General features: G+C 35.1%; 57 protein-coding genes and 3 tRNA genes. 16 read left to right on the top strand and 44 right to left on the bottom strand.

The window, feature by feature from the left end; translation table 11 throughout:
* The first annotated feature begins 190 nt into the window (after window positions 1–190).
* Both IPZ78_RS11345 and IPZ78_RS11340 read left to right on the top strand, forming a co-directional pair.
* Entirely contained in the window at window positions 191–1,939 is a 1,749-nt protein-coding gene (locus tag IPZ78_RS11345; protein WP_225553762.1) for a DUF4091 domain-containing protein, read from the top strand.
* Window positions 1,940–1,957: 18 nt separating this feature from the next.
* Window positions 1,958–2,800: a DUF2911 domain-containing protein gene (locus IPZ78_RS11340; RefSeq protein ID WP_225553760.1), complete on the top strand. Its 843-nt coding sequence runs from the start codon at window positions 1,958–1,960 to the stop codon at window positions 2,798–2,800.
* Window positions 2,801–2,830: 30 nt separating this feature from the next.
* Here the strand turns inward: IPZ78_RS11340 and IPZ78_RS11335 are convergent, their stop codons facing one another.
* The 3 genes from IPZ78_RS11335 to cdaA all read right to left on the bottom strand — a co-directional run bounded on the left by IPZ78_RS11335 (window position 2,831) and on the right by cdaA (window position 7,603).
* Window positions 2,831–5,770, bottom strand: a complete 2,940-nt coding sequence (locus IPZ78_RS11335) for an FAD-binding and (Fe-S)-binding domain-containing protein (protein WP_225553758.1) — start codon at window positions 5,768–5,770, stop codon at window positions 2,831–2,833.
* Window position 5,771: 1 nt separating this feature from the next.
* Complete coding sequence (locus tag IPZ78_RS11330) at window positions 5,772–6,680, bottom strand: DUF1338 domain-containing protein (protein ID WP_225553756.1); 909 nt, start codon at window positions 6,678–6,680, stop codon at window positions 5,772–5,774.
* Window positions 6,681–6,808: 128 nt separating this feature from the next.
* Window positions 6,809–7,603 (bottom strand): diadenylate cyclase CdaA, encoded by a 795-nt coding sequence (gene cdaA / locus IPZ78_RS11325; RefSeq protein WP_225553754.1) that lies wholly within the window; start codon window positions 7,601–7,603, stop codon window positions 6,809–6,811.
* 140 nt (window positions 7,604–7,743) lie between these two features.
* Here cdaA and IPZ78_RS11320 point away from each other — a divergent pair, with 140 nt between their 5' ends.
* Window positions 7,744–8,463, top strand: coding sequence for a pyridoxine 5'-phosphate synthase (locus IPZ78_RS11320; protein WP_225553753.1), 720 nt, complete (start codon window positions 7,744–7,746; stop codon window positions 8,461–8,463).
* Between the two features lie 69 nt (window positions 8,464–8,532).
* Here IPZ78_RS11320 and lepB read toward each other — a convergent pair whose 3' ends face one another.
* The 5 genes from lepB to IPZ78_RS11295 are packed head-to-tail and all read right to left on the bottom strand — an operon-like array spanning window position 8,533 to window position 13,233.
* Entirely contained in the window at window positions 8,533–9,972 is a 1,440-nt protein-coding gene (gene lepB / locus IPZ78_RS11315) for a signal peptidase I (protein ID WP_225553751.1), read from the bottom strand.
* Window positions 9,973–10,021: 49 nt separating this feature from the next.
* Window positions 10,022–10,765 carry a 4-hydroxy-tetrahydrodipicolinate reductase gene (gene dapB, locus IPZ78_RS11310; RefSeq protein ID WP_225553749.1) on the bottom strand — a complete coding sequence of 248 codons (744 nt, stop codon included), beginning with the start codon at window positions 10,763–10,765 and terminating at the stop codon, window positions 10,022–10,024.
* Window positions 10,766–10,778: 13 nt separating this feature from the next.
* Window positions 10,779–11,519: a DUF5683 domain-containing protein gene (locus IPZ78_RS11305; protein WP_225553747.1), complete on the bottom strand. Its 741-nt coding sequence runs from the start codon at window positions 11,517–11,519 to the stop codon at window positions 10,779–10,781.
* On the bottom strand, window positions 11,519–12,433 hold the full coding sequence (locus tag IPZ78_RS11300; RefSeq protein WP_225553745.1) for a ParB/RepB/Spo0J family partition protein: 915 nt from the start codon (window positions 12,431–12,433) through the stop codon (window positions 11,519–11,521). The genes IPZ78_RS11305 and IPZ78_RS11300 overlap by 1 nt, the downstream gene beginning before the upstream one ends.
* Window positions 12,433–13,233: a ParA family protein gene (locus tag IPZ78_RS11295; RefSeq protein WP_225553743.1), complete on the bottom strand. Its 801-nt coding sequence runs from the start codon at window positions 13,231–13,233 to the stop codon at window positions 12,433–12,435. Before IPZ78_RS11295 ends, IPZ78_RS11300 begins: the two co-directional genes overlap by 1 nt.
* A gap of 206 nt (window positions 13,234–13,439) precedes the next feature.
* Here IPZ78_RS11295 and IPZ78_RS11290 point away from each other — a divergent pair, with 206 nt between their 5' ends.
* Entirely contained in the window at window positions 13,440–13,961 is a 522-nt protein-coding gene (locus tag IPZ78_RS11290) for an NADPH-dependent FMN reductase (RefSeq protein WP_225553741.1), read from the top strand.
* A 50-nt stretch (window positions 13,962–14,011) separates the two neighbouring features.
* Here the strand turns inward: IPZ78_RS11290 and IPZ78_RS11285 are convergent, their stop codons facing one another.
* Together IPZ78_RS11285 and IPZ78_RS11280 are read right to left on the bottom strand one after the other, a co-directional pair.
* Window positions 14,012–15,781, bottom strand: a complete 1,770-nt coding sequence (locus tag IPZ78_RS11285; RefSeq protein WP_225553739.1) for a RagB/SusD family nutrient uptake outer membrane protein — start codon at window positions 15,779–15,781, stop codon at window positions 14,012–14,014.
* Window positions 15,782–15,794: 13 nt separating this feature from the next.
* Window positions 15,795–19,064: a SusC/RagA family TonB-linked outer membrane protein gene (locus tag IPZ78_RS11280; protein ID WP_225553736.1), complete on the bottom strand. Its 3,270-nt coding sequence runs from the start codon at window positions 19,062–19,064 to the stop codon at window positions 15,795–15,797.
* 567 nt (window positions 19,065–19,631) lie between these two features.
* Here IPZ78_RS11280 and IPZ78_RS11275 point away from each other — a divergent pair.
* The gene (locus IPZ78_RS11275) at window positions 19,632–20,078 is read left to right on the top strand and encodes a hypothetical protein (protein WP_225553734.1); all 447 of its coding nucleotides are present in this window, start codon (window positions 19,632–19,634) and stop codon (window positions 20,076–20,078) included.
* A 468-nt stretch (window positions 20,079–20,546) separates the two neighbouring features.
* Here the strand turns inward: IPZ78_RS11275 and IPZ78_RS11270 are convergent, their stop codons facing one another.
* The 23 genes from IPZ78_RS11270 to nagA all read right to left on the bottom strand — a co-directional run bounded on the left by IPZ78_RS11270 (window position 20,547) and on the right by nagA (window position 54,500).
* A complete protein-coding gene (locus tag IPZ78_RS11270; RefSeq protein WP_225553732.1) occupies window positions 20,547–21,107 on the bottom strand; it encodes a hypothetical protein in 561 nt (186 codons plus the stop codon).
* Between the two features lie 96 nt (window positions 21,108–21,203).
* Window positions 21,204–21,278: transfer RNA gene (locus tag IPZ78_RS11265), tRNA-Val, on the bottom strand.
* A 10-nt stretch (window positions 21,279–21,288) separates the two neighbouring features.
* Window positions 21,289–21,366: transfer RNA gene (locus IPZ78_RS11260), tRNA-Val, on the bottom strand.
* Window positions 21,367–21,376: 10 nt separating this feature from the next.
* A tRNA-Val gene (locus IPZ78_RS11255) sits at window positions 21,377–21,454 on the bottom strand.
* 147 nt (window positions 21,455–21,601) lie between these two features.
* Entirely contained in the window at window positions 21,602–23,587 is a 1,986-nt protein-coding gene (locus IPZ78_RS11250; protein ID WP_225553730.1) for a putative porin, read from the bottom strand.
* 244 nt (window positions 23,588–23,831) lie between these two features.
* A complete protein-coding gene (locus IPZ78_RS11245; protein ID WP_225553729.1) occupies window positions 23,832–25,319 on the bottom strand; it encodes a sodium:solute symporter in 1,488 nt (495 codons plus the stop codon).
* A 15-nt stretch (window positions 25,320–25,334) separates the two neighbouring features.
* Window positions 25,335–26,150 carry an N-acetylmuramic acid 6-phosphate etherase gene (murQ, locus tag IPZ78_RS11240; protein ID WP_225553725.1) on the bottom strand — a complete coding sequence of 272 codons (816 nt, stop codon included), beginning with the start codon at window positions 26,148–26,150 and terminating at the stop codon, window positions 25,335–25,337.
* Window positions 26,151–26,777: 627 nt separating this feature from the next.
* On the bottom strand, window positions 26,778–28,610 hold the full coding sequence (locus tag IPZ78_RS11235; RefSeq protein ID WP_225553724.1) for an outer membrane protein assembly factor BamB family protein: 1,833 nt from the start codon (window positions 28,608–28,610) through the stop codon (window positions 26,778–26,780).
* 90 nt (window positions 28,611–28,700) lie between these two features.
* Window positions 28,701–29,720 (bottom strand): glycosyl hydrolase family 18 protein, encoded by a 1,020-nt coding sequence (locus IPZ78_RS11230; RefSeq protein WP_225553722.1) that lies wholly within the window; start codon window positions 29,718–29,720, stop codon window positions 28,701–28,703.
* Window positions 29,721–29,779: 59 nt separating this feature from the next.
* Complete coding sequence (locus IPZ78_RS11225; RefSeq protein ID WP_225553720.1) at window positions 29,780–31,399, bottom strand: PKD domain-containing protein; 1,620 nt, start codon at window positions 31,397–31,399, stop codon at window positions 29,780–29,782.
* A gap of 6 nt (window positions 31,400–31,405) precedes the next feature.
* On the bottom strand, window positions 31,406–32,188 hold the full coding sequence (locus IPZ78_RS11220; RefSeq protein WP_225553718.1) for a hypothetical protein: 783 nt from the start codon (window positions 32,186–32,188) through the stop codon (window positions 31,406–31,408).
* 11 nt (window positions 32,189–32,199) lie between these two features.
* On the bottom strand, window positions 32,200–33,729 hold the full coding sequence (locus IPZ78_RS11215; protein ID WP_225553716.1) for a SusD/RagB family nutrient-binding outer membrane lipoprotein: 1,530 nt from the start codon (window positions 33,727–33,729) through the stop codon (window positions 32,200–32,202).
* Window positions 33,730–33,737: 8 nt separating this feature from the next.
* The gene (locus IPZ78_RS11210; protein WP_225553714.1) at window positions 33,738–36,809 is read right to left on the bottom strand and encodes a SusC/RagA family TonB-linked outer membrane protein; all 3,072 of its coding nucleotides are present in this window, start codon (window positions 36,807–36,809) and stop codon (window positions 33,738–33,740) included.
* Window positions 36,810–37,240: 431 nt separating this feature from the next.
* Complete coding sequence (locus tag IPZ78_RS11205) at window positions 37,241–38,965, bottom strand: RagB/SusD family nutrient uptake outer membrane protein (RefSeq protein WP_225553712.1); 1,725 nt, start codon at window positions 38,963–38,965, stop codon at window positions 37,241–37,243.
* A 12-nt stretch (window positions 38,966–38,977) separates the two neighbouring features.
* A complete protein-coding gene (locus IPZ78_RS11200; protein ID WP_225553710.1) occupies window positions 38,978–42,262 on the bottom strand; it encodes a SusC/RagA family TonB-linked outer membrane protein in 3,285 nt (1,094 codons plus the stop codon).
* Window positions 42,263–42,376: 114 nt separating this feature from the next.
* Window positions 42,377–43,609 (bottom strand): exo-beta-N-acetylmuramidase NamZ family protein, encoded by a 1,233-nt coding sequence (locus IPZ78_RS11195; RefSeq protein ID WP_225553709.1) that lies wholly within the window; start codon window positions 43,607–43,609, stop codon window positions 42,377–42,379.
* 339 nt (window positions 43,610–43,948) lie between these two features.
* Entirely contained in the window at window positions 43,949–44,620 is a 672-nt protein-coding gene (locus IPZ78_RS11190; RefSeq protein WP_225553707.1) for a peptidoglycan recognition protein family protein, read from the bottom strand.
* On the bottom strand, window positions 44,592–45,569 hold the full coding sequence (locus tag IPZ78_RS11185) for an N-acetylmuramoyl-L-alanine amidase family protein (RefSeq protein ID WP_225553704.1): 978 nt from the start codon (window positions 45,567–45,569) through the stop codon (window positions 44,592–44,594). Before IPZ78_RS11185 ends, IPZ78_RS11190 begins: the two co-directional genes overlap by 29 nt.
* 48 nt (window positions 45,570–45,617) lie before the next feature.
* On the bottom strand, window positions 45,618–47,207 hold the full coding sequence (locus IPZ78_RS11180) for a SusD/RagB family nutrient-binding outer membrane lipoprotein (protein ID WP_225553702.1): 1,590 nt from the start codon (window positions 47,205–47,207) through the stop codon (window positions 45,618–45,620).
* 7 nt (window positions 47,208–47,214) lie between these two features.
* The gene (locus IPZ78_RS11175) at window positions 47,215–50,259 is read right to left on the bottom strand and encodes a SusC/RagA family TonB-linked outer membrane protein (RefSeq protein WP_225553700.1); all 3,045 of its coding nucleotides are present in this window, start codon (window positions 50,257–50,259) and stop codon (window positions 47,215–47,217) included.
* A 347-nt stretch (window positions 50,260–50,606) separates the two neighbouring features.
* Window positions 50,607–51,584, bottom strand: a complete 978-nt coding sequence (locus tag IPZ78_RS11170) for a phosphodiester glycosidase family protein (protein WP_225553698.1) — start codon at window positions 51,582–51,584, stop codon at window positions 50,607–50,609.
* Window positions 51,585–51,667: 83 nt separating this feature from the next.
* Complete coding sequence (locus tag IPZ78_RS11165) at window positions 51,668–53,302, bottom strand: glycoside hydrolase family 10 protein (RefSeq protein WP_225553695.1); 1,635 nt, start codon at window positions 53,300–53,302, stop codon at window positions 51,668–51,670.
* 76 nt (window positions 53,303–53,378) lie between these two features.
* Window positions 53,379–54,500, bottom strand: coding sequence for an N-acetylglucosamine-6-phosphate deacetylase (nagA, locus tag IPZ78_RS11160; RefSeq protein ID WP_225553693.1), 1,122 nt, complete (start codon window positions 54,498–54,500; stop codon window positions 53,379–53,381).
* Window positions 54,501–54,694: 194 nt separating this feature from the next.
* Here nagA and IPZ78_RS11155 point away from each other — a divergent pair, with 194 nt between their 5' ends.
* The 8 genes from IPZ78_RS11155 (at window position 54,695) to lipB (ending at window position 62,850) form a co-directional block, all read left to right on the top strand.
* Window positions 54,695–55,081 (top strand): RidA family protein, encoded by a 387-nt coding sequence (locus IPZ78_RS11155; RefSeq protein ID WP_225553691.1) that lies wholly within the window; start codon window positions 54,695–54,697, stop codon window positions 55,079–55,081.
* Window positions 55,082–55,230: 149 nt separating this feature from the next.
* Window positions 55,231–56,226 carry a hypothetical protein gene (locus tag IPZ78_RS11150; protein WP_225553689.1) on the top strand — a complete coding sequence of 332 codons (996 nt, stop codon included), beginning with the start codon at window positions 55,231–55,233 and terminating at the stop codon, window positions 56,224–56,226.
* 116 nt (window positions 56,227–56,342) lie between these two features.
* A complete protein-coding gene (locus tag IPZ78_RS11145) occupies window positions 56,343–56,849 on the top strand; it encodes a hypothetical protein (protein ID WP_225553687.1) in 507 nt (168 codons plus the stop codon).
* A gap of 60 nt (window positions 56,850–56,909) precedes the next feature.
* A complete protein-coding gene (recG, locus tag IPZ78_RS11140; protein ID WP_225553686.1) occupies window positions 56,910–59,015 on the top strand; it encodes an ATP-dependent DNA helicase RecG in 2,106 nt (701 codons plus the stop codon).
* 23 nt (window positions 59,016–59,038) lie between these two features.
* Window positions 59,039–60,391 (top strand): mechanosensitive ion channel family protein, encoded by a 1,353-nt coding sequence (locus IPZ78_RS11135; RefSeq protein WP_225553684.1) that lies wholly within the window; start codon window positions 59,039–59,041, stop codon window positions 60,389–60,391.
* 140 nt (window positions 60,392–60,531) lie between these two features.
* A complete protein-coding gene (gene hflX / locus IPZ78_RS11130; protein WP_225553683.1) occupies window positions 60,532–61,725 on the top strand; it encodes a GTPase HflX in 1,194 nt (397 codons plus the stop codon).
* A 44-nt stretch (window positions 61,726–61,769) separates the two neighbouring features.
* Entirely contained in the window at window positions 61,770–62,090 is a 321-nt protein-coding gene (locus tag IPZ78_RS11125; protein WP_225553681.1) for a four helix bundle protein, read from the top strand.
* Between the two features lie 64 nt (window positions 62,091–62,154).
* Window positions 62,155–62,850, top strand: a complete 696-nt coding sequence (gene lipB / locus IPZ78_RS11120) for a lipoyl(octanoyl) transferase LipB (protein ID WP_225553679.1) — start codon at window positions 62,155–62,157, stop codon at window positions 62,848–62,850.
* Here lipB and IPZ78_RS11115 read toward each other — a convergent pair.
* The 10 genes from IPZ78_RS11115 to IPZ78_RS11070 all read right to left on the bottom strand — a co-directional run bounded on the left by IPZ78_RS11115 (window position 62,832) and on the right by IPZ78_RS11070 (window position 76,626).
* Window positions 62,832–63,680: an MBL fold metallo-hydrolase gene (locus IPZ78_RS11115; protein ID WP_225553676.1), complete on the bottom strand. Its 849-nt coding sequence runs from the start codon at window positions 63,678–63,680 to the stop codon at window positions 62,832–62,834. The two genes, lipB and IPZ78_RS11115, sit on opposite strands and share 19 nt — an antisense overlap.
* Before the next feature lie 79 nt (window positions 63,681–63,759).
* Window positions 63,760–65,253: a PKD-like family lipoprotein gene (locus IPZ78_RS11110; protein ID WP_225553674.1), complete on the bottom strand. Its 1,494-nt coding sequence runs from the start codon at window positions 65,251–65,253 to the stop codon at window positions 63,760–63,762.
* A gap of 13 nt (window positions 65,254–65,266) precedes the next feature.
* Window positions 65,267–66,049 (bottom strand): DUF4843 domain-containing protein, encoded by a 783-nt coding sequence (locus tag IPZ78_RS11105; RefSeq protein WP_225553672.1) that lies wholly within the window; start codon window positions 66,047–66,049, stop codon window positions 65,267–65,269.
* 6 nt (window positions 66,050–66,055) lie between these two features.
* On the bottom strand, window positions 66,056–67,531 hold the full coding sequence (locus IPZ78_RS11100) for a RagB/SusD family nutrient uptake outer membrane protein (RefSeq protein WP_225553670.1): 1,476 nt from the start codon (window positions 67,529–67,531) through the stop codon (window positions 66,056–66,058).
* A gap of 7 nt (window positions 67,532–67,538) precedes the next feature.
* Window positions 67,539–70,853 carry a SusC/RagA family TonB-linked outer membrane protein gene (locus IPZ78_RS11095; RefSeq protein WP_225553668.1) on the bottom strand — a complete coding sequence of 1,105 codons (3,315 nt, stop codon included), beginning with the start codon at window positions 70,851–70,853 and terminating at the stop codon, window positions 67,539–67,541.
* Between the two features lie 22 nt (window positions 70,854–70,875).
* A complete protein-coding gene (locus IPZ78_RS11090; RefSeq protein ID WP_225553666.1) occupies window positions 70,876–71,997 on the bottom strand; it encodes a FecR family protein in 1,122 nt (373 codons plus the stop codon).
* Window positions 71,998–72,128: 131 nt separating this feature from the next.
* Window positions 72,129–72,698: an RNA polymerase sigma factor gene (locus IPZ78_RS11085; RefSeq protein WP_225553665.1), complete on the bottom strand. Its 570-nt coding sequence runs from the start codon at window positions 72,696–72,698 to the stop codon at window positions 72,129–72,131.
* A gap of 46 nt (window positions 72,699–72,744) precedes the next feature.
* Window positions 72,745–74,172 carry an L-serine ammonia-lyase gene (locus IPZ78_RS11080; RefSeq protein ID WP_225553662.1) on the bottom strand — a complete coding sequence of 476 codons (1,428 nt, stop codon included), beginning with the start codon at window positions 74,170–74,172 and terminating at the stop codon, window positions 72,745–72,747.
* A gap of 111 nt (window positions 74,173–74,283) precedes the next feature.
* The gene (locus IPZ78_RS11075) at window positions 74,284–75,987 is read right to left on the bottom strand and encodes a glycoside hydrolase family 3 protein (protein ID WP_225553659.1); all 1,704 of its coding nucleotides are present in this window, start codon (window positions 75,985–75,987) and stop codon (window positions 74,284–74,286) included.
* Window positions 75,988–76,083: 96 nt separating this feature from the next.
* A complete protein-coding gene (locus tag IPZ78_RS11070) occupies window positions 76,084–76,626 on the bottom strand; it encodes a TetR/AcrR family transcriptional regulator (protein ID WP_225553657.1) in 543 nt (180 codons plus the stop codon).
* A 95-nt stretch (window positions 76,627–76,721) separates the two neighbouring features.
* Between IPZ78_RS11070 and IPZ78_RS11065 the strand changes: the two genes are divergently transcribed.
* Window positions 76,722–79,472 (top strand): outer membrane beta-barrel protein, encoded by a 2,751-nt coding sequence (locus IPZ78_RS11065; RefSeq protein WP_225553655.1) that lies wholly within the window; start codon window positions 76,722–76,724, stop codon window positions 79,470–79,472.
* Here IPZ78_RS11065 and pncA read toward each other — a convergent pair.
* Complete coding sequence (pncA, locus tag IPZ78_RS11060; protein WP_225553652.1) at window positions 79,465–80,055, bottom strand: bifunctional nicotinamidase/pyrazinamidase; 591 nt, start codon at window positions 80,053–80,055, stop codon at window positions 79,465–79,467. The genes IPZ78_RS11065 and pncA overlap by 8 nt on opposite strands.
* 251 nt (window positions 80,056–80,306) lie before the next feature.
* Here pncA and IPZ78_RS11055 point away from each other — a divergent pair, with 251 nt between their 5' ends.
* Window positions 80,307–81,671 (top strand): DUF4270 family protein, encoded by a 1,365-nt coding sequence (locus IPZ78_RS11055; RefSeq protein ID WP_225553649.1) that lies wholly within the window; start codon window positions 80,307–80,309, stop codon window positions 81,669–81,671.
* Window positions 81,672–81,674: 3 nt separating this feature from the next.
* Entirely contained in the window at window positions 81,675–82,670 is a 996-nt protein-coding gene (locus IPZ78_RS11050) for a Kelch repeat-containing protein (RefSeq protein WP_225553647.1), read from the top strand.
* Window positions 82,671–82,889: the final 219 nt, after the last annotated feature.

Genomic DNA, 82,889 nt, shown 5'->3' with positions numbered 1-82,889 from the left:
ACCTCCAATACTATCTTTGCCCTGCTGAAGAATAGTTACTAAACGTAACTTAAAATTGAAATTATACTTCTGATTTTTTCTCATAAAAATGCCCCAAATAAGTGTCTAACTTTTTGGGGCATGTCCAAAATGAAAGCCTTTGTTATTAAACAAGAATTATTTTCGTACTTTCAGCGTAAAATTATAAGCTATGAATAAAATTTTCACATTGATCCTTATGCTGCTGGCTATAACAGGCTCGGCACAATTTATTGAACCTAATGACCCCAAAAGCAATTTAGCAGACCAATCTGGATGGGGGAAATTAGGAAAAGGAATTTATTTCCGCTTTGTGGATAGTGATTTTAGCTTATCAAAACATAATGTACCGAACATCAAGGATATCAATCGCACATGGCATACTTCTGCATGGAAAGGTGAAACGATTAATACACAATTGGCGGTATGGAGTAAAAATCCGGAATATGCTAACAGTATACTTTCCCTATCATTTACGGAATTAAAATCTGCTAAAAACATCATTTCAAACAACAATATAAAATTCAACCCCATAGCCTATGTTATCAGTGATGATCCTTCTCAATTAAAATCAGCTTGTGGAATTAATGTCATACTGGACTCCACATTAGTTGCCGATAGAATCATGAACACACAAACTATTGCTTTCAATTCAAAAGAGGTAAGACCGCTTTGGTTAAGTATCAAAATTCCTAATAATGCAGAACCAGGATTATACTCGGGTCATGTCATTGCATCAATCAAATTAGCAACTTATACAATGAACATCAAAATCCCCTATTCAATACGTGTCTCCGACTTTCAACTACCTAAGTCAGCAGACTGGGATTTTCATTTAGATTTATGGCAAAATCCATATTCTTCAGCACGATATTATAACCTAGAAACTTTTTCTGACGAACATTTAGAAAAAATAAAGCCAAGTATGCAACGCCTAGCGAATGCAGGACAAAAAAACATCACCACTACTTTGATTTATGACCCATGGAATAGTCAAACTTTTGATAAATATGACGCTATGATCCAATGGATAAAGAAGAAAGATGGTTCATGGCAATATGATTATACATTATTTGACAAATGGGTAGAGTATATGCATAGCATAGGGGTACATGATTACATCAATTGCTACAGTATGATTCCCTGGAACTTGTCCTTTTATTATTTTGACGAAGCGACCAACAAAAGAGAAATCATAAAAGCAAAACCAGAAGAACAGGTATACGAAAATCATTGGTATCCGTTTTTAAAGAATTTTGCCGCACATCTGAAGAAAAAAAAGTGGTTTCACAAAACTACTATTGCTATGGATGAGAGACCAATGAAGGACATGCAGGCTGCCATTCGTATTATTAAAAAAGCTGATCCTGAGTTCCAAATTTCACTCGCCGGATATTATCACCCAGAGCTATCAGATGATATTATAGATTACTCGATTCCTTTTTACGACAGCATGTCGGAGGATATTTTACAATCACGTAAAGCTAAAGGCTACAAAACGACAGCTTACACCTGTTGTACCGAGATATATCCCAATACATTTACAAGTTCAGGCTATTACGAGCCAGTTTATTTAGCAGTAAACACTTTACAACGAGGTTTTGATGGATACCTGAGATGGGCGTATGACTGTTGGAATAAAAAGCCTTTAGAGGACACAAGGTTTGGATCATGGGCAGCTGGAGATACCTACTTGGTGTATCCTGAAAATGAAACAAGCATTCGTTTTGAAAGACTGCAAGAAGGTATTCAAACAGTAGAAAAAATAAAGGTATTACGTAAAAAATTAGCTAAGCAAGGCAAGTCACAAGAACTTCAAAAGTTAGAAAATGAGATTCAAAAGTTCGGTAACAAAAATATTAATCGTAATTTGATACCAACACAGGTCAAAAGCCTTAAAAATTTAGTAAATTCACTGTAAAATCATAAAACAAACACCATGAAAAAAACTATTTTGTCGATAGCAACGGTGGCTATGTTGTTCTTAGGAACTGAATTGAGCCAAGCGCAGGTAAAACTACCTCCAGCGAGTAGTACCACGACAATCATCCAAGGTTTGGGTATCAAAAATATTATCTTGTCATATCAACGCCCGAGTACAAAAGGTCGTAAAATATTTGGCGAATTAGTACCTTATAATGAAGTATGGCGCACAGGAGCAAATAATATCCCAACCATTACTTTCGATGAAGAAGTAACTATTGAAGGTAATGCTGTGCCTGCAGGTACTTATGGTATTTTTACAATTCCGAATCCTACAGAATGGACTGTTATCTTAAGTAAAAATCCAAAACAATGGGGCGCATATCAATACAAGAAAGAAGATGATTTCTTACGTTTCAAAGTAAAACCTCAGAAACTTGCGAACAAAGTAGAAACTTTCACCATTACGTTTGATGATGTGACTACTAATTCTACACACGTTTCTTTGGCTTGGGAAAACACTGAAGTTGGTTTCGCTATAAAGACAGACCAGTCTAAAGAGATTATGGCGAGCATTGATGAAGCTATGCAGGGTGAGAAAAAGCCATACTTCCAAGCAGCTCAATTCTATTTCAACAATAATTTAGATATTAAAAAAGCCGCTGACTGGGTTAAATTAGCTGACGAAGGAAACACTGGTGCTCCACATATAAAATATTGGAAATCCCGCATTTTAGCTAAAGCTGGTGATAAAGCTGAAGCAAAAAAAGCAGCTCAAGAAGGTATTGAAATTGCTACAAAAGCTAAAAATGGTGAATATATCAAATTAAACACTGAAGCGTTGAAAGCTGTGAAATAATTTATATTCTATTAAAACAGAAAAGCCATCTTATGTAAGATGGCTTTTCTGTTTTAATGCACCATATAGTACATCGACAGGATGAAACGCGACCGCTTTCGTTCCGTCGTGAATTTGATGGCGACAACTTCCTCCTGTGGCAACGACTATAGCATCTGTTTCTTTATCTCTTACTTTTGGAAAAAGAACCAATTCACCTATTTGCATGGAAATATCATAATGCTCTTTCTCATATCCAAATGCTCCTGCCATACCGCAACAACCTGAAGGAATAACTTCTACTTGATTTCCATCTGGAAAGGATAATAAGGATGCAGCACACTGCTGAAGTTTCCAGGCTTTTTGCTGACAGTGCGTATGAAGCAATATTTTTTGTTGCACATCAGCAAAGGATTCTTTCTTAATATTTCCTTTTTGTACTTCTTTCCATAAAAATTCTTCTATCACCATAGCAAATGGTGCTATCCGCTTCGCATCGGTTTCCAATTCCACATCAACCAAATCCACATATTCATCTCTAAAACAAAGAATAGCTGAGGGCTCAACACCGACTAAAGCAATCTCGTCCGTGAGGCGAGAAGAAAAAGTTCGGACATTCTTATTGGCCAATTTTCGTGCATCACGTAGCATTCCTTTCGACATCAACGCTCTTCCGCTGAATGCATGTTCTACAATCAACACTTCATAACCTAATTCTTCCAATAACAAAATAGCTTTTTGCCCCAATTCTACATCATTATAATTTGTGAATTCGTCGCAAAAGAAATAAACCTCTTTTATTGGTCCGCTATTATTCCAAAATGGCTTCTCACGTTCCATAAACCATTTCCGAAGTGATTTTTTAGCTATTTGTGGAATAGTTCTCCTATGATCGAATCCCAACATATCCTTCACTATTTTACTGGTAAACTTATTTGATGTTCCCCAATTATATAGTGTTGGAATATTTGCCATTAGCGAAGTCAGTTGATCAACCATGCCGACCATACGGGTACGCAATGGAATACCATTCGCATCATGATATGCTTGCAAAAAATCGGCTTTTACCTTTGCCATATCGACACTCGATGGACATTCAACTTTACAGCCTTTACAACTCAAACACAGATCCATTACTTCCTTGATTTCAGGATGATCAAAAGGATTTTCTTTTGGAGAATTCGTTAAAAATTCACGTAAAATATTAGCACGCGCACGCGTCGTATCATGTTCATTACGTGTAGCCATATAAGATGGACACATGGTACCATTAGAAAGTTCCGTTTTACGGCAATCCCCTGATCCATTACATTGCTCAACGTGCTGAAGAATATTTTGACCTTTATAGCGAAATGTGGATGATATATTTTTAGGTTTAACTTCAGGATCATAGCGCAAAAATGAATTCATCGCTGGTGTATCTACAATTTTTCCAGGATTAAATACATTATTGGGATCCCAAGTGTTTTTTATCTCTTTTAGCAATTGGTAATTGTGTTCCCCAATCATATAGGCAATAAATTCACCACGCAATCGTCCGTCACCATGCTCTCCACTTAACGATCCTTTATATTTTTTGACAAGTTTAGCAATTTCAAAAGCTATATCTCGAAATAATTGGTTTCCTTCTCTAGTCTTTAAATCAATAATCGGACGCAAATGCAATTCACCCGTAGCTGCATGTGCATAATGTACCGAATACAAATTATACCTCGTCAATATTTGATTGAATTCAGCTATATAAGCGGGTAAATCTTCTACTGCGACGGCTGTGTCTTCAATAACAGCGACGGGTTTCGCATCTGTAGGCGTATTACTCAACAGCCCTAAACCTGCCTTCCGCAAATCCCAAACTTTCTTTTTGTCAGCTCCTAAAATCAAAGGGAAATAATACCCATAACCGGATTGACGCATATCTGCCTCTACAGCATTGACCTTGTGTGCGATTTCTTCTTCAGTTTCACCATCATACTCGACTATCAAAACAGCCTTTGGATTGCCTTTTACAAAGAAGCGATTTTGCTGTTGTTCCAAATTATTTTCGGTACAAGAAAGGATATAATCATCCATCAATTCGCTCACCAAAGGTTTATGATTAAGGGCAATAAGATTTGCACGCAAAGCGTCATCTAGCGAGTCAAAATGAATACAGAGTAATCCCGTCGGTCGCTGAGATAATAAATTTACATGCAGTTTAATCGACGTTATAAACAACAAAGTACCTTCAGAACCACAGATTAGCTTAGAAAAATTAAATTTTTCACCACCAACCGTAAAAGGATCCGTTTCGAGCAACAAGTCAATAGCATATCCCGTATTTCTACGTTCTACGGATTGCTTTGGGAACTCTTTTCTAATTTCGGTTTGATTACTATAATCACTTAATATAGTACGAATATGTTTGTATACCTTTCCCTCCAGCGTAGGCAGATCACATTTAGCTATAAATTCTTCAAATTCCAATGCTGAGAAAGTTACTTTAGAACCATCAGACAAATACCCCTCTACCTCTAAAGTGTGCTCTCGTGTACTTTTATATATCAAAGAATTCGACCCGCAGGAGTTATTTCCCACCATACCACCAAGCATAGCCCGATTGGCTGTTGATGTTTCGGGCCCGAAATACAAACCATAAGACTTCAAAAACATATTGAGTTCATCGCGAATCACTCCTGGCTGCACGCGAACCCATTGCTCTTCCTTATTTACTTCAAGTATTTTGGTAAAATGTTTAGATACATCTACGATAATACCATTTCCGACCACTTGACCCGCCAACGAAGTCCCTGCGGCACGAGGAATTAAGGAAGTTTTATTTTTTTCAGCAAAAGCTATTAATTTGCTTATATCTTCTTCCGATTTTGGAATAGCAACAGCCAAAGGCAATTCTCGATAAGCAGAAGCGTCTGTTGCGTACAGCAAACGCATTTTATTATCGAAAAAAAGATCGCCCGAAAGCGATTCCTTTAATATCTGCAACTGCTCTTCCACGCTATGATCCCTTTATTTGAGTTGTATATGTACTTTCAAAAATCTTATCCGCATTATTTGTTTCAAAACCATCACGACGATGCTTTGAGGTAATCTCGCCCTTTGACAAATTCTTGAATTCAGGAAGAACAGAGCGCTCTGCAAATTCCACATAGCTTCCAGCGATTTCTATTGTTTTTCCATCTGAAAATTTAGCATCGTATAGCGCAGAAACTGTACTACTCTGACGAAGCAGTTTGTCATCACTAGTTTTGATCACACCACCAGAATTATTCAATTTGACACCGATACTTACCAAGAAGTCATTAAATTCTTCCAATGTATTATACCCATCTTTCAGCTCATAAATACTAATGGTATAATGATTTAGATAATATCTGTTGTAAATCACCCAAGCAGCGTACTCACTCTCTTTCAACAAGATTTCATATTCCTCAGATGTCGGAAGTGCCCACAATGGTTTTTGTAAGAAAGCAGCAGCTTCTTCACCGTTTTTTAGATTCAAGCTATCTACAGGATCTGAGGTAATAGGAGACGTATATTTATAAATTATATCTTGTGCTTCTTTACTTAATTCCTTTACACGGAGTTCGGAAACGAAAATACGCGGATAGCCTTCAGCCGGCGGCGAAAACCAATAAGCATCTAGTTTTTTTCCTTCGAAATAATAATAATCACGCTTTACATAACCATAGGCTTGAAAAATTTTTTCAAATGAAGCTATGCCAAGATTGGGAACTCCTAATGTCCTAAAAGCAATGTGATCGTTCACTATATCATCTTGTACACTAACTACACCCATTTCCAATAGCGCATTCGTTATCTTATCGACGTCCGCAACATTCTTACGATAATGTTCGAATAAATCATTCAGCACAATATCCAAAGGATTATTTTCTTCAAAATGCATGATATCAAAATTTAATGTTTATACTAAAGTAAATTTAACAAAACATTTTGTTATTTGTACGGGATGTGATTAAAACCATGGAACAATATTCGGAGTTTATTGTTATTTCAGGAATTAAGTTCAATAAACTACAATTCCTCTTTCAGTAATGATTCCAGCTCCTCTGCACTTAAGTTCATATTAATATTACCTTCCTTGGCAAAAGATATTTCTCCTGTTTCTTCGGATACAATAATAGCTACAGCCTCTGAAACTTCAGTAACTCCGATAGCCGCACGATGACGTAAGCCAAAATGAGGAGGTAAATCCTCGCTCTCCGATAGAGGCAGCACACTACTTGCTGTCATAACGCGAAAATCAACAATAATAACCGCGCCATCATGTAAAGGACTGTTTTTGAAGAAAATACTTTCTAGCAAACGCTTGGATAATGGTGCATCAATATACTCACCACTAGACTGGTAATACTCTTCATCAAAATGTCGAGAAAAAACAAGTAGCGCACCCGTCTTTGCCTTGGACATACTGCGACAGGCGTCAACAATAATCTTGATATGCTCCGAGTGATCTTCATGTGTATTTCGCTTGTTGCCAATAAAACTAAGAAAGAATTTTTTACGTCGAATAGATATATTCTTACCGATGTGCAACAAAAATCTACGTATTTCCTGTTGAAAAACGACAATTAACGCAATGGAACCTACGGAAATAAACCCTCCAAAAATCTCTGTTAGCAGCCTCATTTCTAACTGCTTTACCACTAAATATATCCCGTAAAACAGAGCAACTCCAACTAATATATTAACAGCTATCGTACCCTTTATAAGACTATATATATAGTATATAATTACAGCTACCAATAAGATATCAATGATATCTAACAATCGAAACCCCTCTAATATATTGAAGTTTATTCCATCCATTTAATATGCAATTTAAAAAAATATGATAATATATCTTAGTCTTCCTTGAATATAATCAACAATTCTCACGATATATGATTACTATTTCAAAATTAACAAGTGCCAAAGTTTAATTACATTTGTATATAATACGATAAACTATGACTAGACTTTCAGTGAATATCAATAAAATTGCCACATTACGTAATTCTAGAGGTGGCAATGTACCTAACTTGGTGTCTGCAGCATTAGCATGTGAGCGTTTTGGAACAGAGGGTATAACCGTACATCCACGCCCAGATGAACGTCATATTCGTTACCAAGATGTATATGATTTAAAAGCAGAAATTAGTACCGAATTTAATATAGAAGGAAACTGTCAAGAACAAAAATTCGTTGACTTAGTATTGGCCAATAAACCTGCACAGGTGACGTTAGTTCCTGACACCTTAGGACAATTAACGTCAAATCATGGTTGGGATACGATTAATAATAAAACGTATTTACAAGAAATGGTTAAAATATTCAAAGGAGAAGGTATCCGAGTTTCTATTTTTGTAGATCCAATTGAAGACATGGTTGAAGCAGCTGCTGAGACTGGTACTGATCGTGTGGAATTATATACTGAGGGCTTCGCTGCTGAATTTGGCTTTAATAAAGAAAAAGCTATCGAACCCTACTTCCATGCTGCAGTGAAAGCTCGCGAAGTGGGCTTAGGATTAAATGCAGGGCATGATCTAGATTTAAATAATCTAGCCTTTTTCAATCAACATATTCCAGATTTAATGGAAGTAAGTATTGGTCATGCTTTGATTTCAGATGCCCTATATTTAGGATTAGAAGAAACTATTAAAAGATATTTAGCAGCGTTAAAAGCTTAAGTAATGCTATAAAAAAGAAAGGTCGGATTACAAATGATCCGACCTTTCTTTTTTATAAGTATTCGTAAACTACTCAATACCTTTGAAAATTCTGTTCCAACGAATTTTTGATAGGAACGAACCATCTTTATCGTAACTCAACCATGTGAACAGGGCCTTACCGACAATATGATCTTCTGGAACAAACCCCCAGCCACGTGAATCGTAAGAATTATGACGATTATCACCCATCATCCAATAGTAATCCATTTTAAATGTATATGAATCAGTCTTTTGGCCATTTACAAGAATATCATTTCCACTGACATCTAACGTATTACCTTCATAAACAGTGATAGCTCGTTGGTACAATGGTAATGTCCAGTGATCTAACTTCACAGTCCATCCTTTTGCTGGTACTTTGATAGGTCCAAAATTGTCATATGTCCATTTTCTTTCATTCCAGTTATAGTTAGGGAAAGAAGCGTAATTCTCATTATCTGTTCCATAAATCACTTCTTTCACTTCTTTTATGTTAGACCAAGAGCGGACATCTTCTGCCTCTTTTTCTGTGATATGAAGCACATAAAAACCTTGAGATGGATCTGTATTTTCCAAATCCACATCGTAGCGTTTTTTAACTAATATGTCTTGCGAAATCCCAAATGGTTCTGCAATTACGATATACGATGTTTGTAAATCATCTGAAATATATTGTTGATTACCGTTTACAACCAATCTACCATCCTTCATCATAATTTCATCTCCAGGAATACCTACTGCGCGTTTGATGTAGTTTTCACGTTTATCAACAGGACGGTTGAATGGTTCATCCGCCTCCATTGGGTAATTAAAAACAACAACATCATTCCGTTCAATATTTTGAAAACCAGGCAATCTTTTATAATCAATTTTTATCCATTCAGAATAAGCTTTACCTCCTATCAATGGCATGGTATGGTGCGCAAATGGAAAAGCCAATGGTGTATTTGGAATACGTGGCCCATAATTTAGCTTACTTACGAAAAGAAAATCTCCAACTAGCAATCTACGTTCCATCGAACCCGTTGGGATCATATAGGCTTCAATCAAAAATCCACGAATCAATGATGCTGCGACTGTTGCAAATATAATCGCATCTGCCCATTCACGACCAACAGATTTTTTATAAGGATATTTCTTTTTAAACTCTTCCGTAGTAGGTTGACCTCTGTACTTTACAGCAGCATCATTGCCCCACAGTGGTAACACAATAAATGGAACTATAACCGCAGCTGCAGTTTCCCAAAAACGCTGTTTGCCAAAGGCTTTCATCAAATCCAAATACAGACTGTAAAAGACAAAAATATTGACAATTGGCACCAATAGTAAAGCAAGCCACCACGTAGGTCTGCCAACTAATTGTGTCATCACATATACATTATAAAAAGGAATAAAAGCTTCCCAGCCTTGTTTACCGGCCTTTTTAAACAATAGAAACAGCCCATAATGAGCAACAATTGTTAAAACGACAAAAATAATATACCACATATTTTAATATTTGTAACACTTTACCTCTTTACTATAAGGCTTTAAATGTCTATTTGTTAAAATCAAAAATTTCTGTAACTTGATAAAAACCCTTTTTACCATACAACCACTCTGCGGCTACAACTGCGCCTAAAGCAAATCCATCACGATTATGTGCTGTATGCTTGAACTCTATTTGATCAACCTCAGAACTATACAATACGGTATGTGTGCCTGGCACCTCCTCTATACGAAGACTCTCAATTAATAGCTCACTTGGCTGATTGACCACCTCTTCATCAGAGCCCACCACTTGATTTACCCAAGATTTTTTTATTTCATTGTTGTCAATGATTCCCTCCGCAATAGTGATCGCTGTCCCGCTTGGTGCATCCAACTTGTGGATGTGGTGAATTTCTTCTACTTGTACATCATATTGTTGATAAGGGCTAATCGCCTTAGCCAACAATCTATTAATATGAAAGAAAATATTCACGCCAATACTAAAATTAGAGCCATATAATAAAGATTGATTAGCTTCAATACATGTTTCTCTTACTTCTTGTAGATGCTCATACCACCCTGTAGTACCTACAACTAAAGGCAAATCAGCTTCAAAACAAAGGCTTATATTTTCTAGTGCAGCATCCGGCATACTGAAGTCGATAGCTATATCAGCATCTCTCAAGTCATCTGCCGTAATGTCTTCTCTATTGTGTGCATCTACTATTAACGCTATTTCATGACCTCTTTTGAGTGCAAATTTTTCAATTAATTGCCCCATTTTGCCATAGCCTAATATAACGATTTTCATAATTAAGGTTTATCTATTTAAAATTAAAGGTCAATTTTACTCCTGGAGTAAATTGAGGCCCAATATTCATATTATATGCCAAATTAGATGTTGGCAACATCGTTGGTGTGATTTTGAATCCCAAATCATCACCAATATTGTATCGGAATCGAAGCATAGAGTCAACATAAGCTTCTAAGACATTCAAGCCCCACCATCCAACGGTAACTAAAATGGTCATATCGCGATTACGTCGATAATTATCCTTTGAACGAATCAAACCATCCAAACTTTGATAACCTTCCAAATCAGGATCGTTAGATTCACCATTGTGATCCATACGATAAGCCGCTTCCTTTACAAATTTTTGATAATGCCAATTCCAAAAATCAAAGGTCATATATCCGGCTATCAATCCTCCATAAATGATAGGCAACTTTATCCAAACGTATTTACCACCATTAGTAATCTGCCCCCATCCGGGTGCAATCAATGACCTTCTCCATGCATTATTAGAAAGTTCCTCGATAGCTAATCTGGTCGAATCTTTTAAAATATCTTTATAATAATATTTTTCACGTTCCTTTTCGGCTTTCTCACGGGCTTTTCGTTCTGCACGCGTTTCTTTCTTCTTAACGGTATCTTGTGTCGCCTTGACACTATCCATAGCATTCAAAGCGGTTGTATCTAAAACAACTTTTTTCGTCGAATCAGCTTGAGAAAAGCTATCCAACGAAAACAGTAAAAAAAGAATAAATAATAAATATTTGGACATTACCAATCTAACAATTCTAATATACGGCTTAAGTCATCTTCCGAATCAAAAGGAATTTCAATAGCACCTTTACCACGTGTATTTTTCAAATTCAAACGTACACGAGTCGAAAATTTAGACGCTAGATCGTCTTCAATTTTTTGATATTGAAAATCCAACTGCTTGCCTACTCCCTTACCTTTTTTAGGCTTCAGCTGCTCTTGAATATTACGAACTAAAATCTCGGCCATACGCACTGATAGGTCCTTATCGATAATCTCTTGATAAACGAATAATTGCTTATCAATATCACCAACATTTATTAGCGCACGTGCATGTCCCATTGAAATTTTACCGTCACGAATACCAACTTGAATTACTGGAGGCAGCTTTAATAGACGCAAATAATTCGTTACAGTAGAACGGTTTTTCGATACACGATCGCCCAATTCTTCTTGCTTCAAACTACACTCTTCAATCATACGCTGAAAACTCAACGCAACTTCAATCGCATTTAAATTTTCACGTTGAATATTTTCGATCAACGCCATTTCCAACATCTGCTGGTCATTGGCTGTACGTACGTAAGCAGGTATTTCTGTAATGCCAGCTAGCATCGAAGCGCGCAAACGACGTTCACCACTGATGAGTTGGTATTGATTTTTACTTACTTGTCTTACGGTAATAGGCTGAATTAATCCCTGCAATACGATGGATTCAGAAAGCTCTTTTAAAGCATTCTCATCAAAATCGGTACGTGGTTGAAAAGGATTAACCGCAATTTGATCAATTTTTATGAAATTAATACTACCTGCAGAAGGTGCTGCTGTGTCTCCAATCTCACGGGAAGTAGTACTAGGAGATACTTTCAAATCATCCTGCAATAGCGCACCAAGTCCTTTACCTAATCCTGTTTTACGTTGTAATGCTGCCATTATACGATTGCTTTTTCTTCTTTATTATGTTCTACCAATCCGTTCTTTTGTAAAATCTCTCGAGCCAAATTCAAATAATTGATTGCACCTTTACATGAAGCATCGTGCATAATTACTGAAATACCAAAGCTTGGCGCCTCACTCAAACGCGTATTACGTTGGATAATCGTTTCGAAAACTAAATCCGTAAAGTGTGTACGTACCTCTTCAACGACTTGATTAGATAGACGCAAACGAACATCATACATCGTCAGTAAAATCCCTTCGATTTCTAAATTGGTATTTAATCGATTTTGAACGATTTTGATCGTATTTAACAACTTACCCAAACCTTCCAAAGCGAAATACTCACATTGCACAGGGATGATCAAAGAATCAGATGCCGTAAGGGCATTGATTGTAATCAAACCCAATGATGGTGAACAGTCAATGATGATAAAATCATAATCATCTTTAATTTCCTCCAACATTTTTTTCATCTTGTACTCACGTTCATTCAGATTGATCATCTCAATCTCCGCTCCTACTAAATCAATATGCGCAGGCAACAAGTCCAAATATGGTGTATCTGTTGCTTTGATAGCATCACGAGGATTCAAATCATTAACTAAACACTCGTAAACACTAGCTTTGATACCACGAGGGTCAAAACCAATACCCGAAGTGGAGTTTGCTTGTGGATCTGCATCCACCAGCAATGTTTTATATTCTAAGACAGCCAAACTTGCGGCTAGGTTTATTGAAGTTGTTGTTTTCCCTACACCGCCCTTTTGATTTGCTATTGCAATTATTTTTCCCATGAGATACCGAACCTTTACAATTTTGTACTATCAATTGTAGTTCTCTTATAAAATTAACATTTGAAATACGTACTAAATACTTAAATGATGTTAAATTTACTATTTTTGAAAACTTCCTGACACTATTACTCAGGATGCTAAGATACAAAAAAATGGTTTACCATTAGACAAATCGTCATTCGATTACTATAAGTTGCAACATCACAATGAATTTAATTATATCAGGCACAAATAGACTGGGTAGTAACTCTTTAAAAGTAGCTAACTATTATAAAGAAGAATTATTACGCAGGAGCGAACCGTGGGAAATATTCTCCTTAGAAGACCTGCCTCATGACATCTTATTTACAGATTTATATGGAAAGCGTTCAGACACCTTCGCTCGCATTCAAGCCAAAGTTTCAGAAGCTAGAAAGTTTATTTTTATAATCCCTGAATATAATGGAAGTTATCCTGGAGTATTGAAGTCTTTTGTAGATGCTTGTTCATACCCCACCTCGTTTCACCATAAAAAAGCGGCTTTAGTTGGAGTTTCGAACGGAAAATACGGTAACATCAGAGGCGTTGATCATTTCACAGGTGTATGCAATTATATGCGTATGCATGTTCTTCCTTTAAAAATCCACATCGCTCATGTACAAAACGAACTAAACAGCGATGGATTGTTTATCGACCCTATTACAATAAATTTTATTAACGAGCAGATTGAAGAGATTGTACGTTATTAAAAAAAACAAGCATCAATTTCTTGATGCTTGTTTTAGTATACTATACTTATTTAATTATTTGTCGGATCAAAAGAACCTCCCCAATCTTTATTTTGCAATATTTTAGGGTTTTTATCTATTACCGACTGAGCAATCGGAAAAAAGTAGTAGGTATCTGGCAATAAATTAACTTGAACACCTGTACGAGGCACTTGCAACAAACTGTATTTAAATTGATTTTCTTTCAATTGATAGGTTTTAGCCAACGCAGCTGCATCATCTAAGTCCATTTCAGATCCATCACCATTAATAGCAATTGCCTCTACACCGAATTTAGTTTTATTGTGTAACACATCCAATTTTCGCAATCTTCTTAAATCCCAAAAACGATGTCCCTCGAAGCAAAATTCAATATTTCTTTCAGCTAATATTGCTGCACGCATTTGCTCCTTTGTACTAGCAACAATGCCATACATTCCATTTGAACCCGCTTCAATACCTGCACGCTGACGAATTTTCTTCAACAAGTCAATAGCTGTATTTAAATCCCCCGTTTCATTAGCCGTCTCCGCATAATTCAATATAACTTCTGCAAATCGCATCAGCACGAAATCAACATCATATTGAGTCTCTACTTCTGTTTGCTTCAGCGAAAGTTTAGAATTCTTTAAAATAAAGAATCCACTGTAACGATTCATATTCTCAGAAGGAGTTTGCGCTTTTGGATTAAGGCCAAAATTATCTAGATCTGGCGCAATACCAACACTTGTATATTGTCTTTTTCCAGCTTTGCCAGAAACTTCATAAATCTTACCATTCCATACGATAGATTTATTAAAACGTGGATCACGGTTTTCCCAGTAGGATTGCAAGAATTGAGCTTCTGTTTTATGGTAGATGCTCGTAGGGTCAGTATACATTTTACCATCTTTCATTGGAAATGATTTGACGAATTCCCAAGCCGGAACTGCACTCGCTGCGCCCCTACTTTCAGAACCAGGACGAACACCATAATCATAACCAGCAACTTTGTTTGGATAGGTATTTATTACAGTAAAAATCACCTCAGGTCCCTTTTCTTGTAGCGCAATATTATAATAATCTGATGTTAAGCTATAGGCATTAGCAGTCAAGCGATCATAAGCAGCCTTATTTGCAACATTAGCCTCAGCCCAATACGCATTTCCGTAGGGATTAGTGGGATTAAATTGTGGAGACGCCTTATACAGAAGCACTTTTGCTTTAAATGCAACTGCAAAATTACCATCAATTTTACCATAATTTGAAGAGCTTTTTTCAATAGTAGTAGGCAAGAGACCTACCGCTTCATCCAGATCTTTCACTATTAATTCAAAACATTCTTTTGTTGAATTACGAGGAGTTTCCAAATCATCCTTTTCTAAATCCTGTGGTACTGTAATATAAGGCACACCTCCATGATGCTTAACCATATTAAAATACACGTACGCGCGCATGAACAGCGCCTGACCAAGTACATCCCTTTTCACCTCTTCACTAAGACCGGTGCTTTGGTTCACCTTTTGAATAGCGGTATTGATTTTACGAATTGTCGTGTAATCCCATGCTTTATAAGCGGTATTATTAACCGTCACAGCGTCCAATGGAAAATTTATTCCTATTAACTGATCGGAATTATTATCTGCACCAGAACTCCAGTTCCCAAACAACGGGTATAAATTAGCTAAGTAAGCGTTGACTAAATTTGGATCATTCCATACTTTGCTTTCGTCCACAGAATTTAAGTCAGCTATATCCAACACATCCTTACAAGATGTGGTTGTCAATACTAGTGCTAAAATCGGATAAAATATTTTTTTCATAACTTAACTTCTATTAAAATTTAACATCTAGACCTAATGTAAACGTTTTCATTACAGGATATGAATCATACATTTTTTGTTCTGGATCATGGAATTCTGTCATTTCAGAAAAGACAAATAAATTTGTTCCATTAAAAAATACACTAGCTCCTTTAATTTTCATTGCATTTGCCACATTTGCAGGCAAAGCATATGAAACATTTAAATCCCTTAATCGCAGATAAGCTCCATTTCTAATCCAGAAACTTGAATTGTTGGTTCCTGATTCAGCCCAGTTTGAGCCTACTACACGTGGATAAGCAGCATTTGGATTTTCTTCTGTCCAAACATCGCCTGCCCAAATAGGATAATAGGGTCTAAAAGTACCGCCATGCTGACGCATACCACCACCCTCTTGATTACTAATCATACGATCATAAGCTAACACCCCTTGTAATAATGCAGACACAGACAATCCTTTCCAGCTGGCATTTAACCCTAAACCATAATTTATACGAGGTGTATTATCATCAGACAACATTACCATATCATTATCATCTATTTTACCATCAGGACCTCCAGAATAATTTGCTCCATTATTATCTTTATAAAGAATCATCCCTAAATATGGATCTCGTCCATATGTTTTAAATCCTTTGGCTAATAATTCATCCAATTGTGACTGGGTACGCACAAGGTCAACAGCCTCAAGACCAACTAACCTATTCTCTGGAAGACCAATTCGTGACCTAAAGTTTTGTTCTCGTCCAACTCCATAAGCAGGCTCTTCATCATATATATTCCAACGATCTTTTGCATAACCAAGATTCGCAGAGACCCCATAAGAAACTTCACCAGCTCGATCATTCCATCCAAGAGAAAATTCACCGCCTTTATAACTTCTACCAGCGTAATTTTCTGGAGCTAACGTACGACCATAATTATCCGGAACGATTAGGTTTCTTCCCCCCAAAATATCTGTCTCTTCTCTTTTAAATACATCCAAATTACCTGACAGCTTATTACTCAACAAAGCGAAATCAAGACCAAGATTATAGCTTCTTGAAGTAGTCCAAGTTAAATTCTGAGTAGGATTAGCTCCGTATGTGATGCCATTGTAGTATCGATCGCCAAAAATATACCCACCAGACGGAGCATATTTTTCTAAGTAATTAAACTGTCCAATTTTATTGGCATTGACGTCAAGATTATTTCCTGTAGTACCGAATGAAGCTCTAAGTTTCAAATCATTAAAAACTTCTTTTGCATTCGCAAAAAAATCTTCCTCGGATATGCGCCAAGCAGCAGACATTGACGGAAAGAAACCCCAGCGCTTATCATTCGGAAACAATGGTGAACCATCGTATCGGAACGAAAATTCTGCTATATATTTATCCGCAAAATTATAATTAACCCTGCCAATCACAGCTCGACGCGCATCTACAGCCTCGCTAGCACTTGTAGAACGCATGGTGCGATCTGAGGGATACATAAACATTTGATCCAAACTAATGATTGGATTTTCAGCTCTAGAATTTACATATGTGCCTCCAAATTTGTATTGTTCATACACCAACATTGCATCCACATTATGTTGATTAAATTTTTTGTTGTAATTCAAAAACCAGTTGAATTGATACTCCCATTCACGCTCTGGTGTGTAATCCATAAAAGGTTGAGCTTGGCTAAAAGTGAAAATATTGATTTTATCTTCGCTTGGTGCCGCAGGTATAAATCTATTTCCACTTGCATCCAATGCAGTAAAAGTATAGTTCTTTTGGAACGTCATAAAACGTTTACGCATGTAATCATCTGCAACATAACTACCCACTACTTTTGTAGATAATCCATCAACAAGTTTGTCCAATTTATAGTTTAACGTCATAATCGGGTTTACTTGACGAACTTTACGATCAATATATCGATTACCCATTACTTGATCGATTACATTCCACGCTTGCCAACTCCCCATTGGTGTCTGAACAGGATACTCTGTTGGAGTAGAACTTGGAGATCCATCCGCATTTAAATAGAATGGATACATTTTGGGCCAGTTGAATGTAACGCGATAAAAATCGGACACATCAAAATCATCATCTGCTGAAGATGTGCTGAAAGGCCAATAAAAACGCTTTGAATTGGTTTGAGTAGCGGCAATATTGACATCGATACTGAAGTCATCCGTTACTTTAGCACTTACATTCGATCTTAAATTAAATTTTTCATGATCAAGTGATTTGTAAGAACCATTTTCCTTTCTATAACTTAATAGATTATAATACGTAATACGATCACCACCTCCTGTCAAAGATATAGACTGTCTATGACTAAATGGATTCCTCCAAATCATATCATTAACACTATAAACTTTATCTTTAAAATAATCAAACTCCCGCTCACCATTTGGTGCGACCCAAGGTGTTGACTTACTACCTCTTTCCCACTGAAACTTGGACACGCGATTCTGATATGTTAACTCATCCGCCGCAGTCGTAATATCAGCTAATAATGTTTGTGTCGGAGCACCAATCGTATAGTTGCTCTGCACATTAAACACAGGATCTTGTGCTGTTCCCTTTTTAGTCACGACCACAACAACACCATTACCAGCTCGTGTACCATACACAGCGGCTGTAGCTGCATCCTTCAAAAACGACATTTGATCAACCTCGTTCGCTTCTAAGGCATCAAAGGCTGCCTTGTCTCGTACAATTCCATCTATTACATACAATGGTTCTGCAAAACTACCACGAATACGCAATGAAGAGGAAGCCCCTGCCATTCCAGAGGTATTGGTAACGTTAACACCTGGAGCGCGTCCAGCCAGGGTATTTGACAAATTTGATGGTGCTATATTTTTTAATTGATCTGCATTGACAGATGATATCGCACCAGTAATATTCCCCTTACGTTGTCTACCATATCCTACCACTACAACTTCTTCTAAACTATCAACATCTTCAATTAATGTTATAATATTAGATTTTTCATTTTGGATAGTTACCCCTTGAGAAGTATAACCTACACTTTTAAACGTTAATATTTCTCCTACATTTGCTTGAATTTTAAAACTTCCATCCGCTCCTGTAGACGTAGACTTGCCTAAGCTTGATGTAACTGTCACACCAGAGATAGCATTCCCTTGCGCGTCAACCACCCTGCCCTCAATAAAAGCTTGCTGAAAATTATTGTACTTTGGAAAGGCATAAGTGTGAATTGGAGTAGAAATAAAGCAACTTAAGGTGCAAATACCTAAAATCCCAATAGGTATTTGTGCCATTGATTTACGATGTTTTTTGAGCATAATTTATTCTTGTTAGTTGTGATAGGTAAGTTAGTTATTTACAAATAATTACTTTAAAAGTAATATCAATTCAAAATTTTATTTAGCATTTAGGTATAGGAATAAAAATATCAATCGATAGCACAACATCATATTCAAAAAAAACACCAGATTCATTAGCAAATGAACAACAACAAAGAGACTGTATTAAAGAATAATTTTCAGTTCAAACCATAGGGATGGAAGATATAAATTTTGCCACTTTAATTAACAATTCATGCTACAGCATTTAGCATACATGCACTACGCATATAGCATCACCGCTTATCAACATATTTTTTGTAAAGGTAATTCATGATTAAAAACTTTGCCCAAATCCAGTACTCTAATTATACTTTTATCGTTCATCACTGAAAAAATAGCACTTAATTAATAGACGATAAATTTTAAAATCAGCTTTGATATTTACGAATTTGAAATATCAAAAATAATACATAGTTTTGCTCAAATTCTTGGGATTAATCCAATACAATCCTAGAATAACCAATTATTAAAATCTATAATATGAAAAAAACATTCTTTTTAACTATGATGCTTTGTATAATTACGGCATTATCCATTAGTGCTTCGGCTCAGACAGTAAACTTTGCATACACAGGTAAAGTTGAACCAGGTAAGACTATTATACCGAAAGCAGGAGATCGTATCAAATTTAACGTTCACGTGAGAGGCAGTGACGGAAAAACTGATAAAGCGGGTACAAGATATATGCTAGTGAGTTTTGCGAGAAAAAATGGGACTAAAACTGAAACAATTGGCTCATTATTGAATCTACCACAAAACATACAGGATAACTACAAAGCTGGTAAATTAACCGTCCTTAATGAAGGAACTATTAAAAGTGTAAATAATCCCGTTGAAATTCGTGTAGGAGATCAACTTAAGGTTATTTTTTATAAAGATCATGGCAAGATGGTCGATATCGAAAACACTCGAAATGGAAAAGTACTTGGCAAGATGAGGATTCAGTGGTAGCTAAAACAGTGATATAAAAATCTAGTCCTAATATTAAAAGATATTTTAACATTACTTCAGGATAAGAAAAAAACTGTGTGTTTTTTCACTCTAACAACAAAGCATCAATTAATTGATGCTTTGTTGTTAGAGTGAAAAAACGATTTAAAACAGTGACAACTTCCGACTAAATGTCGGAATATCATGAACCTGTTGAATCTATAAGTTTTTAATCATTACTCTTCTCTTCCAGCTTTTTTCCAAATGATTCCGTACATACAACCTCATACTTTTGTCTAAATATAAATTATTTGTAATTGTGTAAATGATGAGGCAAACGCCTATCTACATTCATAACAAAGCCCATTGATTTACAAAGTCAAAAATTAAATAATTTCAAACCTACCTATATCATTATCTAGTTTATACATAAAATCAGCAACCTCCTATTCAGCTGTAAATGGTCATTTGGAAAAGGAATCAATTATTTTAGATTTTTCTACTTTTACTATATACATTTTTGTCAAAAAACATCAAACAAACCACTACTGACATTCCTGCATTCCAAATAAGATAAAAATACCCTGAGGTCGCCTCTTGGGTTGGCGATAAATCCATTAAATATGGTGGAGCAACTAGAATTGCTGAAATTATAAAATAGATTATTTTTAATCTTACACGAAACAACAACTTCAAGGTAAATAAGATTAGCCATGAACACCACCCTCCAACTAAACAGGTAAGCAATGAAACTAGAAATACATTTTCATTTTTTATTGATACAGAAGAATCAATAAATTTAGATATTAGCAATAAACCTCCTATAGTAATAAAAATCACAAAGAAAACAATGGGGACAACAAAAAATAGAAATTGATTTCTTAATCTATCTTTGTACAAAAAGGATAGATATAATCCATAAAATATAGGCACAAAAAATGGCCCACTATCTACAGAACCAGCTATAAATACAACAAATAGAATTGGAATGAATACTGAAAGCTCTAATAAATATTCAGGTCTTTTTAATAGCAGTATAATTTGTTTCATATTAAACCCATCATCACATATAAGAAAAAAAAAATAATTATCAATTGGCTAAAAACAAGAAAAGCATCAATTTCTTGATGCTTTTCATTTGTAGTGTGGAGGCTACTGGATTCGAACCAGTGACCCTCTGCTTGTAAGGCAGATGCTCTGAACCAGCTGAGCTAAGCCTCCGTAGAATGTTTGGTGGAGAATACTGGATTCGAACCAGTGACCCTCTGCTTGTAAGGCAGATGCTCTGAACCAGCTGAGCTAATTCTCCGTAGAATGTTTGGTGGAGAATACTGGATTCGAACCAGTGACCCTCTGCTTGTAAGGCAGATGCTCTGAACCAGCTGAGCTAATTCTCCAAACATTTTTTTAATTCTTTATCAGAACAATGCAACCTTATCCTGATTGCGTGTGCAAATATAGCCCTAATTTTTAAGTTTCAAAATGTTTTTCTAACTTTTTTACTATGTTAAAACGTAATTTACTAGTAAAAAGACAGATAATTTTTAATCGTAAAATTTCCAAGAAGCGCCAAACCTAAAGTTTGCAGGATTCATTGGATAACGACGTACAGAATAATAGCCTTTAGGATACAAATATTGGTTGGTAAAATTGTTACTGATAAACAAATTCACTCGTTTGATATTCATTGTGGCCCAAAAATCTACAATCGGATAGGTTGAAAATTCTAAACTTGTATTGGTATTATAGAACTGACCTGTACTAATAGAATATGAAGGCGTGACAAATGGCGTATTGAAACGAACATCTGCACCTATACGTATATTCAAAACATCATACCATCTAGAATCATAATAGATACTATGCCACGTATATAACTCTGGAGTAGCAATTACATCCATTGCATCAGATTTTTGGTAAACTACGCGATTATCAAGATGAAATTTACCGAATTTGAAATTTTGTTCAACTGTAGCTTTTAAAAGATTTAGTTTTCCGTATTGTGCAGCCTCTATCACTCTATCAAATCGCGCATCATCGTTGGGATTATCAATCTCTTTGAAATATGTATGATTGTCTATAAGAAAATACTCCAAGCGCCCCTTGAATCGTACTCTAGGATTGCTATATACAAATGAAAGATTCTGCGTTTTCGTCTTTTCTAAATCATTGTTCCATTGATGATACGTATAGTTCATACGGCTAAATACCATTTCAGGAGATTTATTTTGTGAATAAGCTCCTAGAGATATTTTACCCACGTTTTCTCCAATCAAAATATCAGCTTTTGCTTCATACAAATAATCGCCAAAATTATGACCAACTACTATTTGATTCACGCCTACATTAAAATCTATCCTATCTGAAAACTTATAACTTAAATCTCCTTTTACGGAAGAATTTTGATAAAAATCTGTGGAGATGCTATCTGCATACCAAATTAAATCATTTTGAAAGCCTACATTCAATTTCGCCTCGTTTTTGAGTAAGGATTTTGGACGTAAATAGAAAGCGTATGTCAATTCATTTGAAATTGTAGTAACCTTCGTTGTATCATGTACTTCGCGGTAATTGCCGTACGGAAAAGCACTGTAGGTATCGTCTTCATTTTTATAAAACACAAAACGCTGCTGACGGACATGTGTGTTGTGCGCTATTGCATTGGTAGGATGTATTTCCATCTCAGGCTCCCCATTATTCACCGTATCTATACGTCCAATATAATAAGACTGACGTAAGAAGAAACTATTGTCATTCCATTTGTTGTATGGTCTTGCATCAAGCTTCCTATTTAACTTTGTAATAACTGAATACCAAGAACTTACCTTATCATCACGAAACAAAGAGTCATTGATAATCGAACCATTTTCTGTAGCATCTAGCTTATTGAATGTAACATTAGCAAGCATATTATAACGCTTGCTTGGTGATTCGTACCAGGTATGAACTGTCCCCTTTCGATCAGAATAATCTTGATTAGAGAAATATCCTTCTGTATTAGTAGCGTGATAATCTATACCTATATTCCAATTGGGATTGATATTTTGGGCTAATTTCACTTTGAACACTTGATCCGCAAAAAAGAAACCTACAGCATACAACTCAGAATACCGAGCACGAGCTCTATAATACCGAACTGAATCTGAAGTAAGTAAATACCGTTCTAAAGCGTGAAATCCTGGCTGAAAACCAATTGTCTTACTAGGTTGGAATAATAAATCTCGTGTAGCCAATCCGTATGAACCAAGGTTAATACTTGGATTCCAAGGAAGATTTTGTTGATTGTAATATTGAAAATTATGATGGCTCGTATCGATTTGTTGTGTATAGGTCGCATACTTCAACATATTTAATGTAGCAAATCGAACATATTTAGCCGAAAAAACTACTGAATCTTTCTTATTATCCTCCTTTGCTCGAGCTGAATCTAATGCAGAACTAAATTCATCATCGACCTGAGCTTGAACCGAAAAAATCAGAGCAAATGCAAAAACAATACTTAAAAAGCTACGCAAAAAATTACTACTCATCTAATGATCAAAATATATATACTCGCAAAAATAAATAAAATAAGATGTTATTATAGCTCAATTAACTCTTTTAACATCTTGACAAATGTAATCCAATTTAAACATATATTAAGACATTTTTAAATGCAAGTATTCTAGTACTTTGTCTTGAAATAATCATTTAAGGAAATGTCATTCCCATAAAATAGCAAAGGGTTTTCATATTAAACTGAAAACCCTTTGCTATTAAAAAAAATGATAGTTATTAATGCGATAATGACTTCTCTGATGCTCTTCCTGGGGAAGTAATCATCAATAATATAACGGTAATTAAAGCATTATGAATAATCAAATCCAATCCAATTACATAATTAGTATATACGGATATTACATAAGTATTTAACAAGAATAATATCAATGGTGATATCACACAAATATATGGCACCAACTTGTCGTTGACTGCTCGTTTCGTAAACAATCCGAATATAAACAATCCTAATAATGGACCATATGTGTAACTAGCAGCAGTAAAGATTGCATTCACTACCGAGTCATCATTAATTAATTTAAAAATTAATATCACAACCAACATCAATACTGAAAAACCGAAATGCACATAATTACGTTGTCTTACCAAGGCAGGGTCATTTGGATTTTCCTTTTTATTAAAATTCAAGAAATCTATACAATATGACGTAGTCAAGGCTGTCAGTGCTGAATCTGTAGTTGCAAAAGTAGCAGCTGTTAATCCCATCATAAATACTATCGCTGGAACGATAGCTAAGTGATTTAATGCGATTTCTGGATATAGGTAATCGCGTGTTGCTAAAGTCGAGACATCAATTCCATTTCTCTCGGCATAGATATACAACAAAGCCCCTACCGCTAAGAAGAAAATATTGATAACAACGAATATTGAGGTGAAAGTAATCATATTCGTTTGTGCCTCTTTAATAGTTTTCATCGACAAGTTCTTTTGCATCAAATCTTGATCCAAACCTGTCATAGCAATTGTGATAAACACACCACCTAAGAATTGCTTCCAAAAATTAGCTTTACTACCAACAAAATCTTCCCAAAAGAATATTTGAGAATAACTACTTTCCTTTACAGCTTCAAATGTCTCAACTATATCAAAATCTAAGCCTTTTGCCATGAAATATATAGACAAAATTACCGCTGTAATTAAGAATGTAGTTTGTAATGTATCTGTAACGATGATAGTTTTCAAACCACCTTTATTTGTATATAACCAAATCAAAAGCAAACAAATCGTAACAGTAATAACGAAAGGAATATTCCAAGCATCAAAAATAAAATGTTGTAATACAATCGCAACCAAATACAATCTAAAGGCAGACCCAATTGTTCTGGAGATCAAGAAAATAGCCGCGCCTGTTTTATACGTTAAATGACCAAATCTTTCCTCCAAATAGGTATAAATGGAGGTTAAATTCATACGATAATATAGAGGCAATAGCACATAAGCTATAATTATAAAACCTACAGCATTACCTAGTACAAATTGGAAATAACTAAAGTTAGAAGCTCCGACAGCTCCCGGAACAGATATAAAAGTAACACCAGACAAGGCTGTTCCAATCATCCCAAAAGCCACCATATACCACTTCGAGTTACGATTAGCGACAAAAAAAGTGGAATTATCAGCCGAACCTTTAGAAGTAAAATACGATACTCCCAACAATACGGCGAAGTAAATGACTAAAAATGATAATAATATAATAGGTGACATATGTAGTCTTTATGTTTAGTATTGTTTTTGATTAAATGCTTCGATCGCTTGTCTTACATTTCCGAATTTCTCTAATAGCTCAGCTGCCAATGTTTCTTCTGCACCTGTCTCCGTCATCACCATACGCACACCACGTCCTACCAATTTGTGATTAGACAATTGCATATCCACCATCTTATTTCCTTTCACTCTCCCTAATTGAATCATCACTGCAGTACTGATCATATTCAACACTAATTTTTGTGCTGTTCCAGACTTCATACGTGTTGATCCTGTCACAAACTCAGGACCTACAATAGCCTCAACTGGATATTTAGCAATTGCAGCAATTGGAGAGCCACCATTACAAACAACACAGCCTGTCGTTATACCACGTGAATTTGCTTCATTCAATCCACCAATCACATAAGGAGTAGTACCTGATGCTGCGATACCAATAATAATATCATTTTCAGTTATCACATATTCATCTAAATCCTTCCAAGCTTGTTGCATATCATCCTCTGCAAATTCTACAGCCTTGCGAATAGCAGTATCGCCACCAGCAATAAGACCAATAACCCAATCAAATGGAACACCGTATGTCGGGGGACATTCTGACGCATCCAAAACCCCTAAACGTCCGCTTGTACCAGCACCTATATAAAAGATCCGTCCTCCCTTTTTCATACCCTCTACCGCAACTTTTACCAAAGCTTGTATTTGAGGTATGGCACGTTCAACAGCGTCAGGCACTGTTTTATCTTCTTTATTAATATTCGTAAGCAACTCAAGGACAGTCATTTTGTCCAAATCTTGATAATTCGAATCCTTCTCTGTTGTATTAACCATCTATATCGAAATCTAAATTCATGTTATAACATCGTAAATATGCGACTTTTTTACAAAACACGCAAAAAAACGCAACCATAATTTATCAAGCGGAACAAAATTATATTTTTCAGCTTCTAACCTAGAGATAATTTCTTCCAGCTTGAAAATAGAATTTATCGGTACGTCTAATATCCGTACCGATGCATATTAAAATAGTAAACCCGTCTAATTGTCCTCTTCTCGTATTCAAATAATTGGTCCAAATTTGCTAAAGACATATATCTAACCCCATGCATGATAGGTCTAATAAGCTAGCGTTCTTAAGCCTAGGGCAAAATTATACATTGGATATCCTCTTTCAGATGACCAATCTACAATTTTTTTATTATACCATTCAAATAGAGATATGAAAAATTATCCGTGTTGTACTCCAATATGATTTAATCCTTCCACTTTCCTCCTCAAATCTAAAATCAATTCTTACTTAGACAGCAATAATCGGCTTCTATCTCTCCAAGAGATTACAACAGATATTGACCAGGCTAAGAAACACCTTGTCTAATGCATAATTGCTAATGTGCATAACCATAATACAGTACAAACATTTGTAGTAGTAAGGCTAATACTTTTTCCAAGTTTTTGAGATTAATAATATAACTTAACTATTTTACCATCCATTGTACTTGCTATGATATATTGTTCAGTCACTAAAGTTGGATTCACCATGCCGTTAGAAATTTTATATTGCCAAACAACATCTCCAGATTTTGGATGGACCGCAGACACTAATCCTGAATTATTAGGCACAATAACTAAACCTTTATTGCTATATATTGCAGAAGGAGTTAGCTCATAGGGCAATTTTAGTTTAGACTTCCACGCAACATCCATTTGGTTTGCTGTTACTGGCACACCTATTAATTCGCCATCCATCGTTTTCGCATACACAGTTTTCTTATCGTACGATAAGCCCATAGATTCGCGTACACGAACATCATCCTTCTTCTCTCTCCAAATGACCTTTCCAGTTTTCAAATCCAAAGCAGTCATAAATCGATCTGGAGCAACGATGAAAACACGATTATTTGCGACTACAGGGTAGCATGCTGCTGCTGAAAACATTCTATTTGCATGTCCATTATTCCATTCCCACACTAATTTCCCGGTATTGACATCTAAAGCATAAAACCCATTGCCCCAAGAGCCGAATATTACTTTCCCATCTGCAATCGTAGGTAGTGTAGAAACATAATTTTTCACTTGATCAAATGTCCAAACCATCTTACCTGTTTTAAGATTTACACATCTAAAAACACCATCTGAAGCTCCAATGTATACATTACCTTTATAAATAGTTGGTGAACCTAAGACTGCCTTATTAGCCTCTACTTTCCACAGTTCTTTTCCTGTTTTACTGTCAACAGCATAAATATAATTATCTGATGAACCCACCACTACGATACCTTTAGAAACAGCTGGCGTTGAATACACTTTTCCTTTGGTTTGAAACACCCATCGACGCTTACCTGAATTAATATCCAAAGCGAATAACTCACCGATCGTATTTGCTGTAAAAGCTAATTTTCCATCCGAACTAATACCAGCACCTAAATCACCGTCATTTACATATTCCCAAGCAACTTTTACTCTTGTAGAATTATTCAAGCTAAAATCAGGGCGCTTATAGTGTCCATTAAAAGCTAACTTTTGAAGAGGTAATTTCAGCCAAGCATCTTTTGTCGATATACCAGGATTACGCTCTTGAAAGAAAACAGAGTCTTTTGTTAATGTAATAATGTTATAACCTCCTACATTTGATTTTGCACGTAGATTAGATCGTACCATTACACCTGGTATTCCATCCCAATCATACAATTTATTTGCATGTCCATGCCCACATAATGCAAACTGAATATTTCTAGCTTGCAATCTATCAACCAATTCGTACCAATTATTCAATGATGAATCTAATGGGTAATGATTTATAGAAATCAATGGAATTTCTCTATTTGGATTAGCCTTGAATACCGAATCCAGCCAAACGATATTTTCACGAGGAATCTGCCCAGGACTCATACGCATATTAGGCCCCGAAGTAGTTCCTATGAATTGGTAGCCTTTATGCTCAAAAAAGAAAGTTTCACCTCCAAAAACTTTACGAAATGAATTCGCTCCACTCTCAGACCAGTTACTATCATGATTTCCAGGAACAATATAAAGTGGCAATTTTAGACCATCCAGCACTAATTTAGCAAGTTTTAACTCTTCCTCAGAACCAAATTCTGTTACATCACCTGAAAGAATTACAAAATCAATATCTTGCTGTTTATTTAAATCTTCTACTGTTCTTCGTAAATCCTCTTCACCACTATGTCCACCAATATGTGTATCTGTAATCTGTGCAAATTTGAATGAGGTTTGAGCAAATAAATTTGAAATGCACAAACAAAAAGTAAATGCTAATAAAAATCTTTTCATACGTAAATGTTAAGGGTACACAAAGATACCCCTATATTATTCAAAAGTGAGTCAAAATGAGTCAACAAAGCCAAAATCAACCTTAACAAACTATTTGCTAGCATCAAATGATGCTTTCAATAATGATAAATCACCAACCGCATCTTGACCATACTCCCAAAACATCACCCCATTACCTTTGAGTTTTGCTAATTGGGTTTTTTGCTTAATGGTTGGTATACCATTAAAATAATATGTGCTTCCAGAAACAGTAAATTCATCTAAATCGGAATCAGCACCTGCCGCAAGTAATGCTCTATATGTCATTGACGTATTCGAAACATTTTTGCCATAAACAGGGATTCCAACCACTATTTTTTCTTTTGGAACAGCTTTTTCGTTAAGCCAAATATTGATTACTCTTTCCGCCATCACATAAGTAGAATGATGATTAAGGTTAGCAGGATCTACTCCTCGTCCATCATAAGCCATCAGATTAACAAAATCAACGGCATCTATGGCACCCTTTGTAACACCATCCTTTACCGCACCCGCATAAATACCAGGAGTTACCGCCATGCTTAAATATTTGTGCCATGAATGTAATTCTTGTGACAATTCTTGTGTTAATAATTCAAAAGACACATCCGAACCATGATTAGCTCTAGGGTATTCCCAATCCAAATCGATACCGTCCAAATCATAACGAACAGCAAACTCAACTAGACTTTTTACCAATTGCTTACGAGTCTGTTCATTAGCGGCAATTGTCCTAAAAACCAACTCATTTCCTTGAATAGAAAATGCAGTTTTCACCTTATTGTCCTTTGCTAACTTATTTAATGCCTCAAAATTCGCCTGATTGGTTAATGTTAATAAAGTACCATCCTCTTTAGGATTTAAGAAGGCAAAATGTAAATGAGTAATATATTTCAATTTTGTTGAATCGAAATTGGCTACGACCGAATTATGATACGCATACGCAATTCTTTTAAAAGACAAATCTGCGACATATTGCCCTGTAGGCTTTTCGACCTTGGATGCACCATAACCATCTGGAACCCAAACCACTTCCCTTTTACATGAAGTAAAAATTGATAAAAGTGTTATATACAATAATATTCTTTTCATAAATACTGTTTTAAAATTGTAATATGCCTCCTATCCATAAAAAAAGAAGCATATTACAATTATCGTTTAACTTGATCAATTGCCAATCCATATGGAGCATATCCTTTAAATAGGAATTTAGAACTTTCTGATCCATCTAAATTATATGCTTTAATTCCAGAGTTCTCTGCTGATGTGCCTAGTGTTGGTGGGTTACCACTTCCTCTTATATCTGAAAAGCTACGATATCCATAATATAAATGTCCATCTCCATTTTCATCCACATCGATATCAAGATTTGTTATATAAATAAATTCTCCTGCAGCTCCTTGATCACTAAATCCTCCAGAACCAATACCCATAGTCCAATTCGCATCAATAGCAATTATATTAGAGCCATCTAGGTCTGCTCTATAAACTCCTACCGCTCGACCTCCATCAGCTCTATTTGTAGCAAAATAAATATGTTTGTTTACTTGATCAACTACAAAAGTCCTAATAGCATGACTTTGAATTGCTGTAGTGAACTTTCCAATAAAAGCCCCATCATATCCAAACTTATAAATACCTTTACCAGTCGTTCCTGCATAAGAAACCCAGATTTCATTTCCAACTTCTTTAATGTCTGACGCAAAGTAAGTTGCCACTCCTTCGCCAGCAATAGTAGCATTGATATTAAACTTGACAGCTGGATAACTGGCTTCCGAGGCTGAAGCATTCAATGCACGAACCCCCCAATTTCTACAGGTCCACCAGATATTTCCGTATTGATCTACAGTATGCATCCAAGGGTCATCACGATAATCTAAAGTTGATGCAACTGGCTTCGAGATAATATTTTCACCAGATCCATCCAAATTATATGATTTCAATGAACCATCTGCTTTAGCAGCATCCCCTGATGAAAATCTGGTTCCTAAACCTGCCTCAGATAGATATAATTTACTTCCCTTTACTGATAATCCGAATGCATTATATCCAGTAGAAACACCAATCCATTCCACTTGACTAACACTTTGTTTTGTCAATTTATACTTATAAATCCTTCTCGAGAATGCATCTGTGAAATATATTGTCTTAGCTAATTCACCCTGAACATTTATTAATAATTCAGTAGATAATGTTTCTTGACCATCGTTGATCGTTAGTTTTACCAATTGAGTTCCTTCAATCGTAAATGTAACTTTTGGATTCGCTAAATTTGAAGTAATTCCATTTCCAAAATCCCAATTATATGTAATAGGTTTTCCTGGGTATTGAAATACTTTAGTTGCGAATTCAACCTCCATAAATACTCCAATGTTGTCTGGCGGTAAGATAGTAGGAGCTTGCTTCTCAACAATAATCTTTTTAATAATTTCCTGCTTTTGATTTCCTTGCCATGTCGTTAATTTAACTTCATACTCGCCTGGTAATTCATAGAAAGCAGAATCTGGAACCATCTTATCTGAAGTTAGATATTCTACAGTGTCACCTTGAGGAGTAACTCGTTTTGCGTCATTAAATTCCCACTCAAATTTATCGGCATTCTTTGATCTATTTGTAATACCTACTTTTCCAGGAGCAAAAACTTTAACTGTTGGAAAGTCAAAATTGGCAAGGTACTGTCCCTGCTGACCTATATTCTGTATTTCTTCTTTGCTACATCCAGACACAAATAGAAATATTGCCAGTAAATAAAAATATTTTAAACTTTTCATAATTTCTTAAATTGTATTTTCAAATATTCTAGGTGTAGAAGAAGTTACGGCTCCAGTTGGGGTAATCACATCTACGACCAGCGCTACTGTATAAGCTCCCTTCTTTACAACTGCATTGGTAATCTCCAATAACTTTTGACTGGTTAATTGACTTCGTAAATTATCCATCCCTACATTTGTTAATGATCCCGCAGTCGTAAAATGACTAGATGGAGATCCAGGAAATAGAGCTAAATAATCTTCTTTGGTTATATTATAAGCTAACAAACTTTTTAATATTGCAAATTCAGATGTCGTCATCTTAGTTATTAATGAATTATCGCTTGGATATTTTCCATCAAGACGCTGTATTGTATAGGGTAATCGAATAACATAATTGTTTGTTACAGTAACCCAATATTTATCTAAATCCTGTGCTAAGACCTTGCCCCATTCACCTCTACTTTTAATAGTATCAGACATAATCAATGTTGAATATTTATTATTGTCCTGTTCTATATCTTTAGTATTAATTGAAGTTCCATGTTTTAATTTGATCTCTACGCCAAATGATTCATAAATGGTCTCATAAAAAACAATTTTATCAAACTTGTCATCACGTTGCCAAGTAGATGCTGTCACAATTAGACTATCTCCAATCGCTGGCCGTGTATTATTGTAGCTTACACTTAGTTGAGCTGAAAACTCCCCATTTGTCGATCCCAACTCAGTAATTGGATCATTTTTATCACACCCAACAACACCTAAGGTAAACACAGCCAATATCATATATTTAAAAATACTTTTCATATTGCTCTCCTTTAATTTTTTAATGTAGAATTTTCTGCCCACCATAATGGTTTAAAAACCCAATCTCTCGACCCTGCTCCTAATCTTTCTATTTCCTTAGGATTATATACATATTCAGTCTGTGGATCATATACGAAACGTTGAATATATCTTCCTCCCCATTCTGCTAATGCATATCTTGGATAGTAAAGATCAGGATACGCCACATTACTATAGCCATATCTTCTGATATCCACCCATGTCTCAGCCTGAAGGTATAGCGCAACCCACTTTTGCATCATAATATCTGCTATAGTCAATTTTTCTATTGATTGCGCTAATTTATTAGATCCCAAGAAATTAATTATTTGTCCTTCTTCAACACCTAATCTTCTAAGGTTAGTTTCAACACCTAATTTATAAGCACTATATGCTCCTTGCTTGTCATTCGTGTGATACAGGGCCTCTGCTTTGATAAAATAAAGTTCTTCCTTAACCATATAAGGATACATGGAACTATCTGCTGTCCAATAGCCATTATATAAGTTTGCAAAATCTTGATAAACCGTACCCGAAGGAAGCGAGACATCTCTTAAACCTTCTGACATTTTAGCGCCCAAATATTTTCTATTTACACCTGGTGTAGTCAATTTATACAACCTTGGATCATATGAATTTGTAGTTGCATCTACTGTCATAGCCTTCATAAAAACATCTGTAGGTAGAGAGTTAACAAGATCATTTCGGATATCTGCGAATTGCCATTCTGGATTTGGCCTAGCTTCACCCCAAAGGTTTTTCTCAAAATTCAGATCACTTTTTGATGGATATCTAAATAATGCGTCATCAAAATTTGCTAATGCTAGATTAACAGCATTTATAACATCTTGATAACCGTTTTTAAAATTTGCTGTATGCAATTTCATACGTGCTCGAATCCCTTCTGCTAGAGCGATCCATTTGTTATAGTCACCCCCGTAAATTAAATCAACCGATGAATTCATACTACGTGCAAGTGGACTGACGTTCTTCAATTCCAAAATCCCTTCGTCTAGCAATATTTCCACTCCTTGATAAATTCTTTCTTGAGAATCATATTTAGGATTAAATGTTCCGTTGTAAGCTTCTTCATATGGCATATCGCCAAAAACATCTGTTGCAGACAAAAAGCTTAACGCTAACATTATTTTACCAACACCTGTATAATTATTATCACCGTCTTCCGATGCCCTCAAGAGCATACCTGCAGGGCCTGATATATTTGATCCAACATCAAAATAATGCCATCTCCAAGCCCCCATACGGTTTATATTATTATAATTCCATGTATCTGTCTGTGCATTGCTATTACCAGTACGACTAGTTACATAATAACTATGATAAGCTGCGAATCTAGCTTGTGAGTATAATGAATATGCTAAATTTGCTTGTATAGATGGTAGTCTTTGGTTAGACGGTACAGTTACTGGTTGAACAGGATTGTAATTAAGATCCAACTTATTACAAGATGATATTGTTAGTAACGCTAATAATATCGAAAATGTATATATATATCTTTTCATGACTTATATTATAAACCAATATTTAAACCAAACGAAAATGCCCTAGGTAATGGTATTGCGCCATTGTCTACCCCCATTGTACTTGCCCCTCCTGCACCACCAGCATTTGGGCCAGCACTATTAACTTCAGGGTCTCCTCCTGAATAGTTTGTTATTATGAATGGATTTTGAGCAGAGAACTCTAAACCTAAACGATTCAGCCCGAACTTACTTGCCAAAGATGAAGGTAATGTATATCCTAAGGTTATATATCTAACTCGAGCCCAATTAATCTTCTCCACAAAATTTGTCCCTACTTGGTAATAATTATTTGCAAAGAAGCTATAGTTTAATACAACAGGTTTTTCATTTTTCACATAACTACCATCTTCCTGTGCAACTACTCCATTAAAAACAAATTCTTTGTCACGCCATTGCCCTACATCATAACCTGTACCTGTAGACATCATACGCTGACGTGAGGCATTCAAGATGTCACCTCCAAATCTAAAATCCCACATAAATGAAAGGTTGAAACCTTTGTAATTGATCTTATTAAGCCAACCAATATTAAACTCTGGTTCTCTATTACCAATCGTTTTTTCAGTTGCATCAATCACAGGGTAACCATTCGCATCCACGACAACATACCCCTCCTCTGTACGCTTATAATCAGTACCAGAAATACCTAAAACATGCTCATCAAGGGCTGATGCTGCTTTACCAACAGTCAATTGGGCATTTGTATATGGGAACCTCACAATATCACCAGCAAATTGTGTCATTTTGGAAGTATTCTTCCAAGCATTCAAAGTACTACTCCAAGTTATGTTATCATTCTTGACTGGTATTATGTTTACAGAAGCTTCAATACCCCTATTCCATAATGAACCCGCATTGAATGTCATTATTACGTATCCCGAAGGTAATGGCACACGAGGCGTCATAATCATATCAATACTTTCACGTTTGTAATATGTGAAGTCAATATTCAATCTTCTATTCCAAAATCCAAGTTCAGTTCCAATCTCAAATTCTGATGTTCGCTCTGGTCGAAGATTTGGATTACCACCAGTAGCGTCCACGACAAATCCACCTCCAACAGTAGCAACTTGTCTTAAATTGGTGTTTGTCCTATAAATTGGAGCGTCCTTACCTACTTTAGCATAACTAACCCTTAATTTCCCGAACCAATCTTCAGGGCTGATTAATTCTGAAAAAGTAAAACTCCCTGAATATGAAGGCGAGTAGAATTGCCTGTGCTGTGGAGATAGTGTTGAGGTCCAATCATTTCTTCCTGTCATACCAATCGTTAGTAAGTTTTTGTATGAAAAGCTCAAATCTCCATAAATTGCATATCGTTGCCTTCTACTTAAGCTTTCTGAAAGGATAATCCCATCTCTTTCAATGACATTTGGTGAAAAAATATCAGGAACTAAAAAACCTTCTCCTTGATACCCAACTCCTGCAGATTCATAATAATCACTATTAGCTCCAAGAATTAATGATAAATTGAAATCATCTAAAATCTTCTTTTGCACTGTAGCATTAAATGTTGAAGTAATAAACTTAGAATTGCTGTTAGATTCTGACACAAAGCCCTCGAAATAAGAACCTGGAGTCCCTGGAGTTGTAACAGTCCTGTATTTTGATGAAGTCCAATCTTGTCCCAATCTATAATTCAGTTTCAACCAATCAGTAGCTTTATAATCTACACTACCATTTACTATGAAACGATTGACATTATTATTCCTAGGGTTACGCATGACTCCCCACATAGGAGATATTCGAGCGTTACGCCCGTCATCTTCACTCTCTATATAGGAGTACAGAGGCTCTCCATTTGGTTTTTGATATTCTAAGATATCATAACGAAGTGGATATGTCAAGATACTATTTATCCAACCACCTGCACTAGCTCCTCCTAAACCCTCTTGGATATCATTCTCAACATAATTAGCTGATGCGGTAACACTAGTCTTTGAACTAAGCTTAGCGGTACCCTTCATTAAAAAACTAATTTTATCTTGAGAAGTATTAGGCACCATTGATCCTGCTTTCCGATACCCTCCCGACATATAATATTGAAGAATTTCAGATCCTCCATTTATATTCAAATTTGCATCGTGTGTAAGGGCTGTTTGAAAAAACCGCTGAACATTATTATAAATCGTCTCATCATATCTAAATTTCCTACCCCAGGATGAGCCTGAAGACTCATCATATGTGCCTCCTGTACCTGTTGTATAAATTGTTTGTTGACTAGGCAGTCTTCCCATGGTTTCTACAAAAGCCTTATAAGACCCGCCTATTTGCATTACACCTGCTTTTCCTTTTTTTGTGGTAATGACAATTGCACCAGAAGCCGCATCAATACCATATAATGCTGCTGCTGCAGCTCCTTTTAATATTGAAATATCTTCTATATCTTCTGGATTAATATCTGCAATACGATTTACAGTACCATTAGATGAAGAATTATTAACACGAATACCATCTACGATCATTAGAGGTTGGTTATCTCCTGTAAGTGATGACGAACCTCTCAAGATTATTTCTGTCGGCAAACCAGGAGATCCTCCTGAGGATGATATTTGAGCACCTGCGATTTTCCCTTGTAGTCCATTCAATATATTTCCTTGATTAGAAGCCCTTAAATCATCTCCTGTTACAGTTTGTACAGAGTACGTCAAATTCTTTTTGTTTCGTTCAATACCTAAAGCCGTCACAACTACTTCGTCTAAAGAATTATCAATAACTTTTAACTGAACATTTGTCACAACATTAACTACTTTGACATCAACTGGATCATATCCAATACTTGTAAATCGCAGCGTATTACCAATTGCTGCATTTATTGAATATTTTCCATTAGTATCCGTAGATACAGAAACTCCAGTCTCTACAACTCGCACTGTAACACCAGATATAGGACCTGAGTTATCAGATACCAATCCTGAAATACTGTTTTGAATTGACTTAAGATGAAAATAGGCTTTGATTAAAGCATCAGAGTTGTTTGACAATGAGGATTTCTTAGCAAAAGAATATCCAGGAATTGTCACCCCCAATGCAATAGAGAATAGTAGATATTTTCTCATATTTAGCATATTATTTAATTGTTTAATGATTTATAATTCTTAAAATATTAATTAAATAAACTAAATGAAGTAGGATTGAAAAGGATCGGCTAGTAACTGCTTTTTACCTCTATAAATATTAGCACAAACTACAATTTATAGAAGTATCTTAGATAGACATTATTTACTTCAAAATCTAGAGTTTAATTAAATAGGTGAAATCGTGGTTTTACATATTGTTATCAAAAAACGCAAAAACACTTATCGAATATAGTCAATTGTTTCTTTAAAAAGAAGAATACGATTAAAATTTAACAATTTATTCAACTAAAGATCTATAACCAACGAAACAATCATTCACAAAAACGCTAAAGTTTGCATTAACAATCTCCCTAAAAAACAAAAGGCAATAATCAAATGATTATTGCCTTTTAATAAAATTATAGTAAAAACTACCAACCTGGATTCTGATTCAGCTCAGATCCGTTTGCTTTATACAATGCAATTTGATCTAGAGGAATTGGTTCCAAATAATGCTTATCAACTACCGTACGACCTACAATCGAAGGAACGATATATCCTTCAGGATTTAAAATAATAGTTTTCAATTGATCTGCAGTCCATTTCGTTTTATCAATATATGCACCTAGATTAATCGAAGGATTTTTATCTGCGTCGGCATATTCTAGTTTTTTCCATCTTCTCAAATCATTCAATCGGAAACCCTCAAAGATTAATTCAGAGCGACGCTCACGACGAATTTCCCAGATTAAACTAGAAACAGATTGATCACGATTTGGATCATCGTACACTTTTCCATTCACAGCAGGCTGTCCTGAAACTATTTCCAATTTTGGCAAATTGACTCCAGCACGAGCTCTTAGTTTGTTTATCGATTTGTCTAAATCATCCTGTGTTATTATTCCTAATTCCGCACAAGCCTCTGCATAGTTAACTAAAACTTCACCATAACGAATGATTGGAGCATCAGTTGTATTTACAAATGATGTACCCATTTGATCATTCTTAAATTGTTCATTCAAAAATTTCAACGTAGAATAGCCTGATGAAGAATAATTAGTTACAACACCTTGCAGACGTAAAGCAGGAACTACTGTACCATTTAAACGTCCATCTCGATTGGCTACTACATTCTCTATTCCTTTATCTCCTTTGTAAGTTGCTGAAATAGCAATTGGTAAACCATCAGATGCCAAATAGCTTTCTATAGCACTTTTAGAAATCCCTGATTGTGACTCTAAATTGTTATTAGACATTAACGCGTGCGTTAACAAACCTGCTTCGTATCTTTTGAAAAGAATAACTTCTGCATTAGAAGTCAAATCTAAAGAAGAAAATACAGCTCTATAATCTCCAGAAACATTATATACACCTGCTTTAATAACCTCTTCAGCAGCCCATTTTGCAGCCTCCAAATAAGTTTTAGCACGAGCTTGATCGATGTCATGGTATTTTAACCATGTGCCTTCAAACAAGAAAACACGTGACATATACGCTAAAACAACATATTTGTTTACAGATAATTTCGCCGTACCATCGTTAGCTCTTACATTTGCTGCCGCGAATTGAAAATCTTCTAGAACTTTATCCATTACGTAAGTTCTAGAATCTCTTTTTCTATACAATTCAGCATCAGATTCAGATAATACCTTATCTATATAAGGAACATCGCCAAATGTATTTACAAAATTTGCATACTCTAAAGCTCTAAAGAATCGACCAATTCCTGACCAGTGATTCTTAGCTTCTTCTGCCATATTCGCCAAAGGAACTGAAGCAATGAATTGATTTGCTTTTCTGATTCTTCCAAAAGGAGTAGATGCAGATGTAGGCAAGTTACTTACTGTACCAGACCAACCGCCCCCAGAAGTAGGGACATTGATGGTAAATTCTACAGGTTTTAATGGAGCAAAATCATCATTCAAACCTTGACCTGAAAAATAATTACCCCAAGTATTATTTTTTCCATACCCTTTAAAATATGAATTATAAAATCCAAAAGTATAAGTACGAATATTATTTTCTGAAGACCAAAATGCTGGATCTGACAATTGATCCAGAGGATCTTTTTCTAAGAAACCATCACTTAAGAAATCTTTGCTACATGAACTAAATGAAATTAATGCCGCGAATGCTAAATATTTTAAGTTTTTCATTACTTTCTAGAATTAAAATGTTAATTGAAGACCAAATGATACTGTACGACGATAAGGATATGAGCGTCCAAATGAGTTTTTGTCATTTTTACCATTTTCCGTATAATCTGTTTCGGCATCAATAGGAACTATTAAATTATCAAACTCAAATAAGTTTTCACCCGAGAAGAAAATTCTAGCTCTTTGAAACTTAATTTTATCCAATGCAGCCTGTGGTAATGTATAACCAAATGTTACGTTTTTCAAACGCAAGTACGACATATCCAACAAGTATTTTGATTGAGGTAAAAAGTTGAACGATGCATTAGATTGATTTTGAAATGCTGGAGCAGGATAAAATGCATTCTGATTTTCTGGAGTCCAGTAATCCAATTGATGTGTATAATACGCATCAGAATATCTCCAACTTGGAATAGCTAAATCACCACCTGCCCAAATTGCTCTTTCTCCAACACCTTGAATGAATACACCTAAATCGAAAGCTTTGTACGCAAAATCAGCTCTAAATCCATAGTTGTAACGAGGGCTTGTGTTACCTATTATTTTACGGTCACCAGGGTTTGCTACTGTACCATCACCTACACTAATCACACCGTCACCATTTAAATCCTTAAATTTGACATCACCAGGACCATATGTAAACGTGTTACTTTGGTAATAGCTTTGACTAGGAATACCATCTTTTAAGGTATATTTTCCATTAACCTCATTGAAGTCATCATATGTGAAAAATCTATCTGTTTCATATCCCCAGATTTCTCCTATAGTTTTGCCTTCGTAGTTAGATGAAGTACCATCTGTATAAATATTTGCTAAACCAGAGAATCTAGTAATCTTCTCTTGGAAATCAGATAATTGACCTGATAATCTCATCGAAAGACCATTTTCAAATTGATGATTGTAAGCTAATTCCAATTCCCAACCGTTGGTTTGCATTTCACCAAAATTACGCATCGGTGTAGTCGAACCAAAAGAAGATGGTAAAGTAACACCTGCTGATATCATATCAGACACAGTTCTTACGTATCTGTTGAACGTAACATTGAACTTATTGTTAAAGAAAGCTGCATCAACTCCAATTTCTTTAGTAGTAACGGTTTCCCATGTTAAGAATGGTGAAATAATAGAAGGAGTTGTCAATGTAGACAAGATTTCATTACCCACTAACCAATCTGAAGTAGCAGAATTGAATGTAGATAAGAATAAAGAAGAAGGAACATTTTGGTTACCTACTGATCCCCATGAACCTCTAATTTTCATGAATGATAAGAAGCTTCTTGACCAGTCCATATAATCCTCTTTCGTGATTACATAACCTACTGAAGCAGCAGGGAAGAATCCCCAACGATTGTCTGATCTAAAGCGTGAAGAACCATCATAACGACCTAATATCTCAACAAGGTATTTATCTTGATAATCGTAATTCACACGACCAAAGAAACCTAATGTAGACCAGTGACCTGCAGAGCTAGCACCTGTCGTAGTTCCATTTGCTAAACCGATTTGACCATAATCATAGTCTAATAAGTTCATACGCTTCACTGTCTGTGATTCATTTTGGACCAATTCAGCATTAACACCACCCATTACCTTCAGGTTGTGATTACCATAATTTTTCACCCATGTAGCAAACATGTTTGCTACATGACGATCTTCGAATGAATTAATGAACTGCGTATAATCGTAGTTTGTTGCAGAATAATACCCTTGTGTGAATTCCTTTTTTTGCCAGAAATCCCAGCCATATACTCGACCACCTACCTCATGCTGTCTTCTAGCGTTATTCGAATAGGTATAATCCGCGTCCACAGTTAATCCTTCTGCGATCTTTGCTGTTCCACCAAAAGTAAAACGTCCAAAATTGAATTTATTACTATTCATTGATGCTTGTTCAACATCATTGATTGCATTACGCATACCTATACCATCGATAGTACCATAAGGGTAGTTAGCAGGCCATCTATACAAATAAAACCACGGATCATAAACAGCACTATTATAATTAAATGGCTTAGAAGCATCTGATGTAGAGTACAATGCCTTAGCATAACCTGTCAACCAGCTAGTAATCTCTGCGTTAACTCCGATATTCAAGTTGTAACGAGAATAATCGTCAGGATTAACTTTCAAGATACCTTTTTGATTCATATATCCTAAACCGATATTAAAGTTCACTTTATCAGAACCGCCATTAACGCTTACATTATGCGTTTGTTGCGGAGTCCAATTTTTCATAAACATATCTTCAGCATCCCAAGTTCTGTGAAAATACAAGAAACCGTCTTTTACTTCATAGTCTCTACCTACGACCATTTCTGTACCAAGATCTTGACCTCCATAAAGACTTTGCCATTCAGCCATTTTCCCAACAGCGTAGTCATCATAGCGGATACCTAAGTTTTCAAAACCTGTAGCACTTGGATTAAATCTCTTAAATGCAGCTAATGCTAATCTAGCACCGTCAGCTCCAGATGCGATTTCAGGAGAAGTAGTTGGCGTTTGAAAACCAAAGTTGTTATCGTATGAAATTGATGTTTTTGAATTACGCTTTCCTGATTTTGTTTTGATCAAAATAACGCCATAAGCTGCTCTAGAGCCATAAATAGCAGCAGAGGCATCTTTGATTACTGACATTGACTCAATATCATTCGGGCCGACTAAAGACAAACTAGGAACTTCCACTCCGTCTACCAAAATTAATGGCGAAGCACCACCTGAGGATTGCAACGAACCGCTAACACCACGCAAACGAATCGTTGGATCACCACCTAAGTCACCACTTGGAGTCGTAATATTTAAACCAGCTACTACACCTTGTAAAGCTCTACCAGCATCAACTACAGGACGGTTTTCAAGAGTTTTACTGATATCAACAGTAGAAACAGCACCAGTTACGTTTGAACGTTTTTGAGAACCATAACCTACTACTACAACCTCATCTAACGTATTATCTTCAGATACTAAAGTAACGTTGATCGTATTTGACGTAACTTTGATATCTTGTGCAAGATAGCCAATGTTCGAAAAACGCAAAGTCGAGCCTAAAGCAGCATTAATTTTAAAATTACCATTTGAATCTGTGGTGGTGGCGCCAGGAACACCTATTACAGATACTGTAACTCCTTCAACCGGACCATTCGAATCCGACACTGTACCCTGTACAGTATTTTGTACCAGCCTACCATTATAATAGGCAGTCGCAGCATGTAGGTTTGTAGCATTTGTAAATTTAACAGAAGAAGCTTCTGCATTTACTGCCATACCCAATGCAATAGAGAATAGTAATGTGTTTCTCATATATAGCAATTAAATAAACCGAATATTCATAAGTAAAAAAAAGGCTCACCTATCTAGTGTGATAATAGATAAGCCTTAGGATAATAGAAGTGTTTTTCTATTATAAGTAGATTATTAAAAATCCTTATACAACAAATACTTTTTACGCATTTGCTTATATTCATCAAGATCTTTAGACCAAGAGGCACGTATCTCCTTTTCAGATTTGCCTGCAATTATTTGCTTGCGCAATTCGTCCGTACCTGCCAACTTATCGAAAAATGCTGCGCGTGTAAAGAATTTAGATTTATCAGGCATTTTTTGATAAAAATCAATAACATATTTAAGGGTAAATTTTTGATCATCAGCATTCAGACCACGCAAATCTAAACCATACATAGTCTGACCTTTACCTTCTACGTGCTTTACCATACCTTCTTTCTCGCCCGGATTATATGTGAATGAACCATACACAGGGTCGTCATAACCGACTACTTGAAATGGCCAATCTGTACCTCTGCCTACAGAAATTTCTGTTCCTTCGAATAGACATAAAGAAGAATATAATCTTACCGAAAGGTGATTAGGTAAAGAAGGGGAAGGAACTATTGGAAGTTCATACATCATAGAGTGGTCCCAATTTTCGACTGGAACAACTGTTACTTTACATTGAAGTCCATTCTCTAACCATTTTTCTCCATTTATCATGTTAGCCAACTCACCTACAGTTAGACCGTGGATCATAGCTATTTTGTGAAATGAAACATTTGACTTGAATTTATCATCTTTACGAACTGGTCCATCGACTTGATCTCCACATGGATTTGGTCGATCCAATACGATTAATTCTTTATTGTGCTTAGCACACAATTCCATGACTCTGTGTAATGACGTAATATATGTATAAAAGCGTGCGCCGACATCTTGCAAATCAAAGATCATTACATCAACAGATTGCACGATAGAATCCTGTTTATCATTACCTCCATACAAAGTATACAATGGCAAACCAGTTTTAGCATCTTTATCGTTATCAACTTTTTCACCACGCTCAATTGTACCTCTAAAACCATGTTCAGGTGCAAAACCAAATCTTAGGTCAACACCATTCGCCAATAAAACATCTACTAAGTGCTCTTTATTCTCACCAACTATAGTAGTTTGATTACCCATCAACCCTACTTTTTTACCCTTCAATAGAGGCAAATAATTAACCAATTGATCTGCTGCAGGAGTAATCTTCCCAGCACCAGTTACACTTTCTTCTTTCGATACAACTTTTGATTTCTGTGTTGACTTACAAATATTACAAGAAAACAATGTAACACATAACAAGGTTACCAAAAGTGCAGATTTAAATCCCATCATTTTTAATTGCAACTCTTCTTTTAATTTAAACAGTTTGATTATCTCGCATAAAAATACAACAAAAACGCACAAAAAAGCAATTTTAATGAATTAAATAGTCATGTTTTGGCAAAAACAAATAACAAATGCGCACAAAACCGATAATTGTCTAAACAACATAATAATAAAACATAACCAATACTAACTTCAAATTCGCATTTGTGGGATAACAAAATTTAATTTCCGTAGATTTTTAGGTGTATATTGTACACATATAAGTAACTTTTAAGTTACACAATCGGTTACACACAACAAAACCTCCCATTTTCTTGGGAGGCTTTGTTTCAGGCACCGAAAAAATTATTCATTAGTAGGAAGCTTTTGTAATTTCAACTTTCTAATCTTCCGTCTTAATCCTTTCATAAATTTATCTCCTGGATCAATCTTATTTGTAAAATAATTAAGATCAGTCTCCTTCCATAAGGAAGTATTTTTCAGTTGACCATATTCATGGTGACCAATAACATATTTAATAGGATATTTTGCTGACAAATATTTAATTAACCTAGCGTTTGCATTCAATTGTTTTTTCGTCAATGGCATAGAATTGCTGCCAATATTCTCAATACCAATAGCACAATAATTCAAACCAATAGTATGTCTAGCAAATATTGTATCCGGTAACAATTGAAAGATAGTACCATCTCGTTCAATTATATATTGAGAAGAAACATTCAGTCTACTTTGGTTAAGGAGCTCTGGTCTACCATTCAGAAAAGGTGATTTAAAAATAGCCATTGTTTTTTCATAACTATCATTTGCTGTCCAATGCACAACAACCATGGTAGGAACAATTGTTGCATCATCTTGATGAATACCGTGGCGCTTATTTAAATACTCTATAGTAAGAGAATCTCTTTCCTTATTCCACTCCAAAGGAGTCTGATAGATTCTTAAATCTTGGGAATACACCTCGATACCTAACATTAAAATTAGTACACAATTAATTAATCTTATAAATATAATTTTCATATCTCTTTTTTACTATTTCATAAGCCTCAGTCTCTTTTAATTCCTGTAGGATATACAACATATTACTATACATTTCATGGACTCTATAATTATCAGGAAAAAACTTCATAATGTCCCAAACATAATCTCTAGCTACAGCAAACTTTTCTACATTTCTGGATTTTATGATCTCATCTACATAATCTAGGTGAGAGGACCAAGAAAGTGCTGACTTAGACATACGCCCAGCCTCCTGATTTACCACAATTTGAGGAATTTCTTTTGACAGTGATTTTTCAGGATATATAGCATACTTATTCGTGTTAAAAAATTTCTTAACTGCTTCAAAATATGCTACTGCTTCTTTATAATTATACAAAGTATCTTTAAGACGAAGTTCTTCTGAGGGATTAGAAAAATATGATGCTTCTCCAATTACAGAAGGTATTCCATAGGTTCCTCTTAATACAGCGGCTCCTCGATTTGGAAATATTAAATAATCAGAAACTATAGAATACAATTTCTCATTAGGATATAAATGTTCATGAAATTCATTAATTAGTAAATGAGCAAAATTTACGCTTGACACATTTTCCAATGCACTTCCATGGAAATAGATCACGGGATAATTAACAGATCTATCAGCTGTAGCATTATGATGAATAGAAACAAAAATATTAGCCCCAAATTCATTCGCTATACGACCTCTCTCATGCAAATCAACAAAAACATCACTATCACGCGTCATTTTTACGACAGCACCTTCAGACACCAACATCTTCTCCAAATATTTTGCTACTCTCAAATTTATCCACTCTTCTCTCTCTCCATTTAATCCTATCCGGAATGAATCCGTAGCACTAGTACCTCCATGACCAGAATCAAGACATATTCGTATATCTTTTAGACTCTGACCAGAAACAAGATTTAGTGATATTAGCAGAAAAAGAAACGTAATTAAATTACTCATAAAAGTTAAATATTAAAAAGGGACTTTGCAAGTCCCTTTTTTCAATAATTATTCAGCAGTATTTATCCAAGTAGGAGTCAACAATCTACTTTTTTCAGAATTATCCCCTACAGCATCTGGATTACGAGTCTGTTCATTCGTTTCGTAAACCATAGCTTGTATCCATTGATTAGGGTTATTTTCATCAAAAACAGTAGTATTAAGATACTTTGGACGTTTCAAACTAGGGCCATAAATAGCTGCGCTATAGTCCATTCTACGCATATCGTTCCATGTTTCCGGATTCAAACACAATGATATATACTTTTGTCTTAGAATGTAAGATAAACCATTGTTTAATGATGCTTCGAACTTAGTATCAAAACCATCTGCCTTTTGGCTCACCCAATATGCCGTGATTTCAGATCCACTAACACCAAGCTTGCGCATATTTGCTTTAACACCTTCTTCAAAAGCTACTTTTGCCCCTGATTTATCTCCCTTACGCAGTCTTGCTTCGGCTTCTATAAATTTAACCTCAGAGTAAGTAATGAATCCAAATGGAGATGTAGTGTTAGTATAATAACCACTTTTACTAAATCTACCGTAATCATTAGGAGACGTTTTCGTAGCATCGCCAGCACTTCCATCCGCAAGCACTCCTTGACCATTCGTGATAAAATTTCCAGACCCAGGGCCCCTATATTTCCCGTCAGAAGCAGCGGGTTTCATAATTTTAGAAACACGAGGATCATCGTACAATGTGTTAGACACAGGAAATGATGTTAACATATTAACGAAAAACTGGGTCCATGCAAAATACCTAGGATTTGTCGTGCTCTCAAACCCTCCCCAGCTTGACCATGGATTTTCATCTACCAACAACCCTCCTGACAAATAGGCGAATTCTGCATCCATGCCATCTCCATCAAAACCTTTAGAACATGCTTCTATTACTTTGTCAGCATTATACAGACTGGACTTTTTACTTAAATGATTATAATACCTTGCTTTTAATGACCACGCAAACTTTTTCCATTTACTTACATCACCTTGATACAATAAATCTCCATTTTTAATATTCAAAGGTCTATTATTCGTAGTATTATCGAATGCCACTATAGCCTCGTCAAGCAATACTTGGATTTTTTCATAGACTTCTTTTTGTGTATTGAACTTCGGTGTTAATGCTATTTGATTTTTCCCATCATAATAATCATCGAAAACTATATCACCGTATTGACTAGTCAATAATCCAAAATTCAGTGCTAGAATTGTTTTCCCCACACCTACAAAATGTAGATTACCTTCTTCCTCTCCTAAACGAATTAAATCCACTGAATTTGGCATCGTATTTACATATGCATTTTGCCACAAGAAATAACTTGCTGTAAATCTCCAGTTTGCTGCAGCATAACCTCCTGAAGAAGCACTTTGAAGGCCTCCATACTGCATTACAGCAGCCAATTCTCGTGTTCCACGCCATTGTGAAGCTCCACTAGATGTTGTTATAGCACCCGCAATACGACTTGCAGCCTCTACTTTAGCTGGATTATTAGGATCTGTGTTTACATCTAGATAGTTCTCACATGAATTAAATATCAAAGAAACTCCGAGAGAAATAAGACCCAAACTATTTTTTAATGTTCTATTTTTCATAACCTAATTAAAAAGAAAATTTAAAACCAAAATCAAAACCACGAGTCGCTGGCAATCCAAGGTTATCAAAACCAAAAGAACCTGAACCTCCTACACCAGCTCCGCTACCAGAAACCTCAGGATCAACGCCTGAATAATTGCTAAACAACAACAAGTTTCTTCCTGTAAGAGTAAATTGTAGGTTTTTTAATTTTAATTGATTAACTAATGATTGAGGAGCAGCATATGTTAAGCTCACATATCTTAATCGAACCCAACTTCCATCCTCTACAAAGTTTGTTGCGTTAGCGGCATACAAAGTCTGATAATAATCTTGGTCCAAATTAATAGCCTTATTATTTTCTACCCCTGTCGACTCTATAATACCAGGAATAACAGTTGTACCACGGTCTAAAGTAAAAGGACTCAAACCAGATTTAACTAAAGTAACCGCTGTTGCATTAAATACATCTCCACCTTGTCTGAAATCCCACATAAAAGACAAACCGAAATCTTTATATTTAAAATTATTGGTAATACCACCTATCCAATCTGGATTACGATCACCTACTTGAGATAATACAGATGAGATCTGAGGTCTTCCATTATTGTCTAACAAATATTGACCTTGATCATTCTTTTTCCAAGATCTACCATTTATCCCAAACAAACTTCCATTAAGATAAGCAGCACCCTGCGCAGCATCATCTACCACCCAAGCATCTGACAATTCTACCCTATCTAAACTTCCAGGTAAACTTAATACTTTCGATTTATTGGTGCTAAAATTGACATCAAAGTTCCAAGAGAAGTTTTGCTTTTTAATTGGCTGAATATTAACAATAGCTTCCCATCCTTTGTTCTGGATAGATCCTCCATTTAAGTAAGCCAAGAACGAACCTGAAGAAGGTGGAGTTCTTGTGCCCAAAATTTGATCATCTGATTTAGTTTTGTACCAAGTCACATCCAAATTCAATCGATTATTGAAAAAACGAACATCAGCTCCTACCTCATACGAATTTGTAAACTCTGGCTTAAGATTAGGATTACCATAGTAATCGTTAATATTAGTAATAAATCCTCTAGGATTTATAGTGAAATCATTAATATAAGTTCCTAATGTAGTTTGCAAAACGTGAGTAGGCGCATCTTTACCAACTTGAGCCCATGCCCCCCTTATCTTAGCATAAGATAAGACTCCTGTAGACTCGACAACATTTAATTCCTTTAATAAATCCGTGACAACAGTAGATGCACTGACCGAAGGGTAGAAAAAGGAATTATTAGACTTAGGCAATGTAGATGACCAATCGTTACGACCTCTAATGTTTAAGAAGACCATATTTTTCCAATCCATATTCAAATCACCAAAAGCTCCAATAATTCTTCTTCGACTTAATGATTTGGATACAGTACGATTTGCCGCAAGTGAATTATTGATACCAACAAAATCTGGATCAATAAAATTTCTAGCGGTAGCTGTTGTCGTCTGCCTAAATGTTGCTTCCACATTATGACCTAAAGTCAAATTGAAATTAAAATCAGAAAGAGATTTTCTGAAATTTGCTAAAAATGTCGACGTAGTTATTTGATTATTAGCTGTCGACTCAGCCAAATAACCATTAATATTGGTTTGCGAAGTTGGAGTAGTAAGACTTTGAAAGTTTTCCGTATAGTAATCGGTCCCTAAACGGTAGGTCAAATTCATCCAAGAAAATGGATCATAAGAAATATCACCAATTGCAATAACACGGTTTACTTTGTTAGTAATAGGCTTTTTATTTATCGTCCAATATGGATTATCGATAGCGCCAGTAGAATTTTCACTTAGTATTTTTTGAGTACCTGCAGGGGTAAGATAGTCTTTCATGTCAACATTTCTAGGCCAATAAATTGCCCCCATGACACCATTAGCACTCCCTTGTGGAAAATATGTTCTGTCCGTATTAACATAATTCATATTACCACCAATCTTTAAATTATCAAAGACTTTATGATCAGCATTTAATCGGAATGATTTTCTGCCAAAATCTGTATTTTTTGCAATACCACCTTGATCAAAAATAGATGCTGAAGTATAAAACGAAGTCTTCTCTGTACCTCCACTAGCAGTAAGATCATGTGATTGGGCAAAACCCGATTGAAAAAAATCACCCAAATTATCATAAATCATATCACTTGAAGAAAACTCTGGACCCCATGATAGATAACTTTTATCGTCAAATGCACCGAGTAAACCTTGCTTAAATTTAGATTGTAACTCGGGCAACCTATTTACTTGATCAAATGAAAAAGTATTTCCATACGATACTCCACCGCGGCCAGATGTACCCGTTTTTGTAGTAATAACAATAGCACCACTAGCTGCTCTTATTCCATAAAGTGCAGCAGCAGCAGGCCCCTTCAATACAGTCATACTAGCTATATCTTCAGGATTTATATCTATCCCCCTATTGGATGCAGGAGCAGATCCAGCACTTAAACCACCTTGAGATACTGGAGTTGTGTTATCTACCGGAATACCATCGATGACAAATAAGGGTTGATTATTACCACTAAGTGAGCTTCCTCCACGTATCATAATATTTGCAGATGCCCCTGGAGCACCCCCTGAATTGGTGATCTGTACCCCTGCAACCTTACCCTGAATAGCATTAACAAGATTCGGTTGATTTGACTCCGAAATATCTTTAGAAGATACATTTTGAACAGCGAAACTTATAGAACGAGCCTGTTGTTTAATCCCCATCGCTGTCACAATAACTTCCTGCAATTCCTCTTGTGAATTAGTAAGACTAATTGAATATGTATTTTGTGACCCGACTACTTGAACAAACTCACTCGAGCCTACAGCGCGAAAAACGAGCTTTTCCCCAGGAGAAGCTTGAATCGTAAACGTTCCGTCCGAATTTGTTTTTACAGTTCGATTTGATCCCTGTACTACAACTGTGACATTGCCCATAGCCTCGCCAGAAGGATTAATTACCTTACCAGAGATTGACTTTTGCTGAGCCATCAAACAGGATGCATAAACAGCGACCCCGAAAAATGTGAGAAGTAATCTTCTTTTCATGTGTTTGATAGATTATTATTAGGTTTATAAATAATTTTTCAATACTCCAAGAACTACTAAATGCTTCGGCACTAATCATTCCATCTTAATAATTCTTATATATAGATTTTATCATATATAAATATATTTCCTATGAAAATCTAAATTTATTTAAGAGTAAATTAATTTCCGTAAATAAATTGTTAGATAAGGTAAAGCGAATTTTTCTTTTCAAATTAGGTAAACTGGTGCTTCTTACGCTTTACATAACAATATTAAGAAAAGAAAAAGAAAAAAAACATGATTGTTCGTTTTTTTTGCAAAAAAACGAACAATCATGCATACATTCACTTATAACATTGTTCAGCTTATTTCGTGGAAATAAAGCCTATTCCGTTTGCAATAGCACGTAAAGGTACTTCACTAGGGTTATTTAAAATATCCCATTCTGCCGAGTTGCCCCTTCTTGCCACAGAAACCGTAGAGCCTCCTCCATCTAAATTAAATGCGAACTTAGCACCTAGAGCTTCATAAATACTCTGCAATTGTACGAATGACATCCCATTAGAATGGCTAGCTTGGCGTCCGTCTACGGTGATGGCAATTAACTTTTTGTCCTCACGCATCCCTATAGCGGTCCTAGGCTCGACCGTTGAATCATTTATCGTAATTTTATTACCGTTGTAAATAAACCATTGATTGCCACCAATTAGATGTTTTAATAGATTATCTCCGTATTGAAACACGGCAGATTGACTAGCTGGGGGATTAAGGAAGACAGGCAAACCAACACGAGTGATTCCAAAAGCAGGCCTGCTACTTCCTACTGGATTTCCCTTTCGTATAACGCCATCATGGATAAATGGACCGGTAGTCAACATGTTACTCCAAGAGAAATAATCTCCATTAACAGCAGCCCAAATTTTAGTTCCGACTTCCTCATTTGCCCTCGCCATATCTGGTAGGTTTTGAAATTTATTATCTGACGAATTATATGGATTTAATACTTGAGCACTAACATGTTTGTAGCCCATATCAGCGACGATAATACTGATATTCATATTTCGATCAGTAGTGTTAACATATTTTATTGAATATGTCGTAATCCCTTCTGCCAAGATCTTTGTATCTGTCGAAATTATAGACTTAATCAACGATGATTTGGTTTTAATTAATTCAATAACATCAATTGGTGTAGGTGTTGTAGGGGTAATTGGTGTTTCTTCTTCAGTTGGCTCTGGTTCCTTTACGATTTCTTGTGGTACTTCTGATTTTCCACAATGGATAAAAAACAAAGTTGTTAACGTTACCGAAAATAGTCTAATTGCATTTTTATAATAATTCATAGGTCTACATTATTTTTATTCATAATAAGGGTTTGAATAAAAATAATAAAAAAAGCCAGAATTTTTATATCTGGCTTTTTTTATTATTTGATAATTTTTGCTTCATAATCACTTTCGTTTCCTAAACGATCTATCGCTTTGACTGCGATGCTGTTTAATTTCTTTCCATTTTTAGAATTCACAAATTCTTTAGAAGAAACTTCACTATTTAAAATTTCCCATTCCCATGAATCACCGTATTTCGCATATACGACATATTGCCTTACTTGCTCAGGTTGTTGGTGCAGCCATTTTGCAAAGACTTTTCCTTGTTCTGCTGTTATCAACAATGTAGGTGCCAATAAAGAATTTGCTTTCAACCATGGTGATTTAGGAACTAAAGATTTTATTCTATAAGGTCCATTTGCAATAGTTGATAACATTTCTGGACTTTTCGTCAATCCCGCTATACTCCAATGTACAACTCCAGGACTATTAGGTACTATAGAGCGAGTCGCATTAATTTGATTGACAATTTCAGACGGCTTATGGGATGCTTTAACCTCTACGGTATTCAATCCTGGCCACAAGTGTCTACCAAAAGTATTTTCTGACTCCCACCATTTCAACAACGCTGTAAAACTCTGTCTTGATGGCTCGATAGGCCAATACAATTGAGGGGTAAAATAATCAATCCAGCCTTTGTTCAACCACAATTTTGCGTCAGCATACAATTCATCGTATTGCGAAGAACCAGTAACACCAGCAGGATAACCTGGTTTCCATATACCAAATGGACTTAAACCAAATTTAACAAATGGCTTTTCAGCTTTGATCTCCTTGTAAATACGTTCAATGAAATTATTGACATGGGATCTTCTCCAATCACCTCTATTCAACTCTCCACCATTTGATTTATAGATATTCCAAGTTTTATTATCTGGAAAATCTGAACCACCATTATAACTAGCGTATGGATAAAAATAATCATCAAAGTGAACACCATCAATATCGTAACGTTTTACGATATCATTCACCACGCGTGATGCATGATCTTGCGTACGTTGATCTGCTGGGTCAAACCAATACATGCCATTTTTCAAACGAACTACGTAATCAGAGGCTGTTCTTGCCATTGATTTAGAAGTCACCACACCACCATTTGAATGGTGTGCACGATACGGATTCAACCAGACATGCAATTCCAATCCACGTTTGTGTGCTTCTTCTACCCAAAATTCTAATGGATCGTAAAACGGCTCAGGTCTTTTACCTATTTCACCTGTTAAGAAATATGACCAAGGTTCGAATTTACTGTCGTATAGCGCATCTGAAGAAGGTCTAACTTGAAAGATTACTGCGTTAAAATTATTATCTTTCAATAGGTCCAATAAGCGAATTGCTTCTTCCTTTTGTTGTTCTGTGGTTAGATCTCTTTTTGAAGGCCAGTTTATATTTGCTACAGTTGCCACCCAAGCTGCACGAAATTCACGTGGCACCTCTGGTAAGGTTACTTTTACTTTTTCTTCTTTTAGAGCTTCTACTTTTTCCTTTACTGCACTATTAACTTCTGCTTTAGGAGCAGGAGTAATGGCTTGTGACTGGATTGCTGCTGTGTTAGACACTGCAGCCTCAACCAACGGTTTACTTTTTTCTTTCTGCTTTTTAGACTTACACGATACGGCAAACAATAAAAATAGGCTCATCAAAGCCAATACATTAAATATTTTAACTTTCATAGGATACAAAACTACAGATATACTTTCATTTTACTTCATCTGATATGTTAAAAGTCAAGATATCGCAAAAATTTTACTACTTCTTTAATTTTATTGCATGACCTTCAAAATAAACTGAGTCGACATTAAAATTTTCATCAAAAACAAGAATATTCGCCAAAGCACCTTGTTCTAATCGTCCTAAATCATTGCGGCCAATCAAATCAGCAGGATACAAAGTTGCCATTCTTAGAGCTTCATCTAGCGGAATACCAACCTTATTCACACAATTTTCTACCGCTTTAAGCATAGTCAAAGCTGAACCTGAGAGGGTGCCGTCAGGAAGAACATAATGGTCTTCGTTTAGAATATGTTGGTAAATGCCCTCTGCACAGTCTGTAACCGCATCCGTAATTAAAAACAAACGATTCTTCATCATAGATTTACTGACTTTAACAGCTTCATAGTCAACGTGTATTCCATCAACTATAATAGAGGCATGCACTGAATCGTGATTGTATGTAGCTCCTGGTAAACCAACATTACGATGGTGCAAAACGGACATTGCATTCCATAAATGTGTCACCGTTTTTACCCCCATTTCGAACGAATCCGTCGCCTGTTGAAATGTCGCATTACTATGTCCGGCACTTAGTAAAACGCCTTGATTTTGCAAATATTGCATACATTCAAGTTGCATAAGCTCTGGTGCTATTGTCATCATTTTTACTACCCCCTGATGACTAAATAACAGATCCTCTAGAATAGCAACAGAAGCTTGTGTAATAAGCTCTTCAGGATGAGCTCCTCTTTTGATTGGATTTAAAAAAGGACCTTCCAAGTGCAAGCCTAAAGCTACTTTTGGTGAAGCTGATTTAAAAATTGCTATCGCTTCTTTAAATAAATCTAACGTGTTGGTCGCTAGCGTGAGATAAAATGATGTACATCCTTGGCGAAGTAATGTTTGTTCAATTTTCGATATTGACTCTGTTGTTAACTCGGATGAAAACAAACTTCCCCCAGCACCATAAATTTGTAAATCTATCAAACCTGGACAAATGTTCTTACCGTTAACATCTATTCTTTCAAAATCGCTCGGGATGGCTGATTCATCAACAATTTCCAAAATGTGAATCCCATCAACTAGTAAAGATTTATGAGTAAGCGTATTATTTGTTGTGAAAATAATACCGTTCGTTAGTGCAAATTTGCTTTTCATAGGTACAAGTATAATAAAAGCTTTTTGGATTTGTAATTCCCCCCTTAGCATTGTAACTTAGCCTACACAGAATAAAAGATTATGTCTAAAACAAAAAAACCTACATCTATACGCATAATGTATATCATTAATGCGATAGCCATTATTCTGTTTTTATTGGGAATAATTTATAAAATATTTATAGACAAATAATCATGTCACAAAAAGTCATTATTAACACTGAAAAAGCCCCTGCTGCTATTGGGCCATACAACCAAGCTATCAAAGCAGATAAAACATTGTACGTATCTGGACAAGTCCCTTTCAATCCTGAGACTATGGAATTAATAAATTCGGGAATTCAAGACGAAGCACATCAAGTACTAAAAAATGTAAACGCAATCTTGTCAGCAGCAAATTACAGCTTTGAAGATGTCGTAAAAGTGAGTATTTTCTTGAGTGACATGGGTGATTTCGCTGCAGTAAATGAAGTGTATGCACAATATTTTACTACAAACCAACCTGCGCGCGAGTGCGTAGCTGTGAAAACACTTCCTAGAAATGTAAATATCGAGATCTCAGTAATTGCTTGGAAAGTATAATTGAAAAACTATAGTATAGAGATGCTGCTTTGGAAATTTTCAAAGCAGCTTTTTTTTATTACAAAAAAATCAATCTAACAGGTAACAAAAGAAAGGGTTCATTGATATACTATTGAAAATGATTGTAAAACATAAAAAAATTCAATAGTATGAAAACGAAATTAAACTCAACTGTATTCGCACTTTTAGCTTGTGCGACTTTATCATTCTCCTCATGCAAAAATGACACAGAATATGTATCGCTATTAGCCAATCCATCTGCCGCAGGATTTAACGAAATTCGAAGAGATGCTTTAGCTGACCTCGCAAATTCAAAATCATTTAAAGCAGAAAATGGAATTACCTTCCAAACAGACAAGGGTACTAAAGTTAAAATTTTGCCTAACTGCTTACGAGACAATATGAACAACATGGTAACTGGTGATGTGACACTATCATTTGTAGAAATGTATGATCGTGGGAATATGACTGCAACAAACAAGCCTCTAATGGGCAGAAATAATGCCCTTAACTTATTGCCATTAGTTACAGGTGGTCAATTCAATCTTGAAGTCACAAAGGGCAATCAAAAATTGTACTCAGGCTGTCCATTTTTTGTTGATATTCCAGCATCATTATCAGGAGGCATAGATGAGGACATGACACTTTGGTCGGGGGATATCGATGAAGATGGAGAACTTGCTTGGAATGAGGTAAAAGCAGATTCAATTGGTCAAGGCAAAGATGCGGGCATCAATATTAATACTGAAGCTGCTACCTACCATGTATGGGCTTCAGAGTTTGGCTGGACTAATGTTGATAGATTCTATGTTGACTCTAGACCAAAAACTCAGATTAAAGTAACAGTTCCTGAACAATACAACATGTCAAATTCGGCAGTATACCTATCCTACGAAGGCGAACGAAATGTATTAGCTCGTCTGGACACATATGATTCCCTTGAAAAATTCTTTAGCGAGCATTATGGTTATGTACCTGTAGGTTTAAATCTTCATGTGATTTTCACGTCAGAAAGTAATGGTTCTTTAGTATATGCTATTAAAAAGGTAACAATTGCGCAAAATCAAATTGTTAGTTTTAATGCTAGTGAACTAAGCATTACATCAAAATCCGACTTAGTGACTATCATTAATAATTTGAACTAATCCCCGATTACTATAATACTCTTTTGGTTTAAAGCCATTCTTCGGATTGGCTTTTTTTATGAAATCATTAAATACCAAAACTATCTATTAATTTAAAGAAAAATATGTATTTAATTATGAGAAATTTATTGTTGCTTTTTTTATTATTAATCGTATCATCTTGCAAAAAATCAACTTCAGAACCTAATACAAGTGACTTTATAGATGGATATATTGGGTTATCTGTAGCGGATAAGGAATATAATGACCTATTGGACCCTAAAAATAGTGCAGCATATATGTATTCTGATTTCGTAATTGAATATTTGGATGAACGAGGAAATCCTCTTAAAAATATCAAAAGTAATTTTCAAATAACTACACAAGCACCGTATATACTAAAATTAAACTTCCCTAAACCGTTGAAATATGATGCTGAACAATATACATATTATGCGTCTGTAAAAATTGGAAATAATCCCAGAAACATTATAAAAGTAAATTACATTCAAATTCCTGAATCCATCACCAAAGATAAAATTCTGTTGAATGATGAGGTTTGGATTGATGACAAACTTGTTTGGGCACCTCACTTTAGTATCATGTATCCTCCGATAGTAGTCAATGCAACATCTGCAAAATAATTCTTGCTGGTCGAAAAGCAAGTAACTTTTATATTTTTTGTATTTTAGCCATTCATAGCAATGGCTGATTTATCTGTAATTACTCCCATAGAATACCTCAAAGGTGTAGGCCCTCAAAAAGCCGATGTGCTCAAAAAAGAGTTGCAAATATTCACTATTGGGGATTTATTGCAGTATTATCCTTTTCGATATATTGACCGCACCAAATTTCATAAGATTCGACAACTGCATTCCGATTTGATTGGTGCTCAGGTATTGGGTAGATTAATTCAATTGAAAGAAGTTGGAGAGAAAAGAGCAAAACGTCTTGTTGGTATTTTCAAGGATGAAACTGGCTCGATGGAATTAGTTTGGTTTCAAAGCGTAGCCTTTTTACAGAAAAGCCTAAAAGTCGGTTCAGCATATATAATTTACGGAAAACCAACAGAATTTAATGGGCAAATTTCCATTACACATCCGGAGATTGAATTGTATAATTCCCAAGAGAAGAAAATAGGTAATCTTACGATGCAGCCCGTTTATTCTTCAACGGAGAAGTTGAAAAAATTTAATCTGGACACCAAAGGCATTCAGCGGCTGCAACAAACAGCTTTGGAAACTACGTTTAGAAGTTTTAAGGAAACGCTACCCGATTATTTAGTCGACAAACACAAACTATTGCCCTATCCGAAAGCTTTGCTTTCTATTCATTTCCCACAAAATGTAGACGACCTGAATGCTGCTATTCGAAGGCTGAAATTTGAAGAGTTATTCTTTATTCAACTTCGGTTATTACGAAACAAACAGCTTAACACGCAAAAATATAAAGGCCACCTATTCGATAAGGTAGGTGAAAAATTTAACACTTTTTTCAATACGAGATTACCTTTTCCTCTGACCAATGCCCAAAAACGCGTAGTCAAGGAGATTCGAATAGACACCAATACCGGTGCTCAAATGAATCGTTTAGTACAGGGCGATGTAGGCTCTGGAAAAACTGTCGTAGCTTTGATGAGTATGTTGATAGCGATAGACAATGGCTATCAAGCCTGTATGATGGCACCAACAGAGATTTTAGCTACACAACATTACAATGGGCTAAAAGAGCTATTAGGCGATGAAATCTGTAATATTAAACTACTTACTGGCTCTACTTCAACCAAAGAAAGACGAATCATTCATCAAGAACTTGAAGATGGTACCTTAGACATCCTCATTGGCACACACGCTTTAATCGAAGATAAAGTTAAATTCAAAAATATTGGTTTTGTAGTGATTGATGAGCAACATCGTTTTGGGGTGGAGCAACGCGCGAAGCTATGGCGCAAAAATGTAATTCCACCACATATGCTCGTGATGACCGCAACACCAATTCCACGCACACTCGCAATGACATTATATGGTGACTTGGATATTTCAGTTATTGATGAATTACCAGCGGGTCGCAAACCAATCAAGACTGTTCATTTTTTTGAAAACCAGCGATTGCGTGTATTTGGCTTTATGCGTGAGGAAATCGCAAAAGGTAGACAGGTTTATATTGTGTACCCATTGATTAAAGAAAGTGAAAAACTAGACTTATTGAATTTGGAGGCGGGGTTAGAAAGCTTGCAAAAGGAATTTCCGTTGCCACAATTCAAAATCAGTATTGTTCATGGCAAAATGCCTGTAAAAGACAAAGACTTTGAAATGCAAAGATTTGTAAAAGGTGAAACACAAATCATGGTCGCTACGACTGTAATTGAGGTTGGCGTCAATGTGCCAAATGCATCGGTCATGGTTATTGAGAATTCCGAACGTTTTGGTTTATCACAATTACACCAATTACGTGGTCGCGTTGGTCGTGGTGCAGAACAATCATTTTGTATTCTTATGTCAGGCACTAAATTAAGCAAAGAAGGACGAACTCGTTTGGATACCATGGTTCGTACCAATGATGGATTTGAAATTGCTGAGGTTGATTTAGAATTACGCGGACCAGGAGATATCTCCGGTACACAGCAATCAGGTGTGTTGGATATGAAAATTGCTGATTTGGCAAAAGACCAGAAAATATTAGCTGAAGCACGAAATTCGGTCATCGAGATTTTTAAACAAGACCCTAATCTTGCGCTAACTGAAAACCAATTGCTCGTTCAATATTTGAATCAACGAAATCCGGGCATCGCTTGGGATAAGATTTCCTGACATTACTATTTCAATTCAGGAGGATGGATTTGCCTATATTTGCACTGTATATGCAAAATCCAGATTTAACGAATATTGCTTCTGAGCAAATTAATGATCTCTACCAAAACACATTTAATACAATTGGACACTTAGGCAGTTCAGAACGATTCGGTCATATCCTTACGACAATCACATTACTTTCAATAGTTCTTGTTTTACTTCTGATTACGGACTTTATTTTTAGAAAAGTTCTTAAAACATTATTTACAAAAATAATAAGCAGTTCAAAGACAATATGGGATGATAAACTACTTGAAAACAAGGTGCTAGATGACATAAGTCATTTGGTTTTGATACTTATCGCACAACAAACTGTCCCTCACCTATTTGTAGGCTTTCACTCTTTCAAAGATATCTTGATAAAAGCTTTAAGTGTCATTGTAATCATTTCAATATATAAGTTGGCCAATGCTCTTTTAAAAACATTGCGCGATATTCTAAAAACATCGAAAGCTTTTTTTGACAAGCCTCTTGATAGTTACCTACAAGTGATTCAGATTTTTCTGATTTTTGTTGTCTTTACAGTTTCATTTTCGATCATAACAGGGAATTCGCCTTGGTCTTTTCTAGTCTCATTAGGTGCCGCCTCTGCAATATTAATGTTAGTTTTTAAAGATACTATCCTTGGTTTTGTTGCAAGTATACAAGTTTCAGCAAATGATTCTGTAAGAGTTGGGGATTGGATTGAAATGCAGAAATATGGTGCAGATGGAAGTGTAATTCAAATAAACCTAAACAATGTTAAAGTCCAAAATTTTGACAAAACAATTGTGACCCTACCCACACACGCCTTATTGAGTGATTCATTCAAAAACTATCGTGGCATGCAGCAATCTGGAGGAAGACGCATCAAACGAGCTATCTATATAAAGATTTCCTCTATACGATATCTCACAAATAATGAAATAGAGGAGCTTAAGAAGATACATTTACTCAAAAATTTCATCGCACATCGCGAACAAGAAATTGCAGATTATAATCTAACCCATCAAGTTGATGAAACGATTAAAGTAAATGGGAGAAGAATGACCAATATTGGACTATTTAGAGCATACATTGAGGCATACTTAAATAACAATAAGAATATTCATAAAGAATATCCATTGATGGTTCGTCACTTAGAGCCTACAGAGCATGGGCTCCCATTAGAAATATACGCATTCACACAAGGAACAGAATGGTTATTTTTTGAAGGTGTAATGGCCGATCTATTTGATCATATTTTTGCGGCCATAAAATATTTCCATTTAGAGACTTTTGAATTACCTGCATCGGATGATTTGCGTTTAACCATGTCTCTATTATCGAATTCTGATAAACATATTACGGAATAATTTGTTAGTAAATATATGCTTCAAACACTTAGAACAGAAATACAATAGTATTATTTGTTTTCTAAAAAACTATCTTTGTTTGTTAATTGTGCGTAGTCAAAATTGATTAATTCTGTACACAATAAACCTTATTACAACTTATGGCAAGAAGATTTAAATTAGTAGATACAGCTCCAGAGAAAGAAACTGCAATATTGGTATCGGTTATAACACCTAGTGTATCGGACCAAATGGCACAAGACTATTTAACAGAACTAGAATTTTTGGTGCAAACGGCTGGTGCAGAAACTGTGAAAATTTTCACTCAAAAACTTCAAAAACCAGAGCATGCAACATTTGTAGGAACGGGTAAGTTGGACGAAATACGAGAATACGCTGAAGCGGAAGAAATTGATATGGTGATTTTTGATGATGAGCTTTCACCTTCGCAAATCCGAAATATTGAACGCGAGTTGAAACGTAAAATTTTGGACCGTTCAAGCCTAATATTAGATATTTTTGCTAGTCATGCACAAACAGCTCAAGCCAAAACACAGGTCGAGTTAGCTCAATTGCAATATTTATACCCAAGATTGACACGTATGTGGACCCATTTAGAGCGACAACGTGGTGGTATTGGTATGCGCGGCCCTGGTGAATCGCAGATTGAAACAGATAGACGTATCATTTTAGATAAAATTTCTTTATTAAAAGAAAAATTAAAGACAATTGATAAGCAAAATGCTACTCAACGCAAAAATCGTGGTGATATGATTCGCGTAGCATTAGTCGGTTATACCAATGTTGGTAAATCTACTATTTTGAATATGATATCTAAGGCAGAGGTCTATATTGAAAACAAGCTTTTCGCAACACTAGATACAACCGTAAGAAAAGTCGTGATTGAGAATCTACCATTTCTACTTTCGGACACGGTAGGTTTTATTCGCAAATTACCACATCATTTAGTAGAATCATTTAAATCAACATTGGATGAAGTACGTGAGGCGGATGTATTGATTCATGTTGTTGATATTTCTCATCCAAATTTTGAAGACCACATTATCGCTGTGAATGAAACATTGAAAGATATCAATGCTTTAGATAAGCCAACAATTACAGTTTTCAATAAAATTGATGCATTCAAACCAGCTGTTGAAGTGGATGAGGATGGAGAAGAAATTAAAGTCACTTTAGACGACTTCAAAAATTCGTGGATGGCAAAAAATTCCGATCCTGCTATTTTCTTATCAGCAACTAATAAAACCAACATTGAGGAGTTCAAAGAAAAGCTTTACGAAGTGATTTCAGAGCTTCATAATGCACGCTACCCTTATAATAATTTATTGTATTAATTAAAGGCAGTAAGCTTTATGCTGTAAGCTCTAAGCAAAAGGAAATGAGAGATTTCAAAAAATATGATGTTTGGCAAAAGTCGCACGAATTGACATTAAAAATTTTTGATGTTACAAAATCTTTTCCTAATGAAGAAAAATTTAGAATAACCTCGCAAATGCAAAGAGCTGCTTATTCTATTCCAAGTAATTTTGCAGAAGGATGCGGTAGACAAAGCGATAAAGATTTTGATAGATTTCTACAAATTTGTTTAGGCTCAGCTCATGAATTAGAATATTTTATGATTCTTACTAAAGATTTAAACTTAATATCTGAGATAATACATGATGAAACGTCAGTAGAAATCAACATTATTAAAATGTAATTATTTAATCTGAGTAAAAAACTAAAGGGCTTATAGCCTATTGCATACAGCCTATAGCATTAAGATGAACAAAAAAGTAGAATTTATTGATTGGGGATTGGTTGATTACCAAGAAGCATGGGATAAACAAGAAAAAATATTTGCGGATACGCTTGCGATAAAAGGTAACAACCGTACAAATAACAGCAATAATCCAACGCCGAATTATTTAATCTTCACCGAACATCCGCATGTATACACACTGGGAAAAAGTGGTCATCAAGAATATCTATTATTAGATGAAGAGGGATTAAAAGAGAAGGAAGCCAAATTCTATAAAATCAACCGTGGTGGTGATATTACCTATCATGGGCCGGGACAAATTGTTGGTTACCCAATCTTAGATTTAGACAATTTTTTCACGGATATACATCTTTATTTACGTACATTAGAAGAGGCTATTATCCTTACATTAGCTGATTATGATATAACAGCCGGTAGATACGAAGGCTATACAGGAGTGTGGCTGGATGCGGATAATGACAAAGCGCGTAAAATATGTGCGATGGGTGTTCGTGCTTCACGTTGGGTGACCATGCACGGCTTTGCGTTCAATGTGAATGCGGATTTAGCTTATTTTGGCAATATTATTCCTTGTGGAATTGACGACAAAGATGTCACATCAATGGAAAGAGAATTAGGCAGAAAGCTCAATACAGATGAAGTGAAAGAAAAACTAAAAAATCATATCGCTGAACTTTTTCACATGGAACTTGTGTAAATCACAGTTTCGCTATACGTTAAAGTAGTTTGAACATAAAGATCTGTTGAAGCTACTTTGATTTCTTTTTCGTTTGTAATTTGATAAATTGGTGTTTCTTCAACACGTGTAGCCACAGAAAAAGCAATATCTCCACAATGCGGGCTGAACACCGACTCTACTAATTCTACTGTATTGTTCTCTCCAGAAAGGTGACCTAGAATAAGGTGTTTTAATCGAGAAGTACGATTTTCAAGTAATAATTCTAATGCGACAGCATTGGATATATGCCCCCAACCGCTACGTATTCTATTTTTTAGAAAATAGGAATATCGTCCCTTCTGTAGCATTTCCTCATCAAAATTGCTTTCCAATAGCAACACATCAGAATGCTGAATCACATGCTTCACATTGTCACAACCTCTTCCCAGATCGGTCAAAATACCGACATTAATTTCTCCGTCCGTTACCACAAAACTACAAGGCTCCTTTGCGTCATGATATTTAGGAATACCCATCACGGTTAGTTCACCAATGTTGACTCTTTCATCTGGCTGAATAAAATTAATCAGGTATTCAGGCATATGCAGCTTCGATCCCTCATAACTACCTTTTGTAATATAAACGGGAATCTGAAAACGCTTGCTAAAAACCGATAGTCCGCGTATATGGTCGGTGTGCTCGTGTGTGATAAATATGGCTTTGATACTTGTCGGGTCAATACCTAATCGCTCCATTCGTATAAGCACATGCTTTGTATTTATTCCAATATCAATGAGTACCGCATCATTACCTTTGGCAACATAATAACAATTTCCATTAGACCCAGAAGCAATCGAGCAGTATTTCATATTGGGAGCAAAGGTAAAGAAAAAGCTATTATCCAAACAATGAATAATAGCCTTTAATGTAAACTCTTTTTCGGGTGAATTATAAGGCAACTCGTAAACCTACAACCTTATGAGTGACATACTTATCTTGTGTTTCGAAACTTTCTGTAGCAATATCAAACAAATAATACGAACCTTTTAAAGCACCACCTGCAGCTGGATCATAAGTAGCTATTCCTATCTTTTTAAAATTTGAGGCGGCATTGATATCAAAATTCCAATTCACAATATCTCCAGTGCCATCCTCTGGCAAGGTCAAATATGGTTGAACATCAAGTCCTAAATTTGAAAAACGATATATTGTACGTCCTATTGCAAAATACCAGAATTTCATTCCATTATGATAAACAAAACAAGTAGCTTTATCTAAATTCGGAATATTCTTGGGTCCGCTTGTTATAAAGCTTTTAGGAGCATATGGCGATACCAAAAACATATTTAAATTATGAGAATACAAATCGTTACCCTTACGAGTTAAGTATTGGAAAGTCCAGTCCGAAACAAAAAACTCTGCAGAAGCTAAGTAACTATGACCATCAGTTGCATTAGCTGGTATTAATTCAGCATACTCTCTATCAAAAAAATTAAGTCTTCTATTGTTTGTACCATTGCCAAATAGACGAATCTTATTATTCTTAAAATCATATACTGAGGCAAAATAACCTTCTAATACCGTACTTGGAATAACGGCTGATTTACCCACATTATAATCTAGAGGATCCTCAGCATATACATCGTCAGATATTAAGCCTTTAGCTAACTGATGAACTTTTCCATTTACAACTACATATCCACTCATATTATTAACTTGAGTTTTCGAACTTGGTATATTTACATAAGTTGGCTCTAAAGTTTGACCAGATATCATAGCCGTATTTTTTGTATACAAAAGTGTAGGATATAATGTTTCCAAACTCGTTATCATAATCGGATTTTCTCCTTGTTTTGTAGCTGTCAATACCGAAAGATATGACTTGCTTGTTAGTGATAATGATTTATAACCAATTTCTAGTCCAATAGGCTCTTTACCTAACTTATACCCATTGAATTCCGAAAAACTTAAATAAGGGCTTCCTTCATTAATTGATTTCATCACAAGATGTGATTGTTGCGATTCGTCTTCAACCAAAAGAAAAGTACCTTGAGTAATAGATGCACTAACGTTTACTGTAAAGTTTGCTGAATATTTTCCTTGTGTGGATAAATCTGTAATAACTAATTTCCCATACTTTGAGCCGGTCCCTATTTCTTGACTATTAACCGACAATTTACGCTCATGACTGATTGTGTCTCCTGCTACTATCCAATCAAAAGTTAATTGACTTTCATTAAAAGTAGGTAGTGATCCCGTAATTTTAGGTTCTATATTTAGCTGCTCACCATAAGTGAGACCATAACTTTTATTACTAAAATTATTGCCTTCCGAATCAAGAATGGTAAGTTTATTTACTTCTTGATAATCATAATTCCCCTTATCTCTAGCGCAAGAAATAGTGAGTATTAAAATAATATATATATAAAATATGTTTTTCATATTCTCAAATTAATTAAGGTAAATAAATACGTGGCTTACTTAAGTCTCCATTGGGATAAACTGCATTTTCCATGAAATATTCCTTTAACTTACGTATATACATGAAGGTAACCGGATAAGAAGAAGCAGAGGCAGAGGGAGGCATGTTGTCCCAATAATAATAAGGTGCTGGAAATTTACCATAAATATCTGGACTAGGGTCAGCTCCTAAATAATAGATTTGTATCCATTTTTGATAAACTTCTTGGTTATAAGGCCCAAAAAAATTAATCCATCGTGTCCACCAGATAGGTTGTGATAATCTATTGGTAATACTTATCTTCATCCTTGTATTCTTTGAATGACCTAATTTGAAATTTTCATTATCTTTCAGATTAAGATATAAGTAAAATGTGCCTTCACGTAGTTTATCTGTCTTTTTTATATTTACAAATAAACTATCTACTGTGTGATTTGCCTTAATAACTGGAGTTTCCAAATCTATACTAGTTAAATCAATATTTGAATTTTTTTCATCTATTTCAACTTGATAAGATCTATCAGAAGATTTTGCGACACCTATTATATTAATTGGAATAGCCATTCGTTTGTTTTCCAAATTTACATCCTCAAATACAAAGGAGAAATTCAATGAATCGACAAACAACTCACCTTGTCTTTGACTAGTTGTTCCTGTATTAGGAACAGCAAAATGTATATACGATTCGTTCTGATCATATACCTCAATATTTTGATTCTTTTCACATGAATTGAAAAGAAATATTATAAGGGTAAGAATTATACTATTTTTCATCATTAAATCTTAATTAGAAATATTAAACAAATCCTCTTCAGCAGGTTTAGGCAAGACAAATACTCCTGGTGAGGCAGGCTTATTACCATCATATCGAATGATATCGCTGTTCCATCGTTTATAATATGTAAACAACATGCCTTCACCGATATACTCTCTCCTTATTTCATCCATCAAATATGAAAAAGCTGTATTTGAATCCGCCTGAGTAGACAATTCCGGGATATTTCGCACAGCACGAATCTTATTAATATATTCAACAGATAATTTTGGATTATTTGTTAGATTAGCTTCAGACACAATAAAATATAATTCAGGTAGATTAATCAATTGTACCTCATAATGCTGAGGATATGTGACAATATCTCCTGGATATTCTACAGCTAAGTTAAACTTAGAGAAATAATCGGTGCTAATATTCCAGTTATTTAATCTATAATCATTTGTATTTCCTGTTCCCTCAGTATACAATTTGGATAAAAATTGATTGTACTGAGGTGCCAAGCGAGTATATAAGTCTGAGTTTGTGACCTCAAAAGATCTACGTGTGTAAAGATTATGCTTATTCACAAAAAGACCTAATATATTTTCTATGGAGAAGCGTTTGTCTTTACTGGCATAATTATTTTCAATATTCGCCTTTTCTATTAAGGTTATAGCTTTACTTGTAGCAAGTTCTGAAATCACCTCTTGCGCTCTAGCTCCCGCACTTTGCAAATCTCCTTCCCACAATGATTTTCGTGCTAATAAAGATTTAACAGCATAATAATTCATACGCACTCCTCTACGGTCGAGTAAGTAATTATAATTTGAAAAAAAATCTCCATCATTGCCATTTCCTGCACGTCCCAATTTAATAATAGGGTCATCCTTTAATAAAATAGCAGCTGCCTGCAAATCATTTTCAACTTGATCTAAAAAGACTTTACTAATTAAAAACGGATTGGGAACTTTAGTAACTTGTGTATAATAAGGTATAGATATAGTCTGTAAACCCTGTGTTTTTACAATTGGGCCAAACAATTTAAAAAGTTCAAGATGTAAAAACCCTCTCAAGCCCAAAGCTTCTCCCTTAATTATGTTGTAGTCTACATCATTCTTAATATTATCTACATTCTCCAGCACTATATTAACCTGTCTAATAGACGAATACAAACCTATCCAAACAGAATCTATTCTATCTTTAACAATTGTATTTGTATAATCATAGTTATTATCATTATAATATCTATGCGTATTATAACTACCAATATTCCAGTAGCCAGCTAATATATCTAGAAATCCATACTCTAATTCTCTACCATAGAGCGTTGGACTAGACATATAATTATAAATACCTGATAGGGTTTGTTGAAATCCTTCTGAGGAATTAAACTTCTCTTCAGGATATATTTGATCATCGGGTTTTATATCTAACCACTTACTACAAGAATTTAAAGTAATAGTTATAAGACTTAAAACCAATACATATATTATCTTTTTCATCACGGTCTTAGTATTGAAGCATTAAACCAAAATTGAATGTACGAGCAAATGGGTACTCTGTCCCTCTTTCCATCCGTACTGTACTAATTCTAAAAACATCATTCATTGAAAAATTTAAACGTAAACGCTGTAAATTAAACTTATCAAGCATTGATTTTTCGAAATCATAATTGACATTCAATGAACTGAATCGAATATAATTTTCCCTTTGTACAAAGCGACTAGATAGCAAAGTCGTACTTCTATCACTTATCGCTTTAAATTGTACCAAATCGCCCACATTTTTCCATCTATCTTCAAGAATACGAAGGTCCCCGTTGAGTTGTGGGTTTACATTTTCTATTTTATTTACTAAGGTTTGATTGTATACATCTCCTTGTAATGAATAATTGAAGTATGCCTGTAAACTCAATCTTCTGTAATTGAAAACTGAATTCAATGTACCGAAAAGTTTAGGCTCTGTATTACCTATTATTTGGACATTACTAGCTGACCAGTTATATGTAATATTTCCATCTCTGTCCATGTATACTTCTCGTCCAGTATTTGGATCTATTCCTAAAGATGGTACGCCTTTGATATTATTTAGGGATTCTCCTTGCTCATAATAAACGGATTGATTATACGTATTATCCTCATTTTGTTTTAAATTCCTGTCGTTTAAGGCCTTGAGTTCTTCAGAAATTTCCATCAATTTACTTTTATTACTAACTGAAGAAGCCCCCAGATACCAACTAAAGCCTTTCTCTTGATTTTCAAAAGCTTTTAAGTTAATTGAGCTTTCAAAGCCAATATTTTGTGTTTTACCAAGATTTGCAAAGTAACTATTACCAATGATTCCTAATGATGGTGCTGCTTGAATCAGTGAGATCATTTGGTCCGTAGTTTTCTTGTAAATAGATCCGGTAATATTGATAATACCATCCCATATTTTAGCATTCATTCCTGCACTTAAAGATTGAATTTGTGGCCATTTCAAATTTTCATTACCCTCATTAACATATTCTAATCCTATTAAATTATAATAGTTATTATTTGAGGCCAACGTATAAGCTGTATTGGTCATATTTGCACTAAAGTTATCCGCACCGTTAGTGCCTGTATTGACAAAAAGCCTTAACATTTGTACGAAATCACTTTTAAAGAAATTTTCATTATGCATATTCCAACCTAAACCTACACTCCAGAAATTAGAATAACGGTTATTAGCACCAAATTTTGAAGAGCCATCCATACGATACGATCCATCTAGAACATATCTTTTATCGTAAGTATAATTTGATGTCAAAACAGTTCCTACAAGACGACTTGGATTTCTAAGCACACTATATTCCGGATCAAAATAGGTGGCATAACTCGGTGAAATTTTCTCATCATCTGCAAAACCAGTGAGACTATGAATATTCAACACATCATTCCTATCAGATAATTCTGCAATTGCCGATCCATTAATAGCATGTTTTCCAATGCTTCTAGCATAAGTTAGTTGTGCATTCACATAATAAGACATATTCTTTCCTTCGGAAATAACATACCGCCCTCGCTGTAAAGCTTCTGTGTTTATAAAATCAGTATGCTTGGGAGATTTGAAATTTTCTCCGTCTACAAACGTTTTTTCTAAAACTCCCTTAGCATTGAAAATAATATGATTATTAATGTACCATTCGAATGATATATTATTCGCAATAACAGTATTATTAGTATAATCTCTATGACCTAACTTGGCATTATACAAAGGATTATACGCAACTGATTTATCTGTAGCAGGAGCTAAAAACTCATCATTATATACAACAACTAGTTCTCCATTATCATCATAAATACGTTCGTAAGGATTCATTTTTGCATATAGACTAAAATTTCCATAAGGAGAGTTATATGCTTTTGAAGATTGAAAGCTAGCAATATTTCGCAATGTTATTTTCTGAGGAATACGATATTCTAAATTAAAACCAGCACCGGTACGTTGACGTCCAGACTCTTTCATTGAACCTTTAAAATCAACATAGGAGCCATCAATACTATAACGTACCTGATTACTTCCTCCTTCCAATCTAATTGAATGCCCTACAGACAAATTAGTAGATACTGGCTGAGATAACCAATATGTATCTACACCTGATAATATGTTTAAATATCTATGATTATAAATATTATCCATATTTACTTGTTGACGCTGACGGTATGATTGATCTGTAGAGACCGATGTGTATACTCCAGCTAACTTTTCGTATGCCAACTTTTGTTCTGCGTTCATTAAATTATAGTCAGACAAATCCACTGCAGTAATAGAGGGCTTAGCTTCATATGTAACGGTAAATTTTCCATCCTTTGGCAATCGAGTCTCGATCACGACCACACCATTACCACCACGAGAACCATACAATACTGTCGAGCTTGCATCTTTTAAAATGGAGATAGATTCAATTCTGTTGATGTCAAGATCATACAATTTCTCAATAGTAGATTCAAAGCCATCTATAATAACAAGAGGAGCATTGACAGCATATTCTCCGACAGAGTTTGTCCCTCGAATGGTAATCTCAGGCAAAGTATTTGGATTCGACCCATTGAGGTTATTTTCTCCTACTTTAAATGCAGGATCAACACTTTGGATAATTGAAAATATATTATTTGTATTAAACTTTTCTATTTCCTTTCTACTAATCACCGTAGATGCCCCAGTCATAGATTCTTTCTTACGCGAAGTATAACCTGTCTTAACTTCAACTTCCTCAATTTGATTATCTAATGGAACTAAATTTATATTTAATACTTTCTGATTATTAACTGCTATTTCTAATGTTTTGTACCCTAACATAGAGATAACCAATCGTTCATCCCCTTGCACAAGAAACTTGAATGTACCATTATTATTTGTAGTGAATGACCTTTGTTGTCCTGATATGCGGATGGTGACTCCTCCTAATTTAGAATTTCCAGCCCCAGTAATTACCCCACTTAGCTCATATCTTTGATTAGTAGATTGAGTTTGAAGATTTGTTGCACTAGATTTACCTTTTACAACAATAGTTTTTTCCTTTAATATCAATTCAAAATTTTGTCCCTCTGACAACTTAGTTAGAACATTTTCAATTGATAGTCCATTAAATGCAACTGTTACAGGCTTAGCATTTCGAATTAATGATAAGTCACCTATAATATCAAATCGAGTCTGATTTCTGACTGATTTTAGAACATGTTCAAACGAACTATTTGTCTCCCTTAGATTAATAGTCTGTGCAACCAAAGGCCCACCCAATGATAGCAAAGACAGTATGACAAAAAGCTTTTTGAACGAATTTGAGTGTTTTAAATTCATTTTTTAGGCAATATTAATTTAATTATTTAGATTCAATTAGAATATTTTTACCCTCAATAGTATACTTAATATGCTCTACCTCAGAAAGCAAATCCAACACTTGATTAAGAGATTTAGTTCGGTTTATTTCACCGTAGAATATAATTTCACGAACACCTTTACCAAATTTCACATCTACGTCATACCAATTAGAAAGTTTCACCGCAATCTCCTGAAGACTTAATCCAGTAAAATCGAAATAACCATTTACCCAATCTATCTTGCTAGTGATGTTTGTTGATTTTTTGACCATACCATCAACAAATATTTCGGAAGTATTCATATATATCGCATCGGCTAGAAGGGCCATTTCCCCCATGCGAGATGGCTTTGCAATTGAGATCTTTCCTTCTAACAGCGCAGCTTCGAATTTACTGTAGGTATTGACATTAAATTTAGTCCCATGAACTTGCACGGTATGTTGATCTGTTCTAACAAAAAAGGGTACTTTATTATTATTATTATTATTATTAGCGACATGAGCGACTTCAAAATACGCCTCTCCAGTCATTCGTACCTCACGAAAATTATCTTGAAAAGTAATAGGATATTCGATTATTGAATTGGCATTAGCCCACAATTTCGTTCCATCAGATAATGTTATCTTTGCTGAACCTCCTGGTTTCGTTATTAAAGTATTAAAAACTACAATATCCGAGTTAGAACGCTGTAAATATTTTAAACTACCATCTTCAAGTTTTGTAATATAATATCCATCAGCAGCTACAGTATCTCCTAATTGAATATCATCAATTGAAATTTCAGTATTATTATTCAATACTATTCTGGCATTAGAAGAAGTTGGCGCTTTAACAATATGGTTAGTATTAGATAAGTCAAGTGATTCTTTATTATATAAAAAAACTCCAAAACCTATGAGCAACACTGCAACTGCTGATAACCATTTCCAGCGTTGTATATTACGAATTGGTGTATGAAAAGTTTTATAAAATCTTTTATCTAATGAGGATATGGTATTATTCACCTCATCATCAGAAAATGTATTAAAATCATTTTCTTCAAACCATTTTTCCACCAAGGCCCTTTCTTCGTGTGTACAAAGACCCTTGCTATATTTTTTTAAAATATCCTTATCAAATTTCATAATAACCTTAACTAAAAAGTAAAGTATAAGAGGTTTCGCTTGTGAAAGTCACAATCGGTTAGTAGCATTTTCATACTCTATATATACAAGACGAAAGTAAAAAGAAATTGTCCCGAACTTTTTTTAAATTATTAGGACATAAAGGATAAAAATAGCAGAAGAGGTATTTTTTCTCTCAAGTACCTCATCAAAAGAGAATATTGGTTTCTTACAGTCTTTTCAGATATCCCCAATTGCTCGGCTATTTCTTGATTAGAATATCCTTGCATACGAAGTTTAACAATCTGTTGCGATTTAGTGCCATACTTGATCAAAAGAGAATCAATCTTATTAAGAAAAGTCTCTTCTCGAATTTTGAAATCAGCAAAATATGAGAATTGCTGTAAACTAAAATCTTCCAAAGAGTCTACATACTTTTGAGCAGTATCATTATAAGCTATAAAATCAATTATCCTATTTCTTAAAGCTCTAAAAATATAAGAAGAAAAGTTTTCTATTTGTACAGTATTACGATTTGTCCAAATTCTTACAAAAAGATCATGAATTAAATCTTCTGCTATACTATTCGACACTTTCGCTAATGCATAGGCTATTAGCGGTTTCTTGTAGCGATTATATAGCTCTGTGAATGCCTTGTTATTATCATCAAAGCTTACTTTTTGATATAATACCTCATCAGTTAGAAGATTTAGATTTGACATTCATTTAGTTTTGTAATCTCAAATATACAATCTTCTTTACTGTTTATTAACATTCAGGTAAACTCAACGGCACTTTAACTGCCAAACCGCCATCGGCTGTTTCTTTATATTTCACATTCATATCTTGCGCCGTTTCCCACATGGTGCTCACCACAGCATCTAGACTAACTTTAGCTTTATCAGGATTTGATTGCAATGCCAATTGTGCCGCAGTAATGGCCTTTATTGCACCCATGGTATTCCGTTCAATGCAAGGTACTTGTACCAAACCACCAATTGGGTCACAAGTTAAACCAAGATGATGCTCCATAGCTATTTCCGCAGCCATCAATACTTGTCTTTGTGAACCACCAAGACATTCTGTCAAAGCCCCCGCAGCCATTGCCGACGACACACCAATCTCCGCTTGACATCCACCCATAGCTGCAGATATCGTTGCACCTTTCTTAAAGATAGATCCTATCTCTGATGCCGTAGTTATAAACTGAACAATTTTATTGTCGTTATATGCATTATAGAACGCCACATAATATTGTAGAACTGCTGGAATAACTCCCGCGGCACCATTCGTAGGCGCTGTAACGACACGACCAAATGAAGCATTTTCCTCATTTACTGCCAATGCAAAGCAACTCACACAATCGAGAATATAACCAAAATCTTTCCCTCCAGCACGAATAGCTTCTAACCAACTATCATAATCGTCGTAGCTACGATCTTTCAACATACGTTTATTCAGACGAGCTGCTCTCCTTTCCACATTCAGTCCCCCAGGTAGCACACCTTCGGTATGACAGCCTTTATAGATACATTCTTTTATTACACGAAAAATATTGAGTATTCCATTTCTAGTATCTTCTTCTGGACGCCATGACAATTCATTCTCCATCACCAGCTCAGAAATCTTCAATCCTGTACGCATACATGCGCTCATCAACTGCTGTGCGGTATCTACTGGGAACGGTAAATCTACCTCGCTTAAAACAGATTCTGTATCATTTTCTTGAACAACAAATCCGCCGCCAATAGAATAATAAGTTTCGCTTACAGCAGTTCCATTATTCAAAAAAGCTTGAAAAGTAACTGCATTGGGATGAAAAGGCAAACTTTGGTCAAATAGAAACAACAACTGGTTGGAATAAGAAAAGTCTATGCCTTTTATTCCACCTAAAACAAGCGAATTTGATGATTTGATATGCTCTACTTTCGGCATCACTTGATTGACATCAAAAGTTACTGGATCATCACCACTCAGTCCTAATAAAATTGCAATATCTGTACCGTGTCCTATTCCTGTTTTGGCAAGAGAACCATATAATAAAATATTGACTTGCTCTACCTGAGCAAGTGCATCTCCTTCTTTCAACTTTTGAACAAATCGTTGTGCAGCACGCCAAGGTCCCAATGTATGCGAACTTGATGGTCCTATACCAATTTTAAACATATCAAAAACTGAAATTTGCTCTGATGCCATAATCACAAAAGATTTTTAGAGATATAATTTGAAGCAAAGTTAGGATTATAAATGACAAAAAAAAGCCAAGTTGATACTCAACTTGGCTCTTATATCAATGATTTCTGATTCTTACAATCCTCTACCGAAAGAATAAGCCTTACTAATTGTTACCGGCAATTTACCCTTGGAAGTAATATCTTTTAGAATAACCTTAGCAGCAGCTCTTTGCATAAAAGCTTCATTTTGATAACCCATTATAATCGATGCACTACGATTCACATCGACAGATGTTAACGCATAAGGATTAGTTAACATGACAGTAATAGTGCGACGACCTGCTATCTTATCGATGAAGGACTTTACATCTTCTGAAAAATCTAATGTAGGTCTTGGACGAGATCTATTGTCATGAATTGTTAGTATGATCTGATCGTGGTTTCGTACTTCTTCTACCAAATCAGCGATTAAATCTTTTGTTTCCTTACCCGAAATATAAATATTGGTAACATTAGACAATCGAGATGCTAATGCATTTTCGAAATCTTGTGCTTTATCGATCCCAACACTTACGACCACTGTTTTCTTTTTCGTATCGAATGACTGGATACGACGATTTGATTTTAACAAAGTAACCGAAGCATCAGCCATACGTTGAATCAAGGACTTCGTTTCTGGTCTGTTAAGATCTGCTATAGCATTGTCGTATTTAGCTGGTGTATATTTATCTAAACCTAACCATAATTTTGCAGCTAAAATACGTTTAACGCGAGCATCAATATCCGCTTGCTTCAAACGACCACTTTTAATAGATTTTTCAACCAAATCAATTGCACGAGCACTATTTTCGGACAATTCTAATAAATCATGGCCCGCCTCTATTGCCAAGATGTCTGCTTCACCGTCAGGGAAATATTTAGTAACACCTTTCATATTCATGGCGTCAGTTACAGTCAACCCCTTAAAACCTAAATCTTTTCTTAATAAATCTGTAACGACTTTCTTAGATATAGAAGAAGGCAAGTTAGGTGTATTATCCAATGCTGGAATATCCATATGACCAACCATTACAGCTGGTGCACCTTGTTTAATCAATTCTTTAAAAGGGTATAATTCTAAATCCTCCAAACGTTGGCGTGTAAAATTCAATTTTGGAAGGTCATAATGTGAATCCACATCTGTATCACCATGTCCAGGAAAATGCTTTAATGAAGCCAAAACTCCTCCATCAATCATTCCTTTCATATAGGCAGCAGACTTTACCGCTACATTTTCTTTATTATCACCAAAGGAACGGAAACCAATAACAGGGTTTTTAGGATTGTTGTTGATATCTACTGTCGGAGCAAAATTGAATTGTATACCTATACGCAAAAAATCTTTTGCCATATCTCTACCCATATCGTACAACAACGAATTATCTTGCAAAGCGCCCAAAGTCATTTGATATGGAAATGATTGAGTAGAATCAGGTAAACGCATACCAATCCCCCACTCGCCATCTACAGTAACCAACAAAGGCACCTTAGACACGCTTTGATATTTATTAATCATATCGATATGACGAACAGGACCTCCTTGAAAAACTACTAATCCACCTAACTGTTCATTTTTGACTACAGTACCAACTGAATCAACAAATTTTTGACCCAAATTTGTATGTGCCCTAACTAAAAAAAGCTGACCTATGCGCTCTTTAGGAGTTAATGAGTTAAATACAGAGTCAACCCACTTGTGATTACTATTAATAAAATTCACAAAATCAGGTCTTTTCTGTGCAAAAGAACTAATAGAAGTAAGTAAAGCTAATGATAAAGCTAAAATAGGTTTCAGCATAATGTCTTAATTAAATGTATAGAGACGAAAATATAATATTATTTCGACATATCAATGTTTATGCAAAATAATTAGGTGAAAACGCATAAAAACGCATTACAGTAATTGATACTTTTGCTCTAGTAATAACGCTAGATCAATAGAGTTCTCAATTTCACCACACGCTTCTTTTTTCCACAACATGTCAATAACTAACAACAAATATTGCGCCTCAATTTCAGGATTTTGATACCCCAATTCGCTGAATGCTCTAATAATGATTGGGTGCACAGGCTTCATAAACTGCTCGTGCTGAGATTTAGAAAATGGAATATGAGATAGTCTTTCTTGCAATTTCCAAAACATAGGTTCCTCTGCAACAAGCTTACTAGGTAAGAAAATCATATTTTTAAGAAAGTCCTTCGCACTTTTGTAGGTCATCATGCCGCGATGATGCTGCAGGACTCTCCTATATCCAGACTTAATAAGGTGAGAAAGCAGTGTATCTTTATTCCCAAAATGTTTAAAAATTAAAGCCTCCGAAACACCTGCATTTACAGCGATTTCTTTAGTTGACGTATCAGCATAACCATTTTTGGCAAACAGCACTAATGCTGCTTCCAAAATCTTCTCTTTTCTACTTATCAGGGAATTTTTCATAAACACACGAACATTCAAGCAAATATATTCATTTTGCCAATATATTTGAAGTATGCTAACTTTAAACTATTATTGCAATATTGACCATTTTCTCTGTGAAAACTTTTATACATTCTGCTTTAATTTTCATAGCATTACTAACTTCTATAGACTTATATGCCCAGCATAGAGTCAATGGACGAGTACTTAGTACTATAGACTCAACCGCGATAATAGGCGCTACAGTGCGCATTTTTCAAAACATTCAAAATTCAACACCGCTATATTCGTCATCCACCGACAAACTTGGAGGATTTATTTTCAACCAACTCAAACCTGGTGATTATAAGATAAGTGTTCAAGCATTAGGTTTTCAAAGCAACGTTTCAACTCTTCAAATTCATAATAAAACCACTGAAATCGTAAAACTTGTGTTACAACCCGAAAATATTGGAATTGATGAAGTTGTCATTAGTGCTTCACCAGCCGTTTTACTCAAAGGTGATACATTAGAGTATGACGCTAAGCGTTATGTAGCTAGAGACTTTGCTGATGCAGACGAAATTGTATCTCAGATACCCGGTGTAATGATCGATGAAGATGGAAATGTAACTGCACATGGGGAGCAAGTGACAAGAATCATCGTTGATGGAAAAGAATTTTTCTCTTCTGACCCCAAAGTAGCCCTCAAAAACTTACCTGCTGACATTATAGCTAAGATTCAACTAATAGATGAAAAATCCGAGCAAGCACGGTTTTCGGGATTCGATGATGGTAAAAGAAACAAAGTCATAAATATTGTTACTAAACCAGATAAAAAATTAGGTTATTTTGGCAAATCAGCTCTTAGCAAAGGAAATAGTGACAAATTTTCGATTAATTCTTCGACAAACAGTTTCAACCAAGACAAAAAATACGCTATCAATATACTAGCAAATAATATCAACGAAACAAATTTTGCCGAACAAGGCCGAGGTGGTAATAGACGCGGCAATAATAACACAGACCGAGGCTTGTCTGACACATACGCTGCCGCCCTTACTTTTAGTAATACCTATCCTAAAGCAAAATTAGAATTGAGCTCAGATTATAATTTTAATTCATCCACTACAGCATCGAATTCACTTTCCAATATTCAGTACTTATCCGAAAGACAGTCGAATCAATTCAGAACACAAAATCAATTTACGGATGTGAACAGTACAAAACATGTATTTGGAGGACGTGTCAAGTGGCAAATTGACTCTATACAAAGGCTTGATTTCTCGCCAAATCTACAATATACTACTGGCGAAAGAACTAGCTCCACTGATTTTAATACGATTAATACAAATGAACTACCCATAAATAAATCAGAGCGTTCTACAAATGGAGACAACAGCAACCTCAGTTTCGGAGGATCATTGACTTATATGCTAAAACTAAAAAAACCAGGTAGAACGATCTCCCTGTCAGCTACTGGAAACAAAAACACTAATGATGCCTATGGATTGAATTTAGCTGTGACAGAATACTATAAAGACGCATTATTGAACAGAATCGACACCAACAATAATACTAGTCTATCAAACGGCCATGGTTCTGGGGTAAATGCTAGATTGTCATTCACCGAAACAATATCCAAATTTAGTAGGCTACAAGCACAGTATAACTTTAGAAATAATGCTTCATACTCAAAAAGAGAAACCTACGAATTTCTAGCCGAAACAGGGCAAACAGGAGAAATTCGCGATCGTCTTTCTAATGAGTTTAGAAATGATTTTGATTACCACAGCGCTGGCCTATCTTATATTTTTGCAATCAAGGATTCAATTCGCTTTCAAATGGGATTACAATACCAGCATGGAATAAGACACAACGATAGAATAGTGCCCATACACCTAGAGACTGTATCTAATTTCAATAGTTTTTTACCAGATTTAGCTGCACGCTACAAATTCAAACAGACTAAAGAAATTGAATTTAATTATAATACAAGTACGAATACTCCAACTATAAATCAATTACAAGATTTTATCAATAACCAAAATGAACTACGCATTACCAACGGTAATCCAAATCTGAATCAAGAGTATGCACACACGCTAAGACTACAATACAAGGATATCAACAAAAAAACAGGTAAATCACTAACCACTAATATTAATTTTGACTATATACAGAATAGAATAATTAATAGCATACTACAAACAGATACAAGTATATATTTATTTGATGACATAAGATTAGGAGCAGGAGGTCAATATATCGTTCCTATTAATGCAGATGGTGCTTATTCATTTCGACTGAACAACAGTTATGGGCTACCTATTGAAAAATTAAAAATCAATCTTAATCTAAACTCAAGATTATATTTAAACAATGAATTAGCTAAAATAAATAATTCACCAATTAACAATAAAACATTTGGATATGGTCAAAGTATTGGGGTAAACTCCAAATTTTCTAAAAGATATGTTATTGGAATTTCATACCACATAGACGGAAGACAAACGTCAAACATTATGACACAAACTGCAAGATACCATGTCATTAATCATAGACTCAGTAACAATACAACTATTGAACCATTTAAGAATATAGTTATATCTTCAAATTTTATGTGGATTAATAATGGTGGAATAATGGACTATCCGGATGTCGAAACTTTCTTGTGGAATGCATCTATTGGCAAAAAGCTATTCAAGAAGAGTAATGCAGAAATAACGTTGAAAGGATTTGATTTATTAAATAGTGCAAAAAATATTAGTCGTCGTGTCACCGAGAATAATATTTCAGATGTAACATCTAATACATTGAATAGATACTTTTTATTGTCATTCACTTATAATCTCAGAAAATTCGGAACTACAAATATTTTTAAATAAAAAGTCCTCCCTTTTGTAAGAAAACTTCCTTTTTCTTCATATATGTATCCTTATCTATAGCTTTTGTAGCCTTAGAAATAATAGCAGTTTTGTAGCCAAGCTCCAAAGCATCCATTGCCGTAAAATACACGCAGAAATCAGCTGCCAATCCACAAATATGGACCTCATTGACACTTTTATCTTGAAAAAAACCATGTAATCCTGTCTTTCGCGATTTATTGTTATCAAAAAAACCACTATAACTGTCTACATTACGATCCATTCCTTTCCTAAAAACAGCTTGGATTGCATCGGTATTTAATAAAGATGAAAATTCAGCCCCAACACTTCCCTGAACACAATGATTTGGCCATAATGTTTGTGGATAACCATTCAAATCAATTACGTCGAATACATTATGTTCCACGTGCATCGAAGCAAAACTTTTATGATTAGCAGTATGCCAATCTTGTGTAGCGACTACAATTTCATACTTCGATTGCAGTCGATTAATTACATCTATAACTTCATCCCCGTGAGTCACTTCCAATGCCCCTCCTGGAAGAAAATCATTTTGTACATCTACAATAATTAATGCTTTCATACTTTGAAGTTAGAAAATATAATTGATTTAAATTTTTATAAGCTGATGATAAACATTTATGATCACAATTATTGTAGCGTATAACACAGTTATCACGTCTTTATACTTGATGCATTTTCTAGCTGTAATACAGCACTAAAACAAAATAAATTATTAGATTTGCACCTCGTATCTATTGGCTATAGATATTTAACATATTATAACACATTTAACAATAGGTATTACTTACATTTGCATGTCAACTAATAAATATGAGTCAAATTTTACGTTTTAAATATATACACATTTTTTCTATCATATATGTACTATCCTTATTCACAAGCTGTAATAAAGACACAAGTATATCTTTAGATCATATTGACGAAGACATCGCAGTCACTTTCATTGACTCATTTTCTGTTAATACATCCACTTACCAATTAAATTACCTGCCTTCATTAGGTACTAAAGCAGTTTTAGTGGGTAAGGTACAAACTCCAGATCTAGGCACAATCAAGTCTTCATCTTATTTAAAAGTATTATTAGACTCGTACACAGACAATATTCCACAAGACGCGATTTTTGATTCTGTAAATGTAGTCTTAAGACCTAATGCAGCAAGATATTATTTTGGAGATACTACTCAAACTCAAACTTTAAAAATACATAAGGTCACTCAAGAAATTGTCACTACAAACCTATTAACAGCAATTGACAGCTACAATGCTCCAGTTTATGTTACAGGGCCGACAGTTTTCAGCAATCAAAAATTCAATTACGATACTAGTGCTTTAGGGACTGTAACCTTCAAACCTAATGTTAACTCTATCGATTCAATTAATATTAAATTGAATGATAATTTTGGCCGAGATATCTTCGACAAGATAAATTCTAATGATTTTAATGTGAGTAATGCGAATGCTTTCTTAACATATTTAAAAGGAATTGCTATTGTTCCTGATGACAATAATACTGTCGTATTAGGTCTTAAAGATACCGTTCAGATTAACATCAATTACTCTTATGTCGGTCCTAACGGCTTTAGAGTTACTGGCAAAAAAGTTATGTCAAGTGCATTAAGTAATTTTTCATACAACAACATTGAGTATAACAGGGCTGGGACATCTTTCGCTGCTCTCAATCAAAATAATAGAGAATTGTCTTTTTCTCAAACAGACAACAAAGCATATATTCAATCAGGTACTGGAATAGCGACTAAAATAAAAATCCCCGCGCTAAGTGAATTCATGTCAGCAACAAACATCAGTATTAACAAAGCGGAATTAATTATAGAAACAGAGTCGCTAAATTATGGCAATAATGCAGCTCCATCGGGATTAATGTTAATGGTAACGAATAAAAATGGCTTACCAATCAACTATATCCCTACACCAATGAGTACTACAATACAACAAGCTTCTTACATGTCGGGAACAGATATTGTTGGTAATGGTAAATATGTTTTTAACTTAATAGATTACATAAAAAATATTAATACGAATAGGTATATCGATACCGATTTGTTAATTTCAACTATTGCACCTAGCATTTTTAGCACTGTAAACACAGCTAAAATTGCGAATGAAAATGGAAAACCAAAGATTAAATTAAACATTGTATATACTAAATTTAAATAATTTATGAATAAGAAAAATTGGCTATGTGTAGTTTTAGCCTGCGCTTTTACACTTTCTGCATTTAATTCTTGTAAAAAAGACGAAGATAACGACACTACGACGGACAACGGTCCTACAGAATGGGTAAGAGCCTCTGCTTTTGACGGCGATCCAAGAAGTGGCGCTGCATCATTCCAAATTGAAAACAAAGGATTTTTAGCTACAGGTATTTTTTCAACTAATGAGATGACTAATGATGCTTGGACTTTTGAAAACAATGTATGGACACGTATCGCTGATTTCAAAGGCAGCGCAAGAACAGGAGCTGTAGGTTTCTCAATTGGTCAAAATGGTTATGTTGGATTAGGGTTTGATGGTTCTGAAGTATTAAAAGACTTCTACAAATACAATCCTTCAACTAATACATGGTCTCAAATCGCTTCATTACCTGAGACTGCTGAAGCTCGTTATGGCGCGGTAGCTTTCACATTAGGTGGAAATGCTTATGTTGGTTTAGGTGCTACTAAAACACAAAAAACACTAAAAGATTTTTACAAATATGATCCAAATACTGATAAATGGACTTCAGTAGGATCAGAATTCAAGCAAAAAAGAAGAAATGCTTTTGCTTTCGTAATTGGTAATAAAGCTTATGTAGGTGGAGGATTTGATAACAACCAGTATCCTGAGGATTTCTATTCTTTTGATGGAACAAATTGGACTGAAGAAACACCATTAAGAGATACAGATAATTCATATGATTTGACTCGTGAATCTGCTTCAGCATTTTCTATTGGCAACTATGGATACGTAGTAGGTGGTAAAAAGGCTGCTGCTTTGAATACTGTATGGAAATATGATCCAGCAACTAAAAAATGGGACAGTAAACACCAATCTCTACCACAAAATGCAAGAGAAAGTGGTGCAGCTTACTCTATTGGTGGTAAAGGCTACTATACTACAGGGGCAAATGGTTCATTTAAATATGATGACAACTGGGTTTTCACACCAGTAAGATAATATAATTCATTATTATTAAAAAAAGGCTTTATGAAAAATCGAGGGCACTGAAAAAGTCCCCTTTTAGATTGGGCTAAAAAAAGGAGTGGAAAACAACAGTTTTCTGCTCCTTTTTTCGTATCTTAAAGTAGGTTTTAACGGACATCAGGATGCTTTCTACCCAACAAAAAATACATTTCAGTTCCTATTCAGGATTGTACGATATCATTGTTCCAAAAG

The organism is Sphingobacterium bovistauri, from assembly GCF_020295405.1.
Classification (GTDB): Bacteria; Bacteroidota; Bacteroidia; order Sphingobacteriales; family Sphingobacteriaceae; genus Sphingobacterium; species Sphingobacterium bovistauri.
The sequence above is the reverse complement of the archived record's forward strand: the minus strand, read 5'-3'. Positions and strand labels throughout refer to the sequence as shown.

Coding starts and splice junctions, on each gene's coding strand:
- IPZ78_RS11305 (WP_225553747.1), bottom strand. CDS start 11,519: ATGTCCAAATATTTATTATTTATTCTTTTTTTACTGTTTTCGTTGGAT.
- IPZ78_RS11090 (WP_225553666.1), bottom strand. CDS start 71,997: ATGAAATTTGATAAGGATATTTTAAAAAAATATAGCAAGGGTCTTTGT.
- IPZ78_RS11105 (WP_225553672.1), bottom strand. CDS start 66,049: ATGATGAAAAATAGTATAATTCTTACCCTTATAATATTTCTTTTCAAT.
- IPZ78_RS11345 (WP_225553762.1), top strand. CDS start 191: ATGAATAAAATTTTCACATTGATCCTTATGCTGCTGGCTATAACAGGC.
- IPZ78_RS11155 (WP_225553691.1), top strand. CDS start 54,695: ATGTCACAAAAAGTCATTATTAACACTGAAAAAGCCCCTGCTGCTATT.
- IPZ78_RS11285 (WP_225553739.1), bottom strand. CDS start 15,781: ATGAAAAAAATATTTTATCCGATTTTAGCACTAGTATTGACAACCACA.
- IPZ78_RS11270 (WP_225553732.1), bottom strand. CDS start 21,107: ATGAAACAAATTATACTGCTATTAAAAAGACCTGAATATTTATTAGAG.
- IPZ78_RS11230 (WP_225553722.1), bottom strand. CDS start 29,720: ATGAAAAGAATATTATTGTATATAACACTTTTATCAATTTTTACTTCA.
- IPZ78_RS11190 (WP_225553707.1), bottom strand. CDS start 44,620: ATGAAAATTATATTTATAAGATTAATTAATTGTGTACTAATTTTAATG.
- IPZ78_RS11085 (WP_225553665.1), bottom strand. CDS start 72,698: ATGTCAAATCTAAATCTTCTAACTGATGAGGTATTATATCAAAAAGTA.
- IPZ78_RS11320 (WP_225553753.1), top strand. CDS start 7,744: ATGACTAGACTTTCAGTGAATATCAATAAAATTGCCACATTACGTAAT.
- IPZ78_RS11300 (WP_225553745.1), bottom strand. CDS start 12,433: ATGGCAGCATTACAACGTAAAACAGGATTAGGTAAAGGACTTGGTGCG.
- IPZ78_RS11080 (WP_225553662.1), bottom strand. CDS start 74,172: ATGGCATCAGAGCAAATTTCAGTTTTTGATATGTTTAAAATTGGTATA.
- nagA (WP_225553693.1), bottom strand. CDS start 54,500: ATGAAAAGCAAATTTGCACTAACGAACGGTATTATTTTCACAACAAAT.
- IPZ78_RS11070 (WP_225553657.1), bottom strand. CDS start 76,626: ATGAAAAATTCCCTGATAAGTAGAAAAGAGAAGATTTTGGAAGCAGCA.
- IPZ78_RS11280 (WP_225553736.1), bottom strand. CDS start 19,064: ATGCTCAAAAAACATCGTAAATCAATGGCACAAATACCTATTGGGATT.
- IPZ78_RS11195 (WP_225553709.1), bottom strand. CDS start 43,609: ATGATGGGATTTAAATCTGCACTTTTGGTAACCTTGTTATGTGTTACA.
- IPZ78_RS11175 (WP_225553700.1), bottom strand. CDS start 50,259: ATGAAAAGAAGATTACTTCTCACATTTTTCGGGGTCGCTGTTTATGCA.
- IPZ78_RS11180 (WP_225553702.1), bottom strand. CDS start 47,207: ATGAAAAATAGAACATTAAAAAATAGTTTGGGTCTTATTTCTCTCGGA.
- IPZ78_RS11340 (WP_225553760.1), top strand. CDS start 1,958: ATGAAAAAAACTATTTTGTCGATAGCAACGGTGGCTATGTTGTTCTTA.
- IPZ78_RS11075 (WP_225553659.1), bottom strand. CDS start 75,987: ATGCTGAAACCTATTTTAGCTTTATCATTAGCTTTACTTACTTCTATT.
- IPZ78_RS11170 (WP_225553698.1), bottom strand. CDS start 51,584: ATGAATTATTATAAAAATGCAATTAGACTATTTTCGGTAACGTTAACA.
- IPZ78_RS11245 (WP_225553729.1), bottom strand. CDS start 25,319: ATGTCACCTATTATATTATTATCATTTTTAGTCATTTACTTCGCCGTA.
- dapB (WP_225553749.1), bottom strand. CDS start 10,765: ATGAAAATCGTTATATTAGGCTATGGCAAAATGGGGCAATTAATTGAA.
- IPZ78_RS11235 (WP_225553724.1), bottom strand. CDS start 28,610: ATGAAAAGATTTTTATTAGCATTTACTTTTTGTTTGTGCATTTCAAAT.
- hflX (WP_225553683.1), top strand. CDS start 60,532: ATGGCAAGAAGATTTAAATTAGTAGATACAGCTCCAGAGAAAGAAACT.
- IPZ78_RS11205 (WP_225553712.1), bottom strand. CDS start 38,965: ATGAAAAACTTAAAATATTTAGCATTCGCGGCATTAATTTCATTTAGT.
- IPZ78_RS11125 (WP_225553681.1), top strand. CDS start 61,770: ATGAGAGATTTCAAAAAATATGATGTTTGGCAAAAGTCGCACGAATTG.
- IPZ78_RS11275 (WP_225553734.1), top strand. CDS start 19,632: ATGATGCTTTGTATAATTACGGCATTATCCATTAGTGCTTCGGCTCAG.
- IPZ78_RS11220 (WP_225553718.1), bottom strand. CDS start 32,188: ATGAAAAGTATTTTTAAATATATGATATTGGCTGTGTTTACCTTAGGT.
- IPZ78_RS11200 (WP_225553710.1), bottom strand. CDS start 42,262: ATGAGAAACACATTACTATTCTCTATTGCATTGGGTATGGCAGTAAAT.
- IPZ78_RS11290 (WP_225553741.1), top strand. CDS start 13,440: ATGAATTTAATTATATCAGGCACAAATAGACTGGGTAGTAACTCTTTA.
- IPZ78_RS11295 (WP_225553743.1), bottom strand. CDS start 13,233: ATGGGAAAAATAATTGCAATAGCAAATCAAAAGGGCGGTGTAGGGAAA.
- IPZ78_RS11055 (WP_225553649.1), top strand. CDS start 80,307: ATGAGTCAAATTTTACGTTTTAAATATATACACATTTTTTCTATCATA.
- pncA (WP_225553652.1), bottom strand. CDS start 80,055: ATGAAAGCATTAATTATTGTAGATGTACAAAATGATTTTCTTCCAGGA.
- IPZ78_RS11100 (WP_225553670.1), bottom strand. CDS start 67,531: ATGAAAAAGATAATATATGTATTGGTTTTAAGTCTTATAACTATTACT.
- lipB (WP_225553679.1), top strand. CDS start 62,155: ATGAACAAAAAAGTAGAATTTATTGATTGGGGATTGGTTGATTACCAA.
- recG (WP_225553686.1), top strand. CDS start 56,910: ATGGCTGATTTATCTGTAATTACTCCCATAGAATACCTCAAAGGTGTA.
- lepB (WP_225553751.1), bottom strand. CDS start 9,972: ATGTGGTATATTATTTTTGTCGTTTTAACAATTGTTGCTCATTATGGG.
- IPZ78_RS11185 (WP_225553704.1), bottom strand. CDS start 45,569: ATGAGTAATTTAATTACGTTTCTTTTTCTGCTAATATCACTAAATCTT.
- IPZ78_RS11150 (WP_225553689.1), top strand. CDS start 55,231: ATGAAAACGAAATTAAACTCAACTGTATTCGCACTTTTAGCTTGTGCG.
- IPZ78_RS11210 (WP_225553714.1), bottom strand. CDS start 36,809: ATGAGAAAATATCTACTATTCTCTATTGCATTGGGGGTGACAATTCCT.
- IPZ78_RS11110 (WP_225553674.1), bottom strand. CDS start 65,253: ATGAAAAACATATTTTATATATATATTATTTTAATACTCACTATTTCT.
- IPZ78_RS11330 (WP_225553756.1), bottom strand. CDS start 6,680: ATGCATTTTGAAGAAAATAATCCTTTGGATATTGTGCTGAATGATTTA.
- IPZ78_RS11115 (WP_225553676.1), bottom strand. CDS start 63,680: ATGAAATACTGCTCGATTGCTTCTGGGTCTAATGGAAATTGTTATTAT.
- IPZ78_RS11215 (WP_225553716.1), bottom strand. CDS start 33,729: ATGAAAAGATATATATATACATTTTCGATATTATTAGCGTTACTAACA.
- IPZ78_RS11050 (WP_225553647.1), top strand. CDS start 81,675: ATGAATAAGAAAAATTGGCTATGTGTAGTTTTAGCCTGCGCTTTTACA.
- IPZ78_RS11145 (WP_225553687.1), top strand. CDS start 56,343: ATGAGAAATTTATTGTTGCTTTTTTTATTATTAATCGTATCATCTTGC.
- IPZ78_RS11165 (WP_225553695.1), bottom strand. CDS start 53,302: ATGAAAGTTAAAATATTTAATGTATTGGCTTTGATGAGCCTATTTTTA.
- IPZ78_RS11225 (WP_225553720.1), bottom strand. CDS start 31,399: ATGAAAAGTTTAAAATATTTTTATTTACTGGCAATATTTCTATTTGTG.
- IPZ78_RS11135 (WP_225553684.1), top strand. CDS start 59,039: ATGGATTTGCCTATATTTGCACTGTATATGCAAAATCCAGATTTAACG.
- cdaA (WP_225553754.1), bottom strand. CDS start 7,603: ATGGATGGAATAAACTTCAATATATTAGAGGGGTTTCGATTGTTAGAT.
- IPZ78_RS11095 (WP_225553668.1), bottom strand. CDS start 70,853: ATGAATTTAAAACACTCAAATTCGTTCAAAAAGCTTTTTGTCATACTG.
- IPZ78_RS11250 (WP_225553730.1), bottom strand. CDS start 23,587: ATGAGTAGTAATTTTTTGCGTAGCTTTTTAAGTATTGTTTTTGCATTT.
- murQ (WP_225553725.1), bottom strand. CDS start 26,150: ATGGTTAATACAACAGAGAAGGATTCGAATTATCAAGATTTGGACAAA.